The 115,343-nt window shown below is 71.4% G+C and carries 85 protein-coding genes (1 of these 85 running past the window's edge); 47 read left to right on the top strand and 38 right to left on the bottom strand.

Features of this window, described 5'->3' with window-relative positions; translation table 11 throughout:
• Positions 1 to 653 precede the first annotated feature (653 nt).
• Positions 654 to 1,994, bottom strand: a complete 1,341-nt coding sequence (locus WMF36_RS08040) for a PAS domain-containing protein (RefSeq protein ID WP_437579022.1) — start codon at positions 1,992 to 1,994, stop codon at positions 654 to 656.
• 105 nt (positions 1,995 to 2,099) lie between these two features.
• On the bottom strand, positions 2,100 to 3,314 hold the full coding sequence (locus WMF36_RS08045; protein WP_437579023.1) for an ATP-binding protein: 1,215 nt from the start codon (positions 3,312 to 3,314) through the stop codon (positions 2,100 to 2,102).
• A 159-nt stretch (positions 3,315 to 3,473) separates the two neighbouring features.
• On the opposite strand from WMF36_RS08045, the gene ligD reads away from it, so the two are divergent.
• From ligD to WMF36_RS08085, 8 genes are all read left to right on the top strand, one after another.
• The gene (gene ligD, locus WMF36_RS08050) at positions 3,474 to 5,825 is read left to right on the top strand and encodes a non-homologous end-joining DNA ligase (protein ID WP_437579024.1); all 2,352 of its coding nucleotides are present in this window, start codon (positions 3,474 to 3,476) and stop codon (positions 5,823 to 5,825) included.
• A 123-nt stretch (positions 5,826 to 5,948) separates the two neighbouring features.
• The gene (locus tag WMF36_RS08055) at positions 5,949 to 7,445 is read left to right on the top strand and encodes an MDR family MFS transporter (protein ID WP_437579025.1); all 1,497 of its coding nucleotides are present in this window, start codon (positions 5,949 to 5,951) and stop codon (positions 7,443 to 7,445) included.
• A 49-nt stretch (positions 7,446 to 7,494) separates the two neighbouring features.
• Positions 7,495 to 8,409, top strand: coding sequence for a hypothetical protein (locus tag WMF36_RS08060; protein WP_437579026.1), 915 nt, complete (start codon positions 7,495 to 7,497; stop codon positions 8,407 to 8,409).
• A 429-nt stretch (positions 8,410 to 8,838) separates the two neighbouring features.
• A complete protein-coding gene (locus WMF36_RS08065; RefSeq protein ID WP_437579027.1) occupies positions 8,839 to 10,110 on the top strand; it encodes an arabinan endo-1,5-alpha-L-arabinosidase in 1,272 nt (423 codons plus the stop codon).
• A gap of 113 nt (positions 10,111 to 10,223) precedes the next feature.
• Positions 10,224 to 10,862 carry an RNA polymerase sigma factor gene (locus tag WMF36_RS08070; protein ID WP_437579028.1) on the top strand — a complete coding sequence of 213 codons (639 nt, stop codon included), beginning with the start codon at positions 10,224 to 10,226 and terminating at the stop codon, positions 10,860 to 10,862.
• Entirely contained in the window at positions 10,859 to 11,965 is a 1,107-nt protein-coding gene (locus WMF36_RS08075) for a tetratricopeptide repeat protein (RefSeq protein ID WP_437579030.1), read from the top strand. The genes WMF36_RS08070 and WMF36_RS08075 overlap by 4 nt, the downstream gene beginning before the upstream one ends.
• Positions 11,962 to 13,149, top strand: coding sequence for a hypothetical protein (locus WMF36_RS08080; protein ID WP_437579031.1), 1,188 nt, complete (start codon positions 11,962 to 11,964; stop codon positions 13,147 to 13,149). Before WMF36_RS08075 ends, WMF36_RS08080 begins: the two co-directional genes overlap by 4 nt.
• Positions 13,150 to 13,202: 53 nt before the next feature.
• Positions 13,203 to 14,195 carry a rhamnogalacturonan acetylesterase gene (locus tag WMF36_RS08085; RefSeq protein WP_437579032.1) on the top strand — a complete coding sequence of 331 codons (993 nt, stop codon included), beginning with the start codon at positions 13,203 to 13,205 and terminating at the stop codon, positions 14,193 to 14,195.
• Positions 14,196 to 14,230: 35 nt separating this feature from the next.
• Here WMF36_RS08085 and WMF36_RS08090 read toward each other — a convergent pair whose 3' ends face one another.
• The 8 genes from WMF36_RS08090 to WMF36_RS08125 form a co-directional block, all read right to left on the bottom strand.
• Positions 14,231 to 16,699 carry a cellulose binding domain-containing protein gene (locus WMF36_RS08090; RefSeq protein ID WP_437579033.1) on the bottom strand — a complete coding sequence of 823 codons (2,469 nt, stop codon included), beginning with the start codon at positions 16,697 to 16,699 and terminating at the stop codon, positions 14,231 to 14,233.
• Positions 16,700 to 17,289: 590 nt separating this feature from the next.
• A complete protein-coding gene (locus WMF36_RS08095; RefSeq protein ID WP_437579034.1) occupies positions 17,290 to 17,658 on the bottom strand; it encodes a molecular chaperone DnaJ in 369 nt (122 codons plus the stop codon).
• Positions 17,659 to 17,815: 157 nt separating this feature from the next.
• Positions 17,816 to 19,618 carry a hypothetical protein gene (locus WMF36_RS08100; protein WP_437579035.1) on the bottom strand — a complete coding sequence of 601 codons (1,803 nt, stop codon included), beginning with the start codon at positions 19,616 to 19,618 and terminating at the stop codon, positions 17,816 to 17,818.
• A gap of 366 nt (positions 19,619 to 19,984) precedes the next feature.
• Positions 19,985 to 20,425 carry a hypothetical protein gene (locus WMF36_RS08105; RefSeq protein WP_437579036.1) on the bottom strand — a complete coding sequence of 147 codons (441 nt, stop codon included), beginning with the start codon at positions 20,423 to 20,425 and terminating at the stop codon, positions 19,985 to 19,987.
• Positions 20,426 to 20,720: 295 nt separating this feature from the next.
• A complete protein-coding gene (locus tag WMF36_RS08110; RefSeq protein ID WP_437579037.1) occupies positions 20,721 to 21,311 on the bottom strand; it encodes a GTP-binding protein in 591 nt (196 codons plus the stop codon).
• A gap of 353 nt (positions 21,312 to 21,664) precedes the next feature.
• Positions 21,665 to 22,918, bottom strand: a complete 1,254-nt coding sequence (locus WMF36_RS08115; protein ID WP_437579038.1) for a hypothetical protein — start codon at positions 22,916 to 22,918, stop codon at positions 21,665 to 21,667.
• Between the two features lie 257 nt (positions 22,919 to 23,175).
• Entirely contained in the window at positions 23,176 to 24,366 is a 1,191-nt protein-coding gene (locus tag WMF36_RS08120; protein ID WP_437579039.1) for a cytochrome P450, read from the bottom strand.
• A gap of 264 nt (positions 24,367 to 24,630) precedes the next feature.
• Positions 24,631 to 25,071, bottom strand: coding sequence for a hypothetical protein (locus WMF36_RS08125; RefSeq protein WP_437579040.1), 441 nt, complete (start codon positions 25,069 to 25,071; stop codon positions 24,631 to 24,633).
• A 1,641-nt stretch (positions 25,072 to 26,712) separates the two neighbouring features.
• On the opposite strand from WMF36_RS08125, the gene WMF36_RS08130 reads away from it, so the two are divergent.
• The 3 genes from WMF36_RS08130 (at position 26,713) to WMF36_RS08140 (ending at position 30,774) form a co-directional block, all read left to right on the top strand.
• Positions 26,713 to 27,993 (top strand): serine hydrolase domain-containing protein, encoded by a 1,281-nt coding sequence (locus WMF36_RS08130; RefSeq protein WP_437579041.1) that lies wholly within the window; start codon positions 26,713 to 26,715, stop codon positions 27,991 to 27,993.
• Positions 27,994 to 28,168: 175 nt separating this feature from the next.
• The gene (locus tag WMF36_RS08135; RefSeq protein ID WP_437579042.1) at positions 28,169 to 28,525 is read left to right on the top strand and encodes a response regulator; all 357 of its coding nucleotides are present in this window, start codon (positions 28,169 to 28,171) and stop codon (positions 28,523 to 28,525) included.
• A gap of 113 nt (positions 28,526 to 28,638) precedes the next feature.
• On the top strand, positions 28,639 to 30,774 hold the full coding sequence (locus WMF36_RS08140) for an ATP-binding protein (protein WP_437579043.1): 2,136 nt from the start codon (positions 28,639 to 28,641) through the stop codon (positions 30,772 to 30,774).
• A gap of 18 nt (positions 30,775 to 30,792) precedes the next feature.
• Here WMF36_RS08140 and WMF36_RS08145 read toward each other — a convergent pair whose 3' ends face one another.
• Together WMF36_RS08145 and WMF36_RS08150 are read right to left on the bottom strand one after the other, a co-directional pair.
• The gene (locus tag WMF36_RS08145) at positions 30,793 to 32,577 is read right to left on the bottom strand and encodes an adenylate/guanylate cyclase domain-containing protein (protein ID WP_437579044.1); all 1,785 of its coding nucleotides are present in this window, start codon (positions 32,575 to 32,577) and stop codon (positions 30,793 to 30,795) included.
• A gap of 93 nt (positions 32,578 to 32,670) precedes the next feature.
• Positions 32,671 to 34,437 (bottom strand): OmpA family protein, encoded by a 1,767-nt coding sequence (locus tag WMF36_RS08150; RefSeq protein WP_437579045.1) that lies wholly within the window; start codon positions 34,435 to 34,437, stop codon positions 32,671 to 32,673.
• Between the two features lie 68 nt (positions 34,438 to 34,505).
• Between WMF36_RS08150 and WMF36_RS08155 the strand changes: the two genes are divergently transcribed.
• Positions 34,506 to 36,914 carry a FecR domain-containing protein gene (locus tag WMF36_RS08155; RefSeq protein WP_437579046.1) on the top strand — a complete coding sequence of 803 codons (2,409 nt, stop codon included), beginning with the start codon at positions 34,506 to 34,508 and terminating at the stop codon, positions 36,912 to 36,914.
• On the top strand, positions 36,911 to 38,425 hold the full coding sequence (locus tag WMF36_RS08160) for a serine/threonine-protein kinase (RefSeq protein WP_437579047.1): 1,515 nt from the start codon (positions 36,911 to 36,913) through the stop codon (positions 38,423 to 38,425). The genes WMF36_RS08155 and WMF36_RS08160 overlap by 4 nt, the downstream gene beginning before the upstream one ends.
• Positions 38,426 to 38,482: 57 nt before the next feature.
• Here WMF36_RS08160 and WMF36_RS08165 read toward each other — a convergent pair whose 3' ends face one another.
• Entirely contained in the window at positions 38,483 to 40,777 is a 2,295-nt protein-coding gene (locus WMF36_RS08165) for a multiheme c-type cytochrome (protein ID WP_437579048.1), read from the bottom strand.
• Between the two features lie 80 nt (positions 40,778 to 40,857).
• Positions 40,858 to 42,870, bottom strand: coding sequence for an arylsulfatase (locus WMF36_RS08170; protein WP_437579049.1), 2,013 nt, complete (start codon positions 42,868 to 42,870; stop codon positions 40,858 to 40,860).
• A gap of 930 nt (positions 42,871 to 43,800) precedes the next feature.
• Here WMF36_RS08170 and WMF36_RS08175 point away from each other — a divergent pair.
• From WMF36_RS08175 to WMF36_RS08205, 7 genes are all read left to right on the top strand, one after another.
• On the top strand, positions 43,801 to 44,754 hold the full coding sequence (locus tag WMF36_RS08175) for an ArsR/SmtB family transcription factor (RefSeq protein WP_437579050.1): 954 nt from the start codon (positions 43,801 to 43,803) through the stop codon (positions 44,752 to 44,754).
• A 2-nt stretch (positions 44,755 to 44,756) separates the two neighbouring features.
• Positions 44,757 to 48,596 (top strand): methionine synthase, encoded by a 3,840-nt coding sequence (gene metH, locus WMF36_RS08180; protein WP_437579051.1) that lies wholly within the window; start codon positions 44,757 to 44,759, stop codon positions 48,594 to 48,596.
• Between the two features lie 518 nt (positions 48,597 to 49,114).
• Positions 49,115 to 50,191, top strand: coding sequence for a glycosyltransferase family 2 protein (locus tag WMF36_RS08185; RefSeq protein ID WP_437579052.1), 1,077 nt, complete (start codon positions 49,115 to 49,117; stop codon positions 50,189 to 50,191).
• A 105-nt stretch (positions 50,192 to 50,296) separates the two neighbouring features.
• On the top strand, positions 50,297 to 50,935 hold the full coding sequence (locus tag WMF36_RS08190; RefSeq protein ID WP_437579053.1) for a methylthioribulose 1-phosphate dehydratase: 639 nt from the start codon (positions 50,297 to 50,299) through the stop codon (positions 50,933 to 50,935).
• A complete protein-coding gene (locus WMF36_RS08195) occupies positions 50,932 to 51,474 on the top strand; it encodes a 1,2-dihydroxy-3-keto-5-methylthiopentene dioxygenase (RefSeq protein ID WP_437579054.1) in 543 nt (180 codons plus the stop codon). Before WMF36_RS08190 ends, WMF36_RS08195 begins: the two co-directional genes overlap by 4 nt.
• 2 nt (positions 51,475 to 51,476) lie before the next feature.
• Positions 51,477 to 52,184, top strand: a complete 708-nt coding sequence (gene mtnC, locus WMF36_RS08200; RefSeq protein WP_437581869.1) for an acireductone synthase — start codon at positions 51,477 to 51,479, stop codon at positions 52,182 to 52,184.
• A gap of 173 nt (positions 52,185 to 52,357) precedes the next feature.
• The gene (locus tag WMF36_RS08205; RefSeq protein ID WP_437579055.1) at positions 52,358 to 52,987 is read left to right on the top strand and encodes a Uma2 family endonuclease; all 630 of its coding nucleotides are present in this window, start codon (positions 52,358 to 52,360) and stop codon (positions 52,985 to 52,987) included.
• A 55-nt stretch (positions 52,988 to 53,042) separates the two neighbouring features.
• On the opposite strand, the gene WMF36_RS08210 is transcribed toward WMF36_RS08205, so the two are convergent.
• Entirely contained in the window at positions 53,043 to 54,881 is a 1,839-nt protein-coding gene (locus tag WMF36_RS08210; protein WP_437579056.1) for a prolipoprotein diacylglyceryl transferase, read from the bottom strand.
• On the bottom strand, positions 54,878 to 56,287 hold the full coding sequence (locus WMF36_RS08215) for a hypothetical protein (protein ID WP_437579057.1): 1,410 nt from the start codon (positions 56,285 to 56,287) through the stop codon (positions 54,878 to 54,880). Before WMF36_RS08215 ends, WMF36_RS08210 begins: the two co-directional genes overlap by 4 nt.
• 625 nt (positions 56,288 to 56,912) lie before the next feature.
• On the opposite strand from WMF36_RS08215, the gene WMF36_RS08220 reads away from it, so the two are divergent.
• The 3 genes from WMF36_RS08220 to WMF36_RS08230 all read left to right on the top strand — a co-directional run bounded on the left by WMF36_RS08220 (position 56,913) and on the right by WMF36_RS08230 (position 58,850).
• Positions 56,913 to 57,158, top strand: a complete 246-nt coding sequence (locus WMF36_RS08220; RefSeq protein WP_437579058.1) for a tyrosine-type recombinase/integrase — start codon at positions 56,913 to 56,915, stop codon at positions 57,156 to 57,158.
• Between the two features lie 1,066 nt (positions 57,159 to 58,224).
• Entirely contained in the window at positions 58,225 to 58,458 is a 234-nt protein-coding gene (locus WMF36_RS08225) for a hypothetical protein (RefSeq protein ID WP_437579059.1), read from the top strand.
• A complete protein-coding gene (locus WMF36_RS08230; protein WP_437579060.1) occupies positions 58,455 to 58,850 on the top strand; it encodes a type II toxin-antitoxin system VapC family toxin in 396 nt (131 codons plus the stop codon). Before WMF36_RS08225 ends, WMF36_RS08230 begins: the two co-directional genes overlap by 4 nt.
• Before the next feature lie 234 nt (positions 58,851 to 59,084).
• Here WMF36_RS08230 and WMF36_RS08235 read toward each other — a convergent pair whose 3' ends face one another.
• On the bottom strand, positions 59,085 to 59,831 hold the full coding sequence (locus WMF36_RS08235) for a tetratricopeptide repeat protein (protein WP_437579061.1): 747 nt from the start codon (positions 59,829 to 59,831) through the stop codon (positions 59,085 to 59,087).
• Between the two features lie 293 nt (positions 59,832 to 60,124).
• The gene (locus tag WMF36_RS08240; RefSeq protein WP_437579062.1) at positions 60,125 to 60,580 is read right to left on the bottom strand and encodes a hypothetical protein; all 456 of its coding nucleotides are present in this window, start codon (positions 60,578 to 60,580) and stop codon (positions 60,125 to 60,127) included.
• A gap of 4 nt (positions 60,581 to 60,584) precedes the next feature.
• On the opposite strand from WMF36_RS08240, the gene WMF36_RS08245 reads away from it, so the two are divergent.
• Positions 60,585 to 60,830: a tyrosine-type recombinase/integrase gene (locus WMF36_RS08245; protein WP_437579063.1), complete on the top strand. Its 246-nt coding sequence runs from the start codon at positions 60,585 to 60,587 to the stop codon at positions 60,828 to 60,830.
• Positions 60,831 to 61,146: 316 nt separating this feature from the next.
• Positions 61,147 to 61,356 carry a hypothetical protein gene (locus WMF36_RS08250; RefSeq protein ID WP_437579064.1) on the top strand — a complete coding sequence of 70 codons (210 nt, stop codon included), beginning with the start codon at positions 61,147 to 61,149 and terminating at the stop codon, positions 61,354 to 61,356.
• 19 nt (positions 61,357 to 61,375) lie between these two features.
• Here the strand turns inward: WMF36_RS08250 and WMF36_RS08255 are convergent, their stop codons facing one another.
• Together WMF36_RS08255 and WMF36_RS08260 are read right to left on the bottom strand one after the other, a co-directional pair.
• Positions 61,376 to 62,518, bottom strand: coding sequence for an IS3 family transposase (locus WMF36_RS08255; RefSeq protein WP_437573833.1), 1,143 nt, complete (start codon positions 62,516 to 62,518; stop codon positions 61,376 to 61,378).
• Positions 62,518 to 62,877, bottom strand: a complete 360-nt coding sequence (locus tag WMF36_RS08260; RefSeq protein WP_437573832.1) for a transposase — start codon at positions 62,875 to 62,877, stop codon at positions 62,518 to 62,520. Before WMF36_RS08260 ends, WMF36_RS08255 begins: the two co-directional genes overlap by 1 nt.
• A gap of 269 nt (positions 62,878 to 63,146) precedes the next feature.
• Between WMF36_RS08260 and WMF36_RS08265 the strand changes: the two genes are divergently transcribed.
• The 3 genes from WMF36_RS08265 to WMF36_RS08275 all read left to right on the top strand — a co-directional run bounded on the left by WMF36_RS08265 (position 63,147) and on the right by WMF36_RS08275 (position 65,011).
• Complete coding sequence (locus WMF36_RS08265; protein ID WP_437579065.1) at positions 63,147 to 63,512, top strand: VOC family protein; 366 nt, start codon at positions 63,147 to 63,149, stop codon at positions 63,510 to 63,512.
• Between the two features lie 218 nt (positions 63,513 to 63,730).
• Positions 63,731 to 64,402 (top strand): hypothetical protein, encoded by a 672-nt coding sequence (locus tag WMF36_RS08270; protein ID WP_437579066.1) that lies wholly within the window; start codon positions 63,731 to 63,733, stop codon positions 64,400 to 64,402.
• Between the two features lie 186 nt (positions 64,403 to 64,588).
• A complete protein-coding gene (locus tag WMF36_RS08275; protein ID WP_437579067.1) occupies positions 64,589 to 65,011 on the top strand; it encodes a DUF1801 domain-containing protein in 423 nt (140 codons plus the stop codon).
• 385 nt (positions 65,012 to 65,396) lie between these two features.
• Here the strand turns inward: WMF36_RS08275 and WMF36_RS08280 are convergent, their stop codons facing one another.
• The 3 genes from WMF36_RS08280 to WMF36_RS08290 all read right to left on the bottom strand — a co-directional run bounded on the left by WMF36_RS08280 (position 65,397) and on the right by WMF36_RS08290 (position 69,742).
• Positions 65,397 to 66,971 carry a hypothetical protein gene (locus WMF36_RS08280; protein ID WP_437579068.1) on the bottom strand — a complete coding sequence of 525 codons (1,575 nt, stop codon included), beginning with the start codon at positions 66,969 to 66,971 and terminating at the stop codon, positions 65,397 to 65,399.
• A 36-nt stretch (positions 66,972 to 67,007) separates the two neighbouring features.
• The gene (locus WMF36_RS08285) at positions 67,008 to 68,588 is read right to left on the bottom strand and encodes a hypothetical protein (RefSeq protein WP_437579069.1); all 1,581 of its coding nucleotides are present in this window, start codon (positions 68,586 to 68,588) and stop codon (positions 67,008 to 67,010) included.
• 62 nt (positions 68,589 to 68,650) lie between these two features.
• Positions 68,651 to 69,742, bottom strand: coding sequence for a PEGA domain-containing protein (locus WMF36_RS08290; protein ID WP_437579070.1), 1,092 nt, complete (start codon positions 69,740 to 69,742; stop codon positions 68,651 to 68,653).
• A 392-nt stretch (positions 69,743 to 70,134) separates the two neighbouring features.
• On the opposite strand from WMF36_RS08290, the gene WMF36_RS08295 reads away from it, so the two are divergent.
• Both WMF36_RS08295 and WMF36_RS08300 read left to right on the top strand, forming a co-directional pair.
• Positions 70,135 to 71,151 carry an RNA polymerase sigma factor gene (locus tag WMF36_RS08295; RefSeq protein ID WP_437579071.1) on the top strand — a complete coding sequence of 339 codons (1,017 nt, stop codon included), beginning with the start codon at positions 70,135 to 70,137 and terminating at the stop codon, positions 71,149 to 71,151.
• 174 nt (positions 71,152 to 71,325) lie between these two features.
• Complete coding sequence (locus WMF36_RS08300) at positions 71,326 to 72,042, top strand: RNA polymerase sigma factor (RefSeq protein ID WP_437579072.1); 717 nt, start codon at positions 71,326 to 71,328, stop codon at positions 72,040 to 72,042.
• Between the two features lie 12 nt (positions 72,043 to 72,054).
• Here WMF36_RS08300 and WMF36_RS08305 read toward each other — a convergent pair whose 3' ends face one another.
• From WMF36_RS08305 to WMF36_RS08345, 9 genes are all read right to left on the bottom strand, one after another.
• Positions 72,055 to 72,561 (bottom strand): pentapeptide repeat-containing protein, encoded by a 507-nt coding sequence (locus WMF36_RS08305; RefSeq protein ID WP_437579073.1) that lies wholly within the window; start codon positions 72,559 to 72,561, stop codon positions 72,055 to 72,057.
• A gap of 1,345 nt (positions 72,562 to 73,906) precedes the next feature.
• Positions 73,907 to 75,328: a dihydrolipoamide acetyltransferase family protein gene (locus WMF36_RS08310; protein WP_437579074.1), complete on the bottom strand. Its 1,422-nt coding sequence runs from the start codon at positions 75,326 to 75,328 to the stop codon at positions 73,907 to 73,909.
• Positions 75,329 to 75,331: 3 nt separating this feature from the next.
• Entirely contained in the window at positions 75,332 to 76,306 is a 975-nt protein-coding gene (locus tag WMF36_RS08315) for an alpha-ketoacid dehydrogenase subunit beta (protein ID WP_437579075.1), read from the bottom strand.
• Positions 76,307 to 76,473: 167 nt separating this feature from the next.
• Positions 76,474 to 77,664, bottom strand: coding sequence for a thiamine pyrophosphate-dependent dehydrogenase E1 component subunit alpha (locus WMF36_RS08320; RefSeq protein ID WP_437579076.1), 1,191 nt, complete (start codon positions 77,662 to 77,664; stop codon positions 76,474 to 76,476).
• A gap of 195 nt (positions 77,665 to 77,859) precedes the next feature.
• Positions 77,860 to 78,429: a tellurite resistance TerB family protein gene (locus tag WMF36_RS08325; protein ID WP_437579077.1), complete on the bottom strand. Its 570-nt coding sequence runs from the start codon at positions 78,427 to 78,429 to the stop codon at positions 77,860 to 77,862.
• Between the two features lie 109 nt (positions 78,430 to 78,538).
• Entirely contained in the window at positions 78,539 to 79,678 is a 1,140-nt protein-coding gene (lipA, locus tag WMF36_RS08330) for a lipoyl synthase (protein ID WP_437579078.1), read from the bottom strand.
• 54 nt (positions 79,679 to 79,732) lie between these two features.
• Positions 79,733 to 80,872, bottom strand: coding sequence for an S-methyl-5-thioribose-1-phosphate isomerase (mtnA, locus tag WMF36_RS08335; protein WP_437579079.1), 1,140 nt, complete (start codon positions 80,870 to 80,872; stop codon positions 79,733 to 79,735).
• Positions 80,873 to 81,205: a hypothetical protein gene (locus tag WMF36_RS08340; protein ID WP_437579080.1), complete on the bottom strand. Its 333-nt coding sequence runs from the start codon at positions 81,203 to 81,205 to the stop codon at positions 80,873 to 80,875.
• A gap of 10 nt (positions 81,206 to 81,215) precedes the next feature.
• The gene (locus WMF36_RS08345; protein ID WP_437579081.1) at positions 81,216 to 82,055 is read right to left on the bottom strand and encodes an SDR family oxidoreductase; all 840 of its coding nucleotides are present in this window, start codon (positions 82,053 to 82,055) and stop codon (positions 81,216 to 81,218) included.
• A gap of 889 nt (positions 82,056 to 82,944) precedes the next feature.
• Between WMF36_RS08345 and WMF36_RS08350 the strand changes: the two genes are divergently transcribed.
• Together WMF36_RS08350 and WMF36_RS08355 are read left to right on the top strand one after the other, a co-directional pair.
• A complete protein-coding gene (locus WMF36_RS08350; RefSeq protein ID WP_437579082.1) occupies positions 82,945 to 84,003 on the top strand; it encodes a CAP domain-containing protein in 1,059 nt (352 codons plus the stop codon).
• Positions 84,004 to 84,245: 242 nt separating this feature from the next.
• A complete protein-coding gene (locus tag WMF36_RS08355; RefSeq protein ID WP_437579083.1) occupies positions 84,246 to 85,055 on the top strand; it encodes an alpha/beta hydrolase in 810 nt (269 codons plus the stop codon).
• Between the two features lie 42 nt (positions 85,056 to 85,097).
• Here WMF36_RS08355 and WMF36_RS08360 read toward each other — a convergent pair whose 3' ends face one another.
• Both WMF36_RS08360 and WMF36_RS08365 read right to left on the bottom strand, forming a co-directional pair.
• Entirely contained in the window at positions 85,098 to 86,081 is a 984-nt protein-coding gene (locus tag WMF36_RS08360) for a hypothetical protein (RefSeq protein ID WP_437579084.1), read from the bottom strand.
• The gene (locus WMF36_RS08365; RefSeq protein WP_437579085.1) at positions 86,082 to 87,710 is read right to left on the bottom strand and encodes a hypothetical protein; all 1,629 of its coding nucleotides are present in this window, start codon (positions 87,708 to 87,710) and stop codon (positions 86,082 to 86,084) included.
• Between the two features lie 698 nt (positions 87,711 to 88,408).
• Here WMF36_RS08365 and rlmN point away from each other — a divergent pair.
• The gene (gene rlmN, locus WMF36_RS08370; RefSeq protein ID WP_437579086.1) at positions 88,409 to 89,608 is read left to right on the top strand and encodes a 23S rRNA (adenine(2503)-C(2))-methyltransferase RlmN; all 1,200 of its coding nucleotides are present in this window, start codon (positions 88,409 to 88,411) and stop codon (positions 89,606 to 89,608) included.
• Here the strand turns inward: rlmN and WMF36_RS08375 are convergent.
• Positions 89,586 to 90,491 carry a DUF5995 family protein gene (locus WMF36_RS08375; protein ID WP_437579087.1) on the bottom strand — a complete coding sequence of 302 codons (906 nt, stop codon included), beginning with the start codon at positions 90,489 to 90,491 and terminating at the stop codon, positions 89,586 to 89,588. The genes rlmN and WMF36_RS08375 overlap by 23 nt on opposite strands.
• A 592-nt stretch (positions 90,492 to 91,083) precedes the next feature.
• On the opposite strand from WMF36_RS08375, the gene WMF36_RS08380 reads away from it, so the two are divergent.
• Together WMF36_RS08380 and WMF36_RS08385 are read left to right on the top strand one after the other, a co-directional pair.
• On the top strand, positions 91,084 to 94,548 hold the full coding sequence (locus tag WMF36_RS08380; protein ID WP_437579088.1) for a nitric oxide synthase oxygenase: 3,465 nt from the start codon (positions 91,084 to 91,086) through the stop codon (positions 94,546 to 94,548).
• Between the two features lie 83 nt (positions 94,549 to 94,631).
• Positions 94,632 to 95,600: a serine/threonine-protein kinase gene (locus WMF36_RS08385; protein WP_437579089.1), complete on the top strand. Its 969-nt coding sequence runs from the start codon at positions 94,632 to 94,634 to the stop codon at positions 95,598 to 95,600.
• A 45-nt stretch (positions 95,601 to 95,645) separates the two neighbouring features.
• Here WMF36_RS08385 and WMF36_RS08390 read toward each other — a convergent pair whose 3' ends face one another.
• Positions 95,646 to 95,915 (bottom strand): hypothetical protein, encoded by a 270-nt coding sequence (locus WMF36_RS08390; protein ID WP_437579091.1) that lies wholly within the window; start codon positions 95,913 to 95,915, stop codon positions 95,646 to 95,648.
• Positions 95,916 to 96,337: 422 nt separating this feature from the next.
• On the opposite strand from WMF36_RS08390, the gene WMF36_RS08395 reads away from it, so the two are divergent.
• Entirely contained in the window at positions 96,338 to 97,393 is a 1,056-nt protein-coding gene (locus WMF36_RS08395; protein WP_437579092.1) for a hypothetical protein, read from the top strand.
• 161 nt (positions 97,394 to 97,554) lie between these two features.
• Complete coding sequence (locus WMF36_RS08400; protein WP_437579093.1) at positions 97,555 to 98,382, top strand: hypothetical protein; 828 nt, start codon at positions 97,555 to 97,557, stop codon at positions 98,380 to 98,382.
• A 56-nt stretch (positions 98,383 to 98,438) separates the two neighbouring features.
• On the opposite strand, the gene WMF36_RS08405 is transcribed toward WMF36_RS08400, so the two are convergent.
• Positions 98,439 to 99,545, bottom strand: a complete 1,107-nt coding sequence (locus WMF36_RS08405) for a VWA domain-containing protein (protein ID WP_437579094.1) — start codon at positions 99,543 to 99,545, stop codon at positions 98,439 to 98,441.
• A gap of 304 nt (positions 99,546 to 99,849) precedes the next feature.
• Here WMF36_RS08405 and WMF36_RS08410 point away from each other — a divergent pair, with 304 nt between their 5' ends.
• The 8 genes from WMF36_RS08410 (at position 99,850) to WMF36_RS08445 (ending at position 110,784) form a co-directional block, all read left to right on the top strand.
• Positions 99,850 to 100,377 carry a response regulator gene (locus WMF36_RS08410; protein ID WP_437579095.1) on the top strand — a complete coding sequence of 176 codons (528 nt, stop codon included), beginning with the start codon at positions 99,850 to 99,852 and terminating at the stop codon, positions 100,375 to 100,377.
• Positions 100,377 to 102,638 (top strand): chemotaxis protein CheA, encoded by a 2,262-nt coding sequence (locus tag WMF36_RS08415; protein ID WP_437579096.1) that lies wholly within the window; start codon positions 100,377 to 100,379, stop codon positions 102,636 to 102,638. Before WMF36_RS08410 ends, WMF36_RS08415 begins: the two co-directional genes overlap by 1 nt.
• On the top strand, positions 102,631 to 103,167 hold the full coding sequence (locus WMF36_RS08420) for a chemotaxis protein CheW (RefSeq protein WP_437579097.1): 537 nt from the start codon (positions 102,631 to 102,633) through the stop codon (positions 103,165 to 103,167). Before WMF36_RS08415 ends, WMF36_RS08420 begins: the two co-directional genes overlap by 8 nt.
• A gap of 56 nt (positions 103,168 to 103,223) precedes the next feature.
• Positions 103,224 to 103,715, top strand: a complete 492-nt coding sequence (locus tag WMF36_RS08425) for a chemotaxis protein CheW (protein ID WP_437579098.1) — start codon at positions 103,224 to 103,226, stop codon at positions 103,713 to 103,715.
• A complete protein-coding gene (locus WMF36_RS08430) occupies positions 103,712 to 105,784 on the top strand; it encodes a HEAT repeat domain-containing protein (RefSeq protein WP_437579099.1) in 2,073 nt (690 codons plus the stop codon). Before WMF36_RS08425 ends, WMF36_RS08430 begins: the two co-directional genes overlap by 4 nt.
• Before the next feature lie 29 nt (positions 105,785 to 105,813).
• Positions 105,814 to 106,692: a CheR family methyltransferase gene (locus WMF36_RS08435; RefSeq protein ID WP_437579100.1), complete on the top strand. Its 879-nt coding sequence runs from the start codon at positions 105,814 to 105,816 to the stop codon at positions 106,690 to 106,692.
• Between the two features lie 93 nt (positions 106,693 to 106,785).
• Positions 106,786 to 107,868 (top strand): chemotaxis-specific protein-glutamate methyltransferase CheB, encoded by a 1,083-nt coding sequence (cheB, locus tag WMF36_RS08440; protein ID WP_437579101.1) that lies wholly within the window; start codon positions 106,786 to 106,788, stop codon positions 107,866 to 107,868.
• 177 nt (positions 107,869 to 108,045) lie between these two features.
• Positions 108,046 to 110,784: a transglycosylase SLT domain-containing protein gene (locus WMF36_RS08445; RefSeq protein WP_437579103.1), complete on the top strand. Its 2,739-nt coding sequence runs from the start codon at positions 108,046 to 108,048 to the stop codon at positions 110,782 to 110,784.
• 108 nt (positions 110,785 to 110,892) lie between these two features.
• Here WMF36_RS08445 and WMF36_RS08450 read toward each other — a convergent pair whose 3' ends face one another.
• On the bottom strand, positions 110,893 to 111,234 hold the full coding sequence (locus WMF36_RS08450) for a cupin domain-containing protein (protein ID WP_437579104.1): 342 nt from the start codon (positions 111,232 to 111,234) through the stop codon (positions 110,893 to 110,895).
• Between the two features lie 376 nt (positions 111,235 to 111,610).
• On the opposite strand from WMF36_RS08450, the gene WMF36_RS08455 reads away from it, so the two are divergent.
• Together WMF36_RS08455 and WMF36_RS08460 are read left to right on the top strand one after the other, a co-directional pair.
• Positions 111,611 to 114,136, top strand: a complete 2,526-nt coding sequence (locus WMF36_RS08455) for a protein kinase domain-containing protein (RefSeq protein ID WP_437579105.1) — start codon at positions 111,611 to 111,613, stop codon at positions 114,134 to 114,136.
• 282 nt (positions 114,137 to 114,418) lie between these two features.
• A protein-coding gene (locus WMF36_RS08460) for a protein kinase domain-containing protein (protein WP_437579106.1) crosses the window boundary here: on the top strand, positions 114,419 to 115,343 show its 5' portion. It continues 587 nt past the right edge of the window; the window shows 925 of its 1,512 coding nt (coding positions 1-925); it begins with the start codon at positions 114,419 to 114,421; the stop codon falls past the right edge of the window.

Here is a 115,343-nt window from a genome sequence, read left to right on the forward strand (position 1 = left end):
ATCCAGTCGCGCTACGCTGGTCGTCGCCCCGCTGGTGGCTGACACGCCCGAGCTGCCCGCCACCGGCAGCTTGTGCCGCGTCGCCGGTATCTTCGCTGCATGAAAGCAGCGCGACGCTCGAGAGCAAGCCGAAGAAATTGAAGCGCCTGACGGCTTTCTTTTCGTCGTGCACGAGGCCTCTCGGGTCGCGTCACGCCAGCGCGAAGCGCTCGCTTCAGGCCGACGATGGCGAAATTGGCAGACAGGTGGTTGCCAGGCGTTCCGCCTTGGCGTGCGCCCTGATGTCATCCCAGCCGAGCCCAACTGCTGCTCCTCCCCCCTGCGTGCGCCTCGTCTGGAGCCATGGCGCGACCGTTCAAGGTGAACGCGCATGAGGGCGCAGGGCCCGGTGCGCATGACGGCCTATCCAGGGCAGGGCAAAAGAATATCCGCAGCGCCCACTGTGAGCGTTCACATGCCCGGCGTCAATCACAAACTGGCGCGCGGCGATCGTCGGCGAGCGGGAGGTCCGCGTCTGGCGGGGAGCGGAGCTGGTGGCGCGGCATGACCGCGCCTTCGAGCCTCATGCTCGCGTCACCGACCCCAGCCACACCGACGCGTTGCGGCGCAGGCCTGCCGCGCCGACGGAGGAGCTCCTGCTCTTTCTGACGGATTCAGCGCCCTTGTCGCGAGCGCTCCGTGTGGCGGAGGGCGTATGCGATGCCGCTTTGCAGAGTGCCCAGCGTGGTGATGCCGGACAGGTCCACGCCGAGCGTGACCAGCGTCTGCGCCACCTCCGGGCGAACGCCGGTGAGCACCACGCGGGTGCCGAGCAGCTGGCCGGCGTGCGCCGTCCGCGTCAGCGCGTCCGCGACGTGCGTGTCGACCTCGCGCACGCCGGTGACGTCCAGGATCGCCGTGTGGGCGCCGTGATGGCTGATGCCGGCGAGCAGCGTCTCCATGATCTGCGCTGCGCGCGCGGTGTCGATCGTCCCTACCAGCGTCATCGCCACCACCCGGTCGGCGATCGGGATGAGCGGGGTGGACAGCTCCCGGAGGGCGGCCTGCTGGGCGACGATGATCTTCTCCTGAAGCACGGCCCGGTCGGCCTCCGCATGCCTCAGCGACGTGTTATTTGTGACGATGCCGCCGAGGCCGATCGGCTCGCCTCGCCCGTCGAGGATGGGGAATTTGACCGTCGAGAAATGAATGCTCGTGTCGCCGAACCTCAGGACCTCGTCGTACTGCATCGCCTTCCGCCCGGCGAGCACATCGCGCTCTCGCGCCACGACCTCATCGATGGCCTCGGGGGCCAGGGGGCTCAACTCATGTTCCCTCTTGCCGATGATATCGACGATGTGCCTCTGATAGACCTCCGCGTGAGCGCGGTTGGTGAAGATATAGCGTCCGTCGGTGTCCTTGACGAAGATGGAGTTGCGCGAGTGGTCCACCAGCTGAAGGAGCAGCTGAAGCCGCCCGAGCAGCGTGTGCTCGCTCCACGGCGCGTCGCTGGCGTCCTCGACGATCGCCGCGATCTCACGCGCGGCGCCGCGGTCGTCGCGCAGCACCCCGTGGGTCCACCGGCAGCTGCGCGCCTGCCCGTCTTTCGTCCTGCCCTCGCTCGTGACCGAGGCGAACCGGTTCTCCGCCCAGTCGAGCATGAGCGCGCGCACGGCGTCGGGGGACACGGGATCTGCGGCCACGAGGTCCCAGAGCGTGCGACCGACGGCCTCGCCCTCGCTCCAGCCGAAGACGCGCTCGGCACCATCGTTCCAGCGCGTCACCGTGCCATCGGGGCGCCAGTGGATCAGCGCTGGCTCCGGCGTGTGCAGCCACGCGAGCGTGGCGAGCGCGGCGTGAGCGTCCGCGCTCGCCGCGTCGCGCCGCGCTGCTCCCTCTGCCACGGGGCCGTAGGACCGCTCCGCCAGTGCTCCCTCCAGCTCCTGGATACGCGCCTGCAGCGCCGCGATCTCTGCCCTGAGCCGCCCGGTTTCCCCCAGCCCGTCGTCTGCCATTCGCTAGTTGCTGGACTGTATGTGGAGCGCGCCCGGGGTTGCAAGGTGATCGCGGAAGCTCGCGCAGCGCTGGGCAGCCTGAGCGGTGTCTGGCTCACACCCCGGTCACGCCCCTCTCGCGTGGTCAGGTGGTCCGCTCACAGGCAAGCTCAGCCGGAATGTCGCGCCGTCGCCCGGAGGGGAGTTCACGGTCAACGTGGCGCCGTGGGCGGCGGCGATCCTGCTGGCCAGGTAGAGCCCGAGGCCGATCCCCGACGCTTTCCCGCCGCTGACGAAGCGGTCGAAGATCCTGGGGAGGAGCTCCGGCGGGACGCCGGATCCGTGGTCGATCACGTCGATGTGGGCGTGCTCCTTTCCCGAGCGCAGGTCGCTGCTGAGCTTGATGAGGACCCACTTCCCCCTGGGCGAGTGCTTGATCGCGTTGCTGACGAGGTTGTCGAGCGCCTGCCGGACGCGCGCCTTGTCCGCCACGACGACGAGCTCCGGCGGGCCCTCGACGCGGATCTCGACGCCGGGGGACCCGAGCGTCCGCGCGGTCTCCTGCGCCAGGGCAACGAGATCCACGGTCGCCGGCACGATCTCGAAGAGCCCTTGCTCGAGGCGCCCGACGTCCAGCAGGTCCGAGATGAGCTGGCCGAGCCGAGCGACCGAGTCGCTCGCCCGGCCGAGGTCGCGCAGATCCTCGTCCCGGGCGTCGAGCTCCGCGCGCCCGTGGAGCAGATCGAGGCGGCTCATGAGCGGCCCAAGGTAGTTCCGCAGGTCGTGCGCCAGCACGGTGATCAGCTCCTCGGCGGCCTGGCGCCGGCCCTGCGCGACCGCAGCCGTGGTGACCTGCTCGACGAGCTCCGCCCGGTGCGTCAGCGCGCCGATCCAGCGCGAGACCGTGCCCAGGAAGCGGAGATCTCCCTCGGTGAAGAACTCCGGCCGCGGGGACTGCGCGGAGACGACCCCCCGCCGCTCGCCCTCGACGACGAGCGGGACCGCGATGTGCGACCGGACCCCGAGCTCGTGGATCACACCGGGGACCTCGCCGGGCTCCCGGTCCGCGTGCCCGGTGATGTAGGGCTCGCCGGTCGTGAAGACGCCGGCGATCGAGCCGCCGTTGGCCACGGCCTGGACGTCGAGGCCGAGCGCTTGCTGGAGCCGGCCCAGGGGCGTGTTGCTCGTCCCCAGGGCGCGCAGCGTCTTCCTGCTCGGCTCGAAGAGGAAGACGTCGATCTTGTCGGCGTCGAGCGCGCTGCAAAGGAGCTCACTCGCCTGGTTCAGCGATTGCTGGAGGTCGGCTGCGGGGAGATCGAGCAGGCGCTCGAGGGTCGCCATCAGCCTACCCTCCCTCGAGGGGACTTCCATTCCGGACATGCGATCTATTTTCTCCGTCACCCGCTCGAATTCGTGGCTCGAGGACGTGGGCGGGAACCCGGTCCGGGCGTCCTCAGCGGCTCGGCTGCAGCAGGCGCAGCCCTCTGCTAACCCTAGCGCATGGGACTGCGCGAGTACTGGCGCAAACGCGACTTCTCCCTCACGCCCGAGCCGCGGGGACAAGAGCTCACTGCCGCGCCCGCCGATGCCGAGGAGCGGACCTTCATCCTCCAGAAGCACGCCGCCTCGCACCTGCATTACGACTTCCGCCTCGAGCTCGAGGGCGTCCTCAAGAGCTGGTCTGTACCGAAGGGGCCGAGCCTCGATCCCGAGGTCAAGCGGCTCGCCATGCACACCGAGGATCACCCGCTCGAGTACGGCGATTTCGAGGGCATCATTCCGAGAGGACAGTACGGGGGCGGGACAGTGCTCCTGTGGGACCGGGGCACGTGGGTGCCGCTCGAGGACCCCCACAGGGGCTATCACGCCGGAAAGCTGAAGTTCGTCCTGCGGGGCGAGAAGCTCCGCGGCGGCTTCACCCTCGTGAGGACCCGCGGGCGGGACGACGACGAGGGGAGGCGCTGGCTTCTCATCAAGGAGAACGACGCGGAGGCCCGCGCCACGAAGGAGTACAGCGTCGTGGAGGCCCGGCCCGAGAGCGTGGCGACCGGGAGGCAGCTCGACGAGATCGCTGCCGCCAGGGACCGGGTGTGGCGCTCGAACCGGGCGGAGAAGGAACACAGGACGGCGCAGGCGGCGGCAGGCGGGCGAGGAGCGGAGGGCGAGGGCGGCTGGGCGCGCGTCGCGGGGCGGGTGGAGGGCGCGCGCGAGGCGGCGATGCCGCAGAAGGTGCGGCCGCAGCTGCCCGAGCGGCTCCCGGCGAGCAAGACGGAGCGGAAGCCGAGGGGGGCGCCGGAGGGCGAGGGGTGGCTGCACGAGATCCAGGTCGACGGCCGACGGATCATGGCCTGGGTCGAGGACGGGCGCGTGCGGCTCGTGGACGAGAAAGGGAAGGACCCGAAGGGCCGTTTCGAGCCCATCGCCGCGGCGATCGCGGGGCTCGGGCTGAAGAGCGCGCTGCTCGACGGCGAGGTGGCGGTGCTCCTGCGCGACGGCACCACGGCCCCGCCGCCGTCCAGCGCGAAGGCCGCTCCCCGGGAGGGCGAGCTCGTCTATTTCGTCTTCGATCTCCTGTACCTGGAGGGCCACGATCTCATGGCGTCCCCGCTCTCGGCGCGGAAGCAGGCCTTGCAGCGGCTGCTCCGCTCATCGAGCCGGGGCGGGGGCGCGCTGCGCTACGGCGATCACGTCGAGGGGTCGTGGGAGGAGGTCGTCGAGAAAGGGTGCCAGCTGTCGGTGAAGGGGATCGTGTCCAAGCGGATGGACGCGCCCTATGTGCCCGGCCGCGGTCCGGGCTGGGTCCGCGCGGCGTGCGGCAGCGCGCCGGCAGGGGAGAAGGGGAAGAAGAGGAAGGCGGCGGCGCCGAGGGGGAGCGAGCGCGCCGCGCCGAGGAAGAAGGGCGGGGGGCGCGCGCGCCCGGCGCGGGACGCGGAGGAGAGCGAGGGCGCCTCGGTCGCCGGGGTGCGCCTGTCGCACCCGGACAGGGTGCTGTATCCAGCGCAGGGGATCACGAAGCGCGAGCTCGCTCTCTATTACGAGTCGGTCGCCGACTGGATGGTGCCGCTCGTGAAGGACAGGCCGCTCACGCTTGTGCGCTGCCCGGAGGGCGCGGAGAGCGAGTGCGTCTACGTGAAGCACGCGCAGGTGCGGGGGACGTCCGCGCTCCGGCGCGTGACGATCCAGGAGAAGACGAAGACGGGCGAGTACCTCGTCGCGGACTCGGCCGAAGCGCTGGTGTCGCTCGCGCAGATGGGGATCCTGGAGATCCACACGTGGAACTCGACGACCTCGCGGCTGGAGAAGCCGGATCGGGTGGTGTTCGATCTCGACCCGGATCCCTCGGTGGCCTGGGAGCGCGTGATCGCGGCCGCCCTCCTGCTCAGGGAGCGCCTGGCCGAGCTCGGCCTCCTGAGCTTCGTGAAGACGACGGGCGGGAAGGGGTTCCACATCGTGGTGCCGCTCGCGCCGTCGAGCGGGTGGGACGAGTGCCTCGCGTTCACGAAGGCGCTGGCGGGGGACATCGCGCGGCGCGACCCGAAGGGGTTCACGATCGCGGTCTCGAAGGCGCAGCGGAAGGGGAAGATCTTCATCGACTACCTGCGCAACACGAGGGGCGCGACGTCGGTGGCCGCGTACTCGACGCGCGCCCGGCCGGGGGCGCCGGTGTCTGCGCCGCTCTCCTGGGAGGAGCTCGGTCCCGAGATGCGCTCGGACCGATTCACGCTCAGGAACCTGCCCGAGCGCCTGGCTGCGCTCCCGGCGGACCCGTGGGCCGGCTACGGGGAGGTCCGCCAGAAGATCACGGCCGCGATGCGGCGAGCGCTGGGAATGCAGGCGCAAGGGCGCAGGTAGGCGGGCGGGCGGGCGCTGCGCGGATCGACGCCCGCCCTCCGCGTCCTGCGCCTCGACGAGCGGCGCCGCGCGGCGTCACGCTTGCCGCGCCGCCTCGTCCACACCACATCTTCCGCCACCTGCATGGCTTCAGAACGCAAGACCCACCGCGCCCTCACCGTCGTCGGGCTGATCCTGTCCCTCGCCATGGCCGCCCTCGAATCGACGGTTGTGGCCACCGCGATGCCCACGGTGATCGGCGATCTCGGCGGCATTCACCAGTACGCATGGGTCACCACCGCCTACCTGCTCACCTCGTCGGTGCTGGTGCCGATCTGCGGCAAGCTCTCGGATATCTACGGCCGCAAGCCGGTCATGCTCGTCGGCATCGTCGTGTTCCTGATCGGCTCGATCGCGAGCGGCGCGGCGCAGTCGATGCCGCAGCTCATCGCCTTCCGCGCCCTCCAGGGGGCCGGCGCCGGGGCCATGCAGCCGATGGCGATGACCATCTCGGGCGACATCTTCGATCTCAACGAGCGCGCGCGCATCCAGGGCGTCTTCGGGGCCGCGTGGGGGCTGTTCGGCATCACCGGTCCCATGCTCGGCGGGCTCATCGTGCACTACTTCTCCTGGCGCTGGGTCTTCTACATCAACATCCCGTTCGGCATCGCGTCCATCGCGCTCGTGGCGAGCGCGTTCCACGAGCGGATCGACAGGCGACGTCACGAGCTCGACTTCCTCGGCGCCGGGCTCCTGTCCGCGGGCGTGGTCGCGCTGCTCCTCGCCACGGGGAGGCTCGGCGGGGCGATGACGGTGTTCGCCTCGATCGCGGCGGTGGCGCTGTTCGCCGCGTTCCTCGCCGTCGAGCGCCGGGCGCCTGAGCCGATGCTCCCGCTGCCGCTCTTCCGGCGCCCGGTGATGCTCATCTCCAACGTGGCCGGCGCGATCCTGGGCGGCGCGATGATGGGTACGATCACGTTCGTGCCGCTCTTCGTGCAGGGGGTGCTCCGCGGCACCCCCACGGACGCCGGGAGCGCCATCGCCCCGATGCTGATCGGCTGGCCGGTCGCGAGCGCGATCGGCGGGCGGCTCATCCCCCGGGTCGGGTTCCGCCCGCTCATCTGGGTCGGCCTCGGCGTGACGGCGGCGGCGGGGCTCGCGCTCGCGATCGGCGGGGCGCACGACACGCCGCTGATGCTCCGCGCGACGACGCTGGTCTTCGGCGTGGGCATGGGGCTGTCCAACGTCGCGCTGCTCATCGCGGTGCAGAGCAGCGTCGCGTGGGATCAGCGCGGGATCGCCACGGCGAGCACGATGTTCTCCCGGCTGCTCGGCGGCGTGGTGGCGGTGGGCGTCATGGGCGGCGTGCTGACGGCCCAGCTCGCGAAGGACCCGTCGATCCCCGCGGACGCCGCGAGCAGGATGCTCACGGCGGAGGGGGCGCAGGGGCTCGATCCGCTGATTCTGCAGCACCTCGGGGAGGCGCTCACGTCGGGGCTCACGACGGTGTTCTGGATCATCGCGGCCATGGGCCTGATCGGCTTCGTCGTGGCGCTGTGGTTTCCCCATGTGCCCCTTCAGACGGCGGACGACAAGGCCGTGGCGCCGACGAGCTCCCCCTCACGGGGCCTTCCGTTGTGAAGGGGGGAGTAGGGGGAAGAGCGGGGTTCTGGGTGTGAGCGGAGATAGGATGAGCGGGTTTCGCAGGATCGCAGGGGCGGCGGGGCTGTGGCTCGCGCTCGGCGGGGCGGGGTGCGAGGACCAGCACATCGTGATCGGTGCGCTCGCGCCGGGGCAGGGCGGAGGCGGCGCGGGCGCGCCAGAGCGGCCGAGGTTCGAGGCGCCGACGGCGGTGACGGAGATCAACAGCAGCGAAAGGGAAGAGGACCCGACCCTCACGGACGATCTGCTCGAGATCTATTTCATGTCCGATCGCGACGGGAACCGGGACATCTGGACGTCGCGGCGGGCAGGGGTGGGCTCGCCCTGGGACGCGCCGCACGTCGTGGAGAACATCAACCTGGCCGAGAGCATCGAGGATACCCCCTGCGTCTCCGGGGATGGGCTCCGGATCTGGTTCTACAGCGGGCGCGAGCCGCAGGGCACCTGGCTCGCCGAGCGCGCCAGCCGGGACGACCCGTGGGGGGAGCCGGTGCACGTGGACGCCCTCGCCGTCGAGGGCGCCACGGTGATGGGCCCTCACGTCGATCCCCCAGGGCTCCACGTCGTGGCCGGTGTCACGCCCGCGGACGCGGAGACGTACCTCGCGATCGCATCGCGCGAACGCCCGGAGGACGACTGGGGCGCGCTCGTCCCGCTCGCCGGGCTGGACGGCCCAGGCGACGAGGGCGGACCGTTCCTGTTCGACGACGGCAAGCAGATCCTGTTCCGAGCGAGCCGCGCGGGAGGGGGAGACCTGTTCTGGGCACGGCGGGCAAGCGCCGAAGCGGCGTTCGAGGAGGCAGCGCCGCTCGAGGAGCCGGTGAACCTCCCCGGGGAGCGCGAGACCGATCCGCACCTCTCACCGGACGGCTCCGTCCTGTTCTTCGCGTCGACACGGACCAGCGTGGCCGACATCTACGAAGCCCACCGCGTCGCGCCGTAACCCCGCAGGCTCAGGCCCCGCGCATCGCGGAGATGGCCCCGGAGCCCAGCGCGGCGCACGCGGGCGGCGCTGGAGGAGACGCCCGCACAGGCGACCCCTCCACGGCACAGGCGCACGACCGCGTGGAGCCGTGATATCCTTTCCTCGCATAAATTTACCGCTGCAAGAGAATGCTCTGAGCCGGCCACGAGAAATTCGCGCAATCCGTGATTGATTGCGGGCGCTCCGATCCACGTGGGAAACGAGGAACGACAGGCTCCCGATGACGTTCGAGGACAGGACAGGGAGCCAGCCTCACCGGCGCTCTGGTAGAGCGTGCGGTGTTGCTGCGAGACGCCTGGTCCCGGGGGAGCACGCGAGGTGCGTGCGCTGACCTCCGCAGGCAGTACACCGACGAACGCTCCGCCAAGAGAGCTTCAGGAGTTCCAGATGCGCTTCATGCTTCGCCGGATGCGGTTACGATGGGTGTCTGCGCGCGCGTGGGGCCTGATCAGCGTCGCCGCCTCGCTGCATTGCGGCTCGGAGACTCCGGGATCGGGCTCCGGCTCAGGGGGGCAGGACAGCGGCGCCACCGGCGCCACCACCACGACGACCGCTTCCACCACCACGGCGAGCAGCGGCGCGGGAGGTGATGCCGGCGCGACGGCCGGCATCGGCGGCGGGGGAGGGGCCGGCGGCGCGGGGGCGACCGGCGGCGCGGGGGGGACCGGCGGCGCGGGGGCGACCGGCGGCGCGGGGGGGACCGGCGGGGCCGGCGGGGCCGGCGACCGGTGCGCCGACGCGCTCCACGACCCGGCGAGCCCACCCGAGGCGCTGCGCCTGTCCGGGAACCTGGGGACCCACGACCCGGTGGCCATCCAGGCGGGCGACCGGACCTACCTGTTCCAGACGGGGGACAGGATCCCCATGAAGATCTCCTCGAACCTCATCGACTGGGAGGATGCCGGTCGGGTGTTCGACACGAAGCCCGCCTGGCTGGAAGCCAAGGTGCAGGGCGTGAAGGATCTGTGGGCGCCCGATATCTCGCGCTTCGGGGACACCTATCATCTGTACTATTCCGCCTCCACGTTCGGCAGCAACAAGTCGTGCATCGGGCACGCGACCAAGGCGTCGCTCGACGCCAGAGAGCCCTGGACGGACCGCGGCGCCACCCTTTGTTCGAACGACGGGAGGCGAGACGACTGGAACGCGATCGACCCCAACGTCGTGATCGATGAGGCGGGGACGCCGTGGCTCGCGTTCGGGAGCTTCTGGACCGGCATCAAGATGGTGAAGCTCACCTTGTCGGGGGAGCGGGCCGACGCGGAGCTGCACGCCCTCGCCTCGCGCCCCGACGCCGGAGGGGCGATCGAGGCGCCGTTCATCGTCCGGCGCTGCGGCTTCTATTACCTGTTCGTCTCGTTCGACAGCTGCTGCCGCGGGACCGACAGCACGTACAAGATGGCCGTGGGGCGTTCGACGAGCATCACCGGCCCGTACGTGGACAAGGAGGGCAGAGAGATGATGTCCGGCGGCGGCACCCTCCTCGTGGAAGGCGGCAGCCGGTGGCGAGGGCCCGGGCACAACGCCGTCCTGTTCGCCGACGATCGGGCCTACAACATCTATCACGCCTACGATGCCCAAGCGAACGGCGCCCCCACGCTGCGGATCTCGGAGCTCGTGTGGGACAGCGACGGTTGGCCGCGCTCCGGCGGGCCCTGACATGCGATCTCGCGCGTTTCGCGGCGTCGACGCGGAGCGGCGAGGCCGCTGTCCATAGAACGCATCCAAGTGTGCCTTGACCCAGACTTCTGCCCTCGTGCATCGTCTTCAACGTGCGAAAGCCCGCGACCGATCTCACCGCGCCGCCGGAGGGAGCACCTCCGAGGGCGGACGACCTGCTCGGGCTCGCTCGGGCCGCGGCGGCGCGCGACCCCGCGGCCATCCGCACGCTCATCACCGAGCTCGGCGGGGCCATGCTGCGGAGCGTGAGGAAGGTGCTCGGCCCTCATCACCCTGACGTCGAAGATGTAACCCAGGAAGCCGTGCTCGCGCTGCTCCAGGCGCTGCCCTCCTTCCGCGCGGAGTGTACCGTGCTCCATTTCGCGAACCGCATCGCCGTGATGACCGCGCTCGGCGCGCGCCGTCGCCTCCGCATGCGCGCGCGCTTCGACGAGCCGGACGCGCCGATCGAGATCGCGCCGGACGAGCGCGGCGCGTCGCCGTTCGCCGAGACGGTCTCCAACCGGCGGCGTGAGATGGTGCTCGAGGTGCTCGACAGGATGCCGGAGTCGACAGCGGAGGCGCTCGCCCTTCATTTCGTGCTCGGCTACACGGTCGACGAGATCGCGGCGCTCGCCCGCGTCTCTCCGAACACGGTCTGGAGCCGTCTCCGGCTCGGCAAGGAGGCGCTGAAGCGCGCGCTCGCCAACAACGCGAAGCTGGCCGAGCTCTTCCGGGAGAGGGAATCATGAGCGCGGATTGCCGGAACGAGCTCCTCATCCGGGTGCGCCGCGGCGTCGCGACCGAGCCCGACCGGCTCGCCTTCGACGCCCACCTCGGCTCCTGCGAGTCATGCCGGATCACCTGGGAGCTCGCGCAGGATTTCGATGCCGCCGGCGCGGCGGAGCCCGGGGACGCGGAGCTCCTCGCGCGGATCGCGAGCGCCGCGATCGGCGGGGTGGCGATCGATCTGCGGCGCGACGGCGCGCCGGTGTGGCCCGCGAGCGCGGCCGCGGGGCGCGACGGCGCGCCGATGTGGCCCGCGAGCGCGGCCGTGCGACCCGACAACGATGTCCGGCGCGGAGACGACGATGCGCAACTCGCGGGCGGTCTCGCCGGGCGGCGCGGGGCCGGATGGCGGCGCAGCGTCTGGCTCTACGCCGCGGCCGCCGTCCTCGCCTGCGGCGTGGCCGTCGCGGCCACGGCGCTCGTCCGCCGGCACCCGGAGACGGCGTCAGGGCCGATCGCCCGCCTGCTGGAGCCGTCGGTGCGCGCGGTGATGTCCCGTCCGCGCGCGGTCGCGCTCCCCCAGGCCGTTCTGCCTGCCGGCGAGCCGGCGCCCTCCGGAGCGGCGCTGCCGGCGCCGTCGAGCGCGCCGGCGCCCTCCGGAGCGGCGCTGCCGGAGCTCGCGGCGCCTGCGCCGAGGCCGCGCGACGCCTCGCGCGGGCCGAGCGCGGCAGCGTCGTCCTCCGCCGCCTCGACGGCGGAGCAGCTCTTCCGGGAGGCCAACGACGCGCGGCGCGCCGGGAGCTCCCGGCGCGCCATCGAGCTCTATCGCTCGCTCCAGAAGCGCTTCGCGACGTCGCCCGAGGCCACGCTCTCCCTCGTGTCGCTGGGCAGCCTGCTCCTCAACACCGGCTCGCCCGCCGCGGCGCTCGCGCAGTTCGACCGGTACCTCGGCGTGGCCGGCTCGCGGCCGCTGGCGGTCGAGGCGCTCTACGGCCGCGGGCGCGCCTTGCGTGCGCTCGGCCGCCCCGCCGAGGAGGCCCAGAGCTGGCGGCGCCTGCTCCGGGAGCATCCGGGCTCGCCGTACGTCGAGCACGCCCGTCGCCGTCTAGCCGAGCTCGGAGGGTGATCACGAAGCGGGCGACGGTCTGGCTCGCGGTCGCCGCGGCCATCGCGCTCTCCGCGGCGCGCGCCCTGGCGAGCGACGGGACGGCAGCGGCGTCGTCCGGGTCGCCCGGAGCGCCTGTGTCCGGAGCGCCTGTGTCCGGAGCACCGGTGTCCGGAGCACCGGTGTCCGGAGCACCGGTGTCCGGAGCACCGGTGGTGGAAATCGTGCTCACGGGCGCTGCGGACAACCTCGGCGCGATCCGGACGGCGCTCGAGTCCGAGGCGCTCTCGGCGTTCGCGGTCCGCTTCCGGACCGCGCCGCGGTTCAACGCGACGGCGCTCTTCGCGACGCGGGCCTCCTCCGGCGTGGCCCTCTCGTGCTGGATCGACGTGAGCGACCCGCGCCGCGCCGCGCTCTACTTCACGGATCCCGTGGCCGATCGCTTCCTGGTGCGCTCGATCGAGCTCTCGGGCCGCTTCGACGAGCTCGACCGCGAGTCCGTGGCGCAGGTCGTGGAGCTATCGCTGCGGTCGCTGCGCGTGGACGCGCGCGCTTCGCTCGATCGGGAGCAGGCGCGCGCGCTCATCCTCCGCCAGACGACGCCCCCTGAGGTGCCCGCCGGCGCGCCGGTCCCCGCGGCGGCGCCGGCGCGCCGGCGGGCGCTGGAGCTCGGGGCTTTCTACGGCGTGACGACCCACTCGGCCGAGGTCGGCCTGACGCACGGCCCCGGCGTGCGCGTGGCGCTCGGCGGGAGCTGGGGGAAGCACCGGCTCGCCCTCGACACGCGCTTCCAGTACCAGTTCGAGCGCCGTTACGAGGAGCCGCGCATCGGCCTCGATCTCCGCACGATCGCGCTCCGGGCGGACGCCTGCTGGCTTTACTCCCTTGCCACGGGCGTGACGCCGCTCGAGGTCGGCGTGCGGCTCGGCGCGGGCATCGATCATGTGGACGCGGCGCCGAGGCCGGGCAGCGCGGGGCCGTCGGCGTTCGTCCCCGCGGATGCGAGCGCCTCGAACGCGCTCGTGCTGGTGGCCGGCTCGGTGGTCAAGCTGCCGCTGAGCCGGGATCTCCGGCTGTTCACGGAGCTCTTCGTCGAGCTCGACCCCGCGCGCGTCCGCTACGAGCTGTCGCTCGAGCAGGGGGCCGAGACCGTGCTTGCGCGTTACCGGCTCCGGCCAGGTGTGCTCGTCGGCATCGAGCTCTGACGGCGCGCCCAAAGCATGCTCGTTCGTAGGTTATTTTCCATCAGGAGCCCGTCATGCGAACTCACCCCATCTTCTTGACCCTCGTGCTTTCTTCTCTCGTCACCGGCCTCGCGTCCGGCGGCTGCGGCCCAGCAGACGTCGATGACCGGCCCCCCGCGCAGAGCAGCAGCAGCAGCAGCAGCAGCAGCAGCGGCGCGGGCGGCGCGAGCAGCGAACCAGGCGCCGGCGTCACGGGGGTGGGCGGCGCGGGCGGAGGTGGCTCAGGCGACGGTGGCTCGGCTGACGGCGGCGGCGGCGGCGCAGCCGGCGGATCCACGAGCGCCTCAGGCGGCTCCGATGGCGGCGGCGGGAGCGCCGCGCTGCCGGACATCTCGGTGTATATCGCCGGCGACTCGACCGTTCAGACGTACGTGAACAGCTCCATTCATCAGGCGGGCTGGGGTCAGATGCTGGGAGAGTTCTTCGACGCGCGGGTGCACGTCGAGAACCGGGCCATCGGCGGCCGGACCGCGCGCCGGTTCATCGACGAGGACCGCCTGACCGAGCTCCTCGAGGACATCCAGAGCGGCGACTACTTGCTTGTGCAGTTCGGCACCAACGACAGCAACAAGACCGCGACGTACGAGCACGACGGCGCCACGATTCCGTACTACCTCGACCCCGCGACGGACTTCAAATCTTACCTCACGCAGTACATCATGGGCGCGCAGGCGCAGGCCGCCAACCCGGTGCTTGTCACCCCGCCCCCGCGGCGATCGTGCACCGGCGACAGCCATAGTTTCGGCAACGGCGTGGGCGCGTATGCGCAGGCGATGCGGGAGCTCGGGGCCGAGCTGGACGTGCCCGTCATCGACCTCAACGAGAAGACGCTCGCCCATCTGAACTCGATCGGGTGCGTGGCGGCGGGCGAGGACTTCTTCCTCGTCCGGGCGGACGGGTCGGTCGACGGCACCCATTTCAACGAGACCGGCGCCCGCACCATGGCGGGCTTCGTCGCCGACGGCGCCGCGGACGCCGGCCTGCTGCTCGCGCAGTACCGGGATTGACCTCCCGGCGTTCTGTGCGTCCGCCGCGGTCCGCGTCACCGGACGTGGATATCGGGCCTGGGGGGCGCCGCCATGCCGCCGCCGATGTGGAAGCTCGGGTGAGGCGGCTGGTTGTAGGCGGTCTGCTCCGAGGTGATCTGCATGCGGTACTGCGGGTCGTGCATCAGCGTGTAGATCCGCCGCGCCGTCACGTTCGTCGTGGTGTACAGCCGCAGCGCCGAGCTGTCCGACTCGTGCCACATGATCTCTTCCCGCCAGTCGCCGAGCAGGTCGGCCGTGAGCGTCGGCGTCGACTTCGTGCCGTTGCTCGACGCGCACTGGCTGCAGCTGAGCAGCGAGCCTCCGCCGTACTTGGTGATCGACGTGTTGTTCTGCAGCTCGCGCAGCTCGTCCGCGTCCCACCAGATCAGGAAGTTGGCCGAAGCAGGCTGGCTCCCGACGTTCGACCCGCTTGTGGCGGACAGGAGCCCTCCCGTGGAGTTGGTCCACATCTCGGCGCCGGGGTTGCTCGCGAGCACGTCGCCCGCCACGCCGCGCCCCGTGTCGGCTCCCGTGACCGGCCCCTGCTTGAGGATCGCGCACGAGTTCGCGTCGTGGAGGTCGAAGGTCGGCTTGCTGCCGTCCTCGTGGGGCATGAACACCTCGAGCCCCGGACGAGAGAGGACGAAGTCGCTGACGTGCAGCGCGTCGCCGTGTCCGAGCGCGGTCGAGCACTTCCGGGTGCCGTTGCTGTCGATCGTGGAGGCCCCGTAGATCACCTCCTGCGCGCCGTCGGCGTCGACGTCGGCCACCACCATCGAGTGGGCACCTTGGCCCGTATAGGCGGTGTTCGCGTTGCTATCGGCCTTCCAGATCTGGCTGAGGCTCCCGTCGCGGAAGCTCCAGGCGGTGATCGTGGCTCGCGTGTAGTAGCCGCGGGCCATCAGGATCGCCGGCCTGCCGCTCGCGTCCTGTCCTCTCCCGAGGTCGCTCACGAAGGCGGCGCTCGCGAGGAACCGGTCGACCCGGTTGCCGTACGAGTCCCCCCACGAAGAGACCGTCCCGCGGGGCACGTCGAAGGCGACGGTCGCGAGCTCCGCGCCGTTGTTTCCGGCGAACACGGTCAGGTACTCGGGGCCGCTGAGCACGTATCCCGCGGCGTTCCTGTAGTCCGCCGCGTCGTCGTCGGAGGCGGCGGGCCCTCGGCGCAGCGTTGCGCCCGTCCCGTCGCGCGTGCCTGGAGCGGTCTTCACCGCGACCTCCGCGCTCCCGTCGCCGTCGAAGTCGTACACCACGAACTGCGTGTAGTGCGCGCCAGCCCGGATGTTCCTCCCGAGGTCGATGCGCCACAGCCGCCGCCCGTCGAGCTTGTAGGCGTCGAGGTAGACGGGCCCTGTGCAGCCGGCCTGGGAGTTGTCCTTGGCGTTCGAGGGATCCCACTTCAGGAGGATCTCGTACTGTCCGTCGCCGTCGACGTCTCCAGTGCTCGCGTCGTTGGCGGAGTACGAGTAGCTCTCGCCCGCGTTGTCGCACTTCGATGGCGTCGTTCCGTTCGCGGGCTTTTCGAGCGGGATGCGGAGATAGTTCTGGCCCCAGGTGGCGACGGCGGGCGAGGTCGCCTGCGCGGCGCCGCCCACCACGGCCTTGATTGCATAGGTCGATGAGGTGGCGCCGGCGGTGTCGAGGTAATTGGTGCTGTTCGTGACGTTCGCGATGCGCGTGCCGTTCCGGTACACGTCGTACGATATCGCGCTCGGGGTCGTCGGGTCGTATTCGTAACCCAACATCCTCCACCCGACGTAGACGCCGCTGGACACCTTGATGGCGACCACGCCGCGATCGAGGTCCTCCATCTGGTAGTGGCCGCTCGGGGCGGCGCCGCCGGAGCCACCGCTGCCGCCGCTGCCGCCGCTGCCGCCGCTGCCGCCGGCGCCACTGCTGGCGCTGCTGCTGCTGCTGGCGCCGCCGCTGCCGCCGGCGCCGCTGCTGGCGCTGCTGCTGCTGCTGCTGGCGCTGCTGGCGCCGCCGCTGCCACCGGCGCCGCTGCTGGCGCTGCTGCTGCTGCTGGCGCTGCTGCTGCTGCTGCTGCCGGACCCGCCCGCCGTCACGCTCGCGAGCGCTGCGCGCTGCGTGGGGCCGCTCGCCGTGGCGCAGAAGCCGAAGCTCGTCGATGCACCCGGGGCCAGGCTCGCGTTGTGGTCCGCGGGCGTCGCGATCAGCTGCGACCCGCTCATGCGCGTGGCGGCGTTCCAGGCGTTCGCCACGGACGACCCGTTCATGTGGGTGGCGACCTGCCAGGTCGTCGTCGCCGTCGTTCCCGTGTTCTGGATCTTGACGTCGGCGCAGTACCCGGTCCCCCAGTCCGACCCATACGTCAGCGTTGCGGTCAGCCCGTCGCCCGTCAGCGGCTGATTCCAGGCCTCTTGTTGCTCGATCTCTCCTTCAGGCCCGTACGCGTCTTCCACGACGCACGCTCCGAGGAGCACGAGGGCGGTGGCCGTTGCTGCCGATATGCAAGCTCGCATGGAAAAATCCTTTCAAAGCACGCGGCGCACGAGGCGATCCGCGAAAGGTCCTTTTTCTCCGCGGCCGTCGATTCATTGGACAGAAGGTCCCGGCGACCGAGGATCAAGGAACGATCTCCAGGTTGCTCGAGCAGCTCGGATCCAGTCACCAGAGTTCCAAAAAGCTATGCGCTTCTCGGTAGATCAGAGTTTTTGCGGCGCACGAGAATGCGTGATCCTCCCGCACCATCTCGATGACAGCGGGTGTCCACGCGACCTACGTCACCAGCGAACTCCCGACATCCTCTCGACGTTCTTTGCAGCTCTCGCGCAAACGAGCGACCGTGCTCGCCCACCCACATCCGTGGCGCTGCCCTGTCTGCTCCGGATCCGTGGATTCTTCCCGAAAAGCCGGACCGGGCAGCAGGCAGACCACGGTCCGAGGCGACATGGAGGCGCGGGCGACCCACAAGAAATCCACAGCATGTGGACAAATGTCCAGTAGGTGCCCCTGGGAGCGCCGCCGGCGCGCCTGGCTGCCGGCGTCCTGCGCGACGCCTGACGTCAGCGGGGGCTCGACCTGCACCCGCCCCCGCGGTCTGCGCCGGGGGTCAGGGCGCCGGCGGGCGGATCTGCTTGCGGATCTTCTTGATGAAGGTTTGCGTGCACTTGCCGTGGCTGCCCTCGTGCTCGATGATCTCGCGCGTCAGCTTCGCCTTCGTGTCGTTGGAGACGGTCGCGCAGGCCTTCACCTCGTTCGCGAGCTGGCCGCCTTCGAAGGTCGCGGGCCACGTCTGCTTCTCGACGACGGCGGCCACGTTCGTCGGGCGGTGGTGCGAGGCCTTCGTCTTGGTGACGTCGCGGAGGCCTCCCTCGTCGGACCGCCGGCCGGAGCCGTGGCAGCTCGGGCACGTGGTCGTATTTCCAAACGAGTTGGCGATCCGACCGTCGCCGCCGCAGATCCCGCACGTCTCTACCATCCGGGGGGTGTACTGTATTTCCCGCGCGCGTGCAGGCTTTCTCTCGCGCGCCTCGCGCCTCGCGCCACGCAGAGTCCAGGCGAAGCGTCGCGTCGGCGCGGCGGACGCGGCGCACGGGGCCGGGCGCCCGCCGAGCGGGCGAGGAAGCCAGCCGCGGCTACAGGCACTCGGCGTTACATGACTGCGCGCACTGACTCGGCGTGAGCTGGCCGTCCTCCTGGCAGAGGTCGAGGCACGAGTCGTAGCAGCCGTCCGAGTTGTTCGGCACGAACTTCACCGTCACCGACTTCGCGCCCATCATCGTGACGAAGCAGGCATCGCCGAGGACGCTGTCGCAGCCGGTGAACACGACGTCGTGGCCCGCCGACGAGGCCAGGAGGAACACCTCGCTGCGCGTCGGGAACGCGGCCGAGCAGCTCGAGGTGCAATCGATGTTGAGCGGGGTGCTCACCACGCGGCCCGCGCCGCTGCCGGGAGCGCGGACCACGCTGAGCGTGGACGTGCCCAGGGGCGCGGGAGTGACCTCCAGGAAGGAGACCGCGCCCGCGAGGCCGGTGCCGAGATCGAACGTGGTGCGCGTGTGGTTCTGGCACGCGCCTGCGCCGGTGTTGCCGCTGCCCGCGTCGCTGCACGCGCGCGCCGTGAGCGACTGGGGCACGACGAGCGACACGATGCGGTTGTCGCCGATGGCGCTGAGCGCCGCGCCGGCCCAGCGACCGGCCCCGAAGCTCACGCGTGTGCCATAGAGATCTCTCTCCGTGAAGGCCGTCACCACGGGCACGACCTCCGCGTACGAGACGCCGGCGAGCAGGCTCGCGGGCGTCGGCTCATCGTAGAACCGGCACGTCCCGAACCCGTGTCCGCTCGTCCCGCCCTCGTCCGTGCACACGCGCACCCGCGCGCCCGGAGGGACGTAGATCGAGCGCGCCTGGTCGTTGCCGACCCCGGCGAAATTCCCCGTGTTGGCGCGGTGCTCCCCGTAGCGGAAGGCCGACACGCTGCCGCGGTAGTCCTGCTGGCTGAAGAGCAGCGCCATCGGCTCGAGCTCGACGAACGAGATCGCGTTTTTGTACCCGGCGAGCACCTCGTGCGCGCCCCCGTACTCGATGGTGGGGTTCTCGAAGGTCGTGCAGTTGATGCCGGTCCCTCCGGAGCCCTCGTCGGCGCAGTACCGCAGGCGGCTCGCGGGCGGCAGGCGGATGCGCGCGATGCTGTTGTCGCCCACGCCGGCGAGGTGCCCCAGGCTCGCGCGATGCCGGCCGATCCCGAGCTCCTGGGCGCGGCCGTCGTCCGTGCTGACGATGGCTCGGCCGAGGATGCCCGCCGAGCGCATGCAGCGATCGGCGATGTAGGGCACGCTGTGGAAGCCCCGCTCGTACTCGCCTTCTGGATAACCGCAGCTGTCATGGCGGTAGTCCTGCTGGTGCATCGACTCGTGCCAGAGGAAGCCCGCGACGTCGGCGCGCTCGTAGTCGTTCAGCCCGGAGACGGCCACGCCGTCGAGGTAGCCCCTGTCGAGGCTCACCCGCTCGTGGGAGTCGCCGTAATGATCGTACTGCGCCTCGCCGGCGCGCTCGGTCAGGTCGGCGCACGTGACGGTCACGTCGGCCATGTTGCCGCTCCGCATGATGTCGCGCGCCTTTGTGTACTGCGTGCTCCTCGGCTGGTTCGCGAACGGATCGTCGCTGCCCTCGTAACAGGGCTTGTACCACTCCATCATCCGGTGGCGCAGGCAGGCGTCGAACTCCCGGGTCATCGCGATCTGGCGGCCGGCCTGGTGCGCCTCCACGAGGACGTCGCGCTGCGCGAGCGTGCACGAGCTCGTGTTCAGGTCCCCGTACAGCGCCTGTTGCCCTTGCGCGATCTCCTGGCCGGCGGTCTCCTCGCTCGCCTCGGCCCCGCACCCGGCCAGCACGGCGGCAAACCCAAGAAAAAGCGCCTTCGTCTCTACGTCGCTCATGGTCGATCCCTCGATTGGGCCCTGCCCGAGCCGTCCCCGGAGCGGGGCGTTCGGGCGAGCGTGCCGGGCCATCGCAATCGATGTGCCTGGCCCCCTCGGGCGCGTCGCGCCGGCGAAAAGGCGAGAGAGCGAGGCCCGCGCTGCGCGGCGTCCGGACGCCGACCGGGCGCGATGCGCGAGGGCTTGCTCAACCTGGGCAGGGGCTCGCTCAAGGACCGCGCGCCGGCGCGCAAGCCGGGCGTCGCCTGGCGGCGACCCGGGGACAACAAAAAGCCAGGGCGCCGAGGGCGAAAGGAGAGCTCAGCGCTCTTCTCCCGGCGTCCTCGGCGCCCTGGCGGCTCACCTCACGCTCGTCCGAGCACCGCGCTACAGGCCGCCCTTCTCACACGGGATCTCGTACTTGTCGGTCATCATCAGGGCCCACTCGCCAGGGCCGACGAACTCGTTGCCGACGAACTCCTGGCGCAGCATCGACGGGTCCTGGGTGCACTTGCCGTCTTTTTTCTTGTAGATCACGGTGGCGTTCGCCACGCGGCCCGTCACGATCCCGCTGTTCTCGTTGCGCTCGATCCGCCACTCGTCGTCGGAGAAGATCACCTTGGCGGCCGTGATGGTCCCCTTGGACGTCATCTTGTCCACGAGCTGCTGCGCGAGCGTCTCGTCGTGAATCTTGCCGGGCGCGGGGATCGGGGGAGCTTCCTTCTTCTCCTTCTGCGCTTCCTGCGCTTCCCGCGCCTTGGCGTCGTCGGAAGCGGCCGCGGCGGTGAGCAGCGAGAAGCACCCCGTCGAGAAGAGGGCGATGGACATGAGAACGATGGCAGAGCTTGCGTGCTGGAGTGCGCGTTCGGATTTCATCTGGAGGATCTCCTGACGGAGTGGTGGGTTGCGTCGACGAGGACCGCCTGCGTCTCCCGCGGAGCTCGGAGGAACGCGCTCGGTCAAGGGGGTAACGGGCCCGCTGTGCGCTGCTGTTGACGGCTCGCCCACAATGCGCATCACGGTTTCAGCTACCTGGGAGATCGTCAAGAGAAAATCGCGGCCGAGCGCTCCTGCAGGGCGAGCGGCGTGTCGGTTTCCCTGCCGGTCTCCCTGCCGGTGCGCCTCAGCGGCGCCCGCGATTCATCTCCTTGAGGGCGAGCTTCGCGATCGCCCTCAGGGTGTCGAAGACCCCGCGGCCGCTCGCCGCCGCGGCCTCGAACTCGGGCGCTCCGCCCGGGTTGAGGAGCCCGCGGAGCTCCGCGATATCGGCGATCCCGTCGAGATCCCGCTTGTTGTACTGGATCACGAACGGCAGCCGCCCGGGCGAGCGGCCCTCTTCGGCGAGGTTGTCCCACAGGTCGGTCATCGACTCGAGGTTGGCGTCGAGCCGGGCGCGCTGCGAGTCCGCCACGAACACGACGCCATCCAGCCCCTTCAGGATCAGCTTCCGGCTCGCCCTGTAGAAGATCTGGCCCGGCACCGTGTAGAGCTGAAGGCGCGTCCGGAAGCCCGAAAGGCCCCCGAGATCGAGCGGCAGAAAATCGAAGAACAGCGTGCGATCGCTCTCGGTCTTGAGCGAGATGAGCCGCCCCTTGGCGTTCGGCACGGTCCGGTCGTACACATATTGAAGGTTCGTCGTCTTCCCACAAAGCCCGGGCCCGTAATAGACGATCTTGCAGTAGATCTCCCGGCTCGCATAATTGATGAACGCCATCGGCGTGCTCCTCCAGAGTCGACGTTCGAGGGGAGGCAAGGCCGGTCCCCGCATTGGAAGCGAAGGCGACAGGCGGCCGTCGCATGGGAAGCGAAGGCCACGGCCCGTCGCCGCATGGCAAAGGAGCGCGACCGCCCGCCCTCGCGATGGAAGGGAGGCGGCGGTCGGCCCCCACGCTGGAAGGGAGAGCGACGGCCGCTCCCCCTCACGAATCGCCGCATCGAGCGCGGCGCGCCCGGCTCGCGGGCGCGCCGCGCCCCGGCGGCCGCCCTCCGCGCTACGTCACGGGCCGCCGGCCGCGAGCCGCTCTGTTGCCACGGCCGCCGCCCCGAGCGGCGGGGCGCCGGCGGCGCTCAGCAGGACGCGTCGGCGATCGCGTGAAGGGCGGCCACGAACCCCTCCAGAGAGGCGTCGCGTGCGTCGCTGTGCTTCACGAGGCGCTCGTTCACCGCGATGAGCTCCACGACATCCTGATCCTCGCTCGCGCCCGGGACCCGCCGGAGCTCGTGGACCGCGCGGCTCACGCGCGACGGCGGGTCGAGGCACGCGAGCGCCGAGAGCGCCGCCGTCGCGCCTGCCTTTCGGCCCGCCGCGAGCGCCTCCCGCGCCATCCCGAGGAGGACCAGCGCGAAGGCGACCTGGATCGCCTCCAGGAAGCCGCGCGAGACCTCCTTGCCGCCCTGGCCGGCGTCGCTCCACGCGAACGTCACGAGCTCGCCTATCTCCGAGAAGGCGCGCCTCGACATCAGCGCAGAGAGCGTCTCCAGACCGTGCTTGTCCCAGGCGGCCCGCGTCGTCAGCTGGCGCGCGAGCCACGGGAGCAGGGGATACGCGTCGCCCCCCGCCCGGATCGACCCGAGCGCGATATCCATCAGCGCGGCCCTCGCCACGCCGTGCGCCTCCAGCCAGCCGAGCAGGTTCGCCCGCTCTGCCCCCCGCGGCGTCCGCCGCGCCTTCTCGAGGATCGCGTCCCGCAGCACCGCGGGGAAATGGGGGATATCGACGCTCCAGTCCTCGTCCGAGCCGCGCGCGCGCTCCATCGCCAGGGCGGCCAGCGCGCCGTCGTCGAGCGACAGCACCCCCGCCCGCCGCGCCGCGAGGATCTTCGCGACCGGCAGATCGCGCAGCGCGGGGCGCTCCGCGCCGAGGCCGTCGAGCTCGTCGCCGTCGAGGAGCGGTGGCAGCCCCCGGTAGACCCTGGGCGAGAAGACGAACCCCGGGGCCCACTGCACGGGCTCGCGCTTGCAGCGCGCGAGCACGCGCTCGTAGATCCCCGCCGGGACCTTGCCGCGCACGAGATCCGAGAGCTCGATCCACTCCTCCTCGTCGAGCGTGAGGCGCGGCACGCCCAGCACCTCGTGCTGGAAGTGCGCGGGATCCCGGATCGCGAGCCGGGCGAGCTGCTGGATCACTGGCCCGCTGAAGCCGCTCTCGCACCGCGCCCTCCAGCGCAGGAGATCGGATGTCCCGAGCTCCTCGATGTGCTCGGACAAGAAGGCATGATCGTCCGGATCGAGCGCCGGCTGGCGAAGCACATGAAAGAACGCGACGGGACGGGCACGGCCCCGGTGCGCGCGCACCAGAGCGTCGATTTCCGCCTTTCGCATGGCGCGACCTCATCATCCCCGGCCAGGGAGGCTCGGGGACATCCTTGAGTCTATCGTCGCCTGGCGCTTGCGCGGCCCGTCATGACTCGGCGGTCGGTGGAATGACGGATCCTGTTCCTGACCGGTGTGCCGAGGATAGCGCGAGCGCGCCCTCTGTCAAGATGAGCAGGCGCGGGAGGCTTTTGCCGCGACTTGCCGCGACTTGCCGCGACCGTCGAGAGCGGGTGGCGCGCCTCCGTCACCCTCGTCTGCGCGCGTCACGCCGGCCCGGCGATGAACCGCAGCGGCAGGGCGACCGGGCCGCGCACGGTGAGCGTGCGATTGTAGACGATCTCGCCGGGGCCGCGCTCGACCCGGGGGAAGCGCGCAATCAGCGCTTCGAGCGCCGCGCGGGCCTCCATGCGGGCCAGCGCCGCGCCGATGCAGAAGTGAATGCCGTGTCCGAACTGGAGCCCGCCGTGGGAGCCGCGGTGCAGATCGAACCGGTCCGGCTCGGGGTACTGTCGCTCGTCCCGGTTGGCCGAGGCGACGAGCGCGAGCACCAGCGCCCCGGGCGGCAGCGTCGCCCCGGCGAGCTCGACCTCCCGGGTGGTCAGCCGGGGGACGGACTGGCTCGGACCATCGTACCGGAGCACCTCCTCGAGGAAGAGCGGGACGAGGTCGGGCGCGGCGCGCAGGCGTCGCATCATGTCCGGGTGATCGGCGAGGAAGAGGAGCGCATTGCCGAGCAGGTGGGTTGTCGTCTCCAGCCCGCCCAGCAAGAGGAGGACGAGGAAGTCGACGATCTCGGTGTCCGTCAGCGCCTGTCCGTCGGCCTCGGCGCGGATCAGGTCGCTCACGGTGTCGTCCGCCGGGGCGCGGCGGCGCGCCGCGACGACGTCCCTCAGGTACCCGGTCAGCTCCGCGATCGTCGTCCGGATGCGCTCGGCGTGGGCGGGGGGCTCCGGCCCGGGCGTGACCGAGAGGATGTCGTCGGCCCATCGCTTGAAGTGCCTGCGGAGCCCGTGGTCGAGCCCGAGCACCTCGCCGATGACGAAGGCCGGCAGCGGCATCGCGAAGGCGTCGATGAAGTCGAGCTCTCCCGCGAGGGTGCCCGCGAGCTCCTCGGCGACGGCGCGGACCTGCGGCGCGAGCCGGGCCACGGTGCGCGCCCCGAACGCCCGGTGGATGAGCCCGCGCAGCCGCGTGTGCGCCGGCGGGTCGAGGGCGAGCATCGAGCTGGCGAGCGGGTTGTAACCCACCCAGGGCGGCTGCCACGCCGCCTTGAAGCCGTGCGACGAGAAGAGCTCAGGGCTCTTGAGGACGAAGAGCACGTCCTCGTACCGGCTCACGGCCCACATCCCGCCGGGCTCGACCTGGCAGACCGGCGCCGCGCGGCGCAGCTCGGCGTAGCAGGGATACGGATTCGCTCGAAACTCGGGTGAGAGCACGTCCATCCGATGATGCATCGCAGTTGCCTCCCGGGCCCCTCGGCCGGGCAGCCCCCTCGAGGGCTGCCGCGGGCGAGCGGACCACGGGCGCATCCGAGAGCACCCCGGAGGCCAGGCGGCGAGCGCCGGATTTCACGGCCGCGGCGCGGGATGGAGCGCCGCGCTGGCCGGTCAAGATGACCTGGTGGTCGGTCACTTTGACCGAGCAAAGCCCGGGAGGCAGCGCGCCTCCCGGGCTTCGATCTCGTGATGCCGGCGCTCCGCGCCGTCGATGTCGTCGTCCTACTTGCTGAAGACGAGGACCTTGCCGTCGTCGAAGACCTTGACGGCGACGACATCCTTGAGGTCGACGTCGTTGTCGCTGAGGATGTCGCCGATCTTCACGTTGTTGAGGATGTCGATCCCGTTCAGTGAGTTCTGAAGGCTGACGAGCTGAAGCTTCACGAGCAGGTTGTTCAGCGTGTTGTTCACGTTCACGAGCTCGTCGCCCGACAGGATATCCTCGAGATATACGACCTTGATGTCCTCGGCGTTCACGCCGACCAGCGCGATGATGTCCGTGATCTGGGCGGTGATGAGGCCGACGGCGCTGGTCACGCTCGTGTAGTCCGGCACGTCGGTGGGAGCCGGGGTGGACCACGACGCCAGCGCGGTGGTCGACAGGCTGAGAGCAACGAGAGCAGCGCCAACGCCGGACAGAACGCGAGACTTGATCGACTTCATGTTTGCTTATCCTCGGGTAACAGGTTCGTGGTTTACTTTGAACGTTCGACGAGCGCAGAGCACCGGTTCGTCATGAGCCAGTCGCGAGTCCCATCGATCGATCGCGCGCTCGGGCGGCCCCGTCGGGGGCGCATCCGCTTCGATCGATCTCGACCTAGGGTCGTCAGCCGGCGCTCTCACGCCGGTTTCGGTGCAGCCATGTTGTATCGAGCGGGCTCCGATAACGAAGCCCTCCCGCGCGGCGCGCTGCTGCGAAGCGCCCTGCGCGCTGCAAATCAATGTTCGCTCATGCCGTCCCGGAGCTCACGCGCCCCCTGGAAGAGCCAGTCGGCCCTCGCATTGGAGCTTATTCACGGTTGATGCCAACTCCAGAGTCGACGTCAGGACAGCAGAACCATGAACTAGTTCAATGGCTCTGTTGTCCGGGCGACAAATGTGCCTCACCGGGGCTGTGACGTTGAGACAAGATACAACAGCGCACGCGGAGCCGCGTGGGCTCTTTCGTCGTAGCGCGCTTCTGCCATTGTCGCGCGATGGGCGGGCTCAGCGGTCGTCTCGACCTCCGCTGTGAGCGGCAGCCGGAGCCGGGGATCGTGGGGCGAAATTCGAGATCGCTCGGGGAGGTCCCGCGGGCAGCGCGCGCCGAGGAGCACCCGCAATGGATGACCGCCATCCGCTCGGGCGCGCTGCAGCATGGACGCGACGCTTCGGTTGCAATGCGGAAAGAATCCTCTGCGGTCGTATCTCCGCGGGAGCTCTGTTGCATGCTGGAGCATGCAGTTGCATGCTGGAGCATGCGGTTGCATGCTGGGGCATGCAGACGCGACAGCGGAGCGCCGGCGGTCGCTGGTGCGGCTCGGTCGGGGCGCACCGCTGGCCCGCGGAGCCGGGGGCTCGGAGCGGGCGGGCCACCCGCCCGTCCTGAGGGGCGAAAGGACATGAGGGTAGCGCGGCGCGCGGCGGCTTCGCGACAGGGTAGCACCGTCGATATCTTGCTATGGCAACGAATCGGTGATGCTGCTCTCCAATCGATCCAATCGACTTGCGAGAGCTGTTTGGCACGAGACAAATCGGAACCGGCGATGAGCGCGGCGGACGGGGTAGCGGGCAGATCGCGGGGCCGCCCTCGACCGAGCGCGCGCGGAGGTCTCCTCTCGCGCTGGCCGTCAGATGTCGTGTGGCGCACCTCGAGAGGTGCCGTCCGCGGCGATCGAGCCTCCCGGACGGGCCGTCGAGCGGCGCGGCAGCGCCGGAGGAGCGACGCTCGAATGCCGTGTCCGTGGCCGGTCACCCCGCCGCGAAGCGGGGTCGGAAACGTGCCGTGCATTCGTCCACGCTCGTCCGGGGTCGTCCTGGATGTCGAGGGGAGCGCACATCCGCTTGCGTCTTCCCGCAATCGATTGCGCTTCGATTCCCGCCGTGCCAACTCAATTGGAGGCGACGCGCGCAGCCGCGGGGCTGAAGAGGCAGCGAGAACTTCGATCTTGTCGGCGATCGGGCTCGAAGGAGAGAAAGCAGGCAGCGCTGGCGTGCAAGTTGCGATTCCTCGCGTCAGACGCCCACGTTGAATACGCTCCGGGCCCTGCCCGGGCGCCGCCGTGGAATCATTCGTTCTTCATGAAAGCAAGGTTGGGAAGCGCCATGACCGAACAACGACGAGCGTTCAACCGCAGGCAGTTCTTGCAAGGGATGACCCAGGTCGCCGCGGTCGCCGCCGCGGCGCCCGCGCTCGGCTCGAACCCGTGGAGAGGCAGCACCTGCACGACGCTCACCGCGGGGCAGCCCGAGGACGTGAGCATGAGCTCCGAACGGCTGGAGGACGTCTTCGCGCGGATCCAGCGCCGGGTCAACGACGCCCTGTTCCCGGGCGCCACGGCGCTGATCGCGCGGCACGGAGTCATCGTAGGTCACCGGGCCTTCGGCAGCAAGGTCGCCGGCGCCGACGAGCCGGTGACACTCGACACAATCTTCGACCTGCAGTCGATGACCAAGGTGCTCTCGACGGCCGCGTCGGCGCTCGCGCTCGTGCAGGAGGGGGTGATCCAACTGAGCGATCCGGTGGCCAGCTACCTGCCGGAGTTCGCCGCCAACGGAAAGGGGGCCGTCACCGTCCATGACATGCTCCGTTACTCGGCCGGTCTGCCGATGGACAACCAGTTCCTCGACGAGCCGGACGCCGAGGCCGTGTGGTCGCTGATGGCCGAGACGCCGCTCGAGTACCCGACGGGTACGTCGGTGCTTTACAGCGATCTCACGTACCGCCTCCTCGGTTGCATGATCGAGGCCGCCGCGGGGGAAGATCTCGATACCGTCGCGGGCGGGTGCATCTGGGGTCCTCTCGGCATGAACGACACGATGTACTGCCCGCCCCCGGCGCTCGTCGAGCGCATCGCGGCCACGGGGTACTCGAGCATCCGGGACTGCGTCGTCCGCGGCGACGTGCAGGACGAGCAGGACTTCGCGCTGGGCGGCGTCACCGGCTGCGACGGCGTCTTCTCCACGGCGAGGGACATCGCCGTGTTCTGCCAGATGATCCTGAACGGCGGCGCCTACGGGGGCGCCGAGGTCCTGCGGCCCGATCTGGTCCGCAAGATGAAGAAGAACAACACGCCCCAGGTGACGGCGGCGGCGACCGACACCTCGCCCATCAACAACCTGCTCTACACCCCGAAGGGCCTCGGCTGGGAGCTCTGGACGAGGCGCTTCTCGAACGGCGGCATGCGGCTGTCGCCGCGCTCCTACGGCAAGGCGGGCGGCGCCGGCACGTTCATGTGGGTCGACCCGGATCTGGAGATCATCGGCGTCCTCCTGACCAACCACGGCCTGCCGCAGCCGTTCGACGACATCGGCTGGGCCCGGATGCTCGACAGCATCGGCTGCGCCGAGTTCTTCGACGGCATCATCAACGCGGTTGACGACTGATCGCCCGCGCCGCAGCGCTCCCTCTCCAGCGACGCGGGGCTGCCCGCCCATCAGCACGTCGCCGCCCAAGTTCACTCCTCGTCGCGCGGGAGGTCTGGCCTGCCCGGCCCGATCTATAAAAGGACGGATCGCGCCGGCACCCCAGGCCGGCCTATGCCCCACGGGAGGGAATATCATGCAACTCAAGACCGTGCTCATCGTCGATGATGAGGAGGCAATCCGGGAGACCCTCCAGATGACGCTGGAGCTCGAGGGCTACGAGGTCCATACGGCGGAGCACGGCAGGGCGGCGCTCGAAGCGCTCGAACGGGCGCCGCGGCCCGGCGTCATCCTGGTCGACCTGATGATGCCGATAATGAACGGATGGGAGTTTATCGCCGCCGTCATGCAGGATTATCGGTTCTCGGCGATCCCGATCCTGGTCTTGACGGCCTTTCCCGACAAGGCGGGAGCACTGCCTGCTCAGGGCGTGCTGAGCAAGCCAATCAGCCTGGACGCGCTCCTCGACGTCGTCCATCAGTACTGCGGCTGAACGACTGCGGCTGAACGCCGCGCGACGAGCGAGCGACCCAGCAGGCTTGACACCGCCTGCATGATGCCGCCTTGACCGAGACGCCGGACTGAAGAGCTCAGCCTTCGAATGCCATGTCGGATGCCATGATAGAGAGCTACACCATCACGGAGACGCTGGACGACGAGGTGGCTCAGTCCGAGCAGCGCTCCCCGCACCTCCTCGAACCCAGGCCCGGCCAGTCGACGGCTGCCGTCGTGGCGCGGGCGGAGCAGCTCGACCTCATGGCCGTGCTCCAGGCGTCGCAGGCCATCTCCAGAGAGATCGTCCTCTCGCGCCTGCTCGAAGCCCTGGTGCGCACCATCGTCCAGCAGGCCGGCGCGCAGAGGGGTGTGCTGATCCTCGCCCGCAACGACGAACTTCGCGTCGCGGCGGAGGCGCGCTCGGGACCAGGCGAGGCTCAGGTCGTGCTCGAGGACCGAGAGCTCTCGGCCGCGATGGCCCCCGTGTCGGTCATCCTCCACGTTCGGAGGAGCCGCGAGCGCGTGCTCCTGCGTGACGCGAGCGGGCGGGGTCTCTTCTCCGACGACCCTTACCTCGTCGCTGTGAGCCCGAGGTCGGTCCTGTGCTTACCCATCCCGGGGCGGACCGAGATCGCCGCCGTCTTGTATCTCGAGAACGAGCTCCTCGCCGGGGCGTTCACGCCGAACAAGCTGACGGCGATCGAGCTGCTGATCGCGCAAGCGGCCATCTCGCTCCAGAACGCGATGCTGGTTGCGGATCTCGAGCAGGCCGCGCTCATCGTCGGGAGCAGCCCAGCCGTGCTTTTTCGCTGGATGCCCGGGCCCGAGCTCGTCGCCACGTATGTGTCCGACAACGTGGCGGCCGTGCTTGGCCATCGGCCATGTGACCTCCTCTCGGGGGCGGTGACGTTCTCGTCGTTGGTTCACCCGGACGACCGGGAGCGCGTGATGGGCGAGATCGCCGCCTGCGGGGCGGCTGGTCGCGACCGCTTCGAGCAGGAGTATCGTGTTGTCTGCGGGGACGGGCGCGTCCGATGGGTCGATGACCGGACCGCGATCGAGCGCGACGCCACGGGGCGGATCCGCCATTACCAGGGCTTCCTCGCCGATGTCACCGAGAAGAGGGCAGCAGACGAGCCGCGGCGGCGGAGCGAGGAGCTGCTCCGTGCCATCGTCGACAACACGACGGCGATCGTCTACGCCAAGGATGCCGAGCGCCGCATCCTCACGCTCAACCGCCGGTTCGCGGAGGTGTGGGGCATCCCGGTTGCGGATCTGATCGGCACGACGGGCGACCAGGCGCTCCCCGGGGAGGTCGCCGAGCTGTTCCGGGCGAGCGATCTCAAGGCGATGGCGGCCCGCGCCCCGGTGCAGATGGAAATGACGCTGCCGCAGCCCGACGGCGTGCACACGTACATCTCCCTCAAGGTCCCGCTCTTCGACGCGTCGGGGGTGGTGCACGGCGTGTGCGGGATCTGCACGGACATCACCGAGCGGGTCGAGGCGGAGAAGGAGCGCGAGCGCCTGCTCCGCGAGGCGCAAGAGGCGCTTCGGATCCGGGACGAGTTCCTCTCCATCGCCTCCCATGAGCTGAAGACGCCGCTCACGCCGCTCCGCCTGCACCTGCAGCTGCTCCGGCGGCACCTCGTGGATCCGGCGCTCGCGGCGCACCCCAAGACGCAGAGCTTCTACAAGCTCCTGGAGATATCGAACCACCAGCTGGAGCGGCTCACCAAGCTGGTCGACGACCTGCTCGACGTGTCGCGGATCAGCGCGGGGCAGCTCGCGCTGCAGCTGGAGGACGTCGATCTCTCGTCGCTGGCGAGCGACGCCGCGGAGGGGTTCTGCCAGGATCCCTCCTCCGTGGAATCACGCCTGTCGCTCTGCGCGAGCGAGGCAGTCATCGGCCGCTGGGATCGGTTCCGGATAGAGCAGGTGGTCGTCAACCTGCTCGCGAACGCGGTGAAGTATGGGAAAGGAAAGCCGATCACCGTGAGCGTTCAGCGCCGAGGAGCGCTCGCCGAGCTCCGGGTTGAGGACCATGGCATCGGCATCGCGCGCGAGGTGCAGGACCGGATCTTCGATCGCTTCGAGCGCGTCGTCTCGATCCGGAGCTTCGGAGGCCTCGGGCTTGGCCTGTACATCACCCGCCAGATCATCGAGGCGCACCGCGGGACCATTCGTGTGAGCAGCGCGCCGGGGCAGGGCGCGACGTTCACGGTCGAGCTGCCGATCGGCGGATCGTGAGGGATCGAGTCCGGTCCTTCAGTCCGGATCGAGCGCGTAGACGGCCGTTGTCGTCTGGCGGCCCGTGAGGTTGCGCTCGCCCAGCGCGCGCAGGGGGAAGGCGTCGCCGGCGAGGGCCCTGGTCGCCCCGGAGACCAGCACCTGGTTCGGCGCCGCGATGGCCTCGAGCCGCGAGGCCACGTTCACCACGTCGCCGATCACCGTGTATTCCATCCGCTTGTCGGAGCCGATGTTGCCGACGATCGCCTCTCCGGAGTTCACGCCGACGCCGAGGCGGATCTCGATATCGTATTTCTCGCGCCACTCCTCGTTCGCCGTCTCGAGGAAGCGCATCATGTCCTCCGCCGCCGCGAGCGCGCGGCGCGCGTGATCCGCCTGCGCGAGCGGGGCGCCCCAGACGGCCATGACGCAGTCGCCGATGAACTTGTCGACCGTGCCCCCGTGCCGGAACACGATCTCGGTGAGCATCGAGAAGAGCTCGTTGAGGAGCGCGACCATGCGCTCGGGGTCGCGCGACTCGGCGAGCGGCGTGAAGCCGACCACGTCGGCGAAGAGCACCGACACGGCCGCGCGCTTGCCGCCGAGCGCGAGCGGGTGCTCGCCCCGCACGATCGCGTCGACGACGGCCCTGTCCATGAACCGGCCGAGATCGCCGCGGAGCTTCGCCTCCCGGGCGATCTCCGCCTCGCCCTGCTCGAGATCCTCGGCCATGCGGCCGAGCGAGGCCGCGAGCTCGCCGATCTCGTCGCGCCGCCCCTCGCCGAGCGCGATCTCGCGCCAGCGCCGGGCGCCGATGAGCCGCGCCTGCGCGACGAGGTGGAGGATCGGGCCCGTGACATGGCGGGCGGTGAAGACCGCGAGGACGAGCGCGAGGACGAGCGCGCCGGCGGCGACCGCGAGGCCGCGGCGCCGCATCTCGTCGAGCGCCGCGAAGGCCACCGGCTCCGGACGCCAGATCGCGACCGCCCAGCCGAGGTCGGGCAGCGTCTCGATGGCGCCGATCATCCGCTGGCCACCCTCGTCGTGCGGGCTGAGCACGCTGATCTTGTCGGTCCACACCGCGCCCGGCGGGAGCTTGCCCCAGAGCGGCAAGGCGGAGACGTCGCTGCCCGGCGCGGCGCCCGGCACCCCGAACGCCGCGATCGCCCGGCGATCGTGGCCCGCGATGAGCAGGCGCACCTCGCGGCCGCCGAAGCGGCGCTCGGCGATCGCCGCGAGATCGCGGCCGAGCGCGTCGAGCGCCACCTCCGCGACCACGTAGCCGGCAGGGCCGCGCGGGGAAGGCGGCGGCGCGCCGGCCGGGTCTGCGCCCGCGTCGCCGGAGGGGCGCACGCGGGCCACGAGGAGGCCGCGGGCCGGCCCGACCACGCCGAAGCCGACCCCGCGCTCGTCCGCGAGCCGGCGCAGCGCAGCCGGCGCCGCGGGGACGTCCGCGCCGGACGACGCCTTGCGGATCACGGTGCTGATCCCCGCGTCGGGCACCTCCAGCCGCACCGCGTCGATCAGCGCGCGCGTCGCGACGAGGGCGCGCACCGACGCGACAGCGTCCTCGTCCCGGATCGCGCCGCCCGCGGCATGGCCGAAGATGGCCGCCGCCGCGACCGCGTCGCTCTCGACGTCCCGGACGTGCTGGATCGAGGCCGAGGCCACCTCGGAGAGGACCGCCGCCTGCAAGCTCTCCTCGGACGTCCGCACGGCGCGCCGGTTCACGTCGGCGAGGAGCGTCACGGCGACGGCCACGGGGACGAGCGCGACCCCCGCGAACAGCGCGATCGCCTTCGTCTTGAGCGAGAGCGCCCTCACGAGGAGGCCTCGGCGCGCGGCCGGGTGATGCGGTCATTCCCACCCGCGGCCGGTGGCGGCGAGGGCCGCGCTCCGGCCGCGTCGCGCGTCGGATCACTCAAGCGGGCCGTCCTTCCAGCCGGCCGCGCCCTCGTCCGTGCGCTTGCGGATCTGGAACTCCACCCGGCGGTTCCTGGCCCGGCCGTCGGGGGCGCGGTTGTCGGCGATGGGCCGGCGCGCGCCGAAGCCGCGCGCCTCGAGGCGGCGGGCGTCGATGCCGTGCGCCGTGAGCCACGCGACAACGGCGAGCGCGCGGCGCTGCGAGAGCTTCAGGTTCGCCTGAGCGTTGCCCTGGTTGTCCGTGTGGCCGTCGACCGCGACCCGGGCGATCTCGGGGTGCTCCTCGAGGACCGCCGCGACCTCGGAGAGCAGCTCGAAGCTCTCCGGCTCGATCTCGGCCCTGCCGGTCGGGAACTGGACCTGCTGCAGGATGACGATCTGCGAGCCCTCGATGCGCACCGCGAACGGGCAGCCGTGCGTCGCGCGGTCCTCGCTCGGCTTGCCGCGCTCGTAGGGGCAGGCGTCCGTCGCGTTGGGGATGCCGTCGCCGTCCGTGTCCGCAGGGCAGCCGTGCTTCGACGTGGGCCGCGACCCCGCGCTCCCGGGGGCGCCGTCCGCGGCGGCGCTGCTCACGCCCGGCACGTCCGGGCAGCGATCGTCGACGTCGTAGATCCCGTCTTGGTCCCGGTCCGGCGGGCAGCCGCGCCGGAACGCCGTCCGCGCGCCCGCGGCCGCGGCCGGCGGGCGCGCCTCGCCGATGACCCGGGGGCACGCGTCCTCCGCGTCGGGGACCGAGTCCCCGTCGAGATCGGCGACCGGAGCCGGCGCCCGCGCGGCGCCCCGGTCGCCGCCCGCCCCCGCAGGCGCGGCCGCGGGGGCCCGAGAGGCGGCGGGGGCCGCCGCCGGCAGGACGTCGGCGGCGATGCCGAGCGCCGCGAAGAAGCGCGCCTTCGGCGTGCCGGGCAGCCGCCCGAAGCCGGGGCCGGCGCCCGCGTCCAGCGTGAGCGGGCCCAGCGACCAGCGCGCGGTGAGCAGGAGCTCCGCCCCCGCGCGGCCCGGGACCCGGAGCGCCGACGCCTCGCCGGCGGCGGCCCACACGGAGAGCTCCGACCCGAGCTGCAGCGGGCCTCTGCGGACGCCGGCGCCCGCGGTGAAGAAGACCTCGCTGCCCGTCAGGCTGTCCGCCGAGGCCGGCTGGAACCGGCCCCCCGCCGAGGCCGCCCAGAGGAAGCCCGGGTGCTCCGCCCCCACGATCACCCGCGGCGCGTAGCGCACGGCGCCCGCGCCGGCGAACGCCGACGCGTCGCCGGTCGGCAGCCAGACGGAGAGCCCGAGCGCCGCCGCCGGCCGGAGCCCCTCCTGGGGCAGGAGCGTCACCCTGCCGCCGGCCTGGAGATCGGCGACGGCGGCGCCGCCGGCGGGCGCCGTGACGCGGACGTCCCCGAGCGCGCCGGACGCGCCGCCCTGGTCCAGCACGAACGGCACGTCGAGGTCGAGCTTGACCCGGCGCAGGAGCTCGACGCTCGCGAGCGCATGGAGGATCGCCTGCCGGTCCACCCACGTCACAGCGCCTGCAGGCGCTGTCCCGCGCAGGCTGAGCGGTTGATATGAATAGGAAAGTAGCAGTCCGACCGCCGGCCGGAGCTCGCCGGATACGCCGGCAGAAGGGACGGTGGACAACCCGTCGCCCGCGGGCGCGGGAGCGAGCCTGTCGAGCGCGGTGGCCTCCTGCGCCGCGGCCGGCATGGAAGCCGAGGCGGCGGCGACGAGGAGCGGGGAGGCCAGGAGGGGCGCGATGACGCGCGCCGACCAATACGCCATCGGTCAGCTCGTATCCCATTGCCTGGTCTCTTGCAACGCCGATCTCGATCCGGTAGCGTGCCGCGGGCGTGGCACCGTCAAATGGCCAGTCCGTCGCTGTCGCGGTGCTCCTCGGCTGCGCCAGCCACGTTGGCTACGTCGGCGCGTCGAGCGCCGCAGAGCCGACGCCCGGATATCCAGAGGCGGTCATCCAATGGGGCGTGCAGGGAGGAGAGACGTGCGATCACATCGCAGATGTCCTCTACGGCTCGCCCAGGCACGTTGGGCTGATCCAGCGATATAACCGCGTTGCGTGCGGCCCGGGCACGGCGCTCGCGGAGGGGCTCACGCTCGTCCTCCCCGCCGAGGTGACGTCGATCCCCGACGCGAAGATCCGGTCGATGCACCCGGACGTGCGCGCGCGCCCGGCGGGCGAAGGCTGGTCGCCCGCGACGCCGGGGATGCCGCTCCTCACGAACTCGAGCGTCAACACGCTGGATGAGGGGCGGGCAGATATCGAGTTTGTGGATCGGACTCGGGTGTTGCTCGCGCCCAATACGCTCGTCGTCATCTACGGTACGGCGAGCCGAACCCGGGTATCGAAGACGCCGCCGGCGGCCGTCGAGCTCGCGGACGGCGAGGTGAAGGCCGCGCTCGCCGCGCTGCGCGGCCAGTCGGTCGAGGTCGCCACGGGCGGGGGCGGCCGGGTGAGCGCGTCGTCGCGGGACACCGTGGTGCAGCGGCGCGGGGAGCGCACCACGGTCGCTGTGTTCGACGGCAAGGCGGGCGTCAGCTCGGGCGGCACCTCCGTCGTGGTCCCGAAGGATCATGGTACCCGGTTCGCGGACAGGTCGCCGCCCGCGCGCCCGCGCCCGCTGCCGCCGCCGCCGGCGTGGACGACCGCGGACGCCGCGCCTGTCGCGCTCGCGCCGGGGGGGCTCGGCGTCCTGTCGGCGTCGTGGCAGCCCGCGCCCGGGGCGGCCGGCTACCGCGTCGAGGTCGCGCGCGACCCGGAGCTCAACGACCTCATCGTCCGCGAGGAGGTGAAGCCGGACGTCGTGTCCTTCCGCGCGGAGAAGATGCCGGCCGGCGCCTATTTCCTTCGGGTCCGGGTCATCGATCGGGAGGAGTACCTGGGGGTGGGCGCGGTGCGCACGTTCCACCTCGTCGCCGCGCGGGTCTCGGGGGGCGTCGCCCCGGCGGCGCGGGAGATCACCGCGAACCCGTACGGGGTCATCGAGCTCACGCCGACCCCCGCGCTCGAGCTTTCGCTCGACGACGGGCCGTTCGGCCCGATCCCCGAGCGCATCGACCTCCTCCAGCGCGCCCCGCGCGAGCTCCGGCTGCGCGAGCGGGGCAGCGCCGCGCCCGCGGCGGTGACGTCGCTCCCGGTCCGGTACACGAAGGTGGGCGCGGCGGTCCGGGCTGCGCGCGTGGCGACGGCGGACGGGCAGGCGCTCGAGGCGCGGGTGGAGCTCGAAGGGCTCGCGGGGATCGACGTCGCGCAGCGGGTGGCGCCGCGGATCTTCGCCCACCTGCCGGGCGGGGTGCGCTCCGCCGCGCTGACCGGCGGCGAGCGCGGCGGAGCGCTGATCGCGCGGATCCCGCTGCCCCGGGAGGCGATGCGCCCTGGCGAGCCGCTGCGTGTCCGGATCGACGTGGCGGACGGCCGCGGCGGTGTGCTCGGCACGAGCGACGCCGAGCTGCCCGCCGCGCCGGGGCCGGCGCGAGCGCCGCCGCGGGCGTCCCCGGCGCCCCCGGCCGCGCCCGTGCTGGGCGCGTACCTCCCGCTCCTGCCGGTGTCCGTGGCGGCGGACGTGCTCTGGCTCGCGCCCACGCCGCCCGCCGTGGTCGCCGTCGGCGCGGCCGCGGTGCGCTCCGGCGGCGGCTGGGTCGCTGCGGGGCAGGTGCGCGCGAGCGGCGCCGTCGGACCGCTGGGGTTCGACATCTCGCTGCGCTCGAACCCCGCCGGCGACGGCGAGGGGGTGGGCAGCGCCGGCTGGATCGGCGCGCGCTACCGCGCCCTGCGCCTCGGGCGCTCGGAGCTCGAGCTCGGCCCCACGCTCCGCCTCGGCGTGCCCCTGGCCGACGGGAGCCCGCCTGTCCGCATCGAGCCCGGGATCGCGCTCGGCGGCGCGGCGGGCCGGCTGACGTGGGTGGTCGACCTCGGCGCGCGCCTCCGCGCCGCGGGCGGCGAGGGCGGCGACGGCGGCGCAGCGGGCGGCGGTGAGCTGACCCCGTCGGCGGCGCAGGGCTTCCTCCTGGCGGGCGTGGCGGCCGACGCCGCGTCGTGGCTCCGGCTGCACAGCGCGCTGGATCTGCACCTCGTCCAGCGGGACGACGCGGCGAACGACGGGTTCGCCGGCCTGTCGGCGGGCGCCGAGGCGGGCGGCGCGCTGTTCGGGGCGCTCTCGGTGCGGGTGAGCCCCTGGCGCGAGGCGGGCGAGGGCCCGGTGACGGCGCAGATCGCGGTGGGCTTCCGCGAGGCCTCGCCGTGAGCGCCGACGACGGCGCGCGCCGGCCGCCGGACGGGGACGCCGGCCGCACCGTGCTGAAGGGCGGGCGGGGGCTGGGCACCCGGCCGGCGCCCGATCCTCACCTGTCCACCGGCCGCCTGGCGGGCGCGGAGACGCTCCCCTCGGACGTGCCCGAAGCGGGCCCGTCGCAGCGGATGGGCGTCGGGCGGGTCCTTGGCGGCAAGTACAACCTCGTGCGGCTGCTCGGCGCGGGCGGGATGGGGGAGGTCTACGAGGCGGAGCACGTCCTGCTCGGCGTCCCGGTCGCGGTGAAGACGATGCACCCGCACATCGCGATGCTCCCGGAGAGCCGGCGGCGGTTCCTCCGCGAGGCGCGCGCCGCCTCCAGGCTCGTGCACCGGAACGTGGTCAAGGTGCTCGACCTCGGCGGCGACGAGGACGACGGCGACGAGCTGATCTACCTCGTGATGGAGCTGCTCAAGGGGCAGTCGCTCGCCGCGCGGCTCCGGGCGCCGCGCGAGCTGCTGGGCCTCGCCGAGGCGGCGGCCATCTTCGCGGGCATCCTCGAGGGCGTGGGCGCCGCGCACGCGTCCGGCATCGTGCACCGCGACCTCAAGCCGGAGAACGTGCTGCTCGCGGAGCAGGACGGCGAGCTCGTCGCCAAGGTCGTCGATTTCGGCCTGGCGCACCTCGACGATCCGCTCGACGCCGGCCCGACGCTCACCTCGAAGGACATGGTCGCGGGCACGCCGGAGTACATGAGCCCCGAGCAGTGCCGCTCGCTCGTCGTGGGCCCGAGCTCCGATCTTTACGCGTGTGGCTGTATTCTTACGTCACTGTTGCAAGGCACGCCGCCGTTCTGCGGTCTCCCTGCGGTGGAGCTCATGGCGATGCACATGTTCTCGATCCCGCCGCCGCTGATCCGTCCGCCCGGGGCGCCGCCGGTCCCGCCGCTCCTGGAGCGGCTCCGGCTGGACCTCCTGTCGAAGCTGCCGGAGCGGCGCCCGGAGAGCGCCGCGGCGGCGCGGGCGCGGCTCGATGAGGCGATGTCGCGGGAGGCGGAGGCGCGGCGGCTGCCCGAGCGCAAGGCGGACGAGCCGCTCGGGGGGCGGGGCGAGCGCGCGCAGCCCTGGCCGGACGGCGAGACCGCGCGGCTCGCGCCGGTCCCGGAGCACGCCGTCGCGCTGCTCCGGCTCGCGCCGGCGGGCCAGGGGCTGAGCGAGGCGTGCGAGATCGGGCTCGACGCGCAGCGGATCCACCTGGCCGAGGTGCCCGACGCCGCCGCGCTCGTCGCGTCGGGGCTCGGCGTGGCGGTGATCGACGCCGGCGCCGACGTGGACGCCGCGTGCGCGCTGCTCGAGGCGCTCGGCCGCGCGGCGCCCGGCCTGCGCGCTGTCGTGTGCGCGGCGGGGCTCTCCTCGGACAGGATGAACGCGCTCGTCGCGGCGGGTGCCGCCGATGTGGCGCGGTATCCGGTGGCGCCGGACGTGCTGTCGCGCAAGATCGCGCGGGTCGTGCGCCGCGGGCGCTAACGTGCGGCGCGGGGCGGCAGCAGTGGCCGCGCGCCGCGCAGGCGAGCGACCAGGAGCTCATGGCCGCCCGAGAGGAGGCTGGGCGTGAGCCGCCGGGGTGGATGACCGCAAGGCGGTCAGCGCGGCTTGGTAGACGGTCTGGAAGCGAGCCTGCTCGGGCGCGAGCTCGGCGGCGCGTTTCAGCGGCTCGAGCGCTTGGTCCTGGTGGCCTTGCCGGACCAGGGCGAGGCCCAGCGAGTGGAGCAACTCGGCCTGCTCGGGGAGGCGGGTGATGCCGCGCCGAAGCAGCGCGACGCCGTCCGCGTCGCGACCGAGCTCGCGATAGAGGTCGGCGAGGTTCACGTAGGTGGGGACGTAGCCGGGCTCGATGCGAAGCGCGGCGAGGTAGGCCTGCTCGGCGTCGCGCGGCTTGCCCGTGCGGGTGAAGATGAGGCCCAGGTTGTTCTGGGCTTCGGCTCGATCGGCGTGGAGGGTTTGCGTGGCGATGTACTCGCGCAACGCTCCGTCCAGATCCTGCGCGGCGCGCTCGGGCAAGGCGCCGAGGTCGACGCCCGCAAGCACGCGCGCGGCTTCGACGCGCACACCGCGCACGGGATCGGCGAGGAGCGGCGCGGCGACGGCCGCGATGCGACGAGGGTCGTAGCTCTCCAATGCGCTGAGCGCAGCGCGCCGTAGCAGCGGGTCGGGATCGGCGAGCGCCGAGCGGAGGACGGCGAGCGACGCGGCCGTCGGGGCGGCGCGCAGCGAGGCGAGCGCGGTGGCGCGCGCGATGGCGGGGTTGGCGCGGTCGGTCGCGAGCCGCTGGAGCTCGGCGGCGACGGCCGGGTCGCCGGGCGCGGTACGCGCGAGAGCGAAGACCTCGGTGGTTGTCTGGTAGCTCTGCGCGGGGCGGCCGAGCCAGGCTCGCACGGCGTCGGCGGCCCAGCTCGCGGGCTTTTGCGCGTGGCAGTCGGTGCATGTGTTCGGGATCCCGAGGCGGACCGAGAGATCCGGCCGAGGCACCCGGAAGCCGTGATCGTGACGGACGTCGACGCCCATGTACGTGCGCGCCGGCATGTGGCAGTCGACGCAGCGCGGAGCGGCGGGCCCGCTGGGCGTGACGCTGCCGTTCGCGGCGTGGTGGTGATGCTCGGGGACATCGAAGCGCGCCGGTTCGTGGCAGGACGCGCACAGGCCGTTGCCCTCGGCGCGCAGACGGCCGGCGTGCGGCTCGTGGCAGTCGCTGCACGTCACGCCGGCGTGCGCCATCTTGCTCTGCTGGAACGAGCCGTAGGTGAAGACTTCGTCGCTCATCACGCCGTCGGGCGTGTAGGAGGGCGCGGTCAGCAGCTCGAGCGCGACGCTGTCGAGCAGCGGGGCGCCGTGCCGGAGCGGCTGCGAGAGGGTCTCCCGGCGGCTGTGGCAGAACGCGCACGTGGCACTTTCGGTGCCGCTCGAGGGGCTCTTGCCACGCTGCGCGGTGCCGCTGGGCAGCCGTGTCCACGTGGCGCCCTGACGCTCGTCGAAGCGCACGTCGAGGCCCTTCGAGGGGTCCGGCGTCCGAGCCTGGGTCCAGTCGAGGTGGCGCGCGCCGCCGCCGTGGCAGCCTTCGCACCCGACGCTGATCTCGGACCAGGTGGTGGTAAAGTGATCAGCGGCCGCGTCGTACCCTTTCGTGACGTGCGTCGAGTGGCACTCGGCGCACATGTGATTCCAGTTCTGGCTGGCGGCGGTCCAGTGCAGCACGTCGCCGGCGCGAACGCTGTCGCGCTCCTGCAGGTGGTACCAGCGCTGCCCACCGCGTGCTTGGGGGCGCGAGTCCCACGCAAACGGCAGCACCTGCAAGCGTCCGCCCGGGCCGGCAACGAGGTACTGCTGGAGCGGTTCGACGCCGAAGGTGTACAACACCTCGTAGCGGTGCAGCTGGCCATCGGGGCCGTCCGTGGTGACCCAGTATCTTCCGTCCTGATAATCGAAGCGGTGGACCAGCCCAGCGTAACGCAGGCGCGCCCCCCCGAAGTTCCCGAGCACGGTGGCGGCGCTCGCGTGCTGCATGGCCCGCGCGTGCTGGGACCCCTGCCACGCGGCGTGCTCTTCGGCGTGGCACGGTGCGCAGCGGTCGCTGCCGACGAAGCCGGCCGCTGCGCGCTCTGGCGAGTCCTCCGCCGGGCTCACCCGCTTTGCGGTACCCGACGAGGCCTCCGCGGCGTCGCCGTGCGCCGCCCCGGGTTTCGCCCCCGGAGCGCTCGCCGTGGAGGCGTCGGCTGGCGTGAGGGAGGATGTGCTCGTGGGCGCGCGCCAGACCACGACCGCGGCGAGCGCCAGGGTCAGGACGGCGAGGGGCCACCAACGAACGAGTCGGGAATCGGCCATGAGCGGAGCGGAGGCAAGCACCGCCGCGAGACTCGGGTCGTGCAGAGACGCCCGGGTCTCGCGCGCGGCAGGGGGCGCGGTTACTCGGTGAGGATGACTCCGCGGTCGGTCGCGTACTGCGTCCACGCGGCGGCGAGCTCGGCCGCCACCTCCGGATGAGCCGCGGATACGTCGTTGATCTCGCCGCGGTCGGTGGCCAGATCGTACAGCGTCCAGGCGCGCGGCGTCGGGCCATGAGGCGCGCCGAGCCACAGCAGCTTCCAGTTGTCGCGGATCACGTAGCGGTGGTTGCCATGCTCCCAGATCAACCTCTCACCGGGCGCGCGCACGCTGGTCGCCCGATCTTCGAGCGCCGGCAGGATCGAGTGCCCGCTGATCGGCTCGACGGCCCTGTCCTTGTAGGTGCTCCCCGGATCGGGCACACCGGCCAGCTCGAGCACGGTCGGCAGAAAATCGATCACGTGCGTGGTTCCGTCGAACTGCGGCTTGGCCTGGTGCTGTCCCGGCAGCCGTGCGATGGCCGGAACGGCGATGCCGCCTTCGGTCGTGTAGCTCTTCCACAGCCGGAACGGCGTGGCGCTCACCTCGGCCCAGCGGGGGCCGACGCCGATGTACGAACCCGGTCGACCGAGGTTCTCGAGTGTGTTCACCACCGGCCCGGAGCGGCTCGGGTCGCTGGCGGCGAAGCCCTCGCGACTGCCGCCTTCCGCGCCGTTGTCGGACTGGAAGAAGATGAAGGTGTTCTCGTACTCGCCGACCCGCTTGAGGTACTGGATCAACCTGCCGATGTTGGCGTCGAGGTTCTCGACCATGGCGGCGTAGATCTCCATGCGCCGCGCTTCGTAGATCCTCTCCTCCGGCGCCAGCTCTTCCCAGGTCTTCGGGTTGCTGCCGCCGCTCGGCAAGCGGGGATTCGGCGTGAACGATTCGGGGATGACGCCGCGGCTCTTGAGCCGCTCGAGGCGCTGCTCGCGGATGGCGTCGTAGCCCGCGTCGTAGCGGCCGCGGTACCTGTCGATGTACTCGGGCGGAGCCTGAAGCGGCCAGTGCGGCGTGGTGTACGTCGCGAACGCGAAGAACGGCTTGCCGTCGGCGCGGTTGCTCTCGATGTACTGGATGAGCTTGTCCGTGTAGAGCTCGGTCGCGTAGAAGCCGCGCGGCGGCTGCGTGTACACACCGTCCTCGCGATAGAGCCGAGTCTGCGCGGTCGTCGGTGGGTCGAGGTACTCGTTGAAGAACGTCGCCACGCCGCCGAGCAGGACGTACGATTTCTCGAAGCCGCGCGCCGCCGGACTCTGATCCTCCTCGTCGCCGAGGTGCCACTTGCCGGCGATGTACGTATGGTAACCGGCGTCTTTCAGGAGCTCGGCCACGGACAGCGCGTTGCCGGTCAGGTGGCCCTCGTAGCCGGGCTGCCCTGCTTGCGGTCCACTGCCACCGCCCATGCGGCCCAGCCCGACGGAGTGGCTATAGGTGCCGGAGACCAGCATCGCGCGGGTCGGCGCGCACAGCGATCCGGAGCGGTGCCCGGTGAGGATGCGGCCTTCGGCGGCGAGTGTATCGAGGTTCGGGGTGCTGATCTCGCCGCCGAACGCGCCGAGGTCCGAGAAGCCGAGATCGTCGGCCACGATCGTGACGATGTTGGGCAACTCGGCGCCCGTACCGCCCCCGCCCGTACCGCCCCCGCCCGCAGCACCTCCGCCCCCGCCCGCACCGCCCGAGCCCGCAGCACCTCCGGCCCCGGCAGCGCCGCCCGAGCCCGCAGCACCGCCGGCCCCGGCAGCGCCGCCCGAGCCCGCAGCACCGCCGGCCCCGGCAGCGCCGCCCGAGCCCGCAGCACCGCCGGCGCCTTCGCCCGCCGCGCCAGCTTCGCCGGAGCTGCCTCCGCCGCCGGCGCCGCCCGTGGCGTTGCCGGTGCTGCTCGTGGAACCGCCCGACCCGCCGCTCGAGCTGCCGGTCCGACCGGCGCTGCCACCGCTGCCCGCGTCGTCGTCGCTCTCGCAGCCGATCGGGCCGAGTAGCGTGGCGAACAACCAGGGCCCGCTCGCGAGCGCCGAACCAATCCACCGGTGACGTTCGAAGAACCGCTTCATACCTGTCTCCTTGGGGAGTGCTGGAAGCGCCGCATGCCGGAGTCGAACGTCGTCGGAAGCGAGGTTCCGCCGTCCTCCCGAAGGGACGCCTCGGTTCGCGCACCGACAAAAGCTCGGCCGGGCGCGCCACGAGAAGGGCGGACTCTGACGGTGATGAGCCCCGTGGCTCGGCCGTCACGACGAACGGCAGCGTGACGCGTCGCCGTGGACGCGGGTGCGCTGCCTCGCTGTTCTCCTCGCCGCAGCTCGCGCCGCGGCGCATGCGGCTAACTACAGCAAGAACGACAGGTGCTCGTTCGGCAGCACGCGCCTGGGGCCCCCGGGCGGGCACCGAGCGTCCGCGTGGCTACGAGGAAAGGATGCATTCGTCCGTTATGACAGACGACATGGCGTTATACAAGAAAATTCGCGCCAAGGAGCCGTGGATCGACATGCTGAAGGCGTCAACCCGCTCACTGCTGCCTGCTCGTCACGTCGGGCCTCGTGCTGGCGCTCGCATCCCTTGTTGCTCGTCGTCGGCGATGCCGGCGAGGCGCTCACCCCGGCGCCGGCGCCCGAGCACAAGGCACCTGCCATCGAGTCCGTCAACGCGAGAGAAGTTCAAGCCGTGCCCCAGGAATCGTTCGTGAAAACCAGGAACGCGGCGAATCGGCTGGCCAACGTGTGCCCGACAGGAGCCCGGGCCAGGTGGTACGAGGCCGCGCGACGTGGTAAGGGCGCTGGCCGCAGGGTCCGAGCGAGCGCCTGGGTCCTGCTCTCCCAAAATCCCGGAGGATCCGACGGATCGCGAGGGGTCGCCCCTGCGGAATCGTCCTGCCCGTGTCCCGGGCTCCGCTCGGCGGCCTGCGTTCGGTGCTCCTCGGGTGCCGGCGCGCTTGACTCCGACAGGCGGGGGTTCTATTGCATTCGCGCATCTAGATACAGGGATACATGGGTCTTTCCGAGTACATCGAGACGCTGAGCCTCCTCGGGGACGAGAGCCGGATACGGCTGTGCGTGCTCCTCCGCGAGCGCGAGCTGCGGGTGACGGATCTGGTTCGCGTGACGGGCATCGCGCAGTCGCGCGTCTCGACGCACCTCGGGCGGCTCCGCGAGGCAGGGTTCGTCCGCGACAGGCGCCAGGGGCCGCAGTCGTTCTATGCGCTCGCGGTCGATACCCTGCCCGGGACCGCGAAGGCCCTCCTCGATGAGGCCACGAAATCGGCCGACCCGACCCTGGAAGGCGACCAGCGGCGCCTCCTGGAGCTCGACGCCGAGCGGCGCGGTGGCCTCCCGGAGTCCTTCGCCGGCGAGATGGAGAGACACTACTCCCCGGGCCGCACCTGGCAGTCGCTCGCGGTCGGCATCGCCGCGTTGCTCCGCCTCGGCGACGTCCTCGACGTCGGCTCGGGCGACGGCGCGGCGGCCGGCTCGCTCGCGCCTTACTGCCGCTCGCTCACCTGCATCGACTCGAGCAGCCGGATGATCGCGGCCGCGAAAGAGCGATTCTCGACCCAGCCCCACGTCCGCGTCCAGGTCGCCGATGTCCACGATCTGCCGTTCCGAAAGGCCTCCTTCGACTCGGTCCTCGTGTTTCACACGCTGACCTACGCCGAGCAGCCGCCGCAGGCGCTGGAAGAGTGCGCCCGCGTGCTCCGCCCAGGCGGACGGCTGGTGATCCTGTCGCTCGACGCGCACCAGCAGCGGGAGGTCACCGCGCCCTACGGCGAGCGCCACCCCGGCTTCTCGCCCTCCGACCTCCGCGCCATGCTCACCCGCGCGAGGCTCGATGTCGTCGTGTCCGACGTCGCCTGCCGCGAGGCGAAGAAGCCACATTTTCAGGTCGTGCTCGCCATCGCCGACAAGCCGACCCCGGATCCCTCCAAGAGCGCCAAGCGAGGCTGATCATGATGTCCAACAACCCCACGCCTCCCCTTCATCCACTCCAGAAGCTCCTCCAGCGCCGCATCGCCATCATCGACGGGGCGATGGGGACGACCATCCGCACCTACGGGATGAAGGAGGCGGACATCCGGGGCAAGCGATTCGCGGATTCGAAGAAAGACCTGCTGAACAACGGCGATCTGTTCACGCTCACGCAGCCGGAGATGATCTGCGATATCCACCGGCGGTTCCTCGAGGCCGGCGCGGACATCATCGAGACGAACACCTTCGGCGCGACGAGCATCACCCAGAGCGAGTTCTTCGTGGACGACCCGCGGGAGCACGGCGGGCGGAAAGATCCAGCCTTTTATCAAAGGATCATCGACGACCCGTTCCTCAACGACCTCTCCTGGGAGATCAACGAACAGTCCGCGCGGCAGTGCCGCGAGTGGGCGGATCGCGTGGCGAACGTCGACGGGCGGCAGCGGTTCGTCGCGGGCGCCATCGGCCCGCTCACCGTCTCCCTGTCCAACTCCCCGGACGCCGACGACTCCGGTTTCCGCGTCGTGACGTTCGATCAGGTGAAGGAAGCGTACGTCCACCAGATCCGCGCCTTGATCGCCGGCGGCTCCGACGTGCTGCTCGTCGAGACCATCTTCGACTCGCTCAACGCGAAGGCCGCGCTCGTCGCCATTCGAGAGGTGTTCGACAAGGACGGCAAGACCCTGCCGGTGATGATCTCGGCGGCGGTCGGGCGCGGCGGAGAGACGATGATCTCGGCGCAGACGGTCGAGGCATTCTGGACCGCGGTGAAGCACGTGAACCCGCTCGCCGTCGGGCTGAACTGCTCGCTCGGCCCGGACCTGATGTATCCGTTCCTGTCCGAGCTCTCGGAGAAGTCCAGCGCCGCGATCTCCTGCTACCCGAACGCCGGCCTGCCCAACCCGCTCTCGCCCACGGGCTTCGATCTGGAGCCGCCGGACATGGCGCGCCACATCAGCGGCTTCGTGGAGGCGGGCCTCCTCAACATCGCCGGCGGCTGCTGCGGCAACACGCCCGAGCACATCGCGGCCATCGCCAAGGCGCTCGCCGGCAAGCCCCCGCGCGCCCTCACCCCCAAGGCCTCCCCTGACACCTCGCCCGGCGGCGCGCCCTCGTCCGGCCCGCCGCTCCCCCTGCGCCTGTCCGGCTCGCAGCCGTTCACGCAGCAGCCCGGCGTTTACATGATCCTGGGCGAGCGCACAAACGTCTCCGGGTCGCCGAAGTTCGCGAAGCTCATCAAGGAAGGGAAGTTCGAAGAAGCGGTGAGCGTGGCGCGCCAGCAGGTCGAGAACGGCGCCAACGTCATCGATATCTGCATGGACGAGGGCATGATCGACGGCGTCTCCGCGATGACGCGCTTCTTGCTGCTCCTGGCCAGCGAGCCCGAGGTGGCGAAGGTCCCGTTCATGGTGGACTCGTCGAAATGGGAGGTCATCGAGGCAGGCCTCAGGTGCATGCAAGGCAAGGGCATCGTGAACTCCATCTCCCTCAAGGAGGGTGAGGCGAAGTTCCGCGAGAACGCGAGGACCATCCTCAAGTACGGCGCCGCCGTCGTGGTCATGGCCTTCGACGAGCAGGGGCAGGCCGCCACCTACGAGGACAAGATCCGGATCTGCAAGCGCGCGTATGACATCCTCGTCGACGAGGTGGGGTTTCCTCCCGAGGACATCATCTTCGATCCGAACATCCTCACGGTCGCCACCGGCATGGAGGAGCACAACAACTACGCCGTCGACTTCATCGAGGCCACCCGCTGGATCAAGGGGAACCTGCCGCACGCCAAGGTCAGCGGCGGCGTGTCGAACATCTCGTTCAGCTTTCGCGGCAACAACCGGGTGCGCGAGGCCATGCACTCGGCGTTCCTCTACCATGCCATCCAGGCCGGCATGGACATGGGCATCGTCAACGCGGGCATGCTCGAGGTGTACGAGGAGATCGAGCCGGAGCTCCGCGAGCTCGTCGAGGACGTCCTGCTCAACCGGCGTCCGGACGCCACGGAGCGGCTGGTCGATTTCGGCGAAGCGCTGAAGGCCAAGAGCGCCGGCGCCACCGCGACCGAGAAGAAAGAAGAGGAGTGGCGCAAAGGCACCGTCGAGGAGCGGCTGTCGTACGCGCTGGTCAAGGGCATCGACACGTACATCGATGTCGACACCGAGGACGCGCGCGCCAAGCTCGGTCGCCCGCTCTCCGTGATCGAGGGCCCGCTGATGGATGGAATGGGCGTCGTCGGAGATCTCTTCGGCGCCGGCAAGATGTTCCTGCCGCAGGTGGTGAAATCGGCGCGCGTGATGAAGAAGGCCGTCGCGTACCTCACGCCGTTCATGGAGGCGGAGAAGGCGGCGATGGCCGCCGCTGGACAGGACGTGAAGGCGCAGGGGAAGATCGTCCTCGCCACGGTGAAGGGCGATGTCCACGACATCGGCAAGAACATCGTGGGCGTCGTGCTCGCGTGCAACAATTACGAGGTGATCGACATGGGCGTCATGGTCCCGTGCGAGAAGATCCTCGAGCGCGCCAGGCAGGAGAAGGCGGATCTGATCGGCCTGAGCGGGCTGATCACGCCGTCGCTCGACGAGATGATCCACGTCGCCCGCGAGATGGAGCGGCAGAACTTCAAGCTGCCGCTCTTGATCGGCGGGGCGACGACCAGCAAGGCGCACACCGCCGTGAAGGTGGCCCCGCATTACAGCGAGCCGGTCGTGCATGTGGTCGACGCGAGCCGCGCCGTGCCCGTCACGACGAGCCTCCTGAGCGAGGAGGGCAAGCCGGCGTTCGTCGCCCAGCACCGCGCCGAGTACGAGAGGCTCCGGCAGATTCACAGGGCGCCGAAGCACAAGCTGGTCCCCATCGAGGCCGCGCGCGCGAACCGGACGCGGATCGAATGGCGCGCCGAGGACCTGCCGGTGCCCGAGTTCACCGGCGCGCGCGTGCTCGAGGACTTCCCGCTCGCCACCTTGCGCGAGTACATCGACTGGACGCCGTTCTTTCACACGTGGGAGCTGAAGGGCGTCTATCCGCGGATCCTGGAGCACGCCAAATACGGCGAGCAAGCGCGCCAGCTCTTCTCCGAGGCGAACGCGCTGCTCGACAGGATCATCGAGGAGAAGCTGCTGACGGCGCGCGGCGTGTATGGCTTCTTCGCCGCGAGCGCCGTGGGCGACGACGTGGAGGTTTACACGGACGGGACGCGCAAGGCGGTGCTCGATCGATTTCACTTCCTGCGCCAGCAGACGGCGAAGGAGAACGGCGAGCCGAACCGGTCGCTCGTGGATTTCATCGCGCCCAAGGAGACGGGCCTCCCGGACCACATCGCCGGCTTCGCGGTGACCTCCGGGATCGGCCTGAAGGCGCTGTGCGAGCGGTTCAGGGCGAGCTACGACGACTACAACGCCATCATGGCCGAGGCGATCGCGGATCGCCTGGCCGAGGCGTTCGCCGAGTGCCTTCACAAGCGGGTGCGCGACGAGTGGGGCTATGGCCGGCAGGAGGACCTGACCAAGAGCGAGCTCATCGAGGAGAAATACCGCGGCATCAGGCCCGCGGCGGGGTACCCTGCGTGCCCGGATCACACCGAGAAGGGCACGCTCTGGCGGCTGCTCGACGTCGAGAAGAACACCGGCATCCAGATCACCGAGTCGTTCGCGATGTGGCCCGGCTCCAGCGTGAGCGGCCTGTATTTCGCGCACCCGCAGGCCCGGTACTTCAGCCTGGGAAAGATCGATCGTGACCAGGTGGTCGACTACCACGTGCGCAAGGGCATGACCGTCGCTGAGGTCGAGCGCTGGCTCGGCCAGAATCTCAACTACGACGCTTCAAGCTAGAACACCAATCATGTTGAAATCCCGAGAATTTTCACAGGGAGGCGAGGAGGCGGGGAGGAAGAAAAAAAAGAATCTCTCCCTCTCGCCGTCTCTCGCTCCCCGCCTCCTCGCCTCCCTGTGAAAATTCCTGCTTTTTTCGGGGTTTCAGCCCGTTTGTCGCTCTAGCACCTCTGGGCGCGAAAGAAGCTGACGGTTCAGGTCGAGCCGGTCCGCGCGTTTCATCCTCATCTCCGGCGCCGGCGGTCCCGCCGGTGTGGAGCTCGGACATCCGTCCGTCCCCGCCGCGCGCGACGAACAGGGCCTCTTCGCTCTTCGGGCGGCGGGGCAGCTCGGCATGACCTCGCCCGCCGGTGTGCAGCCCGAGCCCAGCGGCCTGCTCACCCGCGATCCCGGCCCTCGCGCGCAGTGCAGTTTGCACCGGTCGACCCCGCCAACACCTCCTGGCCCCGCGCTTGTATCCGCGTCTCGCTCAGTCCAGCGGCGGGTCGGTTCGACCCGCGAGAGACGCGGGGGAGTTCATGGATCGGTCGGCGGGCGCGCCCCTCTGCGGGCGCCTCTCGCTGCGCCCGCTCGCCGAGCGGCCGCGGTGCAGCATCATCATTCCCTGTTACAACGAGGAGCGCTACATCGAGGACGTCCTCCGCTGTGCCCTGAAGCAGCGTTATCCACCCGATCTTCTCGAGATCTTCGTCGTCGACGGCGGCTCGAGCGACAGGACGCGCGAGATCGTCGCCCGCGTCGCGGCGGAGGACCCGCGCGTGACGCTCCTCCACAACCCAGCCCGGATCCAGGCCGCGGCGATGAACCTCGGTATTCGCCGATCGCGAGGCGACGTGATCGTCCGGATGGACGCGCACGCCGACTACGCCGGCGACTACGTGGCCGCGTCGGTCGCCGCGCTCCGGAGGACCGGCGCGCTCAACGCGGGCGGCGCGGCGCGGCCGCGCCACAGGAACGGCTTTCAGCGGGCGCTCTGCGCTGCGCTCTCGAGCCCCCTCGGCGTGGGCGGCTCGGCCTACCGCGACCCGTCGCGCGAGGGATTCGTCGAGTCCGTCTTCAACGGGGCCTTCCGGCGCGAGGCGTTCGAGATCGCCGGCCTCTACGACCCGGCCGCGATCACCAACGAGGACGCCGAGCTCAACCAGCGCATCATCGAGGCCGGCGGCGCGGTCTACCTGTCCCGGGAGATCGTCGCGTACTACTATCCGCGCTCGTCCCTCCCGGCGCTCGCGCGGCAGTATTTCGCCTACGGCAAGGGGCGCGCCCGCACGCTGCTCCGCCGCCGGAGGCTCCTGTCGCTCCGGCCGATGCTGCCGTTCTTCCTCGTGACGGCCCTCGCGCTGCTCGCGCTCGCGTCCGCGCTCCTGCCGTCCGTCCGCCCCGCGCTCGCGCTCGCGTCGCTCGCCTACGCCGCGCTCGTGATCGCGGCGTCGCTCCGGCTCGCGCTGCGCGCCTCGCCCCGCGATTTCCCCTGGCTCTGCGCCATCTTCCCCACGTTGCACGCCGCGCACGGGCTCGGGTTCTGGGCCGGCCTGCTCCGCGGCGCGCGCGACCGCGCTGGACGGCGCGCGGAAGGCCGCCTGCCGACCTCGTGATGCGCGCGGGCGGCGGCGCGATCGGCGCGGCGATCGCCGGGCGCCGCGGCGCGCGCCGCCGGGGGGCGCGTTGATTGACAGCGCTCGCTTTGGTATGGTCGCGCGGTGAGCGTGCGCGGGATGTCGTTTGCCTCGTTCTCCTCGGTCGCCGCCGGGCTCATCGAGCTGTCCCGCTGGTGCCACGAGCGCGGCTGGACGCCGGCCACGAGCGGCAATTTTTCCGCCCGGCTCAGCGAAGACACCTTCGCGATCACGGCGTCCGGGCGGCCCAAGGGCGCGCTCGGCCAGTCGGACATCGTGGTCGTCAACGCGGAAGGCCGCCTGACAGGACCGTCCGCGGGCCGCCCCTCGGCCGAGACGGCGCTGCACTGCCAGCTCTACCGGCGCTCCAGCGCGATCGGCGCCGTCGCGCACACCCACTCGCGGGCCGCGACGGTGCTCTCGCGCCGGTGCGCGCACGAGGGATACGTGACCCTCGCGGGCTACGAGGTGGCGAAGGCGCTCTCCGGGGTGGCGACGCACGACCGCGCGGTGCTCCTCCCCGTCTTCGTCAACACGCAGGACATCCAGAAGCTGGCCGAGGACGTCGAGGCGTTCATGTCGGCGCACCCGCCGGTGCACGGCTACCTCATCGCGGGCCACGGGCTCTACACGTGGGGCTCGGACATCGCCGACACGATCCAGCATATCGAGGCGCTGGAGTTCATGCTCGACTGTGCGCTTCTGGAAGGGAGGATCTCATGAGCCTGCTGCGGGTTTACCGGGAGAACGATCCCACGAGGGCCGAGGAGCACACGACGTTCGAGGACATCGTCCGCGTCGCCGCCGCGTCGCAGATCCGCTTCGATCGCTGGGCCGCCGAGCGCCCGCTGCCGCCTTCGGCGGCGCCGGAGCAGGTGCTCGAGGCGTACGCCGGCCCGGTGAAGGAGCTCTCCGATGCGTGCGGGTTCGTGACGGCGGACGTGATCTCGGTCTCGCCGAGCACCCCGAATCACGCGGAGATCCGGCGGAAGTTCCTGGACGAGCACATCCATTCCGAGGACGAGGCGCGCTTCTTCGTCGAGGGGCGAGGGCTGTTCTGCATCCACCAGGGGGAGCGCGTGCTCTCGTTCCTCGTCGAGAAGGGCGATCTCATCAGCGTTCCGGCCGGGACGCGGCACTGGTTCGACATGGGGCCGGCGCCCTCGTTCACCTGCATCCGGTGGTTCTCGGACCCGAGGGGGTGGGTCGCCGAGCACACCGGGTCGGACATCGCGTCGCGCTTCCCGCGGCTTTCGGCGTGAGCGTGGCGGCGATCCCTGCGCGCGCGGTGCTCGTCGACATCGAGGGGACCACGACCGACGTGCGCTTCGTCCACGAGACGCTGTTCCCGGTGGCGCGCCGGGATCTGGCCGCGTACGTGTCGGCCCACGCCGGGAGCCCGGAGGTCGAGGCCGCCCGGAGCGCGGTGGCGCGCGAGCGGGGCGCGGGCGAGCAGGCGGTGAGCGACGGCGAGCTCGCGGCGGCGCTGCTCGCGTGGATCGACGAGGATCGCAAGGAGACCACGCTGAAGTCGCTGCAGGGGAAGATCTGGCGCCGCGCCTACGAGTCGGGGGGGCTCCGGAGCCACGTGTACGCGGACGTGGAGCCGGCGCTGCGGCGGTGGCGGGACCTCGGGGTGACGCTCGCCGTGTTCAGCTCCGGGTCGGTCGAGGCGCAGAAGCTCCTGTTCCGGCACACGACCTCGGGGGACCTGACAGGCCTCTTCACGGCGTTCTTCGACACGACGACCGGGCCGAAGCGGGAGGCGGGCGCTTACCAGCGGATCGCGGAGGCGCTCGGGCTGCGCCCGGGAGAGGTGCTGTTCCTGTCCGACGTGGTGGCCGAGCTCGACGCGGCGGCGGCGGCAGGGGCGCGCACGGTGCAGCTGATCCGGCCGGGGACGGCGCGGGAACCGGAGAGCCGGCATCCGGTGGCGGAGCGGTTCGACGAGATCGCGGTGGAGCCGGGGTAACGGGGGGCAAGCCTGGGGGGTGCAGTCACGTGCCCAGCGAGGTCTCCCATGAAGTCGGTAAGTCAGGAAGATCATTAGAGTTTTCTTCCCGCCTCCCCGCCTTCATGTTCAAATGCCTGCACCACCCGAGCCTGCGCTGTGCGACCGCCGCGAGACGGCGCTAGCCTCCCTGCATGTCCGTCACCCTTCCGGCAGTCCGGACGCTGCAGCCCGAGCGCGCCACCCTCGCGGACTGGCTCGCCGAGCCCGACGATCGGGGAGCAGAGCTGCTCCACGGCCGGCTCGTCTACAAGGCGCTCCCGAGCCCGGAGCACGGACGCGCGCAGCGCAAGCTGGGCGCCTTCCTGGACGCGTTCGACGGCCGGCTGGGCGAGGGCGGGCGGCCCGGCGGCTGGCGGCTCTCGACCGAGGTCGACCTCGAGCTCGCCGGCGAGGGGGTGCGGCCCGACCTCGCCGGCTGGCGGCGCGACCGCGTCCCCGCACTCCCCAAGGCACCCCCGGGCGGCGCGGTTGCCGAGCGCCCCGACTGGGTCGCCGAGGTGCTCTCTTCCTCGACCGCCGCCCGCGACCTTGGCGACAAGCGGACCATCTACCACACGGCCGGCGTCGGCCATTACTGGGTCCTCGATCCGGCCAATCGGATCCTGATCGTGTATCGCTGGGCGCACGAAGGCTACCTGTTCACCCTGAGCGCCGGCGCGGGCGCGCCGGCGCGCGCGGAGCCGTTCGAGGCGCTGGAGCTCCGGGTCGGGCTCCTGTTCGGCGACGAGGACGAGCCGGAGGCAGGCGCCTCCCGGCCGTGACAGCGGGCGTGCTCGGCTCACCTCGAGCCGCTGCCGGAAGCGCCGGCGACATCCATCACAGCAGTCCGGCGCCGACCCAGAGCCCGGGCTCGTAGGCCACGAGCGCATCCACGTCGCCCGACGCGAGCAAGAGGAAGTTCACCGGAGAGAGGCCGACGAACAGGTGCGGCGTGATCGGGAACTGTATCCCCCACGCGAAGCGGCCGCCAAAGGCGCCGACGCTCTCGAAGTAGGGTGAGTCGAAGAAGATGCGGTGATAGCCCGGCGTGATCCCGACCGACATCTCGACATGCGAGCCGACGCCCATCACGAGCCGGAGCGGGACGCCGACCGCAATCTGGTGGACGTCGGTCGTCGAGATGCTCCGGAGCTCGACGCCGATCTCGAAGCGGCGCGTCTCGCTCAAGGGGAGGCGCGCGACGACGTCGAGATCCACGGACATCCCGTCCTTGACCGCGAAGCGACCCGGGACGAAGTAGCCGGAGATCCCGAGCGAGAGCGCCATCCGGCGCGCGTTGGCCTCCGCCTGGTGGCCTGTCGCGGGCTGCTCGGCGGCGGGCTCCGGGGGCGTCTCCGGCGAGCGCCCAGGCGGCTGTGCGGCGGCCGCAGGCGAGGGCGGGGGAGACGCGGGATATCCGCCCGCCGGGGGCGGCGGGTACGGGTAGGGCGCGGGATACCCGCCTGCCGGGGGCGGCGGGTACGGATAGGGCGCCGGATACCCGCCTGGCGGGGGAGGCGGGTACGGGTAGGGCGCCGGATATCCGCCTGCCGGTGGCGGCGGGTACGGGTAGGGCGCGGGGTATCCGCCTGCCGGGGGCGGCGCATACGGGTAGGGCGCGGGATACCCGCCTGGCGGGGGAGGCGGGTACGGGTAGGGCGCCGGATACCCGCCTGCCGGTGGCGGCGGGTACGGATAGGGCGCCCGTGCCGGCGGTGGGGTCGGGGCAGGCGGTGCCGAGCTCGCGGCCGTGGGCTTCGCTGCCGCGGGCGACGTGGGGGGCGCCGGCTGGGCCGCGGCCTCGCCCGCGGCGAGGCTCAGCGACGCGAGCGCCATCAGCGCGGGGGCCGCGGCGGCAGCGCCGCGGGGGCCGCGGACCCGGCGCGCGCGCAGGACGGCCGCCGCGAGGCCCAGCAAGAGCGCCAGCGAGACGAGCTGGCCGGTGCTGAGCCCCGCGTACACGCCGCGCCCGGCGTCCCCGCGGAGGAGCTCGATGAAGAACCGGCCGGCGGCGTAGAGCGCGAGCCAGGTCCCGAACGCCCGGCCGTCCCGGTGCCCCCGGACGAGCCAGAGGGCGGCGATCGCGCTCGCCAGCACCCCGAGCGCCGCCTCGTAGAGCTGCGTGGCGTGCACGGGCAGGCTCGGCGCTCCCAGGGGCACCCAGCCGGCCGCAGCGTGGTCCGCCGCCGCGGGGCTGCCGGCGGGAAACCGGACCCCCAGCGCGCCCGCCGTGACGCGGCCGTAGTCGCACCCCGCGAGGAAGCACCCCGTGCGCACGCAGGCGTAGGTGATCCCGAGGCCAGGCACGAGCCGGTCGAGGAACGGGAGCACGGGCGCGCCGCGGCGGAGCAGGACCACGCCGGCGACGAGCACGCCCGCGATGAGGCCTCCGTACGCGGCCCGTCCGGCATGGAGCACCGGGCCCCACGAGCCCCGCGCGAGCGCCTCGGGCGCGGCGCGCAGCGCCTCGAACACGTAGCCGCCGAGGAGCGCGGCGACGTAGCCGCCGAGGAGCGCGCGGCCCTCGACCCCGACGTCGCCCCGGTCCCGGCGCACAAGCCAGAAGAACGCCATCGACCCGAGGAGCCCCGCGACCGCGACCATCACCGCGTAGGTCGGCGAGAGCCACGGCGGCAGGCCGTGGCGCTCCAGCCAGAGCATCACCGCCCCGCTCACGCCCGCCTCCGGATGCGCAGCAGCATGTAGCCCGCGGGCACGAGCAGCCAGAACGCAGGGCCCAGGGGCCCGGGCGCGCCCGGGCGACCTCCTTCCAGGTCGCGCCGGCCGGCGCTCAGGCGGCAGGTCGTCGACGGATCACCGTCCTTGGCGTTCCTGCAGTCCTGGTTGCAATCGCTGCAGTTCTCGTTGCAATCGCTGCAGTTCTGGTTGCAATCGCTGCAGTTCTGGTTGCAATCGCTGCAGTTCTCGTTGCAGCCGGCGACGTCCTCGTTGCAGCCCGAGCAGCCGCCGCCGCAGCTGCCGCAGTCGCTCGATCCGGTCGAGCTGCTCGGCGCGCTGGTCGGGATGCCGGACGACACGGTCGGCTTGCCGTACTGGAGACAGCGATCGAGCACGGCCATGCAGCCCGCGTCCGTGGCGAAGGCGAGCGCGCCGTCGCGGCCCGCGATCGGCAGCGCGGCGCACGCGCCGCTGCCCGCGGAGAGGACGCACTCTTTCACCCCCTCGATGCTCATCAGCGCGAGCACGCAGAGCGCCTCGGCGTTCAGCGCGTCGGCGTTGACCCACGCGCACTCCGCCTGCGCGTCGGCGAACTGCGGGTCGGTGCGCTCGTGCTCGCAGGACCCGGCCGGGGCGCAGGTGCACACGTCCCGCACGCCGGCGGCGCACTCGGCGATCGAGCCGGGGAGGTGATACGGGTTGGCGCGCACCGACTTCGGCTCGATCCGGGGGAGCTCGGGCAGCGCGACGGCGCCGCCCGGGGGGCCGGAGGGCGGGGGCGCGTCCGAGGGCGAGAGGGCGCTCAGCGCGACCAGCCACGCGGCGTTGACGTACACCGCGCGATCCTGGGCGACCACGCCCGCCGGCAGCCCGGTGACGCGGATGAGGTCGCGCGCGCCCGCGCGCCGCGCGAGATCCGCCACGATCTCGCCGGCCCGGCCGTCGAGCGCCGCGTCCTCGAGCCCTGCGGTCTCCGGCGACGCCGGCTGCCCCGCGAGGACGGGCCGGGCGAGCGGCCCGTCGGACCCGCGCTCCGCCGCGAGGGAGCGGAGCACGAACCCCTCCGCGGACGGCTCCAGCGCGCCGAGGACGATCGCGTCCTCCCCGAGCTCCTCCCGCGCCGCGTCCGCGCTGCGGACCAGCGCCGGGACGCTCGCGATCTCGGCGCCGGGGATCGCCGTCTCCTCTTCCTGCGCGCGGTGCGCCTCCTCCAGCCGCACCGCGACGTCGTGGAGGGCCTCCTCGGGCAAGGCCGCGAGGACCTCCGGCGCGGCGCTCAGCGCGTCGCGCAGCGGCAGCCCCTCGTAAGGCGGCGTCTCGGCGCTGCACGCGCCGAGCGCGGAGATCGCGAGGAGCACGGCGGTACGGCGTATCGCGCTCTCGATGACGATGTTCGTTCGCATGCCCCCCAGCTCTCGCCTCCTGCGAGCCCGCGGAGCCTGACGGGAGTCGCCGCCCTTGCTGCGCGAGCGGGCGCATCGCGCCGGTGAAGACACCGCCTCGAGGAGACCAGCAGAGACTGCCAGAACGAAAGGCGCTGGCCAAGGCCCATGGGGCGAGCGGAGAGGCGCGATGTCGCGCGAAGGCGAGAGGCCTTACGGCGGACGTCATCCGACATCAGGGGGGCTCGCCAGCGTGGTGAGACAGGGGTGCGCGCGGTCAGCCTCCTCTCCAGGTCAGAACCGCCTCCCCGGAGCTCGTGCGCTCGCTCGCGGGGCTGATTGAGAGGGAAGGACCTCGACCTCGAGCGCCGGGAGAGCCTCGTTCGCGACGGCAAGGGCGGGAAGGATCGAATCACGAGGCTGCCGCTCTGCCTGGTCCCCCCGTTCCGCCATCACCTCACCGCCGTGCGCGCCCAGCACGCCGCCGAGGTCGCGGCCGGCGCCGGCTGGGTGGCCCTCCCCGACGCCATGGGAAGCAGGTATCCGAACGCCGGCCGGGAATGTCCCTGGCCATGGGTCTTCCCCGCGACGCGCCCCTATCGCGACAGGGAGACAGGTCAGCTCCGGCGGCATCCTCTGCACGAGAATGGTGCGCCAGCGCGTGGTGCGAGAGGCCGCCCTCGCCGCCGGTCGATCGAGGCGCGCGAGCTGCCACACCCTGCGTCACGCCTTCGCCATGCACCTGCTGGAAGCCGGCTATGACATCCGCACGATCCAGGAATTCCTCGGCCACCGCGACGTGAGCACGACGAGGATCTACACCCACGTGCTGAACCGCGGCAGCCTGGCCGTCCGCAGCCCCCTCGACGGCCCCTTTGGTCCGAGGTTGTGAACGGACCGGGTTGTGTCCGGCAACATCCTGATGAGGCGGCCGCACCGTGTTACCCAAGCGCGATGCGGCGCGATGCGGCACGACGCCTCCGGCTGCGCGTCCGCCGCGCCCCTTCCAGGCGCCCCCGGCCCCCCCGGAAAGACGGCGGCTGTCGCCGGTGCTGGACGGATCTGCCCTATGGCGCTGGACAGCATCTGGGCCTTGCGGCGCAGAGCCGATCCGTGAGACTTTCCGCGAGGGAGGTCACAAACGGCGACGATCTAGACAGACCTGGTCCGGCGGCTTCGGTTGACCAATCGACTGATAGTTAGGCCGCTCTAAACATATCGGTGTTACCATGGATAGATGCATTAGATGTGACGGAGAGCTAGAGAAAGGCTTCATGCTCGACCGGGGTGACGGTGACATCACCAGTCAGGCCGAATGGGCGAGCGGTGCTCCCAATACCTCATTTTGGCGGTTCTCTGCCGTTCAATCCGGCAACAAGGCGCTACCTGTAGTCACTTACCGTTGTAAGAGCTGCGGTCGTCTTGAATCGTTCGCACATGCCGTGGCCTAACAATTCATTCAAGCCGACGCCGCTTCGCGGCGCGGCTTGATTCAGGCGTTGGGCCTGAGGCTGATGTGCATCCGCTCCGCGATCTGCTCCGCATGGTCTTGCGCCGATAGGTAGCCTTCCCGCTTGCTGGGCAGACGAGCCGCGGAGGTGCCCATGGCGGCTCCCTCCACGCAACGGCGGTCCGCGCTCATGATGGCGAGACGGAAAGCGCGGCGCGATGGTTGGAACCGGCAGCAGGTCGCGACCGTGGCGCGTCTCTCTGAGGAGGCCAGCGACCGGCACGCCACATCCGGTGGCCAGGGGATGCGGTCGGGCCGAGCCGCGCTGCCGCCCCTCGACGAGAGCCGGGCATCCAAGAGCCGGGCCTCCCGATGGACCTCGAGCGAGAGAACGAACGCCCGGCTCACCCCCGCCTGCGCCGCCTTCGCCTCACGGTCCTACCGGCACCCTCCGTCTGTCCGCATGCGAAGGATGGACCTTCGGCGTCCGCTGGCGCATGCTAGGAGCATGCAAGCCCTCAAGATGCATGTGATGGTGGATGACACGGTCGTTCGTGCTCTGCCAGCCCTTTCGCCGCTCCGCGGTCAGCGCGTCGAGATCATCGCGCTCGGCGAGGCGCAGCCGCAGGCATCCGTCGCCCCGGTTGCAGGTGGCTTGCGTGGACAAATCCAGCTCAAAGACGACTTCGACGCCCCTCTTCCTGACGACGTTCGGCGAGCATTCGAGGGAGACGGGCCTTGAAGTGGCTTCTCGATACGCACGTCGTGGTCTGGTTTGCCGCTCAGCCCGAACGCTTGAGGTCGGAGGTCGTGGATGCGCTCCAGGACCCCGGCGCGCAGATACTCCTATCGGTCGCCTCCTGGTGGGAGCTTGCGATCAAGCACGCCCTCGGACGCCTGGAGGGTAGCCTGCCGCCGGAGCAGCTTCGAGCGTGGTGGCTCAGCTATCCGACGGTGCGAGAGCTGGCCATTGAAGCGGCGCACGTTTGGACGGCGACATCCTATCCACTGCACCATCGCGACCCTTTCGATCGAATGCTGATGGCGCAAGCTCAGATGGAGGGTGCAACGCTGATCACTTCGGATGACCTGCTGCGTGCCTACGCGGTGCCGATGCTCTGGGCGTGCAAATGATTGGCGGATGTCACAGGAGCGTTCTCCGAGCGGTTCCTGGGGGGCTCTATGATGTGATAGGAGATGGTCCAGCTACGCCCGCTGCCCTGCGTCGATACGGGTCTCGGTGCGGTCGGCGGTCGGATGGCTCTCGTTGCTCGATGACCGCTCGCGCGCAACAAGCTCAAGCCCAGGTCGCTCGTCCTGTCCGCCTCTTGACCAGGTAGGGGAGGGGCCGGCGAGCCCGCGCGTTACCTACGGCGCGAAGCGCATCGTATCGGCGGCGAAGCCGTCGCTGCCTCGGTTCGCCTTGTCGTGCGTCTCGTCCTCGACATCCGCGATGCCGCCCGGGCCCCCTGGGCCGATCTCGAACGTGACGCGATCCAGGCTGAGCTGCTCGTCGTCGGCATAGGCGATGCCGACCGAGGGCCCGCCGGAGCCCCCGCCGCCGTAGCCGCCCGTGCCGCCCCAGCCACCGTAGCCTCCTCGGCAGGCGTACTCGCCCCCCATGGCCGGCGCCCGCCCCGGCGGGCCTCCGCGGTGCACGTTCCCGCCGCGGGGAGCGTCCACCGCAAAGGCTGGTCCTGGGGCGACATCCGCGGCGAGGAGGACGCGCATCGCGCTCGGACCGAGCCCCGCGAGCATCGAGCTCACCCGGAACCAGAGGCCGAGGAGCAAGCTCTCGCGCGCCTTGATGGCGGCGAGGAGTCTCAGCGCGTCCAGATCGCTCACGTCGGTGCGGAGCGCCCGGACCGCGTGCTCGCGCGCGCTGCTCACGTCCCCGCGCCGGAGGAGCACATGCCCCATGAGGACGAGCGCGTCGGCGTGCTCAGGCTCGGCCTCCAGCGCGGCGCGCGCCCAGCGCTCGGCGTCGTCGACGCGGCCGCGCGCGAGGTGCGCATCGCCGAGGGCGACGAGCGTCCCGACGTCCTCCGGGGCCAGATCGAGCGCCTGGGTCAGGAACTCGACGGCGCGATCGTCGCGATCAGGGTACCGCTCCACGGCGGCGAGGCAGCGGCGGGGCGCGGGGTCCGATGGAGCGAGGCCACGGGCCGTGGCAACATGCTCCCGCGCCTCGCTCGGCTCCGGTGCGCGAGCAGGACGCGGCCGAGGACCATATGCGTGAGCGGCGCCTCGGGGGACAGCCGGCGCGCCGTCTGCGCCTCGATGAGCGCCGCCCCGAGCCATTTCAGCCGCAAGAGGCAACGGCGAGCAACGCGTGCGCACGCGGCTCGTCCGGATCGAGCGTGAGCGCCCGGCGGACCCCGTCGATCGCGGCCGGGAGTCGCCCGCGATCAAGCGCGTTCACCGATTTCACCCGCGCAAAGCGCCCCGCGGTGCTCATGCCGACCGAGGTGAGCGCTCTCCTGGATCGCATGACCGGCGTTCCGCGACGCATGGCCTCCCTCCTCCACGGCGCCGGCCTCCGTCTGCTTGAATGCGCCGAGCTCCGCGTGAAGGGCCTCGACCTCGATCGCCGCGAGAGCCTCGTTCGCGACGGCAAGGGCGGGAAGGATCGAATCACGAGGCTGCCGCTCCGCCTCGTCCCCCCGCTCCGCGATCACCTCACCGCCGTGCGCGCCCAGCACGCCGCCGATGTCGCGGCTGGCGCCGGCTGGGTGGCCCTCCCCGACGCCCTGGACCGCAGGTATCCGAACGCCGGCCGGGAATGTCCCTGGCCATGGGTCTTCCCCGCGACGCGCCGCTATCGCGACAGGGAGACAGGTCAGCTCCGGCGGCATCTTCTGCACGAGAATGGTGCGCCAGCGCGTGGTGCGCGAGGCCGCCCTCGCCGCCGGTCGATCGAGGCGCGCGAGCTGCCACACCCTGCGTCACGCCTTCGCCAGGCACCTGCTGGAAGCCGGCTACGACATCCGCACGATCCAGGAACTCCTCGGCCACCGCGACGTGAGCACGACGAGGATCTCCACCCACGTGCTGAACCGCGGCGGCCTGGCCGTCCGCAGCCCCCTCGACGGCCCCTTCGGTCCAAGGGTGTGAACGGACCGGGTTGTGTCCGGCAACCTCCCGATGAGGCGGCCGCGCCGTGTCACCCAGGTGGGACGCGGCGCGACGCGGCACGACGCCTCCGGCTGCGCGTCCGCCGCGCCCCTTCCAGGCGCCCCCGGCCCCCAGGAAAGACGGCGGTTGTCGCCGGTGCTGGACGGATCTGCCCTATGGCGCTGGACAGCATCTGGGCCTTGCGGCGCAGAGCCGATCCGTGAGACTTTCCGCGAGGGATGTCACAAACGGCGACGATCTAGACAGACCTGGTCCGGCGGCTTCGGTTGACCAATCGACTGATAGTTGGGCAGACATGAGCGGGACGACGCTAGCAGCCATCCTTTCAGATTGGACCGACGTCGACGTCGCAATGCATGTGCTTGCATGCAGTGTCGGGCTCATGCCCGACCAGTCGGCGATGCGCGACGCCAAGTGGGTGTACTGGTCCAACAATCCGCTCGGGAACGAGTTGATCGTCTTGCTCGATCGGTTGACTGTTCTCGGAGAATGCCAACAGGTTTGAGACAGGCCAGACGAGAATCCTATGAGTGGATCGCGCTGAGGGGCGGGTTCCGGCTCTGGGCAGCATCCGGTCGAGGTCGGAGCGGCCGCGGCACGGCGGTGGGCGTGGCGCCAGGTTCGGGCGCGGCGCTGGTCGTGCCCGTGTGCGTGGGCGCCGCGGCCTCTCCGGCAGCATCGTCAACGGACAGCGGGTTGATGGCTACCGAAGCGGGCGGCCTGCGCACGACGGGCGGCCCGTTCGGGAAGCGTTCCGGATGCGCGGCGTAGGCCGTGTCCAGGGCGACCTGGCGCCGAGCCGCGATATCTTCGACTCGGCCGTAGAATACATCAGCAGGTGTGAAGAGCGCAAGTCCAGAATGCTGATGAAGGTCGTTATACCAGCTGAAGAACTCCTGGCACCACGCTCGTGCATGAGCCAGCGAGGCAAAGCGGTCCGGATAGTCTGGCTGGTACTTGAGCGTCTTGAACTGCGACTCGGAGAAGGCGTTGTCGTCGCTGACGTGAGGCCGGCTGAAGCTACGAACGACGCCGAGCGAGCCGAGGAGCTGAGCGAGCCCCTCCGACCGCATCGCGGAGCCGCGGTCGGCGTGCACCGTGAGCGAGCCGGGCTCGACGCCGTGGCGGGCGACGGTCTCTGCGAAGAGGTGCTCGGCAAGCTCCGCGCTCTCGCGCTCGGCGAGCAGCCAGCCAACGGTCATGCGACTGAACAGGTCGAGGACGACATACAGGCAGTAGAAGACCCCAGGCAGCGACCCGCGCAACTTGGTGATGTCCCACGTCCAGATCTGGTTGGGAGCCGTGGCGGTAAGCGTTGGCTTGGCATGCGTCATCGGTCCACGCTGGGCGCGCCGCTCCCCGCTCTCGCCGGAGGCGGCGAGCAGCCGGTACATGGTGCGGATGGAGGCGAGGTAGACGCCGCGCGACAGCAGCGTCGCGTAGACCTCCGGCGGGGGCTGGTCGACGAACTCCTCGCTGTGCAGCACGTCGAGCACGGCTTGCCGCTCGGGGTCGCTGAGCCGGCGTGGGCTCGGAGCGGGCCCGGTCAGCGCGGACGGCTTCGCGGGCTGAGTCTGCCGGTAGAGCGTGGCGCGGCTGACGCCGAGTGCCGCACACGCCTGGGAGATGGGGACGTGCGGGTCATCGAGCTCTTCGATGACGTCCATCAGCGCTCTTCGTCGTTCGTGAGGTTGATGCCCAGAATGGCAGAGACTTTTTTTTGGAGGTCGATGAGCTTCTCAGCGAGCGCGAGCTTCTCCTCGAGCCGCGCCGAGCGCTTCTCGAGTTCGGCGATGCGCCGGTCCTTCGCGTCGTGCTTCGGCTTGCGGCCGGGCTTGCGCCCCGCGAGAGCCTCGCTGCCGTGGAGGGCGAGCTGCTTGCGCCAGGCCGTCAGGAGGGAGCTGTAGATGCCCTCGCGGCGCAGCAGCGCCTCGATGTCCCCGCGCTGGGTGCACGCGGCCGCCTCGCGAACGATGCGCAGCTTCTCCGCCGCCGAGAACTTCCGCCTCTTGCCCCGCTTCGGCACAGTCTCGACGGCGACGCCACTCGGGCGGGGAGCAGCGCCCTGCGCCGCTGGGGCGGGGGTAGGATCGACGGATCGGAGATGGGAAGGCTTCGGCACGAGTCAGGTCCATTCTCCGCCCTCTCACCACAGATTTCCAGGGGGAGCTTGTCTCACCCGACGTTGGCACAGAGGGTCTCGGCTTCCTTGAGAAGCGAGACGAGCCGGACCTCCAGTATCGGGCATGCCCGGAATTTCGAGCGAATCTCGACATCGAACGCGTCTGGCAAACGGTGGCTGCCAAGAAACGTCCGGTGCTTGGTCTGACCCTGGTCGTTCTCCGGTGCGCGAATCTCGAACTTTCGAAGCAGTTCTATGAAGCCCTTGGCCTCTCATTCAACCCTGAGCAGCACGGTTCAGGACCGCCTCACTATTCCACTCTACTGGGCGAAACGGTTCTGGAGCTTTACCCGGCGGACACGACGCCGGGCACGCCCATCCGACTGGGCTTTGTCGTGCCCCACCTCGATGGAGCCGTTGGAGCCGCGCGCGCTCTCGGTGACTTCGTTGCCAAGTTCGACAGCAACGCCTGGCCGCCTCGAGCCCTGCTCCGCGATCCTGACGGCAACAAGATCGAACTGACAGCACAGAGCGACTGATGGTGCCCAACAAGGCGTTGCAACTGACTGGCTTGTCGTTCAGCCTTCGGCTTCGCTATGCCTCCAGCAGCTGAACGCCATACGTTGGGCCGTCGTGCCGTGGAGTGGGGAGTGGTCGCCGCCCCCTCCGCCATGGCGCCGCCATCCCTGAGCTGGCTCTCTCCTCGCGTTTTCCCGTCGTTTCGTGTCGGCATGGGCTGTCCTCGAGGCCGACCGCCATGCCGACGCTCGAGCACAACGCCCTCGTCGAGATGTTCCGTGAGGACCCGGCGCTCGCGCCCCGCTTGCTCGCGACGCTCTTCCACGTCGAGGTGCCGCCGCACGCCTCGGTCGCGGTTGTCGAGTCGTCGCTCGACCAGCTCATCCCGGTGGAGTTCCGCGCTGACCTGGTGCTTGAGCTTCGAGACGCGAGCGGCACGCTCGTGCTGGCGATCGTCATCGAGGTCCAGCGCGACGTGGACCCGGACAAGACGTTCTCGTGGCCGGCGTACGTCGCGGGCGTGCGCGCCAGGAAGCGCTGCCGCACGATCGTCCTCGTGATCGCACCAGACGCCGGCGTGGCTGCCTGGGCGGCGGAGAACATCGATCTCGGCCTGGGCCTCGGCCACGTCGGCCGGCTCGACCCGGCGGACGCGATGGTCTACTTTCAGCTCATCTGGAACGGGTTGCGTGAGCCCATGCGGCAAGCTCTGGAGGCGTTGGTCATGGAACGGCAGATCGAAGGCGAGGCGACTTTTCCCCCGTTCGTGCAGAAGCTCATCGATCGCGGCAAGCTCGAGGGCACGCGTGAGGGCACGCGTGAGGGCAAGCTCGAGGGCATGCGTGAGGGCAAGCTCGAGGCAAGAGGGATACGCTGTTGCGGCTGCTCGCGCGTGCAGGGATCGTGCTAAGCGAGAACGAGAGCGCGCGCATCCAGGCGTGCACGGACATTGCGACCCTCGACCGCTGGATCGATAACGTCCTTGGGGCGAAGACTGCCGCCGAAGTGCTCTCCTGAGAGTCGACGGATGCGGCCCAATATCGCCAGGGCGTTGGACCGACTCCTCGAACGGCTTCGCGGCCGAGTGAGAATCAAGATGAAGGGAACCAAGTTCACGACCCCCGATGACTATGTCGCAGCACTCGACGGCTGGCGGCGCGAGTGCGTGAGCGGACTACGCAAGGCGGTTCTCTCTGCGCCTCAGCTTGAGGAGGTGATCAAGTGGGGCCACCTTGTTTACCTGTGCAACGGGCCTGTATTGCTGATTCGCGCGGAGGAGGAGAGGGTCCTGTTCGGGTTCTGGCGAGGCAAGCGCCTACGTGAAACCGAGCCGCGTCTGAAGCCGAGCGGCAAATACGAAATGGCGACGATCGAGCTCCGTGAAGGAGACTCCATGAAGCCAACAGCTGTGCGCCGACTCGCGAAAGAGGCTCAAGCACTCAACGATGAGTTCGGCGATCCCAGAGATGTTGCGAAACCGACCTCGCAGCAACGAGGAAAGAAGACGGGCCGCGGGTAAGAGCGGCCCAACAAGCCGCTGCAGCTGACCGGCTTCGCCGGCAGCTGAGCGGCAAAGCGTTGGGTGGGCGAGAAGGCATTTCTATGGCGTGCGGGAGGCGAAAAGATGCTGGAGCAGCTGCCGAGATTGCAAATCGCACCACCGGTGTCCATCGGAAATGCTGTCGCGTACGACGCTGATCGCGCCTGAGTATGTCGCTTCGATGTACGAGGTACACTTTACGTAACTCGGCTCGCCACAGCTGACGGTGCTGTCGGCGGTCGAACGGCTCTCGTTGCACGATGACCGCTCGCGCGCAACAAGCTCAAGCCCAGCTCGCTCGTCCTCCCCTGCTCCCGATCGGGCAAGGGGGAGCAGTCGGGGGCGGCAATCCCGGGCGCAGACCCTACGGCGAGAAGCGCATCGTCTCGGCGGCGAAGCCGTCGCTGCCTCGGTTTGCCGTGTCGCGCGTCTCGTCGAGCACATCCGCGATGCCACCCGGGCCCCCTGGGCCGATCTCGAACGTGACGCGATCCAGGGTGAGCTGCTCGTCGTCGGCATAGGCGATGCCGATCGAGGGCCCGCCGGCGCCCCCGCCGCCGTAGCCGCCCTTGCCGCCTCCGCCGCCGTAGCCGCCTCGGCAGGCGTATTCGCCCCCCAATTCCGGCGCCTGCCCCGGCGGGCCTCCTTGCACACCCTGCCCGCCGAACTGGCCTCGACCCCCCTGGCCTCCACCGCCGCCCGTGCCCGTGATGACGCGCGTTTCCCGCAGCGTCAGCTTGCTGCCGGCATGGGCGAAGATCGCGATGCTCGCGCCGCCCGCGCCGCCGCCGCGGCCGCCCGAGCCGCCGCAGCCGCCGCCGCCGCCCGAGCCGCCCGATCCTCCTCCCAGCGCCGCGTTGCCGCAGGCGCTCCGGCCGCCCGGCGCGCCGCCGCCGCCGCCGCCCCCCTGGCCAGGCGCTCCCGTGCCGCCCTGGCTGCCAGGCACGCCTTCCCACCCGGCCTCGGTGAGGCGTCCACCCTGGCCGGCGACGCCGGGCGCGCCCGGCACGCCGTCTCCCCCACGGCGGCCGTCCTCGCACCGGGCGCCGTCTTTCCCGCCCGCGCCGCCTAGGCCTACGTCCCTGGAGTTCGGGGCCGGCAGCGGCTTGCCGTCCTCGGCATCGCCACCGCGGTCCGGGGTCCCGTCGCCCCCTTTGCCGCCCGTCGACACCATGTCTCCGCACACGGTCGTCACGGCGGGCGCGCCGGCCACGGTCGCTGCCGAGCAAGCGTCCCTGCCGATCGCTCCGATCTCCCCGTACGCTGGCTGCGGATTAACGTAGACCGCATCCTCGCCGTGCTTGCCTCCTCCTCCCCTGTCCGCCTGGATCACGCTTCGAAGCACCTCCACGTTCGCGCCCGGCTGGAGCCTCATCGCGATGGAAGAGCGATCCGGCTGCAATCTGCGCTCGTGCTGCACTTGCATGTCCACGATCGTCGATATGCCGTCGGTGGCCCCCGCGCCGTCGTCCTGCGCTGCCACCACGGTGATCGGGGGACCCCCCTCGTTTGGTGAATAGAGGATCGCCGGCTTGTTGGTCACCCCTTCCGTGTAGTGTCTCCATCTCGACCAGCAAGCGAACCCGCCCCACAGATCGATGCCGGAGCGCAACGTGATGCCCTCGGCGTAAGAGTCGGTGCAGGCGAACACCCGCCCGCGAGCACGCGGCGCGAGCGCGACCGCACGGGCGAGCGTCTTCACCGGTTTCTCCATCGTGCCGGGATTGCTGTCGTCTCCAAACGACCGGCTCGCGAACACCCCGCACCCGGCCTGCACGCGCAGCGCGGCGAGCCCCTCGAGACACTCCTCCTCCGAGGCCGCGGGCTCTGGGTCGCAGGTGCCCCCCTCCGCGCACGGTGGGCCGAACGGCTCCGCTCCGCACCCCAGGGCGGCCGGAGAGGACAGCAGCACGATCCATGCAGCGGCTGTGATCTTCATGATCCTCTCTCCCTGATCATTCCCGTGCGAACGGCCTCATTGGGGCGGCACAATCAGCTCGGGGAACTCCCAGAGGACGGCGGTCTGGCCGTTCTCCGCTTTGGCGTTATCGTCGTTCGGATCGCCTCCGACTCCGCCGGCACCAGAGGCTCCCCAGGCCCAGTTTGCGCTCTCCGTGAGGTGAACGCTGCTGTCCACGAGCGCGATGGTGATGGATACGCCCCCGAGCCCTCCGCCGCCATGGCCGCCTTTGCCTCCGGCGCCACCCCAACCCCCGTCGCATGCAAAGTAGGCCGCGGGGGCGATAGCTCCACGGGGGCCCGCTGGCCCGCCCCAGCCACCCTCTTGCCCCCGCCCCCCGTTGCCGCCGCGACCTCCATCGCCGGTGATCATAGCGGTCCTGTCCACCAGGACGTGAGCATGCAGCGCGATGATCCCGAAGCTGCCGCCTCCGTAGCCACCGCCTTGGCCACCGCGCCCTCCGCAGCCGCCGGCCCCGCCCGAGCCGCCGGACGGTCCGCCTTGCGGATCCACTGGGCGGCACTGCCCGTTCGTTCCGACGCCGCCCCCACCGCCGCCCCCTTGGCCGATCCGCCCGTTCTGGCCGTCCTGTCCCGAGAACCCCTGCCAGCCGCGCGCGCTGATGCTTCCGTACTTGAGCCGGTCCTCCACTCCCTTCCCGGCACCGACCCCGTTCGCGCCGGGCTCGCCATCGTCGCCCCACTCGCCGGGCGTACAGGTCATCGCCCCGCCTTTTCCCCCTTCACCATCGTCCACCGAGCCAGACCCCGGTGCCACGCCAGGCGCCGGTACGCCTTCCGCGCCGTCGCCGCCCGCAGCGACGTCGCCCTCGCCGCCCGCACCGCCGATCGACGTCGTGCCGTCCTCGCACACGGTCACCGCGGGCGGAGCGCCCTCGGTCCAGTCCGCCAGGCACCCATCCCCCCCCTTTTGGCCACCCACCCCATCCGGCGCCCGCCACGGCGTGTCCTGGGGAGCGCTCTCCCCATCCGCCCCATCCGCGCCATTCCCCGCCAGGATCTCGCTCGACACCACGTCCACCGCGGCGCCCTCGCGCACGATCATCCCGATGGACGACCCGCCGGGCCGGATCGCGTCCGCCGCCACGAGCCGCACCCCGAACACCGCCGACGTCATGCTCGCCTGGCGCGCCTCCACGGTGAGCGGCACCCGCTCCGGCTCCGGCGCGATCCCGGTGAAGCTCTCCACGCCGCCCCAGGTCCACGCCTCGGCGGCGCAGTCCCGCCCGCCCCAGATCGCGACGCCCGACGGCAGTACGACCGCCTCCGCGAAATCCTCCGCGCAGGCGTACACCCGCCGCGTCCCCCCGGGCTCCGCGGCCTTCTCCACCGCGCGCCGCAGCGTCCTGACGGGCGCCTCCCTCGTCCCGTCGCTCGCGTCGTCCCCGCGCCGCGCGACGAACACCCCGCACCCGTCCTTCGCCGGGCTCGTCGCGGGATCGCCATCGCACGGTGACGCCGGCAGCACGGGCGGCGTCTCGCCGGGGAGCGGCTCGCAGCTGTAGGTCGCCGCGCAGTCCGCGGCATAGGAACACCCGGCGCCCCCCGCGGCGCTCGCGCAACAGAGCGCGATCACCGCGACCGAACGCAGCGCTCCTCGACCTCGCGTCCCGCGCATCCCCATCGCCCCGCTTCGCCTCACCAGACGCCCTGAAGAACGAGCCCGGCCTGCGTTCCCGCCGCGCTCGGGACCACCTGGACGACCTCACGGGCCGGCGTGTCGCCCAGGAGCCATCCCTCCGCGAGGAACGACGCCGCCGTCGCGACCCCGAACACGGCCCCCGTCGCCAGCGCCACATTGCCGAGCGTGGCGAACCGATCCCGCTCGGCCACCTTCTTGCGGATCTCCGTGCACGCCGAGGGAGCGTTCGGCCACCAGCAGGTCGTCGACGTCCAGCCTCGCCGGCGGCGCACCACGTCCCGCTCGGCCAGGTTGCCGTCGAGCACATCGGCCCGCAGCAGGAGCACCGCGCCCGCCCCCAGCGCGGCCGTCGCCAGCGCCGCGCCCCCGATCCGCAGCTCCGTCACGGGGACCGCCGGCCGCGCCGCCGGCCGCGCCGTCGGATCCGCCGCCCGCACCGGGCCGCCGCCGGCCGCCTGCGGCGCGCCGCGCTCCGGCGCGCGACGCAGCTTCAGCGTCAGCGAGCTGTCCTTGCCTGCCTGCCCCTCGAACGCGCTCACCACCTCGGCGTGGCCATCCAGCCGCGCCCGCACGGTGTGGTGCCCCGGCTCCAGGAACAGCTCGTACGTCGGCGCCGGGCGACCCAGCGTCTTTCCATCGACAAGGACCTCGGCGTCCGGTGGATTCACACCCAGGTAGAACGTCACCACCCGGCGCTCGGCCTTCTTCAATCCCTCTTCGGCCCGCTCCGCCAGCCCGCTGCGGAGCGCGTCACGGTGCCTCAAGCTCTGCGCCAGGTGGTCGGCCGCGTCTCGATACCTGCCCAGCGCGAGCTCGCACAGCCCGAGCTCCGCGGCGATCTCGGCGCGCTCCGCGTCGGTCGTCCACGCCGCGTCGGCCGCCTTCAGCGAGAGCTCGTACGCCGCCTCGGCCTCGACCCACCGCCCCGCATCGCGCGCCTCCCGAGCACGGCGCAGCGAGCTCGCCAGGATCGATGTTTCGCGCGGACCCGAGACCGCATGGGCCTCGCTTGCGCTCGCCACGCCCTCCACCACCGCGACGACTCCCATGAAGACGCACGGCAAGAAGGAGCAGAGCGCGTGACGCACGCCACCCTGAGTACTCTTTCGCGCGGGCCCATGTCAACGCGCCGTTTCCCGGAACCGCCGGGAATTCTCGTTCCCGACCGCGTTCAGGACGGCCAGAATCGTCACCGGATCGATGAACGAAAGAGAATTGGAGCATCGATGAAGGAATGTCTTTGTGTCTTGATTCCACCAGGGGGCTCACGAGGGCGGAATGAGGAAGGCGGCCATGGCGTCGCCGGGCATCGGAGCAGCTCCCCCGGCGGGCAGCGCTGCGATCCGAGGGGAGGGACCCTCGCCGGCCTCATGTTCCCCCTCTTCGCGAACGCGTACGGTGGCGCCGTCTGTCCCACCCTCTTCCCGGGGCTCGGTCGATTGTTGAACCTTCGGACCGGGCTCGGATCGTCTGCTGGATCGTGGACCGAGCAACGCCGACCCCTCCTCCGCCCGCGCGCGCGAAGTCGCTCCTCGCCTATGTCGGAGTGCCCACCCGGGATCTCGAGGACGTCATGCAGGACGCGATGATCCGGTTGTGGGAGAGGCGAGAGCAGGTCCGAGCGGCCGGGAACCCAGGCGCCTTTCGCGACAGCGTCGTGCTGAACACGGCCCGCGATCACCGCCGGCGAGCGCGCAGGCGCGAGGAGGCGCTCACGGGCTTTGATGAGACGGCGCTCCGCGATGAGCGTCCGAGCCCCGAGGAGCACGCCATCGCTCGCCAGGAGGCGGCCCTCGTGCGGCAGCTCATCGAGCAGATCGGCGAGCGGGGCCGCGGGGTCTTCATCGCGTGCGAGCTCCTCGAGCGGCCGATCGCCGACGTCGCCCGAGAGCGGGAGATCCCGCTGGAGACCGCGCGAAGTCGCCTGCGCCGGGCCTGGGAGGAGTTCGAAGAGGCGGCGGCCCGGTGGGAAGCGAGGCACCGAGACCGCGGCGCTCGCCGGCTGCGCGCGGTCCTGTTCCCGCCCTGGCTCTGCGCGCGGCGCCGGCCGTGGCGAGACGGCCCCACGCGCTCGATGGCGAACGGGATGGTCATCGCCTTTGCGGCGGCGCTCGCCGTGCTGGTCACGAGCCACGCCGAGCCGGCCGGGCCCGTCCAGAGCCCCAGGGCTGCCCTGGTCTCGACCGCGATCGCGCCGCCGAGCGCGCAGGCCGCGAGCGAGCCTGCGGAGGCCACGTCCACGCCCGCCCGCTCGGCGCATGGAGCGCCGGTCAAGGCCTCTCTCGCCCCCGCCGCGCCGGTAGGCCGGCCAGCGAGGCAGCGCCCGGCGGGCGGATCCCGCGAACGAGATCTGGTCGCCCGCGCGCGGACAGCCGTGGAGGCCGGTGACATCGTGTCGCTCGTCGAGGCGCGACGCCTGCTGGAGGAGCACGGACGGAGATTCCCGCGCGGGCGCCTTTCGGCGGAGCGCGAAGCGCTGCTCGACCGGCTCAGGTGAAGGCCGCGCGGTAGGCCATGTCCGAGCGCGAGGCGGCCTTCGTGACGAAGGTCGCGCTGCACCACCGTGGTTCGTGGTCGCAGCCAGCGGGGGATTGAGCGCCTCGTGAGCGGGCTTGTCCGCGCGCGAGCGAGGATCCTCACGGAGCATTCACGTTTCACCTGGAGGCGAGCCATGGAGTTTCCGGCGCTGCCGCCGCGAGGGGCGATCGTGCATTCCATCGGATCACGCAGCTTCGCCGAGGAGTCGGCCCCTGTGGCGCGGCACGACAGGACGGCTCGTCCGGTCGCGTCCAGCGCGCCTCGCGTCGCGCCGCGGACGACGGTGCCGCCGGGATCTCCGTACAACGGGGGGAAGCCTGGGGCGGACATCGGCCGTGAGCATGCCTTCAGCACCCTCTTTCAGGCGGAGACGATCCGGCGCGTCCACCGGTGGCTCGGGAAGCTCCGCGTGCCGGAGCGCGATCGACACGACCTGAGCCAGGAAGTGTTCCTCGCGGCGTGGACGAGCTTTGGCCGCCACGACCCGGCGCGCGGCTCCGTGGCGCGGTGGCTGAACGGCATTGCGGTGAACCTGGCCGCGCACTACCACGCGAAGGCCTCTCACCGGCGCGAGGTGCTCACGGATCCGGAGGAGCTGCGCAAGGCCAGCGGCAGCGCGACGGCCCTCGATCACCTCCTCGCCGAGGAGCGGCGGAACGTGCTGAGATCACTCGTCCTGGAGCTGCCGTTCGAGCTGCGTTCGGTGCTGGTCCAGCGCGACCTCTTCGAGATCTCCATGAAGGAGATCGCGGAGACGAGAGAGATACCCCTCAGCACGGTGTACAAATGGCGCACCAGGGCGCTCCACGTCGCGCGGGGAGCGCTCGCGAGGCGCCTCGCTGCGGAGTAACCGCTCGGGCCGTCATCGGCTGTCCTTTTCCGTGAAGCCGAGCACGTGCATGCCGAACGAGGCCGCGAGGAGGATCGCCGCTTCGAGCGGAATGCGGGCGCCCTTCACGCGGTTCTTCGCCGGATCGATGAACAGATCCTGGGACCGAGGGAACTGCGCGTTTCCAAGGTCGCAATCCTCGAAGCGTGTCCCCGCGAAGCGGCACTCCTCGAACACGGCCCCGACGAGGTCCGTCGCGGCGAAGACCGACTCGGTGATCGCGCACCGCTCGAAGCGCGTCTTGCGCAGCGCGAGCGAATCCATGATGACGTATCGCATGTCGCAATCCTCGAACGACACGTCGGGGTATTTCGTGATGTTCGTCCAGTTGATGCCCATCAACTTGCAGGAGTTGAACGCCACGCCGCGCAGCGAGAGCATGGTGAGGTCGGCTTTGGTCAAATCGCAGCTCTCGAACACGCAGTTCTCGAGCCGCGCGCGCGTCCAGCGGCTCTCGCCGAGCTTCGAACGCCGGAACACACAATCACAGAAATCTCGGCCGCTCAGGTCCGCCCGTTCCAGAGTGAGCCCATCGAACGTCTCACCGTCGAATGAGTCCTTCCCTTCGAACGGATCCGTATTCCCTCGAGAGATCCCTCCATCGCCGCCAGCGCCGGGTTTGGGAGTATCGTCGATGTTCAGCCGTCCTCGTCGAGCCATTCCCTGCTCCAATCCACTGAGCGTTCTAGATATAATGTCATCGTTGGGCGCGGGTCGTCAAGGCGCTCCAACGCCACCGTAGCTCACGGTGGCCCGTAACCGCCCAGCCAGGGGCATCCAGAATGCGGCTCGACCAGATGACGCGCCGAGCGAGCTTGCCCGGGAACAAGAGCGTGTTCTCGCCAAGCGACTCCGCCTCTCGGAGCAGCTCGGCCTCTCGAGCCGCGCTCAGCGTGTAGGCCGCCGCGCCGCGGGACGGCGGCGGTGCGCCGTCCGCGTCGCTCGAAGCGCGCTTCCGGGGGGCCTTCCTGGTCGTGGAGGACGCGAGGATGGGTGCCTTCGGTGCCATGACGAACCGTCGCCTCCTTGTCGGGGGTCAGCGCCCCTCTGGACGGAAGGGCGGATGATCCGACAAGCGTATCGGCACCTGAGGAATCCCCTCAAATTTTTGGGAAAATTCACAGGGAGGCGGGGAGGCGGGGAGTAAAATCTCAGAAAAACTCCCCGCCTCCCCGCCTCCCTGTTCAATTCCCCGCTGTATACGGGCACAAAATGAGGGGGTTCCCCAGTATCGGCACACCAGGGACTCTGGCCAGAAAAGGAGAGCGCGGCGCTCACGTCGCAAGCAGCTCCGTGGTTCCCGCGGAGGGGTGCGCAGGAGGGGAAAATGTTGCGCAGTTGACGCCGATGCGTGCGCAGGAGGGCGCTGAGGCGGCGCAGCAGGGGTGGCGGCGGTGCGCAGGCGTCGAACCAGGGCTGCACACGACGCCCACAGGGGCGCGCAGGACGGTGCCGGGGCCGCGCAGGAGCCAAGCAATTGTGACACAGGACACCCACGTGGCTGCGCAGCCGAGGCGCCGGGGCCGCGCAGGAGGGCGCCGGGGCCGCGCAGGAGCGCGCCGGGGCTGCGCAGCAGGGGCGCCGGGGCCGCGAGGAGGGCACGGGGGCTGCGCAGCAGGGGCGCCGGGGCCGCGCAGGAGCGCGCGGGGGCTGCGCAGCAGGGGCGCCGGGGCTGCGCAGGAGGGCGCGGGGGCTGCGCAGCAGGGGCGCCGGGGCTGCGCAGCAGGGGCGCCGGGGCTGCGCAGGAGGGCGACGGCGCGGCGCAGGTCTTGGCGCCCGCCGCCGGGACCGAGCCCAGGTCCGGCGGCCGGGCCTCTCGCTCGGCTCAGCTCATCTCGAGGAAGAGCCGATCCGGATCCTCCAGATACCCGATGATCTCGTACGCAAAAGCCGCCCCCACGTGACCGTCGATGATCCGGTGGTCGAACGACAGCGACAGCAGCATCACCTCGCCGATCACGATCTGCCCGTCGCGCACCACCGGCTTCTGCTTCATCTGGTGGATCCCGAGGATCGCGACCTCGGGGAAGTTCAGGATCGGCGTCGCGAACAGCCCCCCTTGCTGGCCGAGCGACGTGATCGTGAACGTCGAGCCGCCGAGATCCTCCGGCTTCACCCGCCCCGACTTCGTGTCCTCGCCGAGCCGCGCGATCTCCTTCGCGATCCCGAGGACGCTCCGGCGATCCGCGTCGCGCACGACAGGCACGATGAGCCCGGCCTCGGTCGCGGAGGCGATGCCGATATGGTAGCTCTTTCGGACGACGATCTCCTGCGCCGCCTCGTCGAAGGCGCTGTTCAGCGTCGGGTGCTTCTTGAGCGCGGCGACCACGGCCTTCACGAAGAAGGGCAGGAACGTCAGCTTGACGCCCTCCTTCTCGGCCAGCGGGCGCAGGCGCGCGCGGCGCTCCTTCAGCGCCGAGACGTCGCACTCCTCGACGAAGGTGAAGTGCGCCGCCGTGTGCTTCGACCGCGACATCCCCTCGAAGATCCGCTTGCGCACGCCGCGCAGCGGGATGCGCTCGTCGCCCGGCGCCGCCGGCAGCCCGCGGCCGCGCTCCCCCTCGGGCCGGACCGCCGCGCGCCCGCGGTCCTCTTCCTCCAGCAGCTCGCCCGCCATGCCCGCCGCGCCCGCCGGCCGCCTCGGCGCCACCTCGGACAGCACCGGCGTCGCCTCGGCCCCCTCGGGCGCCTCCAGCGCCCGCACGTCGTCCTTCGTCACGCGGCCCCCCGGGCCGGTCGGCGGCACGCGCCGCAGGTCGACCCCGAGGTCGCGCGCCAGCTTGCGCGTCGCCGGCGTCGCGAGCGGCTTGTCGTTGAAGTAGGCCGCCTGGCCGGCGCCCATGCTGCCGTTCGCCCACGCAGGCCGCGTCGGCGCCACGAGGTTCATCCCCGGCAGGTCCTCCTTGATGTCGCCGACCGCCGTCGCCGCAGGCTCCGCGGGGCCCGTGTTCGCCGCGGATTGCCGCATCCCCGTCCCCGACGCGGGCGACGCGGTCGCCGAGCGGTCGTCGAGGTCGAACACAACGAGCACCGAGTGGACAGGGACCACCCCGCCCACCTCGCCCCGCGTCTCCACGATCCGGCCCGAGCGCGGCGACGTGATCGTCACCGTCGCCTTGTCGGTCATCACCTCGACCATCGGCTGGTCCTCGGCGACCACGTCGCCCGGCGACACAAGCCAGGTCACGATCTCCCCCTCCATGACACCCTCGCCGATGTCCGGAAGCCTGAACTCGTACTTGCCCATGCGTCAGTACCTCGCCATCTCGAGGATCGCCGGAAGGATACGATGCGAGAGCGGGAGGTACTCGTTCTCGAGGGTGTAGGGGAAGGGCGTGTCGAAGCCCGTGATCCTGAGCGGCGGCGCCTCCAGGTGGAGGAACGCCTTCTCGTTGACCAGCGCGACGAGCTCGGCCCCGAGGCCGCAGCTCTTCGGCGCCTCGTGCACCACGATGAACCGGCCCGTCCGCTTCACCGACTCGATCACCGTGTCGATGTCGAGCGGCCACAGCGTGCGCAGGTCGATCACCTCGCACTCGATGCCCTGCGCGGCCGCCTGGTTCGCCGCGTCGAGCGCCTCGTAGAGCATCGCCCCCCAGACCACGAGCGTCACGTGCCAGCCCGGCCGGACCACCTTCGCCTGGCCGAGCGGGACCGTGTAGTCGCCGTCAGGGACGTCCCCCTTCGCCGCGCGGTAGATGCGCTTCGGCTCGAAGAACAGCACCGGATCGGGATCCCGGATCGACGAGAGCAGGAGCCCCTTCGCGTCGGCCGGGTTCGACGGGCACACGACCTTCAGGCCCGGCACGTGGATGAACTGCGCCTCGGGCGACTGCGAGTGGTAGTGCCCGCCGCGGATGCCGCCGCCCACCGGCGTGCGGATGACGAGCTTCGACGGGTACTCGCCGCCCGAGCGGTAGCGGTACTTCGCCAGCTCGGACACGATCTGGTCGTACGCGGGATAGATGAAATCGGCGAACTGGATCTCCGGGATCGGCACGAGCCCGTAGAGCGCCATCCCGATCGCCGCCCCCACGATCCCGTTCTCCGAGAGCGGCGTGTCGATCACCCGGTCGTCCCCGAACTCGTCGAACAGGCCTTGGGTGACGCGGAACACCCCGCCGACCTTGCCGACATCCTCGCCGAGCACGACGACCCGCGAGTCCCGCCGCATCTCGTGGCGTAGCGCGTCGTTGATCGCCTGGACCATGTTCATCTGAGGCATGCTCTTCGTCTCCGTCTCTCGGCCAGAAGGTGGGAGTGCAACCTCACAGGCGCCCCCGCTCCCCTGGGGACCCCGTCGATCGCGGGCAGCGGCGCCACCCCGGCCGTCGGCGCTGCCCGGCGAGCCGCCCCCGCCCGACAACGCCGTCCACGCCGCGCCCGCGCGGCCTAGCGGCCTCCGTGGCCCTTGGGCCTCGGGCCCGCCTTGAGCTGCTCCCGCTGCTCGACGAGGTGCCAGGGCGGCTCCGCATAGACGTCCTCGAACATCGAGTCGAGCGACGGCGGCGCCACCTTCTCCGAGACCGCGATGCAGGCCTTGACCTCCGCGTCGACCGCCACCTCGATCTCGCGATCCTGCGCCTCGGTCCAGCCCTGGGTGCGCTCGAGGTGCCGCCGCAGCCGCTCGATCGGGTCGAGCCGGCGCCACGGGTCGAGCCACGCGTCGGGGCGGTACGCCTTGGGATCGTCGCTCGTCGAGTGGCCCGACAGGCGGTACGTCATCGCCTCGATGAGCGTCGCGCCCTCGCCGCGCGCGGCGCGCGCGATCGCGTCGCGCGCCACCTTCACCACCGCGAACAGGTCGTTGCCGTCGACCCGCACCGCGGGGACGCCGTACGCGACGCCCTTGGACGCGAACGTGTTGCTCGACGTCTGGCGCTCGGTCGGCACGCTGATCGCCCAGCCGTTGTTGCGGCAGAAGAAGACGACCGGCACCTTGAACACGCCCGCGAAGTTCAGGGCGCTGTGGAAGTCGGACGAGCTCGTCGCGCCGTCGCCGAAGTACACGAGCGTGGCGAGCTCGTCGCGCCTCAGCTTCGCGGCCCACGCGAAGCCGACGGCCTGCGTGATCTGCGTGCCGATGGGCGAGCTCACCGAGCCGAAGTGCCCCTCGCGGTAGGTGTAGTGGTCCGGCATCTGCCGCCCCTTCACCGTGTCGTTCGCGTTGCCGAACATGTTGTCGATGTACCGCTGGAGCGGCAGCCCCCGCCAGAGCGCGGCGCCGAACTCGCGGTAGCACGGGAACACCCAGTCCTGAGGCCGCGTCGCGGAGACGCTGCCGAGGACCGCCGCCTCCTCGCCGAGCGAGCCGATGTGGAACCCGATGCGCCCTTGCCGCTGCAGCGCCACGAGGCGCTCGTCGAGCTGGCGCACCCGCACCATGGCCCTGTAGAGGGTGATCACCTCCGACGGGGCGAGCTTCGGATCGTGCGCGGGATCGAGCGAGCCGTCGTCGCGCAGGACCTTGATCACGTCGTCGGCACACGTGTCGAGCGGGTGCCGGGCGACGGCAGCCTGCGGCTCCAGGCTTGCCCCTGAGACGTTGGGCGGGCGGTCGGTGGAGTACGTCGCGGTGCTCATCGGCTCGCGGGGACACTAATCAAAGGCGCTGCCCGAGACCAGTGCCGAGACGCGCCGTTCGCTCATTCACTTCACGCGCGTCGTTGACTCGTCGCAGCGATCTCGTCGCGGGTTTGACTCGCCGCGGCGAGGCCGAACCCGGCGTGCGATCTCGTCGCGCGTCCCACACCGCACGCCGTGGTGCGGATGTCCCGGCTAGACGTTCCCGGGCTCGGACGCCTGCGCGAGCGCCTCGTCGACCGCGGCCACGTCGAGCTTGAACCCGCGCGCGAGCTGCTCGAGCACGCCGTGCTCCTGCGCGTCCACGCCGCCCGAGGCGGTCGCCATGAACGCCGCCACGCGGAGCACCTCGCGCTGATGCTCGGTCCGCCCGATCGTGCGGGCGACCATGGTGATGCGCTTCTCCATCCCGTCCTCGGCGAGCATCTCGCCGAGGTCGGCGAGCAGCGCCTCGAGCTGCTTTTCGTGGACGAGGTTCTGGCAAGCGTCCACGACGATCGCCTGGAAGCGCTTGCGCTCCGCCTCATCGAAGTGGCCGTCGGCGTTCGCGACGAGGAACGCGGCCTCGATGATCGTCTCGAAGAGCGCCACCGCGGCCGGATCGAAGCCGGTGGGCATCGTGATGTCCTCGATCGGAGGCCGCGCGCTGTAGGCCCGCGCGGCCTGGGAGAGGATGGATGCCACGCGCGCGCGGGGCGTCTGTGTGCCGGTGCGCGGGGCGCCGGGAGCGATGCCGCGGGGGCGCCTATCGATGGGAGCGGACATCGTGGTCTCTGACCCTCCTGCCGTCTTCCACGCTCGGCCAATCGCCGGGAAGCGTCAAGGCGCTTGCGGTGGCCGGCGCGGTGGCGGCCGTCCCGGGGGCGGGGCGGCGCTACCTGCGGACGAGAGAGGCCGCGGGGACGAGCCGCGCGGGGCTGGCCGACGCCGCCGCCGGGCCATCGGGAGGGAAGGGCTCGTCGGGGGCGAGCTCTGCAGAGAGGCGGGCGGCCTCGCGGCGCGCCACGGCGAGCCGCTCCTCCAGGAGCGCCTCGACGTGCGCCGCGCCCGCGGGGGCCGCGCCCGCCGGGGCGCCGGCGGACAGCTCCGCCGGGTCGCGGTCGATGAGGCTGCGGACGAAGACCTCGGCGGCCTTGTAGCTCGACCGCACGAGCGGCGCGCTGGCGGCGTAGAGGAAGCCCATCTCGAGCGCCGCCCGCGCGAACGCGGCGAACGTGTCCGGCTCGACGAAGCGCTGCACGGGCGCGTGCTTCGACGAGGGGCGCAGGTACTGGCCGAGCGTCACGATGTCGACCCCCGCCGCGCGCAGGTCGCGGAGCGCCTCCAGCACCTCGTCGTCGGTCTCGCCGATGCCGACCATGATCGAGCTCTTCGTGAGCCGCCGCGGCGCCGGCGCGCCGCGCTCGGCCGCGTCCGCGGCCATGCGCCGCTGGCGGTCCTTCGCGCGCCGGAGCACGGCGAGCGACTGGTCGTAGCTCGAGCGGACGTCGCGGATGGCGCGCGTGATGCGGCGGACGACCTCCACGTTGTGGGCGAAGACGTCGGGCCCGGCGTCGACCACCGCGTCGACGGCGCTCATGTGGCCCTGGAAGTCGCCGACCAGCGTCTCGATGAGCAGGTCGGGGCGGAGCGCGTGCAGGCGGCTCACCGTGCGGGCGACGTGATCGGCGCCGCCGTCGAGCAGGTCGTCGCGGTTGACCATCGTCATCACGACGTACTGGAGCGAGAGCCGGGCGATGGCGCGGGCCACGTGCTCCGGCTCGCGCACGTCGACCGCGCCGCGCGGGTCGCCGGTCGTGACCGCGCAGAAGCGGCAGCCGCGCGTGCACACGTCGCCGAGGAGCATCACCGTCGCGGTCCCCTCGCGCCAGCACTCGCCGACGTTCGGGCAGCGCGCCTCCTCGCAGACCGTGTGGAGATCGAGCTTGCGGAACGTTTCCTTGAGGTGGTGGTAGGTGTCGCCTCCAGGAGCGCGGACCTTGAGCCATTCAGGCTTGGGCGAGAACTGCGCCATCAGGGGTGTCCTTAGCCCATGCGGCGGGTGGGGGCGAGGGGGAGGCGGACGGCGTCAGCCGGCCGGCGGCACGGAGCGGCTGATCTCGCGCGACGTCAGCTTGCCGCGCTCGGTGAAGATGGCGGTGATGAGCTCCGAGGGGGTGACGTCGAAGGCGGGGTGGCGGGCGGGCACCCCGGCCGGGATGATGCGGCGACCGCCGACGACGGCGACCTCGTCGCTGCTCCGCTCCTCGATCGGGATCGACGCGCCGGTGTCGGTCGCGAGGTCGAGCGTGCTCCACGGGGCGGCCACGTAGAACGGGACGCCGTGGTGGCGCGCCAGGCAGGCGAGGCCGTAGGTGCCGATCTTGTTCGCGACGTCGCCGTTCCGCGCGATGCGGTCGGCCCCGACGACGACGGCGCCGACCTCGCCCTTCTGCATGAACCACGCGGCCATCGAGTCGGAGATCACCTCGACGGGGATGCCATCGCGCTGGAGCTCCCAGGCCGTGAGGCGGGCGCCCTGGAGGTACGGGCGGGTCTCGCACGCGAGCACGCCGATGTTCTTGCCCTCGGCGATGGCGGCCCGGATGATGCCGAGCGCCGTGCCGTAGCCGCCGGTCGCGAGCGCGCCGGCGTTGCAGTGCGTGAGGACCGTGCCCGACTCGGGCAGGCGGGCGGCGCCGGCGCGGCCTATCTGGTGGCAGGCGACGACGTCTTCCCGGTGGATCTCGCGCGCGAGCGCGGCGAGCTCCCGCGCGCGCTCCTCCCCGCGGCGCCCCGCGTGCTGCAGGGCCTCGGCGAGCATGCGCCGCACGGCCCACCCGAGGTTCACGGCGGTGGGCCGGGCGGAGGCGAGGTGCTCCGCCGCGGCGCGCATGGCGGCGAGGTAGCCGGTGGCGCCCTCGCCCCGGGCGGCGCGCGCGGCGAGCGCCATCCCGTACGCGGCGGCGATGCCGATCGCCGGGGCGCCGCGGACCGCCATCGTCCGGATGGCCTCGGCGATGCCGGCGGCGTCGGCGAGGGTCAGGTAGCGCTCGCGCTCGGGCAGCTCGCGCTGCTCGAGGAGGAACACGCGGTCGTCGCTCTGCGCGAGCTCGACGGCCGAGTAGTCCGCGCCGGAGATGGCCTCGGCCGGCGCCCACGGCGGCGTCGGCCGCGCGCCGTCACTCCCCTGCTGCGACGTCTGTTCTGCTTCGAAGCTCGTGCTCATTCAGCGCCTCCCGTTCGAGCTTGACGGCTCCCCCTGCGATCCTGCGTCCGTGCCCGACCCCTCGGCGCTCGCGGCGAGCCGGCCGCGGATCTCCTCGGCGACGGTCGCGAAGTCCTCGGCCGCCTCGGCCTTGCGGCCCGCGAGGTAGGCGCGGAGCGCGTCGGCGGCGAGCAGCGCGAGGCTCCCGTTGATCCCGCGCGACGTGAGCGCGGCGATCACGTCGCCGTTCTTGAGCAGCGTCTCGAGGTCGTCGAAGACCGCGGCGAGCTCCGGCCCGGGATCGATCCCGCCGCCGCCACCGGGGCGCGTCTCGTTGTCGTCGTCGCGGCTCACGCGTCGCGCCTCATTTCGTGGTGGTGGTCGCCTTGGGGATCGCGCTGAAGGGGAAGTGCGGCGGCTCGACGCCGGGCACGCACTGGTACCTGGAGAAATCGGTGACGCCCTCCTCGCGGAGCAGGGCCTCGTCGATCCACGCCTTGCCGCGCCGGGCCGACGGCTCGCGCGAGAGCAGCGCGAGCGTCGCGTCGGCGAGGATGTCGGCCTTGCGCCAGAGCTCCGGGCCGCCGAGGCCGAAGTTCATGGTGGCGAAGCTCTCGATCGCGGTCGCGGGCCAGAGGGCGTGGGCCGTGATGTTGTGCTCGGCGTACTCGCCCGCGACCGCGTGGGCGATCATCGTCATGCCGAACTTCGAGACCGCATAGGCGCCGTGGTGGGCGCAGGCGTCGGCCTCGACGGGGGGCGACATCATGATGATATGGCCGTACTTCTGCGCGATCATGTGGGGGAGGACGGCCTGCGAGAGGGCGAACGACGCGCGCACGTTGATGCCCATGATGAGGTCGAACTTCTTCATGGGGGTGTCCACGACGTCGGCCCACCAGAGCGCTCCCGCGTTGTTGATGAGCGCGTCGACGCGCCCGAAGCGCTCGACGGCCGCGGCGACGGCGCCCCTCGAGGCCTCGTCGTCGCGCACATCGAGCTTGATGGGCAGCGCGCGGCGGCCGAGCTGCTCGACCTCGCGGGCGACGTCGTGGATCGTGCCCGGGAGGCGCGGGTTCTCGGCGACGTCCGTCTTCGCGGCGACGACGATATCCGCACCCTCCCGCGCGCAGGCGAGGGCGATGGTCCGGCCGATCCCGCGGGAAGCTCCGGTGATGAAGACAACGCGGTCCTTGAGGCGCATGGAGGGCGGTCATAGCACAGGAGCCGGCGAGGGTGCGGCCCCGCGGCGCGTGATCGGGCGGTCTTTCTGTTGCTTGCGTTGTTGGCGTTGCTCGCGTTGCTTGTGCCGCGTGTGCCACCTCGCGCTCGCGCGGCACGAGGCGCGAGGCAGGCTCTGCCGTGGACGGGAGCGGGCGAGGGCCCTCATGGGCGCGCTGTGACGCCGCGATGAATGGGGGGCGCCTCCAGATGTCAGGGGGCTTTCAAAGTCTGACGTGCGCAGCTCGCCCGGGACGAGCACACCGAGCTCCAGACGAGACCTCCAGCGGCCGAGCAACCGCCGACCGATCCTGGCTCAGCCCAGCGCCCCGACAGGCCGCGATGGCGAGCGTGCGGCCCGGACAAGGCCGTTCCAGCCGAGCGTCGAGCGCTGGAGGCGCAGGCTGTCGAGCAGGTCAGTCGTGGTCTCGTTGACTCGATATTTCGGCATCGACAGAGCGCTGGCTTGGTCTCCGCTCGGCCTACGGAAACCCACCCTTCGGCTCAAGGGAGATGGGGTGTCCATCTGGCGCCATGTCGTACACCGGACCTGTTGAAGAAATCCCGTCTCATCGAGCCCTGCGAGGGCCGGTTCCACGGGTCATGAAAAGATTCAGTGATTCAGCGGCAAATCAGGCGCATGGGAGTGTTTCGCATCTGGACATGCCAGCGGTCAGGTGACACCGTGTTGTCAGCGAATCGAAGGGAGGCGCTGCGCTGCGTGGGAACGCGCTGAGCGCGACTTCGCCCCCTGAATAACGCTGTACTGGGTGGCCCGTCGAGGCGTCGCGTGCCCCGGCGTACCTGCTGGCGCGAGCCGCGGTGCCGGGGCGGGCCGAGCTCAGACGGACTTACAGACAAGGAGCATGCATATGAGCGCTTTGCACCGGACGCTTGTCCTCACCTTCATCGCTGGCTGTTCTGTGGTCGGCTGTCTCGGCTCGACCGAAGTCGAGCAGGAGCAGTCCGAGGAGGCGTCCGAGCCGGTCGAGGGGGCGGTCTGCGATACCGCTCGGGAGGGCGCGGACATCTCGCTCTCGTGTCCGGCCGGGGAGGTCATCACGGCGGTCGAGTTCGCGAGCTATGGCACACCTCGCGGGGTCTGCGGCAGCTTCCGCGCGACCTCGTGCAACGCGTCGACGTCGAAGGCGGTGGTGGAGCGCGCGTGCCTCGGGCAGTCGAGCTGCACCGTGACGGCGAACAACGCGACCTTCGGCGATCCGTGCAGGCGGACCACGAAGAAGATGTACGTTCAGGTCGCGTGCGCCCCCTCGGAGCCGGACGGCGGCGAGGGCGGCTCGACGGGTGAGGGCGGCTCGACGGGCGAGGGCGGCTCGACGAGCGGTGGCGGCTCGACGGGTGAGGGCGGCTCGACGGGTGAGGGCGGCTCGACGAGCGGTGGCGGCGAGGTTTGCGGGAACGGGGTTTGCGGCGCGGGCGAGGACTGCTCGAGCTGCTCGAGCGATTGCGGCGAGTGCTCGACGTGCAGCGGCGCCGGGCCCAGCACGACGCCGCTCGATACCGAGGAGCAGGCGTTTCTTTCCATCATCAACCAGTATCGCGCCGAGAAGGGCCTCGGGGCGCTCTCGGGCTGCACCGCGCTGAGCCGCGCCGCCCAGGGCCACAGCGAGGACATGCGCGATCACAACTACTTCGACCACACGAGCCAGGACGGCCGGTCGCCGTGGACCCGCGCGGCCAACGCCTGTTATGCGTCCGCCGAAAGGACCGCCATGGCCGAGAACATCGCCGCCGGCAACTCGACGGCGCAGAGGACGTTCGATCAGTGGAAGAACTCGGACGGTCACAACAAGAACATGCTCGGGTCTGCCTTCAAGGTCATCGGCATCGGGCGGGCGACCGGAGGCGGGACCTACGGGTCCTACTGGACCACGGTGTTCGGCGGCACCTCGGACGCGAGCTGCAACTAGCGCCGAGCCCCCGCCGCGGCAGCCGCCTGCTCGGAGCAGCCTGTCACGCGTGAGGTGTTCTGTCACAGCGGCGCTGCGCGGTCTGGGCGCGGTCCGGGCCGGAGGAGGCCCGGGCCGCGCCTCGCGCTGCAGGCGGAGAGCGGCAACCGAGGGCGGCCCGGCCATTGCTATGGGCACCGGTCGGCGGAACGGTGGCGTCCTCAAGACAAACGAGCTGCGCCGGTCCTCCGCCTCGAAATCTCATGGCGGAACACATCATCTATCTCCTCGGTCCCTATCGAATTCCCGGCTTCCACGGCGAGCGCAACGTCCGGGTCTACCTGCCCAGCGAGGGTGCGCACGCAGGGCCATCACCTGTGCTCTTCCTGTTCGATGGGCAGAACGTCTTTCACGACGACCCCTCCTACAGCGGCGGATGGCGCCTGCACGAGGCGGTGCGCGATCTCTCGGATCGAGGCCTCGTGGCGCCGGTCCTCGTGGGGATCGATCACGGCGGGAGCGAGCGGCTGACCGAGCTGTCGCCGTTCCCGGGCGACGGCAGCGACGGGAGGCTCGACGACTTCCTCGGCTGGATCACCTCCGAGATCGTGCCGGCTGTACAGGAGCGCTTCGCGGTGCGGCGCGACCCGGCCGGCACGGCGATCGGCGGCTCGTCGATGGGGGGCCTCGCGGCGCTCTACGCCCATTTCCGCCACCCCGACGTGCTCGGGGCCGCGCTCTGCATGTCGCCGTCGCTCTGGTTCGCGGAGCGGAAGATCTTCGACGTCATCGCATCGCAGGCCGTCCCGGCGAGCTCGCGGCTGTACGTCGACGCCGGCGCTCGGGAGGACGACGGCTCGGTGCTGCGCGACGCGGCGCGGCTCGTGGAGCACCTGCGCCAGCGGGGCTACGGCGAGGCCGACCTGCTCTTCTGCCCGGACGAGGACGGGACCCACTGCGAGGACGCGTGGCGCAGGCGCGCGCCGGGGGCGCTGCAGTTCCTGTTCGCCGAGGCCGCCAAGGGGCAGCAAGGGGACGCCGGAGCGCCGGAGGGGTCGCAGCAGGCCGCCTGAGCCAGGCGGTAGCCGCCGCAGCACGCAGGCCCCGCCGCCCGTCTACCTCCGCCCCTTGCTCCGCTTGCGCGTCCCCTGGACGATGCGCGCCAGATAGCGCGGCGGCGGCGCGCTCGCCGAGAGCGCCGCGGCGAGCCGGGCGGCCTCCGCGTCCGAGAAGGACCCCTTCCGGAGCGCCGCGATCGCCTGCGCCACGACGTCGCGCGACTCGGGGCGCTCCGCCTGCGTCTTCTCCTCGAGCCAGCGCACGACCTCGGGGAAGCGCCCCGCGAGCGCCGCGATCTGCGAGGGCATCCCCTGCCGGAGGAGGCGCAGCCCCTGCAGCCGCTCGTCGGCGCGCGGCGAGCGGTCCGAGATCGCGAACGCCTCCTCGAGCCGCGCGACCACCTCCGCGCCCGCCGAGAGCCCGGCGAGGAGCGTGCGCTCGGCGAGCGCCTCGAGCGCGACGTACGCCTGCAGGTAACCGTCGGTCCAGGACGAGAGCTCGCCGACCAGCGCGTCGCCGCGCGCCGCGATGACCGCGCGGAGCGCCGCCACGACCCCGTCGCGCACGACGCGCCGCGGATCCTCGGCCAGCTGCCCGAGCTCGTCGAGCGGATCAAGCCCGCCCCGAGCGCCGCGCGCCCGTGACGGACGCCCCGCGCCCGCCGCGCCGGCGGCCGGCGCCCCGCGCGCGGCGAGCGCCGAGAGCGCCTGCGCCGCCACGATGAGCGCGTACTCCTCGGTGCTCGAGCAGAGCGCCCGCACGAGCGGCTCGGCCGGCGCGCCGCGATCCGCGATCGCTGCGCCGACCGCCCGCGCGAGATCCAGGTTCACGCGCGGCAAGGGGGCGTTCGGCCCGAGGTCGGGGCCGGGCGCGCGCCCCCCGCTGCGCCGGGCAGGGAGCCCGGAGCTGCGATCGAGCAGCGCGAGCAGCTCGGCCGGATCGCCGAGCTGCACGGCGCGCTCGATCGCCGCGTCGATTTTCGGGTTGCGCAGCGCGCCAGGGGGCGTTGCGCCCCGGCGCATATCCGAGGTGTCGGCCATTCAGAACCCCAGGGAGAGACCGACCTCGGGGGAGAGGACGGTGGTCATGGCGGGAAAGGTGAGGCTCGCGCGGAGCGCGAGGTTCAGCGATACGGCCTCGAGCGGCGCATAAGCAACGCCCACGCCGAGCGACGCGAACCCCTGGCCCGCTTGCCTGGTCGCGGCGAGCGTCTGCTGGCGCTCCTCGATCCTCCCGCTCTGGCCGGGCCTCGTGCACGGGCTCTCGATGCTGGCAGGATCGGCCCCGCACGCGGCCGCGTCCTCGAGGACCTTCACGTCGACCTCGGCGTCGACCTGCGCGACCCCGGCCGCGGCGAGCACGAAGGGACGGGCGCCGAGCTGCTCGAACGGCCGCGCCATGAGGAAGTATTGCGCGCGCGCCTCGAGGTGGAGCGGCAGGAACGCGGCGCCGCCGTCCGTCGTGCCGCCGGCCGCGAAGCCGACGCGCCCGCCGACCGTGAGGTTGTCGAGGACCAGCCGATCGTAGGCGAGCGCCACCCGCGACGTCGCGAGCGCGAAGCCGAGGTTCACGTCGTTCGCGACGCCCGGCGTGGGCGCGCCGTCGTACCGGGTCCCGTCGCCGCGCACGCAGACGAAGTTGTCGCGCTCCTGCGACGCGAGGGAGCACACGTCACGGCCGGAGAACAGCGCGACGTCGGGCGAGAAGGTGAGCCCGACCCAGCTCCGCCGGACGTCGGGCGCGGCCTCCTCTGCAGATCTCGTCGCGGCGCACGCGCCGCGGACACAGGTGAGCCCGCGGTTGCACTGCCGGTCGTCGATGCACTGCCGCGGCCGCTCCTGCTCCGGCGCCGCGCACATCGCCGGCGGCGCGTGCCCGGGCCAGCGGGGCGGCGCCGACGCGATGTGCGCCCTGATCTGCGTGGAGAGCGGCGCGTCGCGCTCGCCGGCGCTCGCGAGGATCGCGCCGTCCTCGTCGACGGCCGCGACGTGATAGCGGAGCGTCCCCTCCGTTCCGAGCGCGGCGCACGGCACGTTGATGCCGAACCCCTGGCCGCGCAGCTTCTTCATGACGAGCGGGCGGTACGCGCGCTCGCCGGGCGCGAGGTACCAGACGGTCACCTGCGTCACGCTGGGCAGCAGCTCGTCCGAAACCTCGACATAGATAGGGACGGGCGTGCGGATGACCTGCTCGGGCGGCGGCGCAATCTTGAGCTGCGTCCCGGCCGCCGCGGACGCCCCGACGCCGGTCGCGGCGCGCGCCTGCTCGAACGCGGACGAGACCTCCGGGGTTGCGAGATCCGGGTTCAGCTGCGCCGACGGATCGATGCGCAGGGCGTCCGCGAACGCGTCGCGCGCGCCCCCCAGCTCCTTTTTGCCCAGGGCGAGCACGGAGCCGAGCGCGACGAACAGCCTGGCCTTGACCGCAGGCGAGCAATCCGACGCGCCGCAGGCGTCGATGGCGGCCCGCAGCTTGCGCTCCGCCTGATCGAACCGGGTCTCGAGGTAGTCGACCCCCATCGCCTCGTTCAGGGCCGCCTCCGCCTGCGCGTCCCGGGAAGGCGCCTGCGCGGCCGCCGCGCCCGCGATGAGCCCTCCGGAGACGCTCCCCGCCGCGATCGCGATCAGCGCGCGCGGCGCGTAGCGGGCGGAGCCGTTCCGTACGGGCATCGGCCCGCAACGTAGCCCACCGGTGTGACCGCGAGCGCTACAAAAACTCCGGAGCCCGCGGCGTACCGGCCACCCGAGCTCCGCTGCACGGCAGGCGCAGCACGGACAAATAATCCACAGGTTGTTCCCAGCATGTGGAGTACCCACACGCAGCCCCTGACATCTTCAGGGAGCTGCCGGGTCCTGCACTGCTCGCGGGGCGGCAGCTCCTCCAAGCGCCGGCGCTGGCCAACGCCAGCCCGGGCATGGACGCGCCGCCCACACCGATGCCACCGATTTTTTCTGCGATCTCGGGCACTCCGCGGCTCGACGCGCCGCAGGACTTCCGGGCGCTAAACTCCCTCCTCCGGAACCGATCTGCAACCCAAAAATCACGCGTCTGAGCCGGGTTTGGAAGTCCACATGCTTGTCCACAGATTGGCCACCCGATGACCCCAGACAGCGCCCAGATTTCATCCACGTTGCGGGGAGTCGAGGGGGTACCGGGGTCCAGTGCGCGGGTCGTCGTTGACAACCGTGTGACGACCTGCAGCGGCGGACCCCCCGGCGCCGGGGGGATCGACCGGGGTGCTCGGCGGGCGGTTTCAGCCGGCGGCCGTCCGGGCGCGGGCATCGCGGGGGGCGCGGGGGGCGCGGGGGGCGCGGGGCGGCGAGCGCCGGGCCGCGCGGCGCCGCGCGCGGCGTGCTAGCTGGTGCGCATGCGGGTTCCGGAAATCCCCGAAGAGAGCGCGCCGGGCCTCCGCGCCGGCGACCCGCCGGCGCCGGCGCAGGTCGCGGCGCGCCCGCTGATCCGGAGGAGCGCGCGCGCCGGCGCGCGGCTCGCCGACCACGACGCCGCCTCGCTCGCGGAGCTCCTCCGCCAGGCCGGCGGCACCGCGTCCGCGGCGCGCGCGGTGGCCGGCAAGGTGGTGCGCCACGCCTTCGGCGCGGAGCCGGGCGCGCCGCGGCCCGCGCCGGCGTGGGACGCGGGCGCGCTCGCCGCCCTGGAGGTCGGGGCGTGGGCGCACGAGGCGCTGCTCGCGCTCGATCCGGGGCTGTCGCTCGAGATCGCCGAGCAGGCGCCGTCGGAGGACGACACGCTCCGGCTGGTCCTGCGCGCGCGCGACGGCGCGCTCATCGAGTCGGTGCTCATCCCGGGGCCGGCCCGCACCACCCTCTGCGTCTCGAGCCAGGTCGGCTGCGCCCGGGCCTGCGCGTTCTGCGAGACGGGGCGGCTCGGGCTCGCGCGCCAGCTCGCCGCCGGCGAGATCGTCGATCAGGTCCGGATCGCGCAGGCGCTCGCCGCGGATCGCCGCGGCGCGCCGCTCCGGAACCTCGTTTTCATGGGAATGGGGGAGCCGTTCGACAACCTCGGCGAGGTGCTGAAGGCCATCCGCCTGCTCACCGACCCGCGGGCGTTCCGGTTCGCGCCGTCGCACGTGACCGTGAGCACCGTCGGGGTCGTGGACAAGATCGAGCCGTTCTTCCGCGAGGCGCGGGCCGAGCTCGCCGTCAGCCTGAACGCCCCGGACGACGCCCGCAGGCAGGCGATCATGCCGGTCAATGCGCGCTTCTCGATGGCGGCGCTGAAGGAGGCGCTCGCGAGGTCGATGCCGCCCGGCCGGCGCGTCCTGTTCGAGTACGTGCTCTTCGATCGGTTCAACGATGCCCCGGAGGACGCGGATCTCCTCGCGGCGTACGTCACCGGGCTCCGGTGCCGCGTGAACGTCATCCCCTGCAACCCCGGCCCGGATCCGGCGCTGCGCCCGCCGTCCGCGGAGCGGCTCGACGCCTTCGTGGCACGGCTGGCCGCTCACGGCGTGACCACGCTGGTGCGGCGGCCGCGGGGGCGCGACGTGGGCGGCGCCTGCGGCCAGCTCGCGGGGGTGGCCCGCGTCAGGCAGCCAGCGCCAGCGTGAGGGCGGCGCTCCGGACGAGCGGGGCCCCCACGCGCAGCGCCCCGTTGCCCGCCGCGACCGTGCGAGCGACCTTGCCCGCGTGCTGGTTCATCCGGGCAGTCACTGCGCGCTTGCCCGTCTCCTGGGTCGTCTCGAGCGTCCCGAGCAAGGAGAGCAGGTCGGCCCAGACCCGATCGCGCCAGCCCTTGAGCATGAAGAGCACGACGCTGGACGCGGCGCGCTGCACTTCCTTGGTCACGGTCGCGACGCGGGCGAGCGGGCAGCCATAACGATCGCTCAGGATCGCGAAGATCTCCGGCATCGCCGCCGCGAGAATTTCATTCACAAGGTCGTGGTCGTGCCGGTAGCGGCCGAGAAGCCGGGCGTCCTGCGCGGCGCCGTGCTGGACGATGTTCCGGTAGAGCCCGAGGGCCAGGTCGTAGTTGATGTGCGCGTTGATGCCGAGCAGCGCGTGCGCTCCCGCCGCCGTGCCGCTCGCGCGGCTGCAGGAGAAGGCGACGTCCCACGCCTCGACCTCCGTGGAGCGCCCATCCAGCGACGCCGCGAGGGCCTTCAGGTAGTACTCGCAGAAGATCCCCGCGAGGCGCGAGATCCACGCGGGCTCGAGGAACCGCCGGTCCGTGCCGTCGGCGATCGCCTCCTTCACGCGGCGCGTGATCACGGCGTAGACGTCGGGGAACACCGCCCGCGGGTCGTTCCTCTCGCGCAGCCGCGCGGCGACCGTCTCCAGCGCGACAAGCGCCTCCGCGACGCTCTCCGGCTTCATCGTCACCCCCTTCAGGATGGCGTGACGGGCGGCCGAGTCCGCGGGACGGCACGCGGCCGACGACCGCGTCTGCTTGCTCACCATCGCCAGGGGCCGATCTGAAGTAAGGGTCTTCATGGCTGCGCTGAGCGAGCGAATTCAAGGATCGTGCCCGTATGTCCAGTTCGCAGTCGTACACAGTCTCGAGGGGGTGAGAGGCACTCCGAAAGGGAGCTCGAGCGCGCACGGCCGCCCCAGGCGTGCTCGTCCGTCGCGCCGCTTCTCCCGGCATTTCCGGCGAATCCAGCGGCTACCGTCCTGTAGAAGACCCGGGCGAGCGCGCCAGATCCTCGGTCCTGGTCAGTGGCTATCCGGAGCGGGCCGGCGAGCGGTGGCCACATCAGCGTCATCGCCCGACAGGGTGAGAGAGCTGACCGCCGCGCCAAACTGCCCCATGGGGCAGTTTGTTACGCGCACAGGGATAAGCTTCACACAGAATGCGGGATCCCCCGACGCCTCGCATGATTCGACGACTTGACGCGGCGGTGTGCGACGCGTCGATCTGGCGTTTCGGGCGTGATGCATCGAGCCGACGTTTCGCCTTTCGGGTCGCCGGGCGATGCGCCGTATCCTGGGCGGCGGGATCCGCGCGTCTGCGCGCATCCATCGACGTCGACCGGCGCGCGGGAGGGCGAGCTTCGCCCCTCCGCGGTTGCCCCTGCCGAGCACCATGAGCTTCCTCAAAATCGTCTGCTCCGAGCCGAAGAACGACCTCGCCTCCTTCCTCCAATCCCTGCCGATCGAGCCCGCGGAGCCGACCATCGCGCTCGTGATGAGCACCGCGGATCTCGCCTATCCCCATGTGGCCGCGCGGACATTCGTCGCCTCGGCCAGGGAGGTGGGCGCGTCGCACCTCCTCTGGGTGGGCCCGTACCTTCCTCCGTCGAGCCGGGTGGGGCAGCAGATCCGCGACGCTGAGGCATTTGTGCGCGCCTCCGGCGCCAGGGTGACGGCCGTGTGGCACGGCCCCTTGCTCAGCGCGCTCAACCTCTGGCGCGAGGAGATCCGGCTCCGTCGCACGCTGCCGTTGCCGCTCGGAAATGGCGCGCTGCCCTGGGTCGCGCCGGCCGACGTGGCCCGCATGGCGATCCGCGCGCTCGAGCAGCCCGGCGCCCAGGCGCCGGTCGTCTGCGGCCCGGCCGCGTGCACCGGCGCTCAGGTGGCGGCGGCGCTCTCCAGCGCCGTCCGGGCCGCGCTGACGAGCGAGCGCTTCGCGTGGCGGAGGTTCGAGGAGATCGATCGCGACCGCAACCGTGCGCTCAGCGAGGACGAGCTCCTGCCCTACCTCACCGGCCTCGGTGTCCCGACCGACGAGGCGAGGGCGCTGCTCCTGGCCGCGGACACGACCGGCGACGGGAGGCTCGATTTCGAGGAGTTCACCGCCGGGTTACGGGGGCGGCTCGACAACCTGGTCCAGCAGCTGCTCCGCGAGGACACCTTCGAGATCCGGTACGTGGACACGCCGGCGGACAGGGCCGTCGCGACGCTGGTCCAGGCGGGCCTGCGACGGGCGGCGGCCGAGGCGCTGATCGAGGGGTGGGCGAGCGTGGCCGCGGAAGGGATCCCCGAGGAGGCCCGCGGGGCCGGCGACGCCTGGCTCGATCTCCCGCCCGTGGGCGTCGACGTGTGGGCCGAGCGGCACGCGCTCGACTACGTCAACGTCCACCTGCTCCCCGGGCAGGGGCTCCTCTCCCGGCGCGAGACGATCGTCGAGGATGGGGCCGCGATGGGCGCGCTGGCCGGCAAGGAGGTGGCGGTCGCGACGATCGTGGACAGCGGCGGCCGGATCCTCTCGCTCTCCCGCGCGCTCGACGGGAGCGGCGTCTCGGCGCGGTGGCTCGACGCGCCCCCCGTGAGCCTCCGGTGGGTGACGTGCGGGGACCGCGACAGGCGCCGCGCGCTGCTCGTGTCGGACGGGCAGCTCGCGGGGCTGCACATCGAGGGCGAGTGGCAGGATCTCCCGTCCGCGATGCGGTTGCTCATGGCGCGCGCCCCGCTGCCCGGCTGGCAGCTCACGACGTTCCGGGAGCTCGGCGAGCTGAACCTCGAGCAGCCCGCGGCGCTGTTCGAGCCGAACGAGGTCGTGTGCAACTGCGCCGGGATCAAGCGCGGGCAGATCACGGGTTTCGTCGAGGCCGGGTGCGCGACGCTGGCCGAGCTGTCCGAGCGGACGCGGGCGGGGCAGATCTGCGGCGGTTGCGTCCCGGCGATCGAGGAGATGTTGGGCGGGTCGAGCCTTGTGCAGGCGGAGGTGAAGGGCGCGCGGGAGCTCTCTCCCGGGATCTTCCAGATCGCGCTGTCGCCGATCGGCGGCGCGCCGGCGGCGTCCATTCCCGGGCAGCACGTGCTCGTGCAGGGCTACCTCGATCGGCGCTGGGTGGCGCGCGCGTACACGCTCTCGGCGCCCGCGCGCGCGGGAGGCGACTACGAGATCACGGTGAAGCGCGAGGAGCTCGGGGTCTTCTCCCGGTGGCTGTGCGAGCGCGCCGGGGCCTCGCTGCTGCGCGCCTCGGCGCCGCGGGGCAGCTTCGTCCTTCCGGCGCCGCCCGTGGAGCGGGTTGTGTTCCTCGCGGGCGGGATCGGCGTCACGCCGGCCATGGCGATGCTGCGGGCGCTCGACGGGAGGGCTGGCCGCCCTGACGCGCGGGGCTTCCTGCTGGACTGGTCGGCGTCGCGCGCCGCGGACTTCCTCTATTTCGAGGAGGAGCTGCGCGCGGTCGCTGCCCGCACGCCCGGCGTCGCGTTCCGCCTGCGCGCGACGCAGGCGGAGGGGCGGCTGTCCCGGGAGCACGTGGCCGAGCTGTACCCTTACCGGCCGGGCTCGCGGGCGCTCGTGTGCGGGCCCGAGGCCTTCATGCGCGACGCGCTCGAGCACCTGCGCGCGGCGGGCTGGCCGCAGGACGCCATCGAGCGGGAGCTGTTCACCTCGAACGTCGACGCCGCCGGAGCGATCCGCCCGACGCCGCTCCGGCGGGCCGGCGCTGTCCGCGTGGCAGGCGGGGTCTGTCCGGTCGAGCACGGGTCGTTTCACCTGACCCCGACCGCGCCCGCGGCGGTGCCGATCGAGGCCGAGGCGTTCCTGCGCCAGTGCTACGCGGAGCTCGGGGTGCCCTCCGCCGTGGACGAGCGCTGGCAGGAGGTGCGGGCGAGCCTGGAGAAGCACGGGACCTACACGCACCTCCCCGACGAGCTCGCCTACGGGGCGCGGCTGGCGTGGCGCAACAGCTCGCGCTGCATCGGGCGGTTCTTCTGGTCGACGCTCCACGTGCGCGATCTGCGGCACCTGAAGACGGAGGAGGAGATCTTCCAGGCGCTGCTCGAGCACCTCGATCTCGCGACCAACGGGGGCGACATCCGGGCGACCATGTCGGTGTTCAGGCCGGGGGAGCCGCGGATCCGCATCTGGAACGGGCAGATCGCCCGCTACGCGGGCTACCGGCTCCCGGACGGGGGCATCCTTGGCGATCCGGCGAACGTGGAGCTGACGGAGCAGGCCCTCGCGCTGGGGTGGCCGGGCGGGGAGCGGACGCGGTTCGATCTGCTGCCGTTGATCCTCCAGATCGGCGACGCCCGGCCGCGGTGGTTCGAGGTGCCGCGGGAGCGGGTGCTCGAGGTCCCGATCGAGCACCCGCGCCATGCGTGGTTCGCCGAGCTCGGGCTGAGGTGGCATGCGCTGCCGGCGGTGAGCAACCTGGCCCTCGACCTCGGCGGGATCCACTACACGGCGGCGCCGTTCAACGGCTTCTACATGGGGACCGAGATCGGCGCGCGCAACCTGAGCGACGTGACGCGATACAACCAGCTGCCGCTCATCGCGGATCGCCTCGGGCTGGACCGGTCGCGCAGCGACACGCTGTGGCAGGACGCAGCGCTGGTCGAGCTGAACCTCGCGGTGCTGCACTCGTTCCGTCAGGCGAAGGTGCGGATGCTCGACCACCACACGCTGTCGGAGTACTTCAAGAAGTTCGAGCAGCAGGAGCGGCAGTGCGAGCGCCCGGTCTATGCGGACTGGACGTGGATCGTGCCGCCGATGTCGGCGTCGACCATGGGGGTGTTCCACACCAACATGGAGAACAAGATCCTGAAGCCGAACTATCTTTATCAGGACGACCCGTGGAAGCCGCGGAAGGAGTAACGGGGGCTCCTCCGGGGGGCCAGGGCGCCGGCGGGGCTTTCCCGATCGGTCCAGCGGGCGGTTTGGTAGTCTCCGCGCACGCGATGATGGACGACGACGAGGAGCTTGCGGCGCAGCGCATCGGCACCCGGATCGGCACCTGGAGGGTGGAGCGCGTGCTCGGGGGCGGCGGGATGGCGAGCGTCTTCCTCGGCCGGCGCGCTGACGGCTGTGTCGCGGCGGTGAAGGTCCTGCACCCGTCCCTGAGCCAGATCGAGGAGCTCCGGAAGCGCTTCCTGCGCGAGGGCCCGATCGGCAGCGCCCTGGCCGCTGTCGGCCCGCTCTGCGAGGGGCTGCCGCTCGTGCTGGAGGCGGGCATCGCGGACGACGGCGCCGCATACCTCGCGATGGAGGCGCTCGAGGGCGAGACGGTCTTCGACCGCATGGCCCGGGTGGGGAGGCTCCCGGTGGGCGAGGTGCTGACGCTGGCCGAGCGGGTCCTCGACGTGCTGGTCGTGGCGCACGCGCACGGCGTGGTTCACCGGGACATCAAGCCTGAAAATCTGCACATCGGAAACGATGGGCGGGTGAAGGTGCTCGATTTCGGGATCGCGCGCGTGCTCGATCCGCTTCCTTTCGGGATGGGGGAGCTGCCGGAGAAGACGGCCACGAAGACGGGGGTGGCGCTCGGCACGAGCGAGTACATGGCGCCCGAGCAGGCGACGGGGAGGGTCCGCGAGATCGACGGCCGGACCGATGTCTTCGGCCTGGGCGCCACGATGTTTCGCCTGCTTTCGGGCCGCGCGATCCACGGCGACGTCGCCGACGCGCGCCTGCTCATCGCCGCGGCGACGGAGCGGGCGCCGTCGCTCGCGCTGTGTGCGCCGGACGTGCCCTCCGAGGTGTGCGACGTCGTGGATCGTGCCCTCGCGTTCCACAAGGTCGAGCGTTATCCCGACGCGGCGACGATGCGCGCCGACGTCCGCGCGGTGCGGGCGGGCCGCCTGCCGCCGTACGTGGTCGCCGTCGAGGAAGGCCGGATCGCGCCGGGGGCCCCGCTCCCTCGCCGCTGAGGGCGCCCACCGCGCGGCGGGCGCCCTGTCCGGCTGCGGCGTGCGTCAGCGGCGACGGGCGCAGCGGAGCCGGCCGTTGTCGTTCTCGATGTCTCCTCCGCACCGCCGGAAGTCGACCATGCGTGTCCTGATGTAGTTCCCCCTTCGGTCCCTGCACATCGCGGACAGCGCGCCTCGTTCGACCCGGACGCTCCTGCACGTCCTGAGATAGGAGCCCTCCGGCGGCCGTCGTTGAGCTTCCGCAACATCGCTGCTGGACAGCAGGGTAGACAACGAGAGCGCGCCGAGGACCAGCGCGACGAGCGTATTCTTCATGATTCCCCCCTTGGCGCACCGCCTGGTAAGGCGATGCTCGCGTGATCTCATGGGGCAGACACCTGGAAGCCGCAATCCCGCTGTAACGGCGAGCGGTCGAGGCATGAAAATGGAGAATTGAGCCACAGAGACACAGAGGGCACAGAGGAGTTAGGACTGGGGAATTCCCTCATTTAATGCCCGTTTACAGCGGGAAATTGAACAGGGAGGCGGGGAGGCGGGGAGTTTTCTGAGATTTTACTCCCCGCCTCCCCGCCTCCCTGTGAATTTTCCGAAAAATTTGAGAGGATTCCTCGGGAGATAAGAGTGAGGAGTGAGAGGGGGGCCAGCTCTCTCGTTCTTTATATTCTGTGTCCTCTGTGCCTCTCTGTGGTTCAATTCCGAGCTCGCCCGCCTCGATGAGGCTGTGTTATTCCGGAGGCATGCGCGTCTCTTTGACGATCGCGGTCTCGGTCATGTCGGCTGTCGCCCTGAGCAGCGCGGGTTGCGCCGACGATGGCGTTCCCGCGGCGGGCAGCCCGCCCGGCGCAGGTGGCCTCGGTGGCAGCGGCGGTTCCGGCGGCGGTGGTGGCCTTGGCGGCGGTGGCCTCGGCGGCGCCGGCGAGGCCTCGTCCGGGTCGAGCAGCGCCGAGGTGTCCAGCTCGACCGGCGCCGGGGGAGGGGAGGCGGGCCAGCTCGACAGGTTCGGGATCGCGATGCTGCGGCCCACGCTGCCCTCCGGCAAGGCGTGGTTCTCGAGCTGGGACAACGGGGCTGCGCGCACGTTTTCAGGGATCGACCCGGAAGACGCGTGGTTCGACGCCGACCACGGCGACGCCTCGTATGACACCGACGGCCAGGGCATCCTCAAGATCAGCGGCGACGTTCCGCGGATGTACGTGCACGACCCCGCGCTCGAGGACCCGTGGCGCGACGTCGAGGTGACGATGTATTTCCTGCGCGCCGCCGACGACGGGACGCCCTACGGAGGCCTCGTCGCCATGACGCGCACCAACCACGGCACGATCGGCGACGAGGACGACAACAAGTGCGACACGCGCGGGATCGCTGCGCGCATGCGCTATGACGGCAAGATCGATTTCGAGAAGGAGACGAATCACCCCGCCTCGGTGGCCATCCTCAGCCGGACGTACTGGGAGGGCGGCATGCCGGAGCAGGTCTGGATCGGGTACAAGCAGCTCGTCTACGACCTGCCGAACGGCGATGTGAAGCAGGAGCTCTGGATCGATGAGACCGACGGCGCGGACGGCGGCGCCTGGGTGAAGATCCACGAGCACGTCGACCAGGGGACCGATTTCGGCGTGGGGGGCGAGCCCTGCCAGCCGGGCATCGATCCCGCGATGCGGCTCACCGGGGAGCCGACCCGCCCGGGATCGGAGACGGGCAAGCCCAACATCACCGTCTACTTCCGGAGCGACGGGGTAGGCCCCGATGGGCTCCTGTACAAGAAGGGCAGCGTGCGAGAGATCGTGCCCTGACCTGCCCCCGCGCGCCTGCGGGCGCCCCCGCCCGCGAGGTCAGCGACAAAATCGTGCGCGACGCCGGGACGGCGTGATCTCGCGCCCCGGCGAGCCTTTACGCAGGGCGCGACTTCGCCGATCCTTGTGCAATGAACCTACGTCTTGTTTCAGCTTCAGCCTTGGCTTTTGCTGTCGCGCTTCATGCGTCCGGGTGCTCGGATGCTGGCACCGATCCCGGCGGCGCCGGCGCCGGCGCCGGCGCTGGTACCGGGGGCGCGGGCGGCGAGGACGGTCCCGGGGAGATCGCCGGCGGCGGCGGGGGAACCGAGCTCTCGAGCGCGGTGAGCGTGATCATCACGGCCGACAACGCGTACGGCTTCGGCTACGGGAGCGGCGACGAGCTCCTGAGCTATTTCGGCGGGATCGAGAACAACCTCGCCCAGGCGATCTTCTCCTGTCCTATCGGCAATGGACCCGAGTCGTACACCGTGCCGGCGGCGTCCGCGAACGCTGGACACTACCTCTACATCATCACGTACGCGGACAAGCTCACGACGCAGGGCGTGATCGGCCAGTTCTTCCGTGAGGGGGCCGAGCCCGTCTTCACCGGCAACGGCGCGTGGGAGGTCTGCGCGACCGGCGAGGACTACGACCTCGGCTCGCTCGGGCCGACGCTGGAGACCGTCAACCAGCATATCGCGCGCTGCAACGGCGGCGATCTCGACCCCCAGACGACCAGCGCTGGCTGGGTGACCACCGAGGCGTCCGCGAACGGCCATGTCGTGTTCGGAGAAACCAACGACACGGAACGCTCGATCCCGGAGCCCGGCAACGAGTTCTCTGTCGTCTGCGGCATCGACGAGGAGGCTCGGTGGATGTGGTACGAGTGGGAGCCGGACCGCAGCACCGGCAGCCCGTTCCTGTGGCCCAGCGGCAGCGGCAACGTCACAAAGGACTTCCTGATCTTCCGCCTCGGCGCCGAGTTCGTCCCCGAGGTGCCGCGCTAGCCGCCGAAGGAACCGCGCCGCGGCCGTCGAGAGCGGCCGCGGCGCCCTTCTTCACTTCACTTCGCCTCGACCTTCACGCCGGCGCTGGCCTTGAAGTTCGCCTTCGCTCCCCCGCCTCCGTTCCCTTCCTCCACCGGCGTGGTCGCCTTCAGATCGAACGACGGCGGCGTGTTGGGATCGCACTCCGGCGGCGGCCCGAAGCCGTCGGCGTTGAACTTCCACGTGAGCGACCCCGAGGCCGACGGATCCTTCTGGATCGCCTTGATCTCCACCTCGTGCTCCCCCGCGCGCGCCGGCGTGCAGTACGACAGCAGGTAGAAGCGCTTCATGTGCGCCTCGATCTTCGCCGCGATCTTCTCGAACGACTCCTTGACCTTGGCCTGGTCCGCCGCGAGCTCGGTCCCGTCGCGCCCGATCTCGTCGAGCCTCGCCTTCTCGATCTCGGCGCCGACGCCGACGACGAAGATCTGGTAGTTCTCGTAGTCTTCCTTGTTGAGCTCCTTCAGCATGTCGTCGCGGCTCACGCGGTTCGCGCGATCGGTGCCGTCCGAGAAGACGACGAGCGTGCCGAACTTGAGCGGCCGCCGGTCCTTGTCGAGCTGCTTCTTGAGCTCCCGGACGCCCTCGACCACGCCGCCGTGGAGGTTCGTCGACGAGTCCTTGGGCTTGTAGCTCCGGAGCCCCTCGAGCCCGCCCTGGACGGAGCCTTGCGCCTCGGTGAACGGGACGACCGAGTGGATCTTTACCTCGCCGTCGAACGCGTAGACGCCGACCTTCTGGCTCTTGCCCACCCGATCGCTGAACGACTGCGCGGCGTCGACGAGCGCGTCAGCCTGACCCGACTCGGTGATGCTGCCGCTCATGTCGACGAGCAGCATCGTGTACATGACCGCCGCGACCTCGGGGTTCTGGATGGTCTGCTTGCTCTCGAACTTCGAGACGAGGTCGCCGTCCTCGTAGATCTCGAAGTCCTCGGCCGTGAGGCCGCCCACCGGCTCGTCCTCGCCGGCATCGACGCTGAAGAACACCCAGACGTTGTTCGGCTTCTTCTGGGCGGAGTTGATCCGGTTGACCCGCAGCCCGCCGCCGCAGGCCACGCTCGAGAGAGCGAACAGGGCGGCGAGCAGGATCCGGAACGCTGGTGAACAAAGGAGAATTTTCACGGCGCGATTAGCGCGCATCGGACGCTGCGCTGTCAATTCACTGCTGCAGGCGGCCCGCCCGACGGCCGGGCGCGGCCGCGCCCGCGCCCGCAGGCGGGCAGCGCTGGCCCTTCCCGGGGAGGCCGCCGCGCGGACGCGTCGCCGGTCCGCGCCGGAAGGGCGCTCGCGCTGGTTTACACCGGGAAGGAGACCGCCGTACATAGGCAGGCCGGCGCGCGGCGCGGCAGGAGCCGGAGCGCGCGCCGCCGTCGGGCCGTCAGCGAGTTGCTCTCCCCCGGCGGATTTCCGTTACCCTATCGCGGACATGGCACGCATCCTGATCGTCGAGGACTCGCCGGCAATGCGAGCGTATGTACGCTCGACGCTCGAGGACTGCGTGCTGGGGCTCGCGGGCGACGTCGACGTCGTCGAGGCGATGAACGGCTTCGACGCGCTCCGCCTCCTGCCGCGCGGCGCGTTCGACCTCGTCATCACCGACATCAACATGCCCGACATCAACGGGCTCGAGCTCATCCGCTTCGTCCGGCAGAGCGAGCGCTACCGGCGCGTCGGCATCCTCATCATCTCGACGCAGGCGACCGAGCGCGACGTCCAGCGCGGGCTCCGCCTCGGCGCCGACCTCTTCCTCCCGAAGCCGTTCACGCCCGAGGCCCTCCGCGACGCGGTGATCGCCTGCCTGGACGGGCGGGCCCAGCACGCCGACACCGATGCCCCGCTGCCGGCCGACCGCGAAGACGGCGCCGAGGAGAGCGGATCCCCTCCGCCCGCTCGCGCCCCGGGGCCGGTGACCCGCACCAAGCAGCCCGGCTCCGACGAGGGAGGCGGCGGCTGATGGTCGACAGCGGCGATCGGGCGCGCGAAGAGTTCTTCTCGGAAGCGCAGGAGATCGTCGAGGGGCTCGGGCGCGATCTCCTCGCGCTCGACGAGGCGGTGCGGACCAACAAGGTCGACCCCGACGTCATCAACGACGTCTTCCGCGCCGTGCACACCCTGAAGGGTCTCGCCGGGCTCTTCGGCGCCACCCGGATGGCCACCCTGTCGCACGAGCTCGAGGAGCTGCTCGACAACCTGCGCCTCGGCCGCATCGAGATCAGCGCGTCCGTCCTCGATCTCCTGTTCCGCAGCGTCGAGCTCTACGGGCGCATCCTCCAGAACGAGAAGGACGGGCGCGACGCGCCCATGCCCGAGGTCGACGACCTCCTCCGCCAGCTCCACCAGGACGCCGGCCCGAGCGCGGCCGGCCTCCCGGACGACAACTACGACCTCGATCCAGGGCTGCTCTCCGTGCTCACCGAGTACGAGGAGCACCGGCTGCGCACGAACATCGCGAGCGGGATGACCCTGTTCCGGCTCCGCGTGCAGTTCCACCTCGCCACGATCGACCAGGCCCTCGACGACCTGAAGATCACCGCGAAGCCCTACGGCGAGATCATCACCTACCTGCCGACCGGCGCGGGCGCGGACCAGGACTCGATCGAGCTCGACATCCTGATGGCCTCGCGCGCGCCGCTCGAGGAGCTCCAGCGCGCCCTGCACCAGGCCGGCGCCGCGGTCGAGGAGATCCCGCGGCGCAACAACAACGGGCACGGCCGGGTCGCCCCGCCGGGGATGCCGTCGATGTCGGCGGCGCTCCGGGGCGGCGTGCCGACGGGCGTGTCGCGGGCGGTCGACCTGACCGGCTCGATGGCGGCGAGCCCGCCGTCGAGCGCGCGCAACCGCAAGGGGGAGCTCAGCTCCATCCGCTCGGTCGCCCAGACGGTGCGGGTCGACATCCACAAGCTCGACCGGCTGATGAACATCGTCGGCGAGCTGGCCCTCGTCCGATCGGCGCTCGGCCGCCTCGTCGAGCGCCTCCGGTCGGCGCCGACCGAGCGCGAGCTCTCCCTCGACCTCCACCGGCTCCAGCGCACGTTCGACCGGCACCTCGCCCAGATGCAGGCGGGCATCCTCGAGGTCCGGATGGTCCCGCTCGGGCAGGTCTTCGACAAGCTCGCCCGCGTCGTGCGCCAGATCAGCCGCGACGCCGACAAGCTCGTGAACCTCGTCATCACGGGCGCCGAGACCGAGGTCGACAAGCTCATCGTCGAGGAGCTCAGCGACCCGCTCATGCACATGATGCGCAACGCCATCGACCACGGCATCGAGTCGAAGAGCGTGCGCGAGGCGGTGGGCAAGCCGGCGGTCGGCACGATCGCGCTGAACGCCTTCCAGAAGGGCAACCACGTCGTCATCGAGATCGAGGACGACGGCAAGGGCATCGACGTCGACAGGCTGCTCGACGCCGCCCTGCGCCGCGGGGTCATGACCCCCGAGGACGCGCGGACCACGAGCTACCGCGAGGTCCTGAACCTCATCTTCCAGCCCGGCATCTCGACGAAGACCGACGTGAGCGAGATCTCGGGGCGCGGCGTCGGGATGGACGTCGTGAAGACGAACATCAGCAAGCTCGGCGGCGTCATCGACGTGCACAGCGAGCCCGGCATCGGCACCAAGATGACGGTGACGCTGCCGATCACGCTGGCGATCATCAGCGCGCTCATCGTCCGCGTCGCCGACCGGCTGTTCGCGATCCCGCTCACGAACGTGCAGGAGGCGGTCGCGCTCGACGAGGCCACGGTGCGCCAGATCGACGGCCGCGAGATGATCACGCTGCGCAACAGCACGCTCCAGCTCTGCTACCTGGCGCGGCTCTTCGGCCTGAACGAGGAGGAGGAGCTCAGCGCGCGCATCGCCGGCCTGCTCGGCGGGGCGCGCGGCGGCTCGGCGGCCCGCGCCGCCTTGTCCGGCGGGCGCCGCGGTGATGGCGGCCGCGGGACGCTCGGGCTCCAGGGGGGGAACAAGCGCAAGTACATCGTCGTGGCGTCGGTCGGCGCGCGCAGGCTGGGGCTCGTCGTGAGCACGCTCATCGGCCAGCAGGACGTCGTGATCAAGGCGCTCGGCCCGTCGCTCGCCTCGGTGCGCGGCTTCTCCGGCGCCACGGAGCTCGGCGACCAGCGCATCGCGCTCGTCATCGACGCCCCGGCGCTCATCGAGGAGATCCTCCACGGCGGCGGCGACCGGCAGCGCAATGACCCGCGGAGCACCCATGGCTAACCTCTCCCGAAGGACCGCCCGGATCCCCGTCTCGAAGAGGAACTCGCGCGCGCAGGCGAGCGGGCCGCGGACCGAGTACCTCGCGTTCTCGCTCGCGGGCGACACCTACGCCGCGCCCGTCTCGCTCGTGCGCGAGATCCTGAAGCCGCCCCCGCTCACGCCGGTGCCGCGCGCGCCGGACTCGACGATGGGCATCGTCAGCGTGCGCGGGCAGCTCGTGACCGTCATCGATCTGCGGCGGCGGATGCGGCTGCACGAGGGGGCGCCGCAGCGGCGGGCGCGCATCCTGCTCGTCGACGCGGCGAACGGCGAGACGCTCGGGCTGTTCGTCGACGAGGTCCAGCAGGTCTACCGGCTCGCCGACGCCGAGATCGAGCACGCCGCGACGGCGCTCGGGGGGGACGTCGCGGGCTACATCGCCGGCATCGCCCGGCCCATGCACGGGGCGAGCGCGTCGGATGGCACCCAGGGCGAGGCGCAGCCGCGCGTCATCATCCTGCTCGACCTGCAGGCCATACTCGCGTCCTAACGGACGAATCGTCCGCGCCCGGGCGGCTCGTAGAGCCCGGACGCTCGGAGGCTCAGATGCCGTTGACTGGAGAGCGCAGCCGTCCCGACCCGCAGAAGAGCCTCGTCGGCTTTGTGGTCGGCGACGTGCAATACGCGATCGACATCACGCGGGTGCGCGAGATCGTGAATCCGCTCGAGGTGACCATGCTGCCGCACACGCCCCCCGAGGTCTCCGGCGTCGCGAACCACCGCGGCGAGGTGGTGCCGGTGATCGAGCTCCGCGTGCGCTTCGGGCTGCCTCCGGTCGAGCCGAGCCGCAGCACCAAGTGGATCCTTGTCGACGTGGGGACGCACACGGTGGGGCTCGTCGTCGACGCCGTGACGGAGGTCTTCGGGACGAGCGGCGACTACCGGCCGACGCCGCCGGTGGGCGGCAGCGGCGATCTGCGCGGCATCGTGGGGGTGACGACCCACGACGAGCGGATGATCTTCGTGCTCGACGTCGGGCGCTTCATCGCGCTCGCGCTCGCGCTCGCCGCGTCGGGCGCCCTCCTGGAGGCCCCGTGAGCCGCGCCTTCGACGATCTCGGCCCGTACGGCGGGCCGCGCGTGAGCGACGCGGGCCCCTGGCCGACCGAGCCCGAGTCCATCGCGCCCAGCGTGCGGAGCACGCCGATGCCGATCGCGGCCATCGCCGCGGCGCTCGCCGCGGACGACGCCGAGGAGCGCCGCCAGGCGGCCGCGCGGCTCGGCAGGGCGGACGTCACGGAGGCCCTGCCGCTCCTGCTGCGCGCGCTCGGCGATCCCGACTGGCGCGTCCGGAAGGAGGCGACCTACGCGTGCCACCGGCTGATCCAGGCGGCGCCGCCGCAGGGCGCCGAGGGCGAGCGGCCGTCCGCCGCGCAGCTCCTCGTCGGGGCGGTGCTCGGCGCGCTGCGGGAGAGCGACGACGTCGGCCTCAGGAACGCGGCCATCGAGGTGCTCGGCTACTGCGGCGGCGACGCCACGCCGGCGCTCGTCGCGGCGCTCGGCGAGCTCACGGGGGACGAGCGCAAGCTCGTCGTCGACGCGCTCGGCCGCACGCGCGACCCGGCGGCGCTCGACGCGCTCTACGCGGCGCTCGCGGAGAAGGACGACAACCTGCGCCAGAGCGCGATCGAGGCGATCGCCGGGATGGGGCTCATCGCGCGCGAGCGGGTGACGGACATCCTGTACGAGCGGCTCGGCGATCGGGATCGCTTCGTGCGGCTGACCGCGCTGAACGGGCTGAACGGGCTCGAGGCGCCGGTGCCGTGGCGGGTGCTGTCGCTGCTCATCGACGACCCGATCCTCCGCTCGGCGGCGCTGGTCGCCGCGGCGCTCGCGGAGAGCCCGGAGGCGCCGCGGGCGCTCTCCGCGGCGCTCGCGACGGCGCGGGGCGGCGCGTTCGCGCAGCTCGTCCGGGCGCTCGCGCGGCTCGTCGAGGGGCCGCTCGCGTCGCACGTGGTCGACGCGCTGCGCGCGGCTCCGCAGGAGGTGGGCGCCCGCCTCGTGCAGGCCGCGTCCGCCGCGCCGGGCTCCGCCGGCGCGGAGCCCCCGTCGTGGCGCGGCGTCGGCGTGGATCCGGTGAGCGGGCGCGCGCAGGCGCTCCTGCTCGCGGCGATGGCGCGCGCGCCTGGCGCGGCCGACGCCGCGGTGCAGGCCATGATCGAGCCCGCGCTCGTCGAGACGGCGCAGCGCGCGCTCGGGCAGCTCGGCGGGGAGGCGCTGCCCGCGGTGCTCGCCTACCTCGATCGGCACATCGATCCCGATCCGGATCTCTGGGAGGGCCTCGACGACGCGACGGCCGCGCTCATCGACGGCGCCGTGGCGATCGCGGAGCAGCGCGGGCGCGAGGGCGCGCTGGCGCATCCACCGCAGCCGGCCGCCGATCCGACGCTCGACGAGCTGCTCGGCGCGGTGCGGAGGTCGGTCAAGAGCCCCTCGACGCTCGTGGCGACCAGCGCGCTCTACGGCCTCGCGAAGATCGGCACCGCGGACGACTTCTCGCGGGTCGTGTCGCAGACGCGCGCGATCTCGCTGCCGGTCGCGCGCGCCGCGGAGTGCGCGCTCGCGGGGCTGTCGGAGCGGTACCCCGAGCCGGCGCGCGCGCTGGCGCGCCCGCTGATGCAGGTGGAGGAGACCCACCTCGCGGCGGCGATCGTGATCGAGGCGCTCGGCACGGCGGATCCTGAGGAGATCGCGTTCCTCACGAGCGCCGCGTCGGTGGGGGACGTGCACGCGCGCCGCGCGGCCGTGACCGCGATCGCGGCGGCGGCGGGCGTCTCGGCGCTCGAGGTGCTGAGCCTCTCGCTGGCGGACGAGGAGCGGGAGGTCCGGCTCGCGGCGGCGCGGGCGCTCGGCCGCCTGTACGCCTCGCTCGCGGATCGGGCGGGCGACGAGCGGACGCGCGCCCGCGAGCTGCTCGGGCTGGTGCGCGCGTCGGGGGAGCCGGAGCTCATCTCGGCGGCGGCGCAGGGGGGCGCCCCGTTTCGCTCGGATCCACCGTGGGGCGAGGCGGGGGAGCGGCCGGGCGCGCCGGCTTCGATGGAGGGTGGCGAGGGCTCGACGTCCCCCTCGGGGATGTCCGGCGGCCCGCCTTCGGGGAAGGTGCTGTGAACCGGCGGCGGGACGACGAAATCCGCCTCTTGCCTGATGAGTTCCAGAGGCTGCGCGACCTGTTCAACAAGCACTGCGGGCTCCAGTTCGGTCCCGAGGCGCGCACGTCGATGGAGCGCCGGCTTCGCGAGCGGGTCGTGGTGCTCGGGCTCTCGTCGTTCGCGCAGTACCACGAGTACCTGCGCTCCCACAGCCGCGCGCGCGCCGAGCTCGACGAGGCGATAGAGCTCATCACGGTCAACGAGACGTATTTCTTCCGCGAGGACTACCAGCTGCGCGCCCTCATGACCGAGATCGTGCCGATGATCGTCAAGGCGGGGGGCGCCAAGGGCCGGCTGTCCATCTGGAGCGCGGGCTGTTCGACGGGCGAGGAGGTCTACTCGATCGCGATCACGGCGCGGGAGTCGGGCGCCGCGGATCGCGGCGAGGTCCGGATCTTCGGCAGCGACATCTCGCGCCGCTGCGTGGTCGCCGCGCGCAAGGGGATCTACGGCGCCTCGTCGTTCCGCGTGGCGCCGCCCGAGCTGAAGCGGCGCTACTTCACGGAGCGGCCGGACGGGTTCCACGTGGCGGACGAGCTGCGCTCGCTCTGCCAGTTTGGCCACCTGAACCTGCTCGACTCGTCGCGCGCGGCGGTGGTCGGGCGGGTGGACGTCATCTTCTGCCGCAACGTCCTCATCTACCTGGACGAGGAGTCGCGGCGCCGGGTGATCGACATCTTCTACGAGCGCCTCTCGCCCGGCGGGTTCCTCCTGCTGGGCCACTCCGAGTCGCTCCTGAACGTCACGACCGCGTTCGAGATCGTGCACCTGCGGGAGGATCTCGTGTACCGGAAGCCGGCGGCCACGCTGCGTCTGGGGCTCGCGGAGACCTTCCCGGAGCGGGGGGGCGGGGAGGAGGGCGGATGAGGCGCCGACGAAGTCGAGGCTGTACGGGCGACGGGTGGTCCCATGGCGCTCCGGGTGGAGTAGAATGAACCTCCGGCGGAAGGTTTTGCGCTCATGACATTCGCTCCCCTGCGCGTGCTCGTCGTCGACGACTCCGCGTACAACCGGCGCAACATCGCCGAGATCTTGAGCGGAAGCGACGAGATCGAGGTCGTGGGCAAGGCCGGAGACGGCGACGACGCGCTCCGTCAGGCCGCCCAGCTGAGGCCGGATGCGATCACGCTCGACCTCGAGATGCCGCGCATGGACGGCTTCACCTTCCTCCGCATCCTGATGGCGAGGCAGCCCACGCCGGTGATCATCGTCTCGAGCTACAGCCACAAGGAGAACGTCTTCAAGGCGCTCGAGCTCGGCGCCGTGGACTTCGTGGCGAAGCCGGACCGGCAGTTCACGGCGGACGCGCAGATCCGCAGGGAGATCATCCAGAAGGTCCTGCTTGTGCGCTACCTCCGGCCCCGGTCTCCGATGCCGGCGGCCGTGGCTCCGGCCCGGGCGTCGCAGCCTGCGTTGCAGCGTCCGGTGCAGGAGGCGTCGCGGCTCGGGGTCTCGCTGCGCCACCTCGTGGCGGTCGGCTCGTCGACCGGCGGTCCCACGGCGCTCCTGGAGATCTTCAACCGCATCCCGGATCGCTTCCCCGGCGCGATCTTCATCGCGCAGCACATGCCGGACAAGTTCACCCGCACGTTCGCGGAGCGGCTCGATCGCAAGGGCGGGCTCCGCGTGGTGGAGGCGCAGAACGGCGAGCAGGTGCTGAGCCGCAAGGCCTACGTATGTCCCGGGAGGATGTGCATGGAGATCGCGGTGACGCCTGGCAGCGGGGTCGGGTTGAGCGGCGACATCCGGATCCGGGTGGGAGCGCCGGCGCCCGGCGATCGGTACGTGCCGAGCGCGGATCGGCTGTTCAGGAGCGTGGCGCAGGTGGGCGGCAGCCGCGCGGTGGGCATCATCCTGACGGGGATGGGGGATGATGGGGTGAACGGTGCGCGGGCGATCCGCGCGGCCGGGGGCACGGTGGTGGCCGAGAGCGAGGACTCGGCGGTGGTCTACGGCATGCCGGGGGCCGCGGTGCGCGCGGGGGTCGTGAACGAGAGCCTTCCGTTCACGGCGGTCGGCGACTTCATCGCGCTGCTCTCCTAGAGCGACCGGCGCGGGGGACCCCCGCCGGTGCTGTGTGTGCTCCAGCCCCCGACTTCTGGAGGTTCGCGGCCGTTTCGCCTGACTGCCAAAGTTGACCCCTCGGGCGCATCGTGAGACAGGTCGGTCCCTGACATGCGGATCCTACGCGCCGCACGCAGGCTTGTTTGTCTTGGCTGGATGGCCGCCCTCTCGGGCGTCGCTCTCGACGGCCTCGCCGCGCCTCCGGAGGCTGCGGCCGAGCCGGCGAAGGCCGAGGCAAAGAAGGACGGGGCGGCCGACGGCAAGGCGGACCGGCCGGAGGCGAAGAAGGCCGGCGAGGCCAGGGCGGAGAAGCCGGCGCCGGCCAGGCCCGCCGCCGCGTCGAGCGAGAAGGACGGCGCGAAGCGCGTGGCCGCCAAGACGCCGGCGAAGCCGGCGGCGCGATCGAAGGCGCCGAAGAAGGGCGCGACAAAGATCCCGCGCAAGGCGGGGGAGCCCGGCGTGCCGGACGCAGCCGCGCGGCGGGTCATCGCGGGCACCGCGACGCCGGCGGGGGCGAGCGTCGCCGAGTCGCCCGAGCTCCGCACGATGCGCGACATCGATCTGGCTCTGTTTCCCGGCGCGACCCCGAGCGCCGGGCCCGCGTGGCCGGTCGACGGCACGCTCCTCCTCGGCGCGGGCGAGCCGCGCATCGAGGCCTCCGGCCTGCCGCCCTCGGGGCTGCCCGTCGCGCCGGCGATGGCCGAGGAGACCCGCGACATCTCCTGGCTGCGGCAGCTCGATCTGCCCGAGATCCCGGTGCGCTGGGACGGCCGGGTCGTGCGCTACCTCGAGTACTACAAGGACGACCCGCGCGGCCGCTCCGCCGTGGTCACGTGGATCAAGAAGAGCGGCCGCTACGGCGCCGCCATCCGCCGCGTCCTTCGCGAGCAGGGGCTCCCGGAGGACCTGCTCTGGCTCTCGCTCGTCGAGAGCGGCTTCGACCCGACCATCCACTCGCCGGCGGGCGCCGCCGGCCTCTGGCAGTTCATGCCCGAGGGCGCGCGCATCTACGGCCTCACCGTCGACCGATGGGTCGACGAGCGGCTGGATCCAGAGCGCTCCACCCTCGCGGCGGCGCGGTACCTCTCGGATCTGCGGCGGCGCTTCGGCGGCTGGGAGCTCGCGTTCGCGGCGTACAACATGGGGTACGGCGGGCTGCTCGCGTCGATCCGGAAGTACAACACGAACGACTTCTGGGAGCTGTCGCGGCTCGAGGCGGGGATGCCGCTCGAGACGGCGCTCTACGTGCCGAAGATCCTCGCGATCGCGATCGTGGCGCGGAACCTGAAGGTGTTCGGCTGCGACGATGTCGAGCTCGATCCGGCGGTGACGTTCGACAAGATCTCGCTCGGCTCCGGGATATCGCTGCAGTCGGTCGCGGCCGCGGCGGGGGCTGGGGCGCCGGAGATCGAGGCGCTGAACCCGCAGCTCGTGGCGAAGCGCACGCCGCCCTTGCCGGTGGACGCGAAGGAGCTGGCGCGCTGGGAGGTCCGGGTGCCTGCGGGCGCGGGGGCGCGCGCGGCGAAGTCGATGCCGAAGCTCCTGGAGCGCGAGCCGAAGCTCGAGCGCTACCTGGTCCGCTGGGGCGAGTCGCTCGACGACATCGCGACGTTCCGGGGGACGACGCGGTGGACGCTGCAGACGCTGAACGGCCTGCGGCCCGGCGAGCCGGTGCGCCCGGGGGCGCTGCTGTTCGTCCCGGCGGCGGAGGGCGTGGGCGTGGCGGCCGCGGAGCACCTGCTCGCGAACGGCGCGCCGCTCTCCTCGGAGGCGAAGCCGGTCGTGGTGGTCCCGGCGCAGCGCTTCTCCTACGAGGGTCGCCGGCGCGTGTTCTACCGCGTGGTCGCGGGCGATGCGCTCCGGGATCTCGCGGCGGTGATGTCGGTGACGCCCGACGAGATCTGCCGCTGGAACACGCTGGCGCCCGGGGCGTCGCTGCACGAGGGGATGACGCTCCAGCTGTTCGTCCCGAGGTCGCACCGCTACGACGGGGTGTTCCTGCTCGACGAGGCTGGCGCGCGCGTCCTGGAGGTCGGCTCGGAGGATTTCTTCGCCCACTTCGAGGCGCTGAAGGGGCGGAAGCGCATCGAGATCGCGGTGCGGGAGGGGGATACGTTCAGCGAGCTCGCGAGCCGCTACGGCCTGAGCGTCGGCAGCCTGGAGCGGATCAACCAGCGCTCGCGGCGGAGCCCGCTGATGCCCGGGGATCGGCTCGTTGTGTACGTGCCGGCCTCGCGGCCGGACGATCCGGCGCCGGTCGAACCGCGCGAGGACGAGGTCCGCGTGGCGTCGGCCCAGGCGGCGGGCGTGGTGGACGACGGCGACAAGGCGGCCGCAGCCGAGCCGGTGAAGCCGGCGGTGCGGATGGAGCCCGCGGCGCCCGCCGAGGCCGCGCGCGCGAGCGCCGGGAAGGACGGCCGCGAGGGGGCCGTCGCCAGGGACGGGAGCAGCACGCCGGGAGGCGCTGCGGCGGCTGCGGGCGAGACGAAGCCGGCGCGGGCCGAGAAGGCCGAGGCGGGCGAGACGAAGCCGGCGCGGGCCGACGGAGCGAAGGCCGAGGCGGGCGAGACGAAGCCGGCGCGGGCCGAGAAGGCCGAGGCGGGCGAGACGAAGCCGGCGCGGGCCGAGAAGGCCGAGGCGGGCGAGACGAAGCCGGCGCGGGCCGAGAAGGCCGAGGCGGGCGCGGGCGACAAGCCCGGCGGCGCCGGTACGGCGGGCGCGGGCGATCAGGCCGGAGCGACGCCGGAAGAGAAGAAGACCGCCGAGGGCGACAAGAAACCGGCGCCGGGCGGCGCAGACGAGAAGAAGCCGGCGGGGCGCGCCAAGGGAGCGCAGGACGCCAAGGGGGCGCAGGCCAGGGAGAAGCCCGCGGCCGGCGCCGGCACCGCGCTGTGAGTCGAGTGGCCCTGCGGCCCTGGTGAGCTCCTCCCGGAAGGCCTCCCGGAAGGCCTCCCGGAAGGCAAGACAGCCGGCGTCGTGGTCAGGCTTTGCCCGAAAGCCTCTTCAGGTCTCGTCGCGTCCGTGGACGCTGGCTGGCGGGCTCGTCGCTTCCACCGCGGTGAAAGGTTCGATGATTTTGTAAAAATGCGATGTGCCTTTAGGCACCGTCCAGGAGTCGCCCGGCTCCAGGCGCACCATCTGCCCCTCGATGTGCAGCTCGGCTCGCCCCTCGATGACGAACCCCACCGTCTCGTAATCGCGCACGGTGGGCTGTTTGGCGTCGCCCGGCGGCTCTCGCTCCCAGAGTCGCATCGAGACCTGGATTCCGGAAGCCAGGTATTTTTGCCCCATCTGGCCTCTCGGGGAGCGGCCGGAGGAGACCTTCATGATGGTTGTGTCGCCCATGTGCGCCTCGCTTTCCTCGAGTCGTTCGCCGGGTGTGGCAGCAATCGTGGGCGGCGATCGTGGATCCGAGCCTGGCACGAGCGAATCAGGCTTCTCCCGCATTCCTGGTCCGTCTTTTGTCGTCCGTTCTCCGTTGCAGAGAACGTATCGCGCCGAGGAGAAGTGCTGTAGGATGGCTCGCGCAGGAGGCGCGTCCCGTGGACCTGGGGATCGGATGTTACGTCGTGCGGGAGCAGGCGCATGAGGGATCGGGCGAGGCGAGCGCTGGGCAGTGGGGGTGCCGGAGGCATGTCTCGGCTCGCCTCGCGCCGCTGGCCGCGTCCGTCCGGGCGTGCTCCGTGAGGGTGGGGCGCGCCGCGCTGCCGGAAAGCCGCTGATGTCATCGCCGACGAGTTCGACATGGCTCGCATCCGGCGTGCTGATCGACAGGAAGTACCGGCTCGTGCGCCAGATCGGCGAGGGGGCCATGGGCGTCGTCTGGTCGGCGGTGAACGTGGCGACCGCCCGCGAGGTGGCGCTGAAGCTGATCCACCGCCCCGAGACCGAGTTCCGGCTGCGGTTGCAGCGCGAGGCGCGCAACTGCGGGGCGCTGCGGCACCGGAACGTCATCGACGTGTACGACATGGGCGAGACCGAGGCCGGGGAGCCGTTCCTCGTGATGCAGCTGCTCACGGGGGAGACCGTGGCCGAGCTGCTCGCGCGGCGGCGCCGGCTCGACCCGCCGGTCGCGGCGTCGATCGGGCGCGACGTGGCCCGGGGTCTCGCGGCGGCGCACGCGATGCACATCATCCACCGCGATCTGAAGCCGGCGAACATCTTCCTGCACCGCGAGCCGGACATGGACGAGCCGGTGGTGAAGGTGCTCGATTTCGGCGTCGCGAAGAACCTCTCGGTCAACGACGGCCTGCACACGGTGATGGGCGGTGCGGTGGGGTCGCCGCTCTACATGAGCCCGGAGCAGGTGAGGGCCGAACCGAACGTCGATCATCGCGCCGATCTCTGGGCGCTCGGCGTTGTGCTGTTCGAGATGCTGACCGGCATGCGGCCGTTCCAGGGGGACGCGCAGGCGGTGTTCATGGGGATCCTGACGGGCGAGATCCCCACCGTGTCCAAGTACCTGCGGCGGGTGGACCAGGGGCTCGTCGACCTGATCGCCTGCTGCATGCGGCGGGACCGCGCGGACCGGATCGGCTCGGCGGCGGAGGTCGCGGCGCAGCTCGATCGGTACGCGGCGCGGGGCGTCGGCTCCGGCATGGACGCGGCGTGGCGGCAGACGTCGCCGGAGGGGCAGGGGCTGCTTCCGGGCGAGGGCGTGGACGGCGGCTGGCAGGGGGCGCAGGCCGGAGTGGCGCAACCCGGGTCGGGGGCGCAACCCGGGTCGCAATCCGGGTCGGGGGCGCAACCCGGGTCGGGGGCGCAACCCGGGTCGGGGGCGCAACCCGGGTCGGGGGCGCAACTCGGGTCGGGGGCGCAACCCGGGTCGGGGGCGCAACCCGGGTCGGCGGGGGTCGACGTGGGCGCGGGAGCGCTGCCGCTGGCGTTGCTCGGTGGTGGGCGGCGGGCTCCGATCCTGTTGCAGGAGCCGCCGGGGGCGGGCGGGTTGCCGTCGCAGCGGTCGGGGCAGGTGGCTGCGGGGCCGGTGGCTGCGGGGCAGGCGGCCGGCCCGAGCCAGGTGGCGTATGCGGGGCAGGCGGTGGTTGCGTCGCCTCGACGCGCGGGGAGCTCAGGGCAGCACATCGCCGCGGCGTCGGCGGGTCCCGCTCTGTGGGAAGAGGATGTGGCGACCCTGCCAATCACGCGGGGGAGCGCGGAGGCGGCCGGGGCTGGCAAGCCGCGCGCGGGATCGGGGCAGCACCCGGCGGGACACCCGGCGGCTGCGCTGTTGACGCCGTTGCCTTCGCCGGCCGGAGCGTCAAGGCAGTCCCACGCGAGCTGGGCGCAGCCGGTGCAGGCTGCGCCGGCGCAGGCCGCGCCGGGGGCGCTCCCGGAGCGCGGGGCCTGGGGAATGACGGTGCGCATGGCCTCGCCGTCGATGCCGGAGGGAAACGCAGGGCCGGGCGGCATCGGGCTTGCGAGCGCGCCGGCCCACGGCAGCGTCGGCGCGTCGTCGAGCCGGATCCCGGAGTCGACGGTGAAGCTCGCGCCGGAGGCGGGCGCGAGCGCCTCGGACTCCAGGCCGTCGGACTCCAGGCCGTCGGACTCCAGGCCGTCGGACTCCAGGCCGGGCGCAACCACGGGCACGGGCGTGCCGCAGCAGGCGGGGAGCTCGTCGACGACCCCGCTCGTCTCGAACCACCCGGCGGTCCATCAGACCGGGGCGTACAGGGCCCAGGGGACTCAGGAGGCCGCGCCGCAGGGCGACGATCTGAAGCGCAAGCGGACGGCCGCGACGCTGGCGATCGCGGCTGCCGCGCTGTCGCTGATCCTCGTGGGGGTGCTCATCGCGTTGCGGTCGCACGAGACGGCGCCCGCCGCGCCGGCGCCGTCCGGGAGCACGATGCTGCCCGGGATCACCCCGGGGAGAGACGAGGGGAAGCCGGAGGGCGGCGGCGCTCGGCCGCAGGACGACCGGCTCCCGGAGCAGCCTGCGGGAGCGCCGGCGGGCTCCGCGGTGAAAGCCCCGTCCGAGCCGGCGGCGGCGCAGAGCGCCGCTCCGGTGAGCAGCGCCGGGACAGTCGCGAGCGGCAGCGCCGGTACAGCGACGGGCGGCAGCGCGGGCAGCGCGACGGGCGCCGGCACAGCGGCAGGCGGCACGCCGGCGACGGCGAGCAGCGCGAAGCCGCGCACGGTACCGAGCTCGCCCCCGCCGGCGACAGCGCAGACCGCCAGACCCCCCTCGAATCCGTGCGCTGGTCTCAAGTTCATGGAGAAGCAAAAGTGCATGGCGAAGTTAAGAAAGTAGGCTTGATGCTCCGGGGTCTGGCGCCGCTTCTCCCGCGCTGACACCGCGGTCGCTCGCACCGGTGCTCGCAAGAAGCGATGCGCCGGTGACGCGCCGGCGTGCTGAGCGCAGGCCGCGCAGGAGCGCGCCGGATCCGACCTCGTGCTCCTGCGCCCCGCCACCCGGGCACGCGCCTTTAGTTGACGGTACGCTACCTCACCTGCGACAATCGCTCTCCGAGCGCGTCCGACCTGTCTCTGCGTCCGACCTGTCTCTGCGTCCGTCCTTAACGCGAGCCCATCCATGCCCTCTCCCTCGCCTCCTGCCGCGCCGCCGCCAGGTGCGCTCGTTTGCGGCAAATACCGGCTGCTCCGTCGGATCGGCGAGGGGGCGATGGGGGTCGTCTGGGCCGCGCACAACGAGGCCACCTCGCGCGAGGTGGCGCTCAAGCTGCTCGTTCGGCCCGACCCGGAGCTCCGCGTCCGGCTCCTCCGGGAGGCGCGGGCCTGCGGCGCGGTGAGCCACCGGAACATCGTTGATATCTACGATGCTGACGCGACCGAGAACGGCGATCCGTTCCTGGTCATGCCCCTGCTGTCCGGCGAGACGCTCTCCTCCTTGCTCAAGCGCAAGCGAAAGCTGGAGATCCCCGAGGCCTCGCGCATCGCCCGTGACATCGCGCGCGGCCTCTCCGCGGCGCACGAGCGCGGCATCATCCACCGGGACCTGAAGCCGTCCAACATCTTTCTCCACACCGAGCCTGGCGAGAGCAATTACGTCGTCAAGATACTCGACTTCGGCGTGAGCAAGTTCCTCACGGGGCCCGATCAGATACGCACCGCGACAGGCATCCTCATCGGCTCGCCCGCCTACATGAGCCCGGAGCAGGTGCGGGCGCAGGGCGATATCGACACGCGCGCCGATCTCTGGGCGCTCGGCGTGTTGATGTTCGAGATGCTCACCAGCCGGCGGCCGATCCAGGGCAGGGCACACGAGCTCCTGAGAAACGTGTTGCAGGGTGAGATCCCGACGGTCTCCCAGATCGTCTGGCAGGTCGACCCTGGGCTCGATGCGATCGTGGCGCAGTGTCTCCGGCGCGATCGCGAGGAGCGGCCGCGCTCGGCGGCGGATGTGGCCGCTGCGCTCGAGTCGTTCGTCAGGCCGTCGGCGCAGCCGCGCAGCGCGTCGTCGCCGGGATCGTCGCCGGACCTGCGGTACGACGTGCCGC

Source organism: Sorangium sp. So ce887, assembly GCF_051521455.1.
GTDB lineage: Bacteria > Myxococcota_A > Polyangia > Polyangiales > Polyangiaceae > Sorangium.

Bases quoted from the DNA above. Each gene is read 5' to 3' on its own strand.
- WMF36_RS08040 (WP_437579022.1), bottom strand. From the start codon at position 1,994: ATGGCAGACGACGGGCTGGGGGAAACCGGGCGGCTCAGGGCAGAGATC.
- WMF36_RS08045 (WP_437579023.1), bottom strand. From the start codon at position 3,314: ATGGCGACCCTCGAGCGCCTGCTCGATCTCCCCGCAGCCGACCTCCAG.
- ligD (WP_437579024.1), top strand. From the start codon at position 3,474: ATGGGACTGCGCGAGTACTGGCGCAAACGCGACTTCTCCCTCACGCCC.
- WMF36_RS08055 (WP_437579025.1), top strand. From the start codon at position 5,949: ATGGCTTCAGAACGCAAGACCCACCGCGCCCTCACCGTCGTCGGGCTG.
- WMF36_RS08060 (WP_437579026.1), top strand. From the start codon at position 7,495: ATGAGCGGGTTTCGCAGGATCGCAGGGGCGGCGGGGCTGTGGCTCGCG.
- WMF36_RS08065 (WP_437579027.1), top strand. From the start codon at position 8,839: ATGCGCTTCATGCTTCGCCGGATGCGGTTACGATGGGTGTCTGCGCGC.
- WMF36_RS08075 (WP_437579030.1), top strand. From the start codon at position 10,859: ATGAGCGCGGATTGCCGGAACGAGCTCCTCATCCGGGTGCGCCGCGGC.
- WMF36_RS08085 (WP_437579032.1), top strand. From the start codon at position 13,203: ATGCGAACTCACCCCATCTTCTTGACCCTCGTGCTTTCTTCTCTCGTC.
- WMF36_RS08090 (WP_437579033.1), bottom strand. From the start codon at position 16,699: ATGCGAGCTTGCATATCGGCAGCAACGGCCACCGCCCTCGTGCTCCTC.
- WMF36_RS08095 (WP_437579034.1), bottom strand. From the start codon at position 17,658: ATGGTAGAGACGTGCGGGATCTGCGGCGGCGACGGTCGGATCGCCAAC.
- WMF36_RS08100 (WP_437579035.1), bottom strand. From the start codon at position 19,618: ATGAGCGACGTAGAGACGAAGGCGCTTTTTCTTGGGTTTGCCGCCGTG.
- WMF36_RS08105 (WP_437579036.1), bottom strand. From the start codon at position 20,425: ATGTCCATCGCCCTCTTCTCGACGGGGTGCTTCTCGCTGCTCACCGCC.
- WMF36_RS08110 (WP_437579037.1), bottom strand. From the start codon at position 21,311: ATGGCGTTCATCAATTATGCGAGCCGGGAGATCTACTGCAAGATCGTC.
- WMF36_RS08115 (WP_437579038.1), bottom strand. From the start codon at position 22,918: ATGCGAAAGGCGGAAATCGACGCTCTGGTGCGCGCGCACCGGGGCCGT.
- WMF36_RS08120 (WP_437579039.1), bottom strand. From the start codon at position 24,366: ATGCATCATCGGATGGACGTGCTCTCACCCGAGTTTCGAGCGAATCCG.
- WMF36_RS08125 (WP_437579040.1), bottom strand. From the start codon at position 25,071: ATGAAGTCGATCAAGTCTCGCGTTCTGTCCGGCGTTGGCGCTGCTCTC.
- WMF36_RS08130 (WP_437579041.1), top strand. From the start codon at position 26,713: ATGACCGAACAACGACGAGCGTTCAACCGCAGGCAGTTCTTGCAAGGG.
- WMF36_RS08135 (WP_437579042.1), top strand. From the start codon at position 28,169: ATGCAACTCAAGACCGTGCTCATCGTCGATGATGAGGAGGCAATCCGG.
- WMF36_RS08140 (WP_437579043.1), top strand. From the start codon at position 28,639: ATGTCGGATGCCATGATAGAGAGCTACACCATCACGGAGACGCTGGAC.
- WMF36_RS08150 (WP_437579045.1), bottom strand. From the start codon at position 34,437: ATGGCGTATTGGTCGGCGCGCGTCATCGCGCCCCTCCTGGCCTCCCCG.
- WMF36_RS08165 (WP_437579048.1), bottom strand. From the start codon at position 40,777: ATGGCCGATTCCCGACTCGTTCGTTGGTGGCCCCTCGCCGTCCTGACC.
- WMF36_RS08170 (WP_437579049.1), bottom strand. From the start codon at position 42,870: ATGAAGCGGTTCTTCGAACGTCACCGGTGGATTGGTTCGGCGCTCGCG.
- WMF36_RS08175 (WP_437579050.1), top strand. From the start codon at position 43,801: ATGGGTCTTTCCGAGTACATCGAGACGCTGAGCCTCCTCGGGGACGAG.
- metH (WP_437579051.1), top strand. From the start codon at position 44,757: ATGATGTCCAACAACCCCACGCCTCCCCTTCATCCACTCCAGAAGCTC.
- WMF36_RS08185 (WP_437579052.1), top strand. From the start codon at position 49,115: ATGGATCGGTCGGCGGGCGCGCCCCTCTGCGGGCGCCTCTCGCTGCGC.
- WMF36_RS08195 (WP_437579054.1), top strand. From the start codon at position 50,932: ATGAGCCTGCTGCGGGTTTACCGGGAGAACGATCCCACGAGGGCCGAG.
- WMF36_RS08205 (WP_437579055.1), top strand. From the start codon at position 52,358: ATGTCCGTCACCCTTCCGGCAGTCCGGACGCTGCAGCCCGAGCGCGCC.
- WMF36_RS08215 (WP_437579057.1), bottom strand. From the start codon at position 56,287: ATGCGAACGAACATCGTCATCGAGAGCGCGATACGCCGTACCGCCGTG.
- WMF36_RS08220 (WP_437579058.1), top strand. From the start codon at position 56,913: ATGGTGCGCCAGCGCGTGGTGCGAGAGGCCGCCCTCGCCGCCGGTCGA.
- WMF36_RS08225 (WP_437579059.1), top strand. From the start codon at position 58,225: ATGCAAGCCCTCAAGATGCATGTGATGGTGGATGACACGGTCGTTCGT.
- WMF36_RS08245 (WP_437579063.1), top strand. From the start codon at position 60,585: ATGGTGCGCCAGCGCGTGGTGCGCGAGGCCGCCCTCGCCGCCGGTCGA.
- WMF36_RS08250 (WP_437579064.1), top strand. From the start codon at position 61,147: ATGAGCGGGACGACGCTAGCAGCCATCCTTTCAGATTGGACCGACGTC.
- WMF36_RS08255 (WP_437573833.1), bottom strand. From the start codon at position 62,518: ATGGACGTCATCGAAGAGCTCGATGACCCGCACGTCCCCATCTCCCAG.
- WMF36_RS08270 (WP_437579066.1), top strand. From the start codon at position 63,731: ATGCCGACGCTCGAGCACAACGCCCTCGTCGAGATGTTCCGTGAGGAC.
- WMF36_RS08275 (WP_437579067.1), top strand. From the start codon at position 64,589: ATGAAGGGAACCAAGTTCACGACCCCCGATGACTATGTCGCAGCACTC.
- WMF36_RS08280 (WP_437579068.1), bottom strand. From the start codon at position 66,971: ATGAAGATCACAGCCGCTGCATGGATCGTGCTGCTGTCCTCTCCGGCC.
- WMF36_RS08300 (WP_437579072.1), top strand. From the start codon at position 71,326: ATGGAGTTTCCGGCGCTGCCGCCGCGAGGGGCGATCGTGCATTCCATC.
- WMF36_RS08310 (WP_437579074.1), bottom strand. From the start codon at position 75,328: ATGGGCAAGTACGAGTTCAGGCTTCCGGACATCGGCGAGGGTGTCATG.
- WMF36_RS08315 (WP_437579075.1), bottom strand. From the start codon at position 76,306: ATGCCTCAGATGAACATGGTCCAGGCGATCAACGACGCGCTACGCCAC.
- WMF36_RS08320 (WP_437579076.1), bottom strand. From the start codon at position 77,664: ATGAGCACCGCGACGTACTCCACCGACCGCCCGCCCAACGTCTCAGGG.
- WMF36_RS08325 (WP_437579077.1), bottom strand. From the start codon at position 78,429: ATGTCCGCTCCCATCGATAGGCGCCCCCGCGGCATCGCTCCCGGCGCC.
- lipA (WP_437579078.1), bottom strand. From the start codon at position 79,678: ATGGCGCAGTTCTCGCCCAAGCCTGAATGGCTCAAGGTCCGCGCTCCT.
- mtnA (WP_437579079.1), bottom strand. From the start codon at position 80,872: ATGAGCACGAGCTTCGAAGCAGAACAGACGTCGCAGCAGGGGAGTGAC.
- WMF36_RS08345 (WP_437579081.1), bottom strand. From the start codon at position 82,055: ATGCGCCTCAAGGACCGCGTTGTCTTCATCACCGGAGCTTCCCGCGGG.
- WMF36_RS08350 (WP_437579082.1), top strand. From the start codon at position 82,945: ATGAGCGCTTTGCACCGGACGCTTGTCCTCACCTTCATCGCTGGCTGT.
- WMF36_RS08355 (WP_437579083.1), top strand. From the start codon at position 84,246: ATGGCGGAACACATCATCTATCTCCTCGGTCCCTATCGAATTCCCGGC.
- WMF36_RS08360 (WP_437579084.1), bottom strand. From the start codon at position 86,081: ATGGCCGACACCTCGGATATGCGCCGGGGCGCAACGCCCCCTGGCGCG.
- WMF36_RS08365 (WP_437579085.1), bottom strand. From the start codon at position 87,710: ATGCCCGTACGGAACGGCTCCGCCCGCTACGCGCCGCGCGCGCTGATC.
- rlmN (WP_437579086.1), top strand. From the start codon at position 88,409: ATGCGGGTTCCGGAAATCCCCGAAGAGAGCGCGCCGGGCCTCCGCGCC.
- WMF36_RS08375 (WP_437579087.1), bottom strand. From the start codon at position 90,491: ATGAAGACCCTTACTTCAGATCGGCCCCTGGCGATGGTGAGCAAGCAG.
- WMF36_RS08380 (WP_437579088.1), top strand. From the start codon at position 91,084: ATGAGCTTCCTCAAAATCGTCTGCTCCGAGCCGAAGAACGACCTCGCC.
- WMF36_RS08385 (WP_437579089.1), top strand. From the start codon at position 94,632: ATGATGGACGACGACGAGGAGCTTGCGGCGCAGCGCATCGGCACCCGG.
- WMF36_RS08390 (WP_437579091.1), bottom strand. From the start codon at position 95,915: ATGAAGAATACGCTCGTCGCGCTGGTCCTCGGCGCGCTCTCGTTGTCT.
- WMF36_RS08395 (WP_437579092.1), top strand. From the start codon at position 96,338: ATGCGCGTCTCTTTGACGATCGCGGTCTCGGTCATGTCGGCTGTCGCC.
- WMF36_RS08410 (WP_437579095.1), top strand. From the start codon at position 99,850: ATGGCACGCATCCTGATCGTCGAGGACTCGCCGGCAATGCGAGCGTAT.
- WMF36_RS08415 (WP_437579096.1), top strand. From the start codon at position 100,377: ATGGTCGACAGCGGCGATCGGGCGCGCGAAGAGTTCTTCTCGGAAGCG.
- WMF36_RS08420 (WP_437579097.1), top strand. From the start codon at position 102,631: ATGGCTAACCTCTCCCGAAGGACCGCCCGGATCCCCGTCTCGAAGAGG.
- WMF36_RS08425 (WP_437579098.1), top strand. From the start codon at position 103,224: ATGCCGTTGACTGGAGAGCGCAGCCGTCCCGACCCGCAGAAGAGCCTC.
- cheB (WP_437579101.1), top strand. From the start codon at position 106,786: ATGACATTCGCTCCCCTGCGCGTGCTCGTCGTCGACGACTCCGCGTAC.
- WMF36_RS08445 (WP_437579103.1), top strand. From the start codon at position 108,046: ATGGCCGCCCTCTCGGGCGTCGCTCTCGACGGCCTCGCCGCGCCTCCG.
- WMF36_RS08450 (WP_437579104.1), bottom strand. From the start codon at position 111,234: ATGGGCGACACAACCATCATGAAGGTCTCCTCCGGCCGCTCCCCGAGA.
- WMF36_RS08455 (WP_437579105.1), top strand. From the start codon at position 111,611: ATGTCATCGCCGACGAGTTCGACATGGCTCGCATCCGGCGTGCTGATC.